This window comes from Pseudomonas sp. MYb60, assembly GCF_002979555.1.
Lineage (GTDB): Bacteria > Pseudomonadota > Gammaproteobacteria > Pseudomonadales > Pseudomonadaceae > Aquipseudomonas.
In genome coordinates this window covers 224,576-338,438 of sequence record NZ_PCOZ01000005.1, presented here as the reverse complement: position 1 = coordinate 338,438, position 113,863 = coordinate 224,576, and the positions used below count along the sequence as shown (strand labels likewise).

98 protein-coding genes, 4 tRNA genes and 1 pseudogene (2 of these 103 cut by a window edge) are annotated in these 113,863 nt (G+C 62.0%); 47 read left to right on the top strand and 56 right to left on the bottom strand.

Annotated elements, in window-relative coordinates:
- From CQ041_RS11365 to CQ041_RS11325, 9 genes are all read right to left on the bottom strand, one after another.
- Positions 1-250, bottom strand: the beginning of a protein-coding gene (locus tag CQ041_RS11365) for an ABC transporter ATP-binding protein (RefSeq protein ID WP_010209301.1). Its footprint begins 500 nt before the window's first position; the window shows 250 of its 750 coding nt (coding positions 1-250); its start codon is at positions 248-250; its stop codon lies beyond the left edge, outside the window.
- Positions 247-1,257: a branched-chain amino acid ABC transporter permease gene (locus CQ041_RS11360; protein ID WP_105522649.1), complete on the bottom strand. Its 1,011-nt coding sequence runs from the start codon at positions 1,255-1,257 to the stop codon at positions 247-249. Before CQ041_RS11360 ends, CQ041_RS11365 begins: the two co-directional genes overlap by 4 nt.
- A 1-nt stretch (position 1,258) precedes the next feature.
- A complete protein-coding gene (locus CQ041_RS11355) occupies positions 1,259-2,119 on the bottom strand; it encodes a branched-chain amino acid ABC transporter permease (RefSeq protein WP_105522650.1) in 861 nt (286 codons plus the stop codon).
- Between the two features lie 56 nt (positions 2,120-2,175).
- A complete protein-coding gene (locus CQ041_RS11350) occupies positions 2,176-3,378 on the bottom strand; it encodes an ABC transporter substrate-binding protein (RefSeq protein WP_105522651.1) in 1,203 nt (400 codons plus the stop codon).
- Between the two features lie 224 nt (positions 3,379-3,602).
- Positions 3,603-4,370, bottom strand: a complete 768-nt coding sequence (locus CQ041_RS11345; protein WP_105522652.1) for a FadR/GntR family transcriptional regulator — start codon at positions 4,368-4,370, stop codon at positions 3,603-3,605.
- Between the two features lie 112 nt (positions 4,371-4,482).
- Positions 4,483-5,226: an alpha/beta fold hydrolase gene (locus tag CQ041_RS11340; RefSeq protein WP_105522653.1), complete on the bottom strand. Its 744-nt coding sequence runs from the start codon at positions 5,224-5,226 to the stop codon at positions 4,483-4,485.
- Between the two features lie 104 nt (positions 5,227-5,330).
- Positions 5,331-6,713: an efflux transporter outer membrane subunit gene (locus CQ041_RS11335; RefSeq protein ID WP_177429383.1), complete on the bottom strand. Its 1,383-nt coding sequence runs from the start codon at positions 6,711-6,713 to the stop codon at positions 5,331-5,333.
- 16 nt (positions 6,714-6,729) lie between these two features.
- Positions 6,730-8,700, bottom strand: a complete 1,971-nt coding sequence (locus CQ041_RS11330) for a MacB family efflux pump subunit (protein ID WP_105522655.1) — start codon at positions 8,698-8,700, stop codon at positions 6,730-6,732.
- A gap of 1 nt (position 8,701) precedes the next feature.
- Positions 8,702-9,871, bottom strand: coding sequence for an efflux RND transporter periplasmic adaptor subunit (locus CQ041_RS11325; RefSeq protein ID WP_105522656.1), 1,170 nt, complete (start codon positions 9,869-9,871; stop codon positions 8,702-8,704).
- Between the two features lie 229 nt (positions 9,872-10,100).
- Between CQ041_RS11325 and CQ041_RS11320 the strand changes: the two genes are divergently transcribed.
- The 4 genes from CQ041_RS11320 to CQ041_RS11305 all read left to right on the top strand — a co-directional run bounded on the left by CQ041_RS11320 (position 10,101) and on the right by CQ041_RS11305 (position 14,615).
- Positions 10,101-11,438: a lysine N(6)-hydroxylase/L-ornithine N(5)-oxygenase family protein gene (locus CQ041_RS11320; protein WP_105522657.1), complete on the top strand. Its 1,338-nt coding sequence runs from the start codon at positions 10,101-10,103 to the stop codon at positions 11,436-11,438.
- Between the two features lie 110 nt (positions 11,439-11,548).
- Entirely contained in the window at positions 11,549-12,769 is a 1,221-nt protein-coding gene (locus CQ041_RS11315) for a putative DNA modification/repair radical SAM protein (RefSeq protein ID WP_105522923.1), read from the top strand.
- On the top strand, positions 12,766-13,650 hold the full coding sequence (locus CQ041_RS11310) for a TIGR03915 family putative DNA repair protein (RefSeq protein ID WP_105522658.1): 885 nt from the start codon (positions 12,766-12,768) through the stop codon (positions 13,648-13,650). The genes CQ041_RS11315 and CQ041_RS11310 overlap by 4 nt, the downstream gene beginning before the upstream one ends.
- Positions 13,651-13,730: 80 nt before the next feature.
- Positions 13,731-14,615 carry a GNAT family acetyltransferase gene (locus tag CQ041_RS11305; protein WP_105522659.1) on the top strand — a complete coding sequence of 295 codons (885 nt, stop codon included), beginning with the start codon at positions 13,731-13,733 and terminating at the stop codon, positions 14,613-14,615.
- Between the two features lie 138 nt (positions 14,616-14,753).
- Here CQ041_RS11305 and CQ041_RS11300 read toward each other — a convergent pair whose 3' ends face one another.
- The 5 genes from CQ041_RS11300 to CQ041_RS11280 form a co-directional block, all read right to left on the bottom strand.
- Positions 14,754-15,773 carry a branched-chain amino acid aminotransferase gene (locus CQ041_RS11300; RefSeq protein ID WP_105522660.1) on the bottom strand — a complete coding sequence of 340 codons (1,020 nt, stop codon included), beginning with the start codon at positions 15,771-15,773 and terminating at the stop codon, positions 14,754-14,756.
- Between the two features lie 203 nt (positions 15,774-15,976).
- Complete coding sequence (gene lpdA, locus CQ041_RS11295) at positions 15,977-17,353, bottom strand: dihydrolipoyl dehydrogenase (protein ID WP_105522661.1); 1,377 nt, start codon at positions 17,351-17,353, stop codon at positions 15,977-15,979.
- A 3-nt stretch (positions 17,354-17,356) separates the two neighbouring features.
- Positions 17,357-18,616: a dihydrolipoamide acetyltransferase family protein gene (locus CQ041_RS11290; RefSeq protein ID WP_105522662.1), complete on the bottom strand. Its 1,260-nt coding sequence runs from the start codon at positions 18,614-18,616 to the stop codon at positions 17,357-17,359.
- Positions 18,617-19,675, bottom strand: a complete 1,059-nt coding sequence (locus tag CQ041_RS11285) for an alpha-ketoacid dehydrogenase subunit beta (RefSeq protein ID WP_105522663.1) — start codon at positions 19,673-19,675, stop codon at positions 18,617-18,619.
- A gap of 1 nt (position 19,676) precedes the next feature.
- Entirely contained in the window at positions 19,677-20,912 is a 1,236-nt protein-coding gene (locus CQ041_RS11280) for a 3-methyl-2-oxobutanoate dehydrogenase (2-methylpropanoyl-transferring) subunit alpha (protein WP_105522664.1), read from the bottom strand.
- A 194-nt stretch (positions 20,913-21,106) separates the two neighbouring features.
- Here CQ041_RS11280 and bkdR point away from each other — a divergent pair, with 194 nt between their 5' ends.
- A complete protein-coding gene (gene bkdR / locus CQ041_RS11275; RefSeq protein WP_105522665.1) occupies positions 21,107-21,595 on the top strand; it encodes a Bkd operon transcriptional regulator BkdR in 489 nt (162 codons plus the stop codon).
- Positions 21,596-21,617: 22 nt separating this feature from the next.
- On the opposite strand, the gene CQ041_RS11270 is transcribed toward bkdR, so the two are convergent.
- Entirely contained in the window at positions 21,618-22,481 is an 864-nt protein-coding gene (locus CQ041_RS11270) for an MBL fold metallo-hydrolase (protein WP_105522666.1), read from the bottom strand.
- A gap of 154 nt (positions 22,482-22,635) precedes the next feature.
- On the opposite strand from CQ041_RS11270, the gene CQ041_RS11265 reads away from it, so the two are divergent.
- The 5 genes and pseudogenes from CQ041_RS11265 (at position 22,636) to CQ041_RS11245 (ending at position 28,754) form a co-directional block, all read left to right on the top strand.
- On the top strand, positions 22,636-23,880 hold the full coding sequence (locus tag CQ041_RS11265; protein WP_105522667.1) for an FAD/NAD(P)-binding oxidoreductase: 1,245 nt from the start codon (positions 22,636-22,638) through the stop codon (positions 23,878-23,880).
- Positions 23,881-24,693 carry a sulfite exporter TauE/SafE family protein gene (locus CQ041_RS11260; RefSeq protein ID WP_105522668.1) on the top strand — a complete coding sequence of 271 codons (813 nt, stop codon included), beginning with the start codon at positions 23,881-23,883 and terminating at the stop codon, positions 24,691-24,693.
- A 216-nt stretch (positions 24,694-24,909) separates the two neighbouring features.
- Positions 24,910-25,860, top strand: a pseudogene (locus CQ041_RS11255) (ATP-binding protein); the annotation flags it as partial.
- A 105-nt stretch (positions 25,861-25,965) separates the two neighbouring features.
- Positions 25,966-27,612, top strand: coding sequence for an MFS transporter (locus CQ041_RS11250; protein ID WP_105522669.1), 1,647 nt, complete (start codon positions 25,966-25,968; stop codon positions 27,610-27,612).
- Positions 27,609-28,754, top strand: a complete 1,146-nt coding sequence (locus CQ041_RS11245; protein ID WP_105522670.1) for an HlyD family secretion protein — start codon at positions 27,609-27,611, stop codon at positions 28,752-28,754. The genes CQ041_RS11250 and CQ041_RS11245 overlap by 4 nt, the downstream gene beginning before the upstream one ends.
- A 27-nt stretch (positions 28,755-28,781) precedes the next feature.
- On the opposite strand, the gene copD is transcribed toward CQ041_RS11245, so the two are convergent.
- The gene (gene copD, locus CQ041_RS11240) at positions 28,782-29,639 is read right to left on the bottom strand and encodes a copper homeostasis membrane protein CopD (protein WP_105522671.1); all 858 of its coding nucleotides are present in this window, start codon (positions 29,637-29,639) and stop codon (positions 28,782-28,784) included.
- 3 nt (positions 29,640-29,642) lie between these two features.
- Positions 29,643-30,008 carry a copper homeostasis periplasmic binding protein CopC gene (gene copC, locus CQ041_RS11235; RefSeq protein ID WP_105522672.1) on the bottom strand — a complete coding sequence of 122 codons (366 nt, stop codon included), beginning with the start codon at positions 30,006-30,008 and terminating at the stop codon, positions 29,643-29,645.
- A 116-nt stretch (positions 30,009-30,124) separates the two neighbouring features.
- Here copC and CQ041_RS11230 point away from each other — a divergent pair, with 116 nt between their 5' ends.
- Positions 30,125-30,745, top strand: a complete 621-nt coding sequence (locus CQ041_RS11230; protein WP_105522673.1) for a TetR/AcrR family transcriptional regulator — start codon at positions 30,125-30,127, stop codon at positions 30,743-30,745.
- 122 nt (positions 30,746-30,867) lie between these two features.
- Here the strand turns inward: CQ041_RS11230 and preA are convergent, their stop codons facing one another.
- The 3 genes from preA to hydA all read right to left on the bottom strand — a co-directional run bounded on the left by preA (position 30,868) and on the right by hydA (position 35,080).
- Positions 30,868-32,142, bottom strand: coding sequence for an NAD-dependent dihydropyrimidine dehydrogenase subunit PreA (preA, locus tag CQ041_RS11225; protein ID WP_105522674.1), 1,275 nt, complete (start codon positions 32,140-32,142; stop codon positions 30,868-30,870).
- A complete protein-coding gene (locus tag CQ041_RS11220) occupies positions 32,142-33,509 on the bottom strand; it encodes an NAD(P)-dependent oxidoreductase (RefSeq protein WP_105522675.1) in 1,368 nt (455 codons plus the stop codon). The genes preA and CQ041_RS11220 overlap by 1 nt, the downstream gene beginning before the upstream one ends.
- 131 nt (positions 33,510-33,640) lie before the next feature.
- Positions 33,641-35,080 carry a dihydropyrimidinase gene (hydA, locus tag CQ041_RS11215; RefSeq protein ID WP_105522676.1) on the bottom strand — a complete coding sequence of 480 codons (1,440 nt, stop codon included), beginning with the start codon at positions 35,078-35,080 and terminating at the stop codon, positions 33,641-33,643.
- A gap of 591 nt (positions 35,081-35,671) precedes the next feature.
- Between hydA and CQ041_RS11210 the strand changes: the two genes are divergently transcribed.
- Positions 35,672-37,159: an NCS1 family nucleobase:cation symporter-1 gene (locus CQ041_RS11210; RefSeq protein ID WP_105522677.1), complete on the top strand. Its 1,488-nt coding sequence runs from the start codon at positions 35,672-35,674 to the stop codon at positions 37,157-37,159.
- 57 nt (positions 37,160-37,216) lie between these two features.
- The gene (locus CQ041_RS11205) at positions 37,217-38,500 is read left to right on the top strand and encodes a Zn-dependent hydrolase (protein WP_105522678.1); all 1,284 of its coding nucleotides are present in this window, start codon (positions 37,217-37,219) and stop codon (positions 38,498-38,500) included.
- A 218-nt stretch (positions 38,501-38,718) separates the two neighbouring features.
- On the opposite strand, the gene CQ041_RS11200 is transcribed toward CQ041_RS11205, so the two are convergent.
- From CQ041_RS11200 to CQ041_RS11180, 5 genes are all read right to left on the bottom strand, one after another.
- Positions 38,719-39,177 carry a transposase gene (locus CQ041_RS11200; protein ID WP_105522924.1) on the bottom strand — a complete coding sequence of 153 codons (459 nt, stop codon included), beginning with the start codon at positions 39,175-39,177 and terminating at the stop codon, positions 38,719-38,721.
- Between the two features lie 270 nt (positions 39,178-39,447).
- Positions 39,448-39,906, bottom strand: coding sequence for a transposase (locus tag CQ041_RS11195; protein ID WP_105522925.1), 459 nt, complete (start codon positions 39,904-39,906; stop codon positions 39,448-39,450).
- Positions 39,907-40,121: 215 nt separating this feature from the next.
- A complete protein-coding gene (locus CQ041_RS11190) occupies positions 40,122-41,540 on the bottom strand; it encodes an efflux transporter outer membrane subunit (RefSeq protein WP_105522679.1) in 1,419 nt (472 codons plus the stop codon).
- Complete coding sequence (locus tag CQ041_RS11185) at positions 41,524-42,693, bottom strand: efflux RND transporter periplasmic adaptor subunit (protein WP_105522680.1); 1,170 nt, start codon at positions 42,691-42,693, stop codon at positions 41,524-41,526. The genes CQ041_RS11190 and CQ041_RS11185 overlap by 17 nt, the downstream gene beginning before the upstream one ends.
- Positions 42,683-45,904 (bottom strand): efflux RND transporter permease subunit, encoded by a 3,222-nt coding sequence (locus tag CQ041_RS11180; protein ID WP_105522681.1) that lies wholly within the window; start codon positions 45,902-45,904, stop codon positions 42,683-42,685. Before CQ041_RS11180 ends, CQ041_RS11185 begins: the two co-directional genes overlap by 11 nt.
- A 197-nt stretch (positions 45,905-46,101) precedes the next feature.
- On the opposite strand from CQ041_RS11180, the gene CQ041_RS11175 reads away from it, so the two are divergent.
- Positions 46,102-46,512: a hypothetical protein gene (locus CQ041_RS11175; protein WP_105522682.1), complete on the top strand. Its 411-nt coding sequence runs from the start codon at positions 46,102-46,104 to the stop codon at positions 46,510-46,512.
- Here the strand turns inward: CQ041_RS11175 and CQ041_RS26395 are convergent.
- Positions 46,509-46,661 (bottom strand): hypothetical protein, encoded by a 153-nt coding sequence (locus CQ041_RS26395; RefSeq protein WP_163006956.1) that lies wholly within the window; start codon positions 46,659-46,661, stop codon positions 46,509-46,511. The genes CQ041_RS11175 and CQ041_RS26395 overlap by 4 nt on opposite strands.
- Before the next feature lie 210 nt (positions 46,662-46,871).
- Between CQ041_RS26395 and CQ041_RS11170 the strand changes: the two genes are divergently transcribed.
- A complete protein-coding gene (locus CQ041_RS11170; RefSeq protein WP_105522683.1) occupies positions 46,872-47,534 on the top strand; it encodes a C39 family peptidase in 663 nt (220 codons plus the stop codon).
- Between the two features lie 54 nt (positions 47,535-47,588).
- Here the strand turns inward: CQ041_RS11170 and pbpG are convergent, their stop codons facing one another.
- Positions 47,589-48,512 (bottom strand): D-alanyl-D-alanine endopeptidase, encoded by a 924-nt coding sequence (gene pbpG, locus CQ041_RS11165; protein WP_105522926.1) that lies wholly within the window; start codon positions 48,510-48,512, stop codon positions 47,589-47,591.
- A gap of 207 nt (positions 48,513-48,719) precedes the next feature.
- Positions 48,720-49,574 carry a bifunctional methylenetetrahydrofolate dehydrogenase/methenyltetrahydrofolate cyclohydrolase FolD gene (gene folD, locus CQ041_RS11160; protein WP_105522684.1) on the bottom strand — a complete coding sequence of 285 codons (855 nt, stop codon included), beginning with the start codon at positions 49,572-49,574 and terminating at the stop codon, positions 48,720-48,722.
- A 279-nt stretch (positions 49,575-49,853) separates the two neighbouring features.
- Here folD and CQ041_RS11155 point away from each other — a divergent pair.
- The 10 genes from CQ041_RS11155 (at position 49,854) to CQ041_RS11110 (ending at position 59,268) form a co-directional block, all read left to right on the top strand.
- Positions 49,854-49,930 (top strand) — tRNA-Arg (locus tag CQ041_RS11155).
- Between the two features lie 34 nt (positions 49,931-49,964).
- A tRNA-His gene (locus CQ041_RS11150) sits at positions 49,965-50,040 on the top strand.
- A gap of 57 nt (positions 50,041-50,097) precedes the next feature.
- Positions 50,098-50,182 (top strand) — tRNA-Leu (locus CQ041_RS11145).
- Between the two features lie 79 nt (positions 50,183-50,261).
- Positions 50,262-50,337: transfer RNA gene (locus CQ041_RS11140), tRNA-His, on the top strand.
- Positions 50,338-50,737: 400 nt separating this feature from the next.
- On the top strand, positions 50,738-52,048 hold the full coding sequence (gene tig, locus CQ041_RS11135) for a trigger factor (RefSeq protein ID WP_105522685.1): 1,311 nt from the start codon (positions 50,738-50,740) through the stop codon (positions 52,046-52,048).
- Between the two features lie 91 nt (positions 52,049-52,139).
- Positions 52,140-52,775, top strand: a complete 636-nt coding sequence (gene clpP, locus CQ041_RS11130; protein ID WP_105522686.1) for an ATP-dependent Clp endopeptidase proteolytic subunit ClpP — start codon at positions 52,140-52,142, stop codon at positions 52,773-52,775.
- 111 nt (positions 52,776-52,886) lie between these two features.
- Positions 52,887-54,170, top strand: a complete 1,284-nt coding sequence (clpX, locus tag CQ041_RS11125) for an ATP-dependent Clp protease ATP-binding subunit ClpX (RefSeq protein ID WP_105522687.1) — start codon at positions 52,887-52,889, stop codon at positions 54,168-54,170.
- A 174-nt stretch (positions 54,171-54,344) separates the two neighbouring features.
- Positions 54,345-56,741: an endopeptidase La gene (gene lon / locus CQ041_RS11120; protein ID WP_105522688.1), complete on the top strand. Its 2,397-nt coding sequence runs from the start codon at positions 54,345-54,347 to the stop codon at positions 56,739-56,741.
- Positions 56,742-56,890: 149 nt separating this feature from the next.
- The gene (locus CQ041_RS11115; RefSeq protein ID WP_003174819.1) at positions 56,891-57,163 is read left to right on the top strand and encodes an HU family DNA-binding protein; all 273 of its coding nucleotides are present in this window, start codon (positions 56,891-56,893) and stop codon (positions 57,161-57,163) included.
- Positions 57,164-57,393: 230 nt separating this feature from the next.
- Positions 57,394-59,268 (top strand): SurA N-terminal domain-containing protein, encoded by a 1,875-nt coding sequence (locus CQ041_RS11110; protein ID WP_105522689.1) that lies wholly within the window; start codon positions 57,394-57,396, stop codon positions 59,266-59,268.
- 51 nt (positions 59,269-59,319) lie between these two features.
- Here CQ041_RS11110 and CQ041_RS11105 read toward each other — a convergent pair whose 3' ends face one another.
- On the bottom strand, positions 59,320-60,465 hold the full coding sequence (locus CQ041_RS11105) for an MFS transporter (RefSeq protein WP_105522690.1): 1,146 nt from the start codon (positions 60,463-60,465) through the stop codon (positions 59,320-59,322).
- A gap of 117 nt (positions 60,466-60,582) precedes the next feature.
- Between CQ041_RS11105 and CQ041_RS11100 the strand changes: the two genes are divergently transcribed.
- On the top strand, positions 60,583-61,482 hold the full coding sequence (locus CQ041_RS11100; protein ID WP_105522691.1) for a LysR substrate-binding domain-containing protein: 900 nt from the start codon (positions 60,583-60,585) through the stop codon (positions 61,480-61,482).
- An 89-nt stretch (positions 61,483-61,571) separates the two neighbouring features.
- On the top strand, positions 61,572-62,345 hold the full coding sequence (locus CQ041_RS11095) for a DUF2242 domain-containing protein (protein WP_105522692.1): 774 nt from the start codon (positions 61,572-61,574) through the stop codon (positions 62,343-62,345).
- A gap of 269 nt (positions 62,346-62,614) precedes the next feature.
- Here the strand turns inward: CQ041_RS11095 and CQ041_RS11090 are convergent, their stop codons facing one another.
- Complete coding sequence (locus CQ041_RS11090) at positions 62,615-63,649, bottom strand: AraC family transcriptional regulator (protein ID WP_105522693.1); 1,035 nt, start codon at positions 63,647-63,649, stop codon at positions 62,615-62,617.
- A complete protein-coding gene (locus CQ041_RS11085) occupies positions 63,646-64,776 on the bottom strand; it encodes a carbon-nitrogen hydrolase family protein (RefSeq protein ID WP_105522694.1) in 1,131 nt (376 codons plus the stop codon). Before CQ041_RS11085 ends, CQ041_RS11090 begins: the two co-directional genes overlap by 4 nt.
- 212 nt (positions 64,777-64,988) lie before the next feature.
- On the opposite strand from CQ041_RS11085, the gene CQ041_RS11080 reads away from it, so the two are divergent.
- Together CQ041_RS11080 and CQ041_RS11075 are read left to right on the top strand one after the other, a co-directional pair.
- Entirely contained in the window at positions 64,989-67,028 is a 2,040-nt protein-coding gene (locus CQ041_RS11080; protein WP_105522695.1) for an NADPH-dependent 2,4-dienoyl-CoA reductase, read from the top strand.
- A gap of 41 nt (positions 67,029-67,069) precedes the next feature.
- A complete protein-coding gene (locus CQ041_RS11075; protein WP_105522696.1) occupies positions 67,070-68,035 on the top strand; it encodes a 1-aminocyclopropane-1-carboxylate deaminase/D-cysteine desulfhydrase in 966 nt (321 codons plus the stop codon).
- A gap of 20 nt (positions 68,036-68,055) precedes the next feature.
- Here CQ041_RS11075 and phnX read toward each other — a convergent pair whose 3' ends face one another.
- Entirely contained in the window at positions 68,056-68,883 is an 828-nt protein-coding gene (phnX, locus tag CQ041_RS11070; RefSeq protein ID WP_105522697.1) for a phosphonoacetaldehyde hydrolase, read from the bottom strand.
- Complete coding sequence (locus CQ041_RS11065) at positions 68,880-70,001, bottom strand: 2-aminoethylphosphonate--pyruvate transaminase (RefSeq protein ID WP_105522698.1); 1,122 nt, start codon at positions 69,999-70,001, stop codon at positions 68,880-68,882. The genes phnX and CQ041_RS11065 overlap by 4 nt, the downstream gene beginning before the upstream one ends.
- Before the next feature lie 109 nt (positions 70,002-70,110).
- Between CQ041_RS11065 and CQ041_RS11060 the strand changes: the two genes are divergently transcribed.
- Together CQ041_RS11060 and CQ041_RS11055 are read left to right on the top strand one after the other, a co-directional pair.
- Complete coding sequence (locus CQ041_RS11060; RefSeq protein WP_105522699.1) at positions 70,111-70,968, top strand: LysR substrate-binding domain-containing protein; 858 nt, start codon at positions 70,111-70,113, stop codon at positions 70,966-70,968.
- Positions 70,969-71,067: 99 nt separating this feature from the next.
- Complete coding sequence (locus tag CQ041_RS11055; RefSeq protein WP_105522700.1) at positions 71,068-71,775, top strand: YebC/PmpR family DNA-binding transcriptional regulator; 708 nt, start codon at positions 71,068-71,070, stop codon at positions 71,773-71,775.
- A gap of 107 nt (positions 71,776-71,882) precedes the next feature.
- On the opposite strand, the gene CQ041_RS11050 is transcribed toward CQ041_RS11055, so the two are convergent.
- The 4 genes from CQ041_RS11050 to CQ041_RS11035 form a co-directional block, all read right to left on the bottom strand.
- Positions 71,883-73,175, bottom strand: coding sequence for a protein kinase (locus CQ041_RS11050; protein ID WP_105522701.1), 1,293 nt, complete (start codon positions 73,173-73,175; stop codon positions 71,883-71,885).
- A gap of 39 nt (positions 73,176-73,214) precedes the next feature.
- Positions 73,215-74,309, bottom strand: a complete 1,095-nt coding sequence (gene zapE, locus CQ041_RS11045; protein WP_105522702.1) for a cell division protein ZapE — start codon at positions 74,307-74,309, stop codon at positions 73,215-73,217.
- A 61-nt stretch (positions 74,310-74,370) separates the two neighbouring features.
- Complete coding sequence (locus tag CQ041_RS11040) at positions 74,371-75,108, bottom strand: anti-sigma factor (protein ID WP_105522703.1); 738 nt, start codon at positions 75,106-75,108, stop codon at positions 74,371-74,373.
- Positions 75,105-75,611 carry a sigma-70 family RNA polymerase sigma factor gene (locus CQ041_RS11035; RefSeq protein ID WP_105522704.1) on the bottom strand — a complete coding sequence of 169 codons (507 nt, stop codon included), beginning with the start codon at positions 75,609-75,611 and terminating at the stop codon, positions 75,105-75,107. Before CQ041_RS11035 ends, CQ041_RS11040 begins: the two co-directional genes overlap by 4 nt.
- A 167-nt stretch (positions 75,612-75,778) precedes the next feature.
- Here CQ041_RS11035 and CQ041_RS11030 point away from each other — a divergent pair, with 167 nt between their 5' ends.
- Both CQ041_RS11030 and CQ041_RS11025 read left to right on the top strand, forming a co-directional pair.
- Positions 75,779-76,861, top strand: a complete 1,083-nt coding sequence (locus CQ041_RS11030) for a catalase family peroxidase (protein ID WP_105522705.1) — start codon at positions 75,779-75,781, stop codon at positions 76,859-76,861.
- The gene (locus CQ041_RS11025) at positions 76,858-77,397 is read left to right on the top strand and encodes a cytochrome b (protein WP_105522706.1); all 540 of its coding nucleotides are present in this window, start codon (positions 76,858-76,860) and stop codon (positions 77,395-77,397) included. Before CQ041_RS11030 ends, CQ041_RS11025 begins: the two co-directional genes overlap by 4 nt.
- Here the strand turns inward: CQ041_RS11025 and CQ041_RS11020 are convergent.
- Positions 77,296-78,570, bottom strand: a complete 1,275-nt coding sequence (locus CQ041_RS11020; protein ID WP_105522707.1) for an MFS transporter — start codon at positions 78,568-78,570, stop codon at positions 77,296-77,298. The two genes, CQ041_RS11025 and CQ041_RS11020, sit on opposite strands and share 102 nt — an antisense overlap.
- Positions 78,571-78,668: 98 nt before the next feature.
- Between CQ041_RS11020 and CQ041_RS11015 the strand changes: the two genes are divergently transcribed.
- Entirely contained in the window at positions 78,669-79,121 is a 453-nt protein-coding gene (locus CQ041_RS11015) for a helix-turn-helix domain-containing protein (protein WP_105522708.1), read from the top strand.
- Here CQ041_RS11015 and CQ041_RS11010 read toward each other — a convergent pair.
- Positions 79,118-80,269, bottom strand: coding sequence for a M14-type cytosolic carboxypeptidase (locus tag CQ041_RS11010; RefSeq protein ID WP_105522709.1), 1,152 nt, complete (start codon positions 80,267-80,269; stop codon positions 79,118-79,120). The genes CQ041_RS11015 and CQ041_RS11010 overlap by 4 nt on opposite strands.
- Positions 80,270-80,370: 101 nt before the next feature.
- Between CQ041_RS11010 and CQ041_RS11005 the strand changes: the two genes are divergently transcribed.
- Positions 80,371-80,583 (top strand): hypothetical protein, encoded by a 213-nt coding sequence (locus CQ041_RS11005; protein WP_146116059.1) that lies wholly within the window; start codon positions 80,371-80,373, stop codon positions 80,581-80,583.
- A 152-nt stretch (positions 80,584-80,735) separates the two neighbouring features.
- Here CQ041_RS11005 and CQ041_RS11000 read toward each other — a convergent pair whose 3' ends face one another.
- On the bottom strand, positions 80,736-81,086 hold the full coding sequence (locus CQ041_RS11000) for a DUF6124 family protein (RefSeq protein ID WP_105522711.1): 351 nt from the start codon (positions 81,084-81,086) through the stop codon (positions 80,736-80,738).
- 131 nt (positions 81,087-81,217) lie between these two features.
- On the opposite strand from CQ041_RS11000, the gene CQ041_RS10995 reads away from it, so the two are divergent.
- Positions 81,218-81,838 carry a LexA family transcriptional regulator gene (locus tag CQ041_RS10995; protein ID WP_105522712.1) on the top strand — a complete coding sequence of 207 codons (621 nt, stop codon included), beginning with the start codon at positions 81,218-81,220 and terminating at the stop codon, positions 81,836-81,838.
- Here CQ041_RS10995 and CQ041_RS10990 read toward each other — a convergent pair.
- The 7 genes from CQ041_RS10990 to CQ041_RS10960 form a co-directional block, all read right to left on the bottom strand.
- Positions 81,835-83,760: an acetyl/propionyl/methylcrotonyl-CoA carboxylase subunit alpha gene (locus CQ041_RS10990; RefSeq protein WP_105522713.1), complete on the bottom strand. Its 1,926-nt coding sequence runs from the start codon at positions 83,758-83,760 to the stop codon at positions 81,835-81,837. The genes CQ041_RS10995 and CQ041_RS10990 overlap by 4 nt on opposite strands.
- The gene (locus CQ041_RS10985; protein WP_105522714.1) at positions 83,757-84,563 is read right to left on the bottom strand and encodes a gamma-carboxygeranoyl-CoA hydratase; all 807 of its coding nucleotides are present in this window, start codon (positions 84,561-84,563) and stop codon (positions 83,757-83,759) included. Before CQ041_RS10985 ends, CQ041_RS10990 begins: the two co-directional genes overlap by 4 nt.
- 15 nt (positions 84,564-84,578) lie before the next feature.
- Positions 84,579-86,186, bottom strand: a complete 1,608-nt coding sequence (locus tag CQ041_RS10980) for a carboxyl transferase domain-containing protein (protein ID WP_105522715.1) — start codon at positions 86,184-86,186, stop codon at positions 84,579-84,581.
- A gap of 11 nt (positions 86,187-86,197) precedes the next feature.
- On the bottom strand, positions 86,198-87,361 hold the full coding sequence (locus CQ041_RS10975) for an isovaleryl-CoA dehydrogenase (RefSeq protein WP_105522716.1): 1,164 nt from the start codon (positions 87,359-87,361) through the stop codon (positions 86,198-86,200).
- Positions 87,362-88,065: 704 nt separating this feature from the next.
- Entirely contained in the window at positions 88,066-88,965 is a 900-nt protein-coding gene (locus CQ041_RS10970) for a hydroxymethylglutaryl-CoA lyase (RefSeq protein ID WP_105522717.1), read from the bottom strand.
- Positions 88,966-88,981: 16 nt separating this feature from the next.
- Positions 88,982-89,374, bottom strand: coding sequence for a MerR family DNA-binding transcriptional regulator (locus CQ041_RS10965; RefSeq protein ID WP_105522718.1), 393 nt, complete (start codon positions 89,372-89,374; stop codon positions 88,982-88,984).
- A gap of 92 nt (positions 89,375-89,466) precedes the next feature.
- Complete coding sequence (locus CQ041_RS10960) at positions 89,467-90,402, bottom strand: LysR family transcriptional regulator (RefSeq protein ID WP_105522719.1); 936 nt, start codon at positions 90,400-90,402, stop codon at positions 89,467-89,469.
- 151 nt (positions 90,403-90,553) lie between these two features.
- On the opposite strand from CQ041_RS10960, the gene CQ041_RS10955 reads away from it, so the two are divergent.
- Entirely contained in the window at positions 90,554-91,783 is a 1,230-nt protein-coding gene (locus tag CQ041_RS10955; RefSeq protein WP_105522720.1) for an acyl-CoA dehydrogenase, read from the top strand.
- Between the two features lie 120 nt (positions 91,784-91,903).
- On the opposite strand, the gene CQ041_RS10950 is transcribed toward CQ041_RS10955, so the two are convergent.
- Together CQ041_RS10950 and xthA are read right to left on the bottom strand one after the other, a co-directional pair.
- Positions 91,904-93,235, bottom strand: coding sequence for a substrate-binding domain-containing protein (locus CQ041_RS10950; protein WP_105522721.1), 1,332 nt, complete (start codon positions 93,233-93,235; stop codon positions 91,904-91,906).
- A 129-nt stretch (positions 93,236-93,364) separates the two neighbouring features.
- Positions 93,365-94,177, bottom strand: a complete 813-nt coding sequence (gene xthA / locus CQ041_RS10945; RefSeq protein ID WP_105522722.1) for an exodeoxyribonuclease III — start codon at positions 94,175-94,177, stop codon at positions 93,365-93,367.
- 171 nt (positions 94,178-94,348) lie between these two features.
- Here xthA and CQ041_RS10940 point away from each other — a divergent pair, with 171 nt between their 5' ends.
- The 7 genes from CQ041_RS10940 (at position 94,349) to CQ041_RS10910 (ending at position 105,298) form a co-directional block, all read left to right on the top strand.
- The gene (locus CQ041_RS10940; protein ID WP_105522723.1) at positions 94,349-94,999 is read left to right on the top strand and encodes an N-acetyltransferase; all 651 of its coding nucleotides are present in this window, start codon (positions 94,349-94,351) and stop codon (positions 94,997-94,999) included.
- 64 nt (positions 95,000-95,063) lie between these two features.
- Positions 95,064-96,791, top strand: coding sequence for an autotransporter assembly complex family protein (locus CQ041_RS10935; protein ID WP_105522724.1), 1,728 nt, complete (start codon positions 95,064-95,066; stop codon positions 96,789-96,791).
- Positions 96,791-100,462, top strand: a complete 3,672-nt coding sequence (locus tag CQ041_RS10930; protein WP_105522725.1) for a translocation/assembly module TamB domain-containing protein — start codon at positions 96,791-96,793, stop codon at positions 100,460-100,462. The genes CQ041_RS10935 and CQ041_RS10930 overlap by 1 nt, the downstream gene beginning before the upstream one ends.
- Before the next feature lie 176 nt (positions 100,463-100,638).
- Positions 100,639-101,112: a MarR family winged helix-turn-helix transcriptional regulator gene (locus CQ041_RS10925; protein WP_105522726.1), complete on the top strand. Its 474-nt coding sequence runs from the start codon at positions 100,639-100,641 to the stop codon at positions 101,110-101,112.
- Complete coding sequence (locus CQ041_RS10920; protein ID WP_105522727.1) at positions 101,109-102,560, top strand: efflux transporter outer membrane subunit; 1,452 nt, start codon at positions 101,109-101,111, stop codon at positions 102,558-102,560. Before CQ041_RS10925 ends, CQ041_RS10920 begins: the two co-directional genes overlap by 4 nt.
- 15 nt (positions 102,561-102,575) lie before the next feature.
- Complete coding sequence (locus tag CQ041_RS10915) at positions 102,576-103,769, top strand: efflux RND transporter periplasmic adaptor subunit (RefSeq protein ID WP_105522728.1); 1,194 nt, start codon at positions 102,576-102,578, stop codon at positions 103,767-103,769.
- A complete protein-coding gene (locus CQ041_RS10910; protein ID WP_105522729.1) occupies positions 103,769-105,298 on the top strand; it encodes a DHA2 family efflux MFS transporter permease subunit in 1,530 nt (509 codons plus the stop codon). The genes CQ041_RS10915 and CQ041_RS10910 overlap by 1 nt, the downstream gene beginning before the upstream one ends.
- Before the next feature lie 92 nt (positions 105,299-105,390).
- On the opposite strand, the gene lpxH is transcribed toward CQ041_RS10910, so the two are convergent.
- Both lpxH and CQ041_RS10900 read right to left on the bottom strand, forming a co-directional pair.
- Positions 105,391-106,140: a UDP-2,3-diacylglucosamine diphosphatase gene (lpxH, locus tag CQ041_RS10905; RefSeq protein WP_105522730.1), complete on the bottom strand. Its 750-nt coding sequence runs from the start codon at positions 106,138-106,140 to the stop codon at positions 105,391-105,393.
- Between the two features lie 2 nt (positions 106,141-106,142).
- Entirely contained in the window at positions 106,143-106,643 is a 501-nt protein-coding gene (locus CQ041_RS10900; RefSeq protein WP_105522731.1) for a peptidylprolyl isomerase, read from the bottom strand.
- 261 nt (positions 106,644-106,904) lie between these two features.
- Here CQ041_RS10900 and CQ041_RS10895 point away from each other — a divergent pair, with 261 nt between their 5' ends.
- The 3 genes from CQ041_RS10895 (at position 106,905) to CQ041_RS10885 (ending at position 110,780) form a co-directional block, all read left to right on the top strand.
- Positions 106,905-108,605 (top strand): glutamine--tRNA ligase/YqeY domain fusion protein, encoded by a 1,701-nt coding sequence (locus CQ041_RS10895; RefSeq protein ID WP_105522732.1) that lies wholly within the window; start codon positions 106,905-106,907, stop codon positions 108,603-108,605.
- A 44-nt stretch (positions 108,606-108,649) separates the two neighbouring features.
- Positions 108,650-110,038: a cysteine--tRNA ligase gene (gene cysS / locus CQ041_RS10890; RefSeq protein WP_105522733.1), complete on the top strand. Its 1,389-nt coding sequence runs from the start codon at positions 108,650-108,652 to the stop codon at positions 110,036-110,038.
- Positions 110,039-110,321: 283 nt separating this feature from the next.
- Positions 110,322-110,780 (top strand): HIT family protein, encoded by a 459-nt coding sequence (locus tag CQ041_RS10885; RefSeq protein WP_105522927.1) that lies wholly within the window; start codon positions 110,322-110,324, stop codon positions 110,778-110,780.
- A 65-nt stretch (positions 110,781-110,845) separates the two neighbouring features.
- Here CQ041_RS10885 and CQ041_RS10880 read toward each other — a convergent pair whose 3' ends face one another.
- The 5 genes in view from CQ041_RS10880 to CQ041_RS10860 are tightly spaced (each overlapping or abutting the next) and all read right to left on the bottom strand, a layout consistent with a single transcriptional unit that may run on beyond the window.
- Positions 110,846-111,199: a Na+/H+ antiporter subunit G gene (locus tag CQ041_RS10880; RefSeq protein WP_105522734.1), complete on the bottom strand. Its 354-nt coding sequence runs from the start codon at positions 111,197-111,199 to the stop codon at positions 110,846-110,848.
- Positions 111,196-111,474 carry a K+/H+ antiporter subunit F gene (locus CQ041_RS10875; protein ID WP_105522735.1) on the bottom strand — a complete coding sequence of 93 codons (279 nt, stop codon included), beginning with the start codon at positions 111,472-111,474 and terminating at the stop codon, positions 111,196-111,198. The genes CQ041_RS10880 and CQ041_RS10875 overlap by 4 nt, the downstream gene beginning before the upstream one ends.
- Positions 111,471-111,959, bottom strand: a complete 489-nt coding sequence (locus CQ041_RS10870; protein ID WP_105522736.1) for a Na+/H+ antiporter subunit E — start codon at positions 111,957-111,959, stop codon at positions 111,471-111,473. Before CQ041_RS10870 ends, CQ041_RS10875 begins: the two co-directional genes overlap by 4 nt.
- On the bottom strand, positions 111,956-113,638 hold the full coding sequence (locus tag CQ041_RS10865; RefSeq protein WP_105522737.1) for a monovalent cation/H+ antiporter subunit D: 1,683 nt from the start codon (positions 113,636-113,638) through the stop codon (positions 111,956-111,958). The genes CQ041_RS10870 and CQ041_RS10865 overlap by 4 nt, the downstream gene beginning before the upstream one ends.
- Positions 113,635-113,863 carry the 3' portion of a Na+/H+ antiporter subunit C gene (locus CQ041_RS10860; protein ID WP_003192163.1) on the bottom strand. It continues 116 nt past the right edge of the window, so the window shows 229 of its 345 coding nt (coding positions 117-345); its start codon lies beyond the right edge, outside the window; its stop codon occupies positions 113,635-113,637. Before CQ041_RS10860 ends, CQ041_RS10865 begins: the two co-directional genes overlap by 4 nt.

Genomic DNA, 113,863 nt, shown 5'->3' with positions numbered 1-113,863 from the left:
AGCGCGCCATGCCCAGGCCGACACGGCCGTGGGCGGGCTTGCGCATCAGGTTCTTGCCGTCGAAATGGATTGCCCCGGCCGTGGCCTGGCGTTCGCCGGTCAGGCAGTGGAACAGGCTGGTCTTGCCGGCGCCGTTGGGCCCGATGATGGTGTGGATGGTGCCGGCTTCGACCTTGAGGTTCACGCCGTTCACCGCATGGAAGGCGCCGTAGGCGAGTTCCAGGTCCTTGGTTTCCAGCAGGATGCTCATAGCCCTTCCTCCTTGGCGACAACGGTGGCCTTGCGGCTGCCGCGCACTTTTTCGAACAGCGACGCCAGGCCGCCCCATAACCCGCCGCGCATGAAGATCACCACCAGGATCAGGATCACCCCCAGCAGCATCAGCCAGCGTGGCCACAGGTCGGAGAGGAAATCGCCCAACAGCACGATGGAGCCGGCGCCCAGCAGCGAGCCGAACAACGAGCCGGTGCCGCCGACAATGGTCATGATCAGGATGTTCTCGGACATCGCCAGGTCGATGTTCGACAGCGGCACAAAGTGCAGCAGCATGGCGTACAGTGCGCCGGCGATGCCGGTGACGGCGCCGGACAGTACGAACACCAGGATCTTGAAGTGGCGGGTGTCGTAGCCGATGGCCGAGGCGCGGGTCTCGTTTTCGCGGATCGCCATCAGCGTGCTGCCGAATGGCGAGGCAATCACGCGGCGGGCGCCGATGAAGATCAGCAGGAACAGCACCGCGACAAACCCGTAGAAGGCGCGGGCATCCGCCAGTGACAGCAGCACGGTGTCGCCGATGCGGATTTCCGGGCGCGGCACGCTGAGCAGGCCGTTGTCGCCGCCGGTCCAGTCGCTGAGGGTGTAGGCGACAAAGTAGGCCATCTGGCTGAACGCCAAGGTGAGCATCACGAAGTAGATGCCGGTGCGGCGGATCGCCAGGGCGCCCACCAGCAGCGCGAGGAAGCCACCGACCACGGCGGCGCCGAGCAGAGCGCTGAACAGGCCCAGTTGCAGGTGAATCATCAGCAGCGCCGCGCAATACGCACCGGCCCCAAAGAAAATGCCTTGGCCGAACGACAGCAGCCCGGTGTAGCCCAGCAGCAGGTTGCAGGCCAGGGCGGCCATGGCGAAGATCAGGATCTCGGTGGCCAACGTTGCCGACGGCAATATCAACGGCAGGCCGATCAGCACGGCCAGCACCCACAGCAACATGGCTTTGGATTGGGTTTTTGCGAACGGCAGGGGGTTTTTCTCGCTCATGTCAGGCTCTCCCGAACAGGCCGTAGGGACGGACCAGAATCACCACGGCCATGGCGCCGTAGATCATCAGGCTCGCACCCTGGGGCCAGAGTGTGGTCATCAGGCTTTGCACCACGCCCACCAATAAGCCGCCGACCAGCGCACCGCTGAACGAGCCCATGCCGCCGATCACCACCACCACGAAGGCCACGCCGAGGATCTCCGGGCCAACGAAGGGCTGGGCACCGCGCAATGGCGCGAACAGCACACCGGCCATGCCGGCCAGGGCCACGCCGAGGGCGAAGGTCATGGAGAACAAGCGGAAGATGTTGGTGCCCAGCAGTGACACGGTCTCGGTGCTCTCGCTGCCGGCGCGTACCAGGGCACCGAAGCGCGTGCGTTCCAGCAGCAGCCACAGGCCCAGGCCCACCAGCCCGGAAAACACGATGAGGAACAGGCGGTAATAGGGATAGACGAAGTCGCCCACCACCAGCACGCCGCGCAGCAGTTCTGGCACGGCGACGCTTTTGCCCACCGGGCCCCAAATCATCACGCTGGCTTCCTGGATGATCAGCGCGATCCCGAGGGTCACCAGGATCTGGAACATGTGCGGCAAGTGGTAGATGCGTTGGATCAACAATCGCTCGATCACCCACGCCAGTGCGGCCACCACCAGTGGTGCGATCAGCAACGCCAGCCAGAAGTTGCCGGTGAGGCTCACGGCGGTGTAGCAGATGTAGGCGCCCAGCAGGAAGAACGCGCCGTGGGCGAAGTTGACGAAGTTGAGCAGGCCGAAAATGATGGTCAACCCGACCGCGATCAGGAAGTAGATCATTCCCAATCCGAGGCCGTTGAGTATCTGGAACAGGTAAAGATTAAGCATGCAGGAACCCTCGGCAGGACGCCGCTTGCGCGGCCCTGCCTGCAATATTCGGGGGGTCAGGCGAGCGTGCAGCCCGTGGCGTCTACCGGCGGGAACGACTGGCCGGCGCTGAGCACCTTGGCCAGGTCATCCTTGTCAGCCATGTCGGCCGTGGCCTTGCCGATCAGCAGGTAGTAATCCTTGATCACCTGGTGGTCGCCGGCGCGGATCGATTCCTTGCCGGTCGGGCCTTCAAAGCTCAAGCCCTGCATGGCCTTGGCCACGGTTTTGCCGTCGAAGCTGGCGGTGGAAATAATGGTTTCGAGCATGACCTTGGTGCTGATGTAATCGGCGGCCAGCGGGTAGGTGGGGTTGATGCCGTATTTGGCCTGGGTGAGCTTGACCAGTTCACGGTTGAGCGGGGTGTCGACCTGATGCCAATACTGGGCACCGAGGTACACGCCCTCGAGCACATCGCTGCCCAGTTCCTGGAATTGATCGAGGCCGGCGGACCACACCAGCAGCACTTTCATGCGCTCCTTGATCCCGAAGTTGACCGCCTGGCGCAGGGTGTTGGACGACTGGCTGCCGAAGTTGAGCAGCACCAGCACGTCGGGCTTGGCCGCGATGGCGTTGGTCAGGTAACCGGAGAATTCCTGTTCCTGCAACGAGTGGTAGCTGTTGCCGATGTGTTCCAGGCCGTGCTCCTTGAGCACGTTCCTCGCGCCTTCGAGCAACGCTTCGCCGAACACGTATTGCGGGGTGATGGTGTACCAGCGCTTGGCGTCCGGCAGCAGCTTGATCAGCGGCACCATGGTTTCGCGGATCGCGCCGTAGGTGGGCACCGACCAGCGGAACGTCGCGTGGTTGCAGTCCTTGCCTGTGACTTCATCGGCGCCCACCGGGGTCATGAAGACGCCACCGACCTTGTCCACTTCCTTGGCCACCGCGAGTGCAGACGATGACAGCGTGCAGCCCTGGAAGAACCGTGCGCCGTCCTGCTGGATGGCTTCCTGCACCTTGCGCACGGCCTTGCCGGCATTGCCCTCGGTGTCGATGACCTTGTAGTTCAGCGGGCGGCCGAGCAATTCGGGGTGCTGCTCCACCGCGAGGCGCGATCCCATGTCGGCAAACTTGCCATAGCTGGCAAACGCGCCAGACATGGACTTGAGGCCGTAAAAGGTAAAGGGCTCGGCGGCGAATGCGTGACGCACACTCAGCGGGAGGCTGAGGGCGGCGGCTGCGGTGAGACTGGCTTTCAATAACGTACGACGCTGCATGGGGTGACTCCCTGGTTTAGTTATTGGCAGGAGCGGCAAGGGCGATACGGTGGAGCTTGGGCCTGTGGGCAGGCCTGTTATTGGATGAAACGATGTGTGGTTGAAACGCAGCCCAAATGTGGGCGGTGGCTTGCCTCCGATGGCGGTGTGTCAGTCAATATTGATGTTGAGTGTGCTGGCGTCATCGGGGGCAAGCCCCCTCCCACATGGGGTCTGTGGTGTTTTCAAGAGTGATCGAACTCCAGCAGAAAGTGCGGGCTGACTTCGCCTTCAAGGGCGGTCATGTGGTGTTCGGCATCGCACATGTGTTCGTGCATCAGGCTGCGCACGGCGTTTTCATCGCCGGCGCGAAAAGCGATCAGCAGTTGTTTGTGGTAGTCCAGGTTGGCGGCGTCGAACTGCTTGCGCTTGGGCTTGTAGGCTTTTTTCAGCACCACCAGATCACGCAGCAGGTCGTTGAGGAACTGCGCCATGAAGCTCAGCAACGGGTTGGGGCAGGCCCTGGCCAGCAGGTTGTGGAACTCAAGCTCCGCCAGGCGCTGCTCGCGTTGCCCGGCCTCGCTGTCTTCCGGGGCGCTGCAGAAATCCACGTTGTCTTGCAGGGCCTGGTAGTCGGCTTCGCTCAGGCGGCCGAGCACCGACACGGCCAATTCCACTTCGATGACCTTGCGCAACTGGTACACCTGCTCGCCATCCAGGTGCTGGAAGTGCAAGTAATTGCGCAGCGCCCGGCTGGCCGGTTCGGTGCCGGCCTGGTTCAGGTACGCACCGCCACTGGGGCCGGTGCGCGTACTCACCAGGCCTTCGACTTCCAGCGCCTTGAGTGCCTCGCGCGCCGAGCCCTTGGAGCATTGGAAACTCTCCATCAGCTCGCGCTCGGTGGGCAGGCGGTCGCCGGGTTTCAGCGCATCGGTGACGATGGAGCGCTTGACCGACTCGACAATCACATCGGACAGCTTCTGGCGTTTGCGTCGTAGCGGGCGGCTTAGCATGGCGTCGATTTATCGTATTAATGCGGATAAATAGAACTTAACGACCGATGTGACGAAGCGTCAACGCAAGGTGTCGTTTTTGAGGGCAAAGGGTCGTAATCGGCCGATGCCCTCAGTCACGCAGATCCAGGCAGCGACTGGAGCGGGGGGGTTGCGTGCCGTAGGCCAGGAAGGTGCCCGTCCATTGGTCGATACAGCCGCTGGCGCCCGGCGTGCCGGGGTCCTTGAGGCGCAGTTGGTCTACGCGGGGTGTGGCCGGGTCGCCCGGTTCAGCGTTGATCAGCACCATGCGCGTGATGCGTTCGGGAAACTGCGCGCCGTAACGATTGCCCAGGCGTGCGGCACCGGCGTTGCCCAGGTAGTGCAACTGCGCCTCGCCGAGTTGGGCACGCACGAACTCCATGTCCAGCACGGCTTGGTCAACCCCGTTGTCCTGGGCAAGGTCGCGGGTGCTCAGCTCAATGAGGTCGTAGTGGTTGACCAGGGTGCGATAGGCCGGCGACGAATTTGCCGCCCAACGGCCCGCCAGATGGAGCGCAAAGGTACTCACCTGATTGGGCATGGCCTTGTCGCCGGGCAGGACGAACACCACGCCTGCGCGGCTGAGAGGATCGCGCGCGCCGACGCGGGTGAGGTAAAGCCGCAGGCTGCCCTGGCGCAGCGCCGAATAGTTGCGCGGCACGCTCACCACGCCGCATTGGGTGCGGTCCAGCACGTCGGGGTCCAGGCGTTCGCGGGTGGCGAGGGGGCAATCGAGCAGCCAGTCGATGGCCGTCGGGGGGATCAGCGGCCCCGCGACGGCAAGGCCTGCTGCCAACCAGAGGCCGGCGCAGGCCAGGATTTTTGCAGCAGTCATGGGAAGGTTCCGGGCAGCCGTAAGATAGCGGCTTTTTTACCAAGGACCTTGGGGCGAAAAATGTAGGGTGAGAGAGGTAATCTTGTAGGAAATCGGCTTTATGTTTATCGGATCTCTGTAGTCCAGCCGCCTCCCAGCGCTTTGTACAGTGCAATGCTGGCTTGCAGGCGCGACAGTCGCAACTGCACGTTCTGGTCCTGGGCCGCGTACAGGGTGCGCTGGGTCTCGAGGACAGTGAGCAGGTCTTCGGCCCCCGCCTGGTAACGGCTTTCGGCGATCTCGAAGGCGGTTTGTGCCTGTTGCAGTTCTTCACCCTGCCACGCGCGTTGCTGGTCGAGGCGGGTGATGTTGCTGAGGGATTTTTCCACATCGGCAAAGCCGTTGATGATCGTGGCGCGGTAGGTGTACAGCAATTCATCCTGGCGAGCGCGGGCCTTGTCCCGTTCGGCGCGCAGTTGGCCATTGTTGAAAATCGGCGCCACCAGCCCGGCGGTCAGCGTGTAGTAGGGGCTACGCAGGATTTCCAGGGCCTTGTAGGCGTCAGAACCCAGGGTGGCACCGAGGGTAAGCGCGGGCAGCATGGCCGCGCGGGCCATGCTGACATCAGCTTGGGCCGCCGCCAACTGAGCCTCGGCTTTCGCGATGTCGGGCCGGCGGCTCAGCAGTTGGCTGGGCACGCCCGCGCCGATGCCCGGCCAGGTCAGCGCTTGAAACGCTTCGCTTCCCAGTTCCAGGGCCTGCACCGGCTGGCCGAGGAGGGCGGCCAGGGTGATGCGTGAATCTTCGGCCAGTTGCTGGATCAGCGGCAATTGGCGCTGCTGGCTGGCCACCAGGCTTTTTTGCTGGGCCAATTCCAGGGCGGTGGCGGAGCCGGCGTCGTAACGGGTCTGAACCAGGTCAAGGACGTTGCGCGCATTCGCCAGGTTGAGCTCGGCAATCTGCTTGCGCTGATCGGCCGCGAGGGTCTGTGCGTACCGGTCGGCGACGCTGGCCAGCAGGGTCAGTTCTACAGTGGCCTGGTCATACTCACTGGCGCGCAGGCTGTGCAGGGCGCTGTCGCGGGCGGCGGCGCGGCCACCCCAGAAGTCGATTTCGTAGCTGGCGGTGAGGTTGGCGCCGAAGTTGTCGACGGCCTTGTCGCTCTGGGACACATCCAGGTCAGGCCCTCCCGCGCCCCGAATGAGTTTCTGGTGGCTGGTGGCGAGGTTGAATTTCACCTCGGGCAACAGCGGCGCCCCTGCGATCACGGCGCTGGCCTGCGCCTGGCGCACGCGCGCGGTGGCGGCGGCCACGTCGAAACTGTCGCGCCGAGCCTGTTCGACCAAGCGGTTGAGCTGCGGGCTGCCAAAGTGAGTCCACCATTGCAGGTTGGTGGCCTGGGCCGCGTTGCGCTCGGCAAATTGCCAGGCCGCGGGCGGCGCGATGCGGCTGTCGAGGGCCGGCGGGCTGCCGGCGCAGGCGCTGAGTAACAGGCACACGCCGGGCATCAGGTAGAGGGATGGTTTATTCACTGGTCAACGCCTTAACCGGATCGAGCCGGGCAGCTTTACGGGCCGGCATGAAGCCGAATACGACGCCGGTGACCAGCGCACAGCCAAATGCGCCGAGCACCGCCACCAGGGAAAACTGCACAGCGATCTTGGCCAGCACCAGTACACCGCCCACCAGCAGGGCCAGGGCGATGCCGCAGAGGCCGCCGACCACCGAGAGCATCACGGCCTCGGTGAGAAACTGGCGCAGGATGTCGCGCTGGCGCGCACCGGTGGCCATGCGGATACCGATCTCGCGGGTGCGCTCGCGCACGGTCATCAGCATGATGTTCATCACGCCGATACCGCCCACCAACAGGGAAATCGCCGCAATCGAACCAAGCATCAGCGACAGCGTGTTCTGCGTGCGTGCCTCAGCCTGGATCATTGCCGCGTTGTTGGTCAGCTCGTAGTCGCGCTTGCCGTGGTGCAAACGCTGCATGAGCTGGTCGATGGCCCGCTCGGTCTCGTGGACCTTGCGCGCATCCGCCGCGGCGATCACCACGTACTCGGGGTTGTAGCTGCCGAACAGGCGCACGCTGGCGGCGGTGTAGGGGATGGCGATGCGGTCGTCGCTGTCTTTGTTGCCGGAGCTGGCGCCTTTTTCCTCGAGCACGCCGATGACCTGGAAGGGCACATTCTCGATAAGAATGTACTGGCCGATGGGGTTGACCTCGCCCTTGAACAGCTTCTCTTTGACCCGGTGGCCGATCACCGCCACGGTGGCCGCGTTGCGTTCGTCCGCAGCGGTGAAGTAGCTGCCCTCGACCACCGGCCAGTTGAAAATCAGCGGGAAATTCGTGTCGTTGCCGCCCACGTAGGCCATGTAGTCGACGTTGCCGTAGCGCACCCCGGCTTCGCTGCCGTTGACCGGCATGATGCGCTTGACCTGAGGCAACGCCCCCAGCGCGTGGACGTCGTCGAGGGTGATGATGCCCTGGGGCGTGCGCGGGTTGGGCGACGAGCCGCTGAGGTAGAGGATGTTGGAGCCGAACGCGCCCATCTGCGCCATGACCTGGCGCTTGCTGCCTTCACCCACCGCGAGCATCACCACCACCGAGGCCACGCCGATGATGATGCCGAGCAGCGTCAGTGCGGTGCGGAAGCGGTTGATCCACATCACCCGCCACGCCGCGCGCACGGCGTCGAGCAGCTCGGCTTTCCACGCGCCGTTGTGCTCGGCGCCGTCCACCAGGCGCTGGCGCAGGTCGACGGCTTGCAGGGCGCCGCTGGCGAGGGGCGGTGCGACGTCGTTGGCGTGGGCCGAGTCGCTGATGATCAGGCCGTCGCGAATCTCGATGATGCGGTTGGCGCGTGCCGCCACTTCGCGGTCGTGGGTGATCAGGATCACCACGTGGCCCTGGCTGGCGAGTTCGTCCAGCAGGGTCATGACCTCGGCGCCGCTGTGGCTGTCGAGGGCACCGGTGGGTTCGTCGGCGAGGATGATATGCCCGCCGTTCATCAAGGCGCGGGCGATCGACACCCGTTGTTGCTGCCCGCCGGAGAGCTGGTGCGGGCGGTTGCCGGTGCGCTCGGCCAGGCCCAGGCGGGTGAGCAGGGCGCGGGCGCGGGCTTGCCGTTCGGTGGCGCTGATGCCGGCGTAGATCGCCGGCATCTCGACATTTTCCTGGGCCGAGCCGGAGGGGATCAGGTGATAGCCCTGAAACACGAACCCAAAGGCTTCGCGGCGCAGCCAGGCGAGGGCATCGCTGTCCAGGTGGGCGACGTTTTCCCCGGCGAACAAATAGTCGCCGACGCTCGGGCGGTCGAGGCAGCCGAGGATATTCATCAAGGTGGATTTGCCGGAGCCGGACGCGCCGACAATCGCGACAAATTCCCCGGCATGGATCGCCAGGTCGATGCCGCGCAGCACGTCGACCTGCGGGCTGTCGCCGCCGCCGTAGGACTTGCGGATGTTCTTGAGTTCGATCAGGGGCGTGGTCAACTCAACCCCCGCTGCCGTCAGCCGGGCCGATCAACAGGTGATCGCCTTCGTCGAGGCCATCGAGTACCTGCACACGCAGGCGGTCGCTGATGCCCAGCCGCACTTCGCGCTCTTCGATCTTGCCGTTCCTGGCCACCACACGGGCGGTCTGCCGGTCGGCACTCGAGGTGCCCAGCAGCGCGGCGACCGGTGCGGTGAGGGCGTCCTTGACCTGGCTGGCGACGAAGAACACCTGGGTGGTCATTTCGGCCATCAGCGCGTTGTCACTGTTGTCCACGTCCAGCAGCACGGTGTACAGCACCACGCGGCCGCTGCCGCTTTTACCGGAACTGTTGGGGCTGCCGCTGCCCTGGGTTTCATTCAGCGGCTTGGGCGGGACCGGCAGGATCTGGCGCACGGTGCTGGTCCAGCGCCGGTTGCCGCCGCTCAAGGTGGTGAAATAGGCGGTCATGCCGGGCTTGACGTGGCCGATGTCAGCTTCCGAGACCTCGGCCCACACGGTCATCGGCGACAGCTTGGCGATGCGCAGGATCAGCGGCGTCTGTTGCTGGGCGTTGAGGGTCTGGCCGACCCGCGCGTCCACCGCCACCACGGTGCCGGTCATCGGCGCGTAGATACGTGTGTAACCCAGCTCGGCCTCGTCGCTGCGCAGGCTGGCCTGGGCTTGCAGGATCTGCGCCTGGAACATGTCGACGCGCGCCCGGGTGGCACTCAGTTCGGCCTTGGCGGTTTGCACGTCTTCCTCACGGGTGGCGTTGCCGGCCACCAGGCGTTGCTGGCGCTGGAACTTCTGGCGTGCCAGTTCGTGCTGGGCCTTTTGTTCCTGCAACTGGGCCTTGAGGTTCTCGATGGCGTAGCGGCTGGCGTCGAGCTTGGCTTTTTGCGTGGACGGGTCGATCTCCACCAGCAACTGGCCTTCCTGGACCTGGTCGCCGGCCTCGACGTGGATCTTGCGGATCTGCCCGGACGCCTGGGCGCCCACGTCCACATAGCGCCGTGGTTGCAACGTGCCGAGGGCGGTCACGCTGTTTTCGATATTGCCGCGGGTCACGGTGACGGTGCTGAGGGTGTCACGCCCCGCCGGCAGTACTTGCCAGGCGGCGATCGCGGCGATGGGGATCAGGCACGCGACAACTAGCAAGGCGCGTCGGGCGGGTCGAGGGCGTTTCATGCAGGGGTTCCAGCCGGGAAGTTCGGAGCGCAGTGATGCGCAGCTGACAGTTAAACGAGGCAATTGCGCGCAGATTTAGGCCATGACGCACCGGCGTGGACAGGCGTTGCCAGTCCATCAGTTAAATTTTATTTCACGGTCCTCGTTTCCTATCAACACATGACCTGTCGAGCAGGTTACGAAGGTATTCCCGCCCCACCGCCATGGGGCTTATCCAGAGGACACTGGAATGACACAGGCAATTGCTTCGCCCGCGGTTCACGACCTGATCGGTATCGGTTTCGGCCCTTCGAACCTGGCGCTGGCCATCGCCCTGCAAGAGCGCGAGCAAGCGCAGGGCAAACTGGACGTGCTGTTTCTGGACAAACAGGCCGATTACCGCTGGCACGGCAACACCCTGGTGACCCAGAGCGAACTGCAGATTTCGTTCCTCAAGGACCTGGTGACCCTGCGCAACCCCACCAGCCCGTATTCCTTCGTCAACTACCTTAAGGCCCATAACCGCCTGGTGGACTTCATCAACCTGGGCACCTTCTACCCGTGCCGCATGGAGTACAACGACTACCTGCGCTGGGTCGCGGGCCAGTTCCAGGCCCAGAGCCGCTACGGCGAGGAAGTGCTGGCCATCGAACCGATCCTGCACCAGCAACAGGTCGAGGCGCTGCGCGTTATCTCCCGCGATGCCCTGGGCGAGCAGCATGTGCGCACCACCCGTTCGGTGGTGGTCAGTGCCGGGGGCACGCCGCGTATTCCAGAAGCGTTCAAGGCGCTCAAGGGCGACAGCCGGGTGTTCCACCACTCCCAATACCTGGAGCGCATGGCCCAGCAGCCGTGTGTGGAGGGCAAGGCCATGCGCATTGCCATCATCGGCGGCGGGCAGAGCGCGGCCGAGGCGTTTATCGACTTGAACGACAGCTTCCCGTCGGTGCAGGTGGACCTGATTCTGCGCGGTTCGGCGTTGAAACCGGCGGATGACAGCCCGTTCGTCAACGAAGTGTTCTCGCCGGCCTTTACCGACCTGGTGTTCCAGCAGGTGGGCGCAGAGCGCGAGCGGCTGGTGGCCGAGTACCAGAACACCAATTACTCGGTGGTCGACCTGGACCTGATCGAGCGCATCTACGGCATCTTCTATCGCCAGAAAGTCTCCGGCATTGCCCGCCAGGCGTTCCGCACCATGACCGTGGTCGAGAAGGCCACCCCGGGCCCGCTGGGGATCGAACTGGTGCTGCGCAACAACGCCGACGGCGAAACCAGTGTCAATCACTACGACGCGGTCATCCTCGCCACCGGTTACGAGCGCCAGACGCATCGCGCGCTGCTGGCGCCGCTGGAAGCGTACCTGGGCGAGTTCGAAGTGGCGCGCGACTACCGCATCGTCACCGACGAGCGCTGCAATGCGGGCATCTACATCCAGGGCTTCAGCCAGGCCAGCCATGGCTTGAGTGACACCTTGCTGTCGGTGTTGCCGATTCGTGCGGATGAAATTGCCGCGTCGCTGTATGAGCACGATCGCAGCCGAGGCAAGGCGCGTTCGGTGCAGGACCTGCTGTTGGCCACCGCGAGCTGATAAACCCGCTGGGGACTGCGCTTGTTGTGGGTGCATGCGGTCTTACAGACGGCACTGGCGCCATGGAAGAGCTACTGGTACTGTACAAAAAACCAGTGCCGGTGGCCTCCATGCAATTGATCGAAAAACTCAGCATCCTCGCCGACGCCGCCAAGTACGACGCGTCATGCGCCAGCAGTGGAGCGCCCAAGCGCAGCTCCGAGGGCAAGGCCGGGCTGGGTTCCACCGATGGCATGGGCATCTGCCACAGCTACACCCCCGACGGGCGCTGCGTGTCGCTGCTCAAGGTGTTGCTCACCAACTTCTGCCTGTACGACTGCCAATACTGCGTCAACCGCCGCTCCAGCGACGTGCCCCGCGCACGCTTCAGCCCGGAGGAGGTGGTCACGTTGACCCTGGATTTCTACCGGCGCAACTGCGTCAGCGGGCTGTTCCTCAGCTCTGGCATCATCCGTTCGTCCGACTACACCATGGAGCAGTTGGTGCGGGTCGCCAAGCTGCTGCGTGAAGAGCATGACTTTCGCGGCTATATCCACCTCAAGACCATCCCCGACGCCGACCCGGCGCTGATTGCCGAGGCCGGGCGTTATGCCGACCGTCTGAGCGTGAATATCGAACTGCCCACGGAGGCCAGCCTGCAGACCCTGGCGCCGGAGAAAAAGATCGTATCGATCAAGCAGGCCATGCAGACCATCTACACCGGCGAGCAGACCGTACTCAACGAACCCCGCGCCCCACGCTTCGCACCGGCCGGGCAAAGTACCCAGTTGATCGTCGGGGCCGACGACACCGACGACAGCACCATCCTCCACGGTGCCGAGTCGCTGTACGGCAGTTTCAAGCTGCGCCGTGTGTATTACTCGGCCTTCAGCCCGATCCCGAACAGCCCGAAAAGCGTGCCCCTGGCCGCGCCACCGCTGATGCGCGAGCACCGGTTGTACCAGGCTGATTTCCTCCTGCGCAGCTACGGCTTCAGGGCCGGGGAACTGTTCCAGGGCCCCGGCCACCTGGCCCTGGACATTGACCCCAAGCTGGCCTGGGCGCTGGAGCATCGCGAGGTGTTCCCGCTGGACCTGAACCGCGCCGAACCGACCCTGATCGCGCGCATCCCCGGGATCGGCCTGCGCACTACCCAGCGCCTGGTGGACCTGCGCCGAGAGCGCAAGATCCGCTTCGAGGACCTGGCCCGCATGCGCTGCGTGCTGGCCAAGGCCAAGCCGTTTTTCATCACCAGCGACTACCACCCGCAGCAGGCCGACAGCACCAGCGTGTTGCTGCGCGAACAACTGCGCGACCGCCCGCAGCCGCAGCAGATGGGGTTGTGGGGATGATCAGCCTGGAATGCGACAACCTCTTCAGCACCTGGCGCGAACAGGCGCGCTGGCTGCTCAGCCATCAGGTCGACCCTAGCCAGGTGAGCTGGGGCGAGGCCGAGGTGGCGGATCTGTTTGCCACCGACGAGCCGATCCCCGAAGGGCTTGGGCCATTCCAGACGCGTGTGCCCAAGGCGCTGCTGGAATTGCTCGAGTCGGCCGCCTGTTACCACGGCGAGCAGCGTTGGAGCCTGTTGTATGAAGTGTTGTGGCGGGTCAGCCATGGCGACCGCACGGCGATGCTGGCAGGGGACAAGCTGGGCAGTGAATTGCAGCGGCGGATCAAGCAAGTCAGCCGCGAGGCCCACCATCTGCACGCATTCGTGCGGTTTATTGCGCTGCCGGAAGGCGCGGGGTCCGAATTGCCGGAATACGTGGCCTGGCATGAGCCGGCACATGACATCCTCAAGTCTGCCAGCCAGCATTTTGTCGGACGCATGGGCCGTCATCGCTGGATGATCGCCACGCCGTTGGATGGGGTGTATTACGACGGTGAGCAGTTGATTCACCAGCGTGAGTGCCCCGAGGCATGGCGGCAGTTGGCGCAGAACGTCGAGGACCCCCACAGTGAGATGTGGTTGACCTACTACAGCCATATCTTCAATCCGGCGCGGCTCAATCCCAAGGTGATGGAAGGGCATTTGCCCAGTCGCTTCTGGAAGAACCTGCCGGAGGGCAAGTTGATCCCGGGCTTGATCAGCGAGGCGCGGACGGGCAAGCAGAAGGATGGGCAGGCGAAGCTTATCGGTACCCGGCCCGGCAAAAAGATTGCGAACACGTTTAATGTGGGCGCTGGCTTGCCGACGAAAGCGGTGTCTGCGCAACAGGGCGCTGATTGACAGACCGCTATCGCAGGCAAGCCAGGTCCCGCATTAGTATGAGGGTGGTTTTGGTATCTGTTTTCTGCAAGGAGCCCTGCATGTCTACCGCTGTTCGTCTCGCCCAACCTGCCGATGCCGAAGGGATCAGCCAAGTGATCCTGGCCGCCTTGCACAGCAGCAATGCGCGGGATTATCCCGCCGACGTGATCGCCCGGGTCGCTGGCAACTTCACCCCCGACGCCGTGCTGGCCCTGCTGGGGAAGCGGGTGGTGCTGGTGGCGGTGCAGGACGAGATCATCGTGGCTACCGCCGCGCTGGATGCCAATGTAGTGCGCTCGGTGTTCGTCAACCCGGCGCTGCAGGGGCAGGGGATTGGCCGGCTGCTCATGATCGAAATCGAGTTGCGCGCCCGCGAGGCCGGCGTGACAGTGTTGAGCGTGCCGTCCTCGCTGACCGCCGAGCCGTTCTACACCAAGCTGGGTTTTCATACCGTGCGCGACGTCTACCACGGCAACGAACGCACCCTGGTGATGGAAAAAACCCTGTCGTCGCGCTATCCCATCGGACCTTACCGCGACCGTCAGCACCGTGCCCAGGTGGTTGATCTCTGGCAGGAAGCCTTTGGCTATGACACCGCCCATAACCTGCCGAGCCTGGCGATCGATAAAAAGCTCGCGGTCAACGATGGGTTGTTCTTCGTGGCGACGGATAAAAAAACCGTGATCGGCACCCTCATGGCCGGCTACGACGGTCATCGTGGCTGGCTGTACTCAGTGGCGGTGCACGCCGACTATCGGCGCCATGGCTTGGGATCTTCGCTGGTGCGTCATGCGGAACAGGCGTTGACGGCCTTGGGATGCATGAAGATCAACCTGCAGATTACTGGGGGAAATGAGGCAGTGGCGGGGTTTTACGAGGCGTTGGGGTATGGGGTGGAGCCGCGGATCAGCATGGGCAAGAAGATCACCGAAAACATCCCTTGAAACTGCGCAGAACAAATGTGGAAGCGGGCTTGCCTGCGAAAACGGTGTATCAGTCAATCCATTTGAGACTGACAAACCGCATTCGCGAGCAAGCCCGCACACATAAACCGTCGCCCATAGAGGGCTTGGCGGTATCTATCAGACCTTGACGATCCAACCCGCTGGCGCTTCAACGTCGCCGGTCTGCACGCCGGTCAGCTCTTGATAGAGCCGTTGGGTGATCGGGCCGACTTCGGTTTCGCTGTGGAACACGTGCAGCTTGCCGTTGTACTGGATGCCGCCGATCGGCGAGATCACCGCTGCGGTACCGCAGGCGCCGGCTTCCTTGAACTGGTCCAGCTTGTCGATGAACACTTCGCCCTCGGTCACGGTCAGGCCCAAGCGGGTCTGTGCCAGTTCGATCAGCGACAGGCGGGTGATGCCTGGCAGCACCGAAGGCGACTTCGGCGTGATGAACTGGTTGTCGTGGGTAATGCCGAAGAAGTTGGCCGAACCGACTTCTTCGATTTTCGAGTGGGTCAGCGGGTCAAGGTAGATCGCGTCGGCGAAACCGGCTTTTTTAGCTTCCGAGCCTGGCATCAGGCTGGCGGCGTAGTTGCCACCGACCTTGGCGGCACCGGTGCCTTGTGGCGCGGCGCGGTCGAAGGTGGAGATCTGGAAGTTGTGAGGCACCAGGCCGCCCTTGAAGTAGGCGCCGACCGGGATGGCGAACACGGAGAAGATGAACTCCGGCGCGGTACGCACGCCGATGTTGTCACCGGTGCCGATCACAAACGGGCGCAGGTACAGCGCGCCGCCACTGCCGTAAGGCGGGATGAAGCGCTCGTTGGCCTTGACCACTTGTTTGCAGGCGTCGATGAAATCTTCGGTCGACACATGCGGCATCAGCAGGCGCGCGCAGCTGCGTTGCATGCGGGCGGCGTTCTGGTCGGGGCGGAACAAGTTGATCGAACCGTCCTTGCAACGATAGGCCTTCAGGCCTTCAAAGCACTGCTGGCCATAATGCAAGGCGGTGGAGCCCTCGCTGATGTGCAGCACGTTGTCGTCGGTCAGGGTGCCGTCTTGCCACTCGCCGTTTTTCCAGACCTGGAGAAACCGTTTGTCGGTCTTGATGTAGTCAAAACCCAGCTTGTCCCAATTGATGCTTTCGTTACCCATGACACCCTCTATCGTTGGTCAAGTCGGTTTTTTTCTGAATGGGCGCAACAATACTGCATTCTTGGCTTGTGTGGGAGCCACTGGGTGGACGCCTTCGGTCTCTGTATTGACTGATCCACCGCTATCGGGGCCAAGCCCCCTCCCACATTTGGAATGCATTCTCCTGTGGGAGGGGGCCTGCCCCCGATGGCCTCACCGCGTTTTTACAGATGCAGTGCGTGGCCCAATGCCCGCAGTGCGGCTTCCTGCACCGCTTCGCCCAATGTCGGGTGGGCGTGGACAGTGCCCGCCACATCCTCCAGGCGCGCGCCCATTTCCAGGCTCAGGCCAAAGGCGGTGGACAGTTCCGAGACGCCCGCACCCACTGCCTGCCAACCGACGATCAAGTGGTTGTCACGCCGCGCCACCACCCGCACGAAACCGGTTTTTGACTCCAGGGTCATCGCCCGGCCGTTGGCCGCGAACGGGAAGCTCGACACGATACAGTCCAGCCCGGCCGCCTGGGCTTCATCCGGGGTCTTGCCGACCACCACCAGCTCCGGGTCGGTAAAACACACCGCCGGGATCGCCGCCGGGTTGAATTCGCGATGCTGGCCGCCGATCAACTCGGCCACCATTTCACCTTGGGCCATGGCCCGGTGCGCCAGCATCGGTTCGCCGCTGAGGTCACCAATGGCGTACACGTTGCGCATGCTGGTCTGGCAACGGGAGTCGATCTTGATCGCCGCACCGTTCATCGCCAGGTTCAGCGCTTCGAGGTTCCAGCCCTGGGTGTTGGGTTTGCGACCAACGGCAACCAATACCTGATCAGTGGCCAGCGACACGGTATCGCCGTTTGGATCCCGTACCTGCAGGCTGCCATCGGCAAACCCGGTGACGCTGTGCTTGAGGTAGAGCTTCACGCCCAGTTGCTTGAGGGATTCGTTTACCGGCTGGGTCAATTCGGCATCGTAGGCGGGCAGGATGCGATCCTGTGCTTCGACCACACTCACGTCGGCGCCGAGCTTGCGGTAGGCAATCCCCAGTTCCAGGCCGATGTAACCACCCCCCACCACGATCAAACGCTTGGGCACCCGCGTCGGCGTCAAGGCTTCGGTGGACGAGATGATCGGCCCGCCAATCGGCAGCATCGGCAGCTCGACGCTCTTCGAACCGGTGGCCAACAGCAGGTGTTCGCACTGGATGCGCTGGTCGCCGACATCGACGGTCTTGCCATCGACGACCTTGGCCCAGCCGTGGATCACCTGCACTTTATGCTTCTTGAGCAGCGCCGCAACGCCGGTGGTCAGGCGGTCGACGATGCCGTCTTTCCATTCCACGCTCTTGCGGATGTCCAGGGTCGGCACATCCACTTCGATGCCCAGTTGTGAACCCTGGCTGTGGTGGATGGTTTGCTGGAACTGCTCGGCCACGTGAATCAGGGCCTTGGACGGAATGCAGCCGATGTTCAGGCAAGTACCCCCCAGCGCCCGGCCTTCCACCAGGATGGTCGGGATGCCCAGTTGGCCGGCCCGGATCGCCGCCACATAACCGCCAGGGCCGCCGCCGATAATCAGCAGCGTCGTGTTCAACGTTGGCATGGCTTACTCCAAAAACAGGCTGGCGGGTTGCTCGAGCAGGCCGCGAATGGCCTGGATGAATTGCGCTGCGTCCATGCCATCGACCACGCGGTGATCGAACGAGCTGGAGAGGTTCATCATCTTGCGCACCACGATCTGACCCTTGATCACCATCGGCCGCTCGACAATGCGGTTGACGCCGACAATCGCCACTTCCGGCAAATTCAGTACCGGTGTGCTGACGATGCCGCCCAGGGCACCCAGGCTGGTCAGGGTAATGGTGGAGCCCGACAGCTCGTCGCGGCTGGCCTTGCCGTTGCGCGCGGCCGTGGCCAAACGGGCAATCTCCTCGGCATTGCCCCACAGACTGCGGGCCTCTGCGTGGCGCACCACCGGCACCATCAGGCCTACGTCGCTTTGGGTGGCCACACCCACGTGCACCGCGCCGAGGCGGGTGATCACCTGAGCCTCGTCGTCGTAACGCGCGTTGATCTGCGGGAAGTCCTTAAGCGCCACGACCATGGCGCGCACGATGAACGGCAGCAGGGTCAGCTTGCCGCGTGTGGCGCCATGTTTGTCGTTGAGGTGCACGCGCAGCTCGTCGAGGGCGGTCACGTCGATTTCTTCCACGTAGCTGAAGTGCGCGGCGCGACGGGTGGCGTCCTGCATGCGCTGGGCGATCTTGCGGCGCATGCCGATCACCGGGATCTGTTCTTCAGTGTTGCGTTCGGCGTAGGGGTTGGCGGCTGTCGAAGTCTTGGCCGACCCGTGTTGCAGATAGGCATCAAGGTCTTCGTGCAGGATGCGACCTGCCGGGCCGGAGCCCTGCACCAGGCGCAGCTGGATCCCCGCGTCCAGTGCATGCTTGCGCACGGCGGGGGAGGCCAGTGGACGTTCGTCGGCGGCGCGGGCCACCGGGGCCTGGGCTGCGACAACCGGCGCGGGCTTGCTTTCAACCACCACCGGCGCAGGCTTGGCTTCGACCACTGACGCCGGCTTGGGCGCTTCCTTCACCGCAGGCGTGTCCTTGGCGTTCCCCGCACCTTCCACTTCAATACTGATCAAAATACTGCCCACGGCCATGACCTCGCCCGGCTCGCCGCCAAGCGCAATCACTTTGCCGTGCACGGGCGAGGGAATGTCCACCATCGCCTTGTCGGTCATCACGTCCGCCAGCACCTGGTCTTCGACCACCATGTCGCCGACTTTCACGTGCCAGACCGACAGTTCAACTTCCGCGATGCCTTCGCCAATGTCCGGCATCTTGATAACGTGCGTGCCCATTCAGACCTCCATGACCCGTTTCAACGCCGCGCCCACTCGGGACGGCCCTGGGAAATACGCCCACTCATGCGCGTGCGGGTAGGGCGTGTCCCAACCGGTGACGCGTTCGATGGGCGCTTCCAGGTGGTGGAAGCAATGCTCTTGCACCAGCGACACCAGCTCGGCACCAAAGCCGCAGGTGCGGGTGGCTTCATGCACCACGACGCACCGGCCGGTCTTTTTCACCGACTTGACGATGGTCTCCAGGTCCAGCGGCCACAGGCTGCGCAGGTCGATGACTTCGGCGTCGATGCCGGTTTCTTCAGCGGCGACTTGCGACACATACACCGTGGTGCCGTAGGTCAGCACCGTGACGGCAGAGCCCGGGCGCACGATGGCGGCCACGTCCAGGGGCACGGTGTAGTAACCGTCCGGCACCTGGGCTTGCGGGTGTTTCGACCACGGGGTGACCGGGCGGTCGTGATGGCCATCAAACGGGCCGTTGTACAGGCGTTTTGGCTCGAGGAAGATCACCGGGTCATCGTTTTCGATGGAGGCGATCAGCAAACCCTTGGCGTCGTAGGGGTTGGACGGCATTACCGTGCGCAGGCCGCAGACCTGGGTGAACACCGCTTCGATGCTCTGGCTGTGGGTCTGGCCGCCGTAGATGCCGCCGCCGCACGGCATGCGCATGGTCAGCGGCGCGGTGAACTGGCCGGCCGAGCGATAACGCAGGCGCGCGGCTTCGGAGATGATCTGGTCGGTGGCAGGGTAGACGTAGTCGGCGAACTGGATCTCGGCCACCGGGCGCAGGCCGTAGGCACCCATGCCCACCGCGACGCCGATGATCCCGCTTTCGGAGATCGGCGCGTCGAACACCCGCGAACTGCCGTATTTGCCCTGCAGCCCTTCGGTGCAGCGGAACACACCGCCGAAATAGCCGACGTCCTGGCCGAACACCACCACGTTGTCGTCACGTTCGAGCATCACATCCATGGCCGAGCGCAGGGCCTGGATCATGGTCATGGTGGTGGTGGTCATGGCGGTTTCCACTTCTATGCTGTTGTTGTGATCGTTCATGTCAGACCCCCAGCTCTTGACGCTGGCGCTTCAAGTGCTCCGGCATCTCTTTGTAGACGTCCTCGAACATGGTCGCGGCGCTTGGAATCTGGCCGCCGGCGAGGGTGCCGTACTGTTCGGCTTCCTTTTGCGCGGCGATCACTTCGGCCTCCAGCTCGGCGCTGACCGCCGCGTGTTCCTCTTCGGACCATTGCCCGATCTTGACCAGGTGCTGCTTGAGACGGGCAATCGGGTCGCCGAGGGGGAAGTGGCTCCAGTCATCGGCGGGGCGATACTTGGACGGATCGTCGGACGTTGAGTGCGGACCGGCGCGGTAGGTGACCCATTCGATCAGGGTTGGCCCCAGGTTGCGGCGCGCACGCTCGGCGGCCCAGGCGGAGGCGGCATACACCGCGATGAAGTCGTTGCCGTCCACCCGCAGCGAGGCAATGCCGCAACCGACGCCGCGTCCGGCGAAGGTCGTGGCTTCACCGCCGGCGATGGCCTGGAAGGTAGAGATGGCCCATTGGTTGTTGACCACGTTGAGGATCACCGGCGCACGGTAGACATGGGCAAAGGTGAGGGCGGTGTGGAAGTCCGATTCGGCGGTGGCGCCGTCGCCGATCCAGGCGGAGGCGATCTTGGTGTCGCCCTTGATGGCCGACGCCATGCCCCAGCCCACGCCTTGTACGAATTGAGTGGCGAGGTTGCCGGAAATGGTGAAGAAGCCGGATTCCTTGACCGAGTACATGATCGGCAACTGGCGACCCTTGAGCGGGTCGCGCTCGTTGGACAGCAGTTGGCAGATCAGGTCCACCAGCGGCACATCGCGGGCCATCAGGATGCTTTGCTGGCGATAGGTGGGGAAGCACATGTCGTCGATGTTCAAGGCCAGGGCCTGGGCGCTGCCGATGGCTTCTTCGCCGAGGCTCTGCATGTAGAACGACATTTTTTTCTGGCGCTGGGCGACCACCATGCGGTTGTCGAAGATGCGCGTCTTGAGCATCGCGCGCATGCCTTTGCGCAGGACCTCGACGGGCACGTCTTCGGCCCACGGACCGAGGGCCTGGCCCTGGTCGTCGAGCACGCGGATCAGGCCCTTGGCGAGGTCGGCGGTGTCGGCGGGTTCTACGTCGATGGCGGGTTTGCGCACGGTGCCGGCGTCGGTCAGGCGCAGGTACGTAAAGTCGGTCTTGCAGCCTGGGCGTCCCGAGGGTTCAGGGACGTGCAGGCGCAGTGGTTCATACTGCTGGGTCATGGCTTCTACGCTCTATCTTGTGAATTTCTTGTAGTGGGCGCGCTAGCTGACAGTCCGTCTTCGGGTAGAAGAAATCTTGTCCTACAACAATCATAGGCGGGGCGTAGAAGAATATTTATCTGTGTTTCGTTGCGCTCAAGATCATTTGCGGATAAAAAAACTGCATAAACATAATAAACAGGTGATTTTGTCTCATGCGCAAACTGGACCGTACCGATATCGGCATTCTCAACAGCCTTCAGGAGAACGCCCGCATCACCAACGCCGACCTGGCCCGCTCGGTCAACCTGTCGCCGACGCCGTGTTTCAACCGGGTCAAGGCGATGGAAGAGTTGGGCTTGATCCGCGAGCAGGTCACCCTGCTGGACGCCGATTTGCTGGGGTTGCACGTGAATGTGTTCATCCACGTGAGCCTGGAGAAACAGAATGAGCTGGCATTGCAGCAGTTCGAAAGCGCCATCTCCGACCGGCCCGAAGTGATGGAGTGCTACTTGATGGCGGGCGATCCGGACTACCTGATCCGTGTGCTGGTACCGACGATCCAGGCGTTGGAGCGCTTCATGATGGACTTTTTGACCAAGGTGCCGGGCGTCGCCAACATCCGCTCCAGCTTTGCGCTCAAGCAAGTGCGCTACAAAACCGCACTGCCATTGCCGGCCAACGGCATCAACCTGGGTGCCTGAATCAACACATTTGGCGTGTATTTCAAAGTTGGTTGAGTGGGATCTTGAGATAGACCACGCCGTTATCTTCAGCGGGCGGCATATTCCCCGCCCGTACATTCACCTGGATCGCCGGCAGCAATAGCGTCGGCATGCCCAGGCCCGCATCGCGTGTGGTGCGCATTTCGACAAACGCTGCTTCGTCCACGCCGTCATGCACGTGAATATTCCCTGCCCGCTGCTCGGCCACGGTGGTCTGGCATTTGGCCTCGCGGCCCTCGGGTGGGTAGTCATGGCAGACGTACAGCTGCGTCTCCAGCGGGAAGCTCAACAATTTGCGCATCGACGCATACAGCTGCCGTGCATCACCGCCGGGGAAGTCGCAACGCGCGGTGCCAACATCGGGCATGAACAGGGTGTCGCCCACCAGTATCAAGCGATCATCGATCAAGTAGGCCATGTCCGCTGGGGTATGCCCTGGCACATGCAGGGCCTGCGCCTTGATGGTGCCGATGTGGAAGATTTCGTCCGGCGCAAACAAGTGATCGAACTGCGACCCGTCGACGCGAAATTCCGGCTCCAGGTTGAACAGGTTCTTGAATACGTCCTGCACCTTGCTGATGGACTGGCCAATCGCAATCTTGCCGCCCAGGGTACGGCGCAGGTACGGCGCCGCAGACAGGTGGTCGGCGTGGGCGTGAGTCTCCAGCAGCCACTGCACGTGCAGCCGATGTTCGCGCACGTAGGCGATGACCTTGTCGGCCTGGCGCGTGTCGGTGCGCCCGGATGCCGGGTCGTAGTTGAGCACCGAGTCGACGATGGCGCAGGGACCATCATCTGCCTCATGCAGGACATAGGTGTAAGTCGACGACCCCTCGTCCAGAAAGGCTTTAATCAACGCGGGCATGGCGGCGGTCCTTGGTGGCTGACAAAATAACAAGTAGTAACCTGTGCGGTATGGTTACCTGCTGCAAAGGCTAAACCATTTTTCATCTTCATGGGCGTGACGCCATACGGCAACGCCAGGTGTATGCAGTGAACCTCACTAAAGGCGACAGATCATGACCGACCAACACTGGGGCCCGACCATCAGTGGCGATATCGTAGTCATCGGCGGCGGTTCGGCGGGCATCGGCCTGCTGGCCAGCCTGCTCAAGCGCGACCCGCAGCTGAACATCACCCTGATCGAACCCAACGACTATCACTGCTACCAACCCGCCTGGACCCTGGTGGGCGGGGGCGCGTATGACCTCAGCAAGACCCGCCGCCCGTTGGCCGAGGTGCTGCCCAATGGCGTGACCTGGGTGCAGGCCGCCGTCACCGAACTGCTGCCGGATGAGCGAACCCTGGTGCTCGACAGCGGCCAGCGCGTCAGTTGGCAAAACCTGATCGTCTGCCCTGGCTTGCGTTTGGCCTGGGAGAAAATCGAAGGCCTGGAAGCCACCCTCGGGCACAACGGCGTCACGTCCAACTACCGCTATGACCTCGCGGCCTACACTTGGGAACAGGTGCAGCAGCTCAAGGGCGGCAAGGCGATCTTTACCCAGCCGGCCATGCCGATCAAATGCGCGGGTGCGCCGCAGAAGGCGATGTACCTGTCCTGCGATCACTGGCTCAGGCAGGGCGACCTGAAAAACATCGATGTCGAATTCAACCTTGCCGGTGCCGTGCTGTTCGGCGTGCCCACCTTTGTTCCGCCGTTGATGAAATACGTTGAGAAATACAACGCCCGCCTGGCATTCAACGCCAATCTGGTGAAGGTCGACGGCCCCGCACGCAAGGCCTGGTTCGACGTCAAGGATGCCGACGGCACTGTCACCCTGCAGGAAAAATCCTTCGACCTTTTGCACGTCGTTCCGCCCCAAGTGTCGCCGGATTTCATCCGCCACAGCCCGCTGGCCGACCCCGCAGGCTGGTGCGAAGTGAACCCTCACAGCCTGCAACACCTGCGCTACCCGCACATTTTCGGCGTGGGCGACGTGTGTTCCACCGCCAACGCCAAGACCGCGGCCGCGGTGCGCAAGCAGATCGTGGTAGTCGCCGAAAACCTGCTGGCCCTGCGCAAACAGCTGCCGATGCCCCTGAAGTACGACGGCTACGGCTCGTGCCCGCTGACGGTGGAGAAGGGCAAGGTGGTGCTTGCCGAGTTCGGTTACGGCGGCAAGTTGCTGCCGACCTTCGCCCTGGACCCGACCCGGGCACGGCGTTCGATGTGGTTCCTCAAGGCCACGCTGCTGCCATGGTTCTACTGGAACGGCATGCTCAAGGGCCGTGAGTGGCTGACCCGCCTGAGCAAGGTGGACTGAATGCTGCTGGCCAGTGTGTTGGGATTATTGATGGGCCTGGTGATGGGCCTCACCGGTGCGGGCGGCGGCATACTCGGGGTGCCGGCGCTGGTGCTGGGGTTGGGCCTGAGCATGACCCAGGCCGCGCCGGTGTCGTTGCTCGCGGTGGGTGCGGCTGCGGCGGTGGGGGCGCTCGACGGTTTGCGCCATGGCCTGGTGCGGTACCGCGCCGCGTTGCTGATCGCCTTGCTCGGCGCAGTGTGTTCGCCGCTGGGGGTGTTCTTCGCGCACCAGCTGCCGGAAGCGCTGCTGATGGGGTTGTTCAGCGCGCTGATGGTGTTGGTGGCGTGGCGCATGTTGCAGCGCGAAAAGCGTGAGGCCGGCCCGAGTGACCATGGTGCCGCGTCCTGGGGCCAGAGGAATTGCATGCTCGACCAGCAGACCGGGCGCTTTGCCTGGACCGCCAAATGCAGCGCGACTCTGGCCGCGTTGGGCGCCGTGACCGGCGCGGTGTCCGGCCTGCTCGGTGTCGGCGGCGGCTTCCTGATCGTGCCGGCGTTCAAGCAACTCACCGATGTGCAGATGCGCGGCATCGTCGCCACCTCGCTGATGGTCGTCAGTCTGCTTTCGCTGGTGGGCGTGGTCGGCGCGTTTCATGCCGGGGTCAGCATCGCCCCGGTGGGCTGGGTGTTCGTCGGTGCGAGCGTGGTCGGCATGCTTGCAGGCCGGCGCCTGGGCTCGGTGATCCCCGCACGCACCTTGCAAGTGGGGTTTGCCAGCCTGTGTGTACTGGTGGCTGTCGGCATGTTGATCAAGGCCGGTAGTACGCACTAAGTGCCGGGCCTGGATTACGCCGAACTTGTCGGCGACCCAGGGCCCGTCCAAAGCCTCTTGAAACCACGGCCAAGGCAGCGTAGGCCGTGGCCTGCGCGCTTTCGATAATCGCCTCCGACATCAAGTCCCCGTTGCGGAGCGCGCCATGCATAACAATAAGAATGTCCCCCTGCGTCTGTTACCTGCTTTCCTCGTCGGCTTTGGCCTGAGCCCGTCCAGGCGCTGGAAGGTGCCGAGGATTTGCTCACCGACCTGCTGGACATCTCGCGGCTGGACCAGGCGGCGGTCAAGCCGGATGTGGCGCTGTATCGCCTGGATGAGGTGTTGGCGCCGCTGGTTTCGGAGTTTCGAACGGTGGCCGAGGCGGCCGGTCTGAATCTGCGCGTGCACATGGGGCGGTATGCGGTGCGCACGGACTTGCGGCTGTTGACGCGGATTTTGCGTAATTTCCTCAGCAATGCCTGCCGCTATACCGACGATGGCTGCATCCTGCTCGGTGCGCGGCGGCGGGGCGACTGCCTGCGCCTGGAAGTATGGGACACCGTGCGCGGGATTGCGGCGGATCGGCTGCAGGCGATCTTCCTGGCGTTCAACCAGCTCGACGTCGGCCGCGCGGCAGATCGCAAAGGCGTGGGGCTGGGGTTGGCGATTGTGGAGCGTATTGCCGAGATCCTCGGTTACCCGATTGCCGTGCGCTCCTGGCCAGGGCGGGGGTCGATGTTCAGTATCGAGGTGCCGCTGAGCGCCGAGATCCCGTTGCCGATCGGCCAACTGCCGGTGCAACCGACCGCGGGCAATCCGCTGCCGGGCCGGCGCCTGTTGGTGATCGACAACGAAACCAGCATCCTCGAAAGCATGAGTGCACTGCTCGAGCAATGGGGCTGCGAGGTGCTGACTGCCACCGACCAGGCCGCCGCCCTTGAGGCGCTGCAGGGCAGGGCGCCGGCGTTGATCCTGGCGGACTATCACTTGGACCATGGGGTGCTGGGCTGTGAGGTGATCAAGCACTTGCGCGAGCATTTCGCGTGCAGGATTCCGGCGGTGATCATCACGGCTGATCGTACTGACCAGTGCCGGCGTGCGCTGCGTCGATTGGATGCGCCGCTGCTGAACAAACCGGTCAAGCCCGGCAAACTTCGGGCGATATTGAGTCAGTTGCTTGGCTGAGTCGGCGGATCGTGTCCGGTTGGGCGATGATTTGCAGCGCAAGATGGCAAGATGAACTCCGCTCAGGTTTACTGTCTCTGAGTAACGGTTTACCTGAGTTATCGAATGGACAAATACACCCCCCGCACCTGGGAACCCCACGAACGTCCGAACCTGCCCGGTTCGCCGTCGACGCCGTTGCACCCGACCTACAAGCGCTGGCTGTTTGCGATGGTGGGTGTACTGGTGGCAATCACCGGTGGCCTGGGCAATGCGCTGGTGATCGCCAACCTGCAATACCTGCAGGGCGCCCTCGGTGCGACCACCGCCGAAATGGCCTGGCTGCCGGCCGCCTACGTGATGACCAACGTGTGCATGAACCTGCTGCTGGTGAAGTTCCGCCAGCAGTTTGGGCTAAGGGCGTTCACCGAGGTGTTTCTGGTGCTGTATGCGCTGGTGACCTTTGGGCACCTGTTCGTCAACGACCTCAGCTCGGCGATTGCTGTACGGGCGGCCCACGGGATGGTGGGCGCGGCGCTGAGTTCGCTGGGTCTGTACTACATGATCCAGGCGTTCCCGGCCAAGTGGCGCTTGAAATCCCTGGTGCTGGGGTTGGGCACGGCGCAGCTGGCGTTGCCCTTGGCGCGGTTGTTTTCCGAGGATTTGCTGCAAATCGCCGAATGGCGAGGCCTCTACCTGTTCGAGCTGGGCCTGGCGCTGATCTGCCTGGGCTGCGTGTTCCTGCTCAAATTACCGCCGGGGGACCGCTTCAAGACCTTCGAAAAACTCGACTTCCTCACCTTCGCACTCCTCGCGACCGGGGTCGCGTTGCTCTGTGCGGTGCTGTCCCTGGGCCGTATCGACTGGTGGCTGGAAGCGCCGTGGATCGGGGTTGCGTCGGCGTGTTCACTGGTGTTGATCATGGCCGGCCTGGCCATCGAGCATAACCGCAGCAACCCGATGTTGATGACCCGCTGGCTCGGCAGCGGCGTAATGATCCGCCTGGCACTGGCGGTGATCCTGATTCGCATGGTGTTGTCGGAGCAGTCCACCGGTGCCGTGGGGTTCATGCAGGTGCTGAACATGAGCTACGAGCAGATGCACACCCTTTATCTGGTGATGCTGGCCGGCGCGATTGCCGGGCTGGTGGTCAGCGCGCTGACGATCAACCCGGCGCACCTGCTGATGCCACTGGTGATTTCCCTGGCGCTGATGGCCACCGGGTCGGTGATGGACAGTTTTTCCAGCAACCTGACCCGCCCGCAAAACCTGTATGTCAGCCAGTTCCTGCTAGGCTTCGGCGGTACGTTCTTCCTCGGCCCGACCATGGTGCTGGGCACCAAGAACGTATTGGCCAACCCACGCAACCTGGTGAGTTTTTCGGTGATGTTCGGCATTTGCCAGAACCTCGGCGGCCTGATTGGCGCGGCGTTGCTAGGCACATTCCAGATTGTCCGGGAGAAGTTTCACTCGAGCATGATCGTGGAGCACCTGACCCTGATCGATCCCCGGGTTGCCGCGCGGGTCAGCAGCGGCGGGTCGGCCTACGGCGGTGTGATAGCCGACCCGCAATTGCGTAACCTCATGGGCATCCGCAGCCTGGCCACAGCGGCGACGCGCGAGGCGAACGTGATGGCCTATAACGATGTCTTCATGTTGATCGCGATCATCGCCATGTTGACCATGATCTGGATCTTCATTCGCAGTCTGTGGCTGATGAGCACCACGAAAGCAGCCACCCCTCCCGTTCAACCCAGCGGCGCACCTTCATGACCGAACCTTCCACCACGACCACCACCGCCATTGCTTCCACGCCCGAAGGCAGCACGCCGCCGGGGGCCGTACCCACCGAGCTGCGGCCGTTGCGGGTGCGGATCCTCTCGTCATTGGGCTTTGCCGCCATTGCCATCGTCGGCGTGTTGATCGTGCTCTACGCCTGGCAATTGCCGCCGTTCAGCAGCGCGGTGGAAACCACCGAAAACGCCCTGGTGCGCGGACAGGTCACGATCATCGGGCCGCAGTTGAGCGGTTATGTGTTCGAAGTACCGGTGCAGGACTTCCAGTTCGTGAAGACCGGCGACCTGCTGGTGCGCCTGGATGACCGCATCTACAAGCAGCGCCTGGACCAGGCCCTGGCGCAACTGGCAGTGCAGAAGGCTTCGCTGGCGAATGTGGTGCAGCAGCGCAACAGCGCCGAAGCCACGATCAAACTGCGTCAGGCGGCATTGGCCGACAGCCAGGCGCAAGCGCGCAAGAGCACCGCGGATTTACGCCGCAACGAAGAGCTGATCAGCGATGGCTCGGTGTCCAGGCGCGAGCTGGACGTGACCCGTGCCGCCAATGCACAGACCGTGGCGGCGGTGGCCCAGGCCCAGGCCAGCCTGGAGATCGCGCGGCAGGATCTGCAGACGGTGGTCGTCAATCGCGGTTCCCTGGAAGCCGCCGTGGCCAGCGCCGATGCAGCGGTGGAACTGGCGCGGATCGACTTGTCCAACACCCGCATCACCGCCCCCCGCGACGGCCAACTGGGGCAGATTGGCGTGCGCCTGGGGGCCTACGTCAATTCCGGCGCGCAGTTGATGGCGCTGGTGCCGCCGCAGCTGTGGGTGATCGCCAACATGAAGGAAACCCAGATGGACAATGTGCAGGTCGGCCAGCCGGTGACCTTCACCGTGGATGCCCTCAACCACCGCAAATTCCATGGCACGGTGCAGCACATTTCCCCGGCCACCGGTTCCGAGTTCAGCCTGTTGCAGGCCGATAACGCCACCGGCAACTTTGTGAAGATTGCGCAGCGGGTTCCGGTGCGCATTACCGTCGACCCCGACCAGGAGCAGAGTGAACGCCTGCGCCCGGGGTTGTCCGTGGTGGTGAGCATCGACACCGCGGGGCGACTGAAAAACAGCCCGCCCTGACACACCCGATTATCGCTGTGGGAGCGCTTAGTGGGCCATGATCATCGGCGGCAGCGTGCCAAGCAGGGAAACCGCTGCAACCGCTGCCACGCCCAGCAACCACTCCAGCATCACACTGGCCCTCAACGCCCCCGCGCGCTGATGGCAGCGTTCAATGCGCAAACGGTTGAGCAACGCCAGTGCCAGCATCCCCAGCACCAACAACACCTTGATCAACAGGATCAATGCAAACCCGTTGAACAACGGCGTGGGCCACAGTTGCCCGGTGAGCACGCGCACGTTGATCAAGCCGCTCGCCAGTAGCCCGGCGACCAGGCCATAACCGACGCTGCTGAAGCGCTTGAGGACCGGCTCCCATGCAGGGCCGTGCGGTTGGCGCAGGATCAGCACCAATAACATCAACCCACCCAGCCAGGCACCGACGCACATCAGGTGCACCACTTGGTTGAAAATCAGCAGTTGCCCGCTGAGTCCGTCAAGCATGGCACCATGGCCGACCGGTGCGAGGGTGGCCAGCAACAGCGCCGCCAGTGGCAGGCGCAGGGCGGGCCAAGGCTTGATCAGGGCGACCACCAGCAACAGGTTCAGCAACAGGTGCCAGGCCCACACTTGGCCAAAAAACGTCTTGCCCAGCACCAGCTGCACCGTGCCCGGTTGCAGCGCGGCGTCCCAACTGCCGGCCATGCTGGCGGTGATCAACAGTAGCCAGGCAATGCCCGACGCCAGCCCGGTCCAGGCCAGCCCACGGTTGATGCGCAGCAGGGCGCGGTCCAGTGCCGGTTGCTCAGCAGCACCCAGCAACCAGAGCCTGAATGCACAGGCCCCGAATATCAACAGCACTACGCTGAAATGCAGGAAGCGGCACAGCACCAGCAGGGTCGCCATGGATTACTGGCCGACCTTGAAGCTGTATTCACCGTTGCTCTTGTGGGTGTCTACCGACACGGCATTCCACACCACCTTGTAGTTGCCGGCGGCCAGTGGGGCTGCCGGGGTCACCACCAGGGTTTTCTTGTCGGCGTCCGGGGTTTCCAGGCCCTTGATGGCAATTTCGGTGCCGTCCTTGCTCAATGAGACTTTGGTGAAGGTGGCTTCGACGCCTTCGCTGAAGGTCAGGCGCAGGTCTGCCGGGGCGACGACGGTGCTGTCGGCGGCTGGCGCGGTGTTTTTGAGGTGGGCATGGGCAAAGGCTGCCGAAGCGCCCAGCAGGGAGGCGAGCAGGGCAACGGTGGAGAGGGTTTTCTTGATCAACATCGTTCAATACCAATCAATGGGCAGGAGCGGGCAGTGTACGAAGTTTCGGCTTAGCCTGTCGCCCCGATCTAGAGCGGGTGGTAGTCTTTGGGTTCTCTCCTTGTCAGGGAGCCCTCATGGGCAATCACAAGATTGGCATTCGTCGGGCCAACGTCGAAAAAATCCTGCTGGCGGCGGAGAAAATCTTCGCCGAAAAAGGCTATGGCAGTACCGCCATGGCCGATATCGCTGAAGAAGCGCAGCTGCCGCGCTCCAACCTGCATTACTACTTCACGACCAAGAGCGAGCTGTACAGCGCGGTGCTGTTCGACCTGCTGGAGTTGTGGAAACAGGACGCCCTGAGCTTCGAGACCTTCGATGATCCGCGCGTGGTACTCAGCAGCTACATCCGCGCCAAGATGCAACGCTCGCGTACGCGGCCCTATGGTTCGAAAGTCTGGGCCAACGAAATCATCCACGGCGCGCCCACCCTCGGTGAGGCGTTGGATGAAAGCCTGTACGACTGGGCCAAGATGAAAGAAGCGAAAATTCGCCAGTGGGTGGAAGACAAACGCATCCTGCCGGTGGAACCGTCGAGCCTGCTGTACATGATCTGGGCGTCGACCCAGCACTATGCGGATTTTGATCACCAGGTGAAAATCTTGAATGATCACCAGCCGTTGTCGGATAGGCAATTCGAGAAAGCGATACAGACGGTGACCAGTGTGATTTTGCGCGGGATTGGGTTGGAGCCTTGAGCTGTGTGGTGGGGCTTGGGGCCTCATCGGGGGCCAGCCCCCTCCCACAGTTGACCGCGTTTCTTCTGACAAAATGCGGTCCAATGTGGGAGGGGGCTTGCCCCCGATAGGGCCCTAAAGCGCTACACAGCTTCCCGATAAGGATTACGCGGATCCTGCGTCCAGTTCAAAAACGGCTTACCGGTATCCATCGGCACCATCTCGATGCAATCTGCCACCGGGCAGGTGATCTGGCACAGGTTGCAGCCTACGCACTCTTCATCGATCACTTCGTACTTGTGGGTGCCGTCCGCCAGTTTCAGGCTCTCGATGGCTTGGTGCGAAGTGTCTTCACAGGCGATGTGGCAACGTCCGCAACCGATGCAGGCCTCTTGATCGATCCTGGCAATCACCTGGTAGTTGATGTCCAGGTATTTCCAGTCCGTGGTATTGCCCACCGCCCGCCCGGAAAAATCCTGCAAGCTTTGGTAGCCCTGGCTGTCCATCCACCGCGACAGGCCGTCCTTCATCTCTTCGACGATGCGAAACCCGTGCAGCATCGCTGCGGTGCACACCTGCACGGCACCACAACCGAGGGCGACGAACTCCGCTGCGTCGCGCCAGTTGCCGATGCCGCCAATGCCGCAGATCGGCAGGCCCTGGGTCTGTGGGTCGCGGGCGATTTCGGCGACCATGTTCAGCGCGATCGGCTTGACCGCCGAACCGCAGTAGCCGCCGTGGGTACTTTGGGTACCGACCACCGGCAGGGCGACCATGCGCTCCAGGTCGACGCTGGTGATGGAGTTGATGGTGTTGATCAGCGACACCGCATCCGCGCCGCCGCGATAGGCCGCTCTGGCCGCCACGCGGATGTCGGTGATGTTCGGCGTGAGCTTGACGATCACCGGCAGCGAGCAGTACGTCTTGCACCAGCGCGTCACCTGTTCCACATACTCTGGCACCTGGCCCACCGCCGCGCCCATGCCGCGCTCAGGCATGCCGTGGGGGCAGCCGAAATTCAGCTCGATGCCATCGCAACCGGTGGCTTCCACCAACGGCAGGATGTTTTTCCAGGATTCCTCGACGCACGGCACCATCAGCGACACGATCAGTGCGCGATCGGGCCAATCCTTTTTGACCTGGGTGATTTCCCGCAGGTTGATCTCCAGGGAACGGTCGGTGATCAGCTCGATATTGTTGATGCCCAGCACTTCACGGTTGGCGCCGTAGTGCGCCGAGTAGCGTGACGACACGTTGACCGCCGCCGGGTCTTCGCCCAGGGTTTTCCACACCACGCCGCCCCAGCCGGCTTCGAAGGCGCGGACCACGTTGTAGGCCTTGTCGGTGGGCGGCGCGGAGGCCAGCCAGAATGGGTTGGGGGCCTTGATACCGGCGAATACAATCGAGAGATCGGCCATTACGCAGCCTCCACATTCAGCATGAGTTGGGCGTGCATGGCCTCGGCGGCCAGCTTGCCGTGTTGCACCGCCTGCACGGTGAGGTCCTGGCCGAGGCTGACGCAGTCGCCGCCGGCATACACGCCGGGAATGCTGGTGCGCAGCTGCTCGTCGACAAAAATGCGTTCGCCGACGCGGTGCAGTTGCTGGGCCAGTGGGTCGTGCAGCGCCTGGTTGTCGAAGCCTTGGCCGATGGCCTTGAAGATCGCATCGGCGGCCAGTTCGAAGGTCTCGCCGGTGGGGTGCAGGCGGCCGTTTTCCATGCGTGTGCGGGCGAAGCGCATGCCGCGCACATGGCCTTGATCATCGAGCAATACTTCGTCGGGTTGGGCCCAGGTCAGCAGGCGCACCTGGTTGGCCTTGGCGATGTCCTGCTCGTGGTGGGTGGCGCCCATGTCCGCCAAGCCGCGGCGGTACACAAGATTTACGTCGCGGGCCCCAAGGCGGGCCATTTGCACGGCCATGTCGATGGCGGTGTTGCCAGCGCCAAGGACGATGCAGCGGTCGGCCAGGGGCAGTTGGCTGAGGTCGTCGGCCTGGCGCAGTTCGCGAATGTAGTCGGTGGCGGCGAGCAGGCCGGGGGCGTCTTCGTAAGGCAGGCCGAGTTGCTTGCTTGCGGCCAGGCCGAGGCCAAGGAATACCGAGTCGAATTGCTGGTGCAGGTCGCTCAGGCTGAGGTTGTCCCCCAGACGCTGGCCGTGGCGGATCTCGATGCCGCCGATTTGCAGAAGGAAATCCAGCTCCTTCTGGGCGAAGTCGTCCACCAGCTTGTACTTGGCGATTCCGTACTCATTCAGCCCGCCGGCTTTTTCCCGTGCTTCGAAGATCACCACGTCGTGGCCGTGCAACGCGCTGCGATGGGCGCAGGCCAGGCCTGCCGGCCCGGCGCCGACCACGGCGATACGCTTGCCAGTGGGCGCGGCACGCTGGAAGGGGTGTTCAGTGAAGTGCGCATTGTCCACCGCGTAGCGTTGCAGCAGGCCAATCAGCACCGGCGCGCACTCTTCGGCGTTGTTACGCACGCAGGCCTGCTGGCAGAGGATCTCGGTGGGGCACACCCGGGCGCAGCTGCCGCCGAGGATGTTGGCCGAGAGGATTTTCTGCGCGGCGCCCTGCACATTCTCGGTGTGGATATTGCGGATGAACGACGGGATATCGATCTCGCTGGGGCACGCATTCACGCATGGCGCGTCGTAGCAATACAGGCAGCGCGAGGCTTCCAGTTGCGCCTGGCGGGCGTTGAGGGGCGGGGCCAGGTCGGTGAAGTGGCCGGCGAGCGTCGGTCCATCCTCAACGGGATGGGGGAGATGGGTCAGGGTCTGGATCACGGGTATGGCCTCACGGTTTTTTGATTGCCTCTGCGGGCATTTTGGTTGCCTGTTCTGGCCTCATCGGGGGCAAGCCCCCCCACATTTGAAATACATTCCAATGTGGGAGGGGGCTGCCCCCGATAGCGGTTTCAGCGCTTTACGGCAGTGGGCCTGGAATACTCAGCCCGCTTGCTCAACTGCTCGAACACCGGCGGATAGGCAGGCCGTTCCACGTACCGTCCGGCACCGCGTTCGGCGCGCAGGTCGCCATCGGCCCAGACCAGCTTGCCCTGGCTGATGGTGTGGCTCGGCACGCCGCGTACGGTCTTGCCTTCGAAGATGTTGAAGTCGACTTGCTGGTGGTGGGTCTTGGCGGAAATGGTCCGTGTACCCTGGGGATCCCACAGCACCAGGTCGGCATCGGCGCCGACGCGGATCGCGCCTTTGCGTGGGTAGAGGTTGAAGATCTTCGCGGTGTTGGTGGACGTCAGCGCGACAAACTCCTGCATCGACAGGCGCCCGGTGTTGACCCCTTCATCCCACAGCAGCGCCATGCGGTCTTCGATACCGGCGGTGCCGTTGGGGATCTTGCTGAAGTCGTCACGGCCGGCGGCTTTTTGCTCGGCGCAGAAACAGCAGTGGTCGGTGGCGGTGGTGTGCAGGTTGCCCGATTGCAGGCCGCGCCACAGCGCGTCCTGGTGACCGCGCGGGCGGAATGGCGGGCTCATCACGTAGCCGGCGGCGGTTTGCCAGTCGGGGTGCTGGTAGACGCTGTCGTCCAGCAGCAGGTGGCCGGCGAGGACTTCGCCGTACACCGGCTGGCCCTTGGCACGGGCGTAGGTGATTTCGTCGAGCGCCTCCTGGGTGGAGACGTGCACCAGGTACAGCGGTGTGCCGATGGTCTCGGCGATGCGGATCGCCCGGCTGGCCGCTTCGCCTTCGACCTGGGACGGCCGCGACAAGGGGTGCGCTTCCGGCCCGGTGATGCCCTGGGCCATCAGCTTGCGTTGCAGGTGATACACCAGCTCGCCGTTTTCCGCATGCACGGTGGGCACTGCGCCCAGCTCGAGGCAGCGCTCGAAGCTGGCGACCAGGGTGTCGTCGGCCGCCATGATCGCGTTCTTGTAGGCCATGAAGTGCTTGAAGCTGTTGATGCCGTGGTGGCTGACCAATTCGGCCATTTCCTCGCGGACCTGTTCGCTCCACCAGGTGATTGCCACGTGAAAGCCGTAGTCGGCGGCGGACTTTTCCGCCCAGCCGCGCCACTGGTGAAAGGCTTCCAGCAGGGATTGCTGCGGGTTGGGAATCACGAAGTCGATGATCGACGTGGTGCCCCCTGCCAGGCCCGCTGCCGTGCCGCTGAAAAAGTCTTCACTGGCCACGGTGCCCATGAAGGGCAATTGCATATGGGTATGGGGATCGATGCCGCCGGGCATCAGGTACTGGCCACTGCCATCGAGTATTTCAGTACCGGCGGGAATATCCAGAGTCGTGCCAATGGCGCGAATCAGACCGCCCGCACATAAAACATCGGCGCGGTAACTTTCATCATGGGTAATAACGGTGGCGCCACGGATCAACAGCGACATGTCGAGTTCCTCACAGGCTTGACCGGCTTGTGCCAGTTCTAAGTGTTGTCATGCTGCTTACCAATGATCGGTTAATTCCTGTCATTGGTGACAGGAATAGAAACTAGCCCGAGTTTTTCAATTGAGCAAGCCTATTTTTCATAAGCTTATATCTCGTTTAACCTATTGTTTTTAAACGATAAAAATCAATAGTCACCAAAATGAAGCGGCCTCTCACCCTTTTGACGCACTTGACAGGTTCGTGATTTGAGCGACATTTCCTATTGCAAATCAGACGGTTGTAACGTGCCACTTGACGAGGCCGGTAAATAAAAATAATTGTGGTGCACCAGATTGAGTCCTGACAGTTCGGGCAACTTTCATGCGGTTTAGCCTGAGCCGTGTGGGAACTTGCACAGGTCCAATCGGAAAGCTGATTAACATCAGCCAGTTATATAAGCGGTGCGGGTTCAGGGGCAGTGGTCGGCACGATTATTGAGTGCACTGGCGGCTGGTCGGGCCCGTGATGTCATGTTGTTCACGAGGTACTCCGGCCATCCGGCGCAATGCACTGGATGAGCAACAATAATTCGAAAAAACCGTGGAGCGGCCATGCAACAGAACAGATCGCAAGTCATAGAGCGCAACGGCCTGTACGAACTCGACGCCGGTCCCGACGTCCTCGACAGCCCGCGCTACAACCACGACATGGCACCGACCAAGGTGCACGAACGAACCTGGAACAAGTGGCACATCACTGCGCTGTGGGTCGGCATGTCGATCTGCGTGCCCACCTACACGCTGGGCGGGGTGCTGACCGCGTACTTCGGGTTGTCGGTGGGGGAGGCGCTGATGGCGATCCTGCTGGCCAATATCGTGGTGCTGATCCCGCTGACCCTCAACGCCTTTCCGGGGACCAAGTACGGCATTCCGTTTCCCGTGCTGTTGCGTTCGTCGTTCGGCATCCTGGGCTCCAACGTGCCCTGTTTGATCCGGGCGCTGGTTGCGTGCGGCTGGTTTGGTATCCAGACGATGTTTGGCGGGCTGGCGATTCACCTGTTCCTGGGCTCGGTGTTCGAGGGCTGGAAGTCCCTTGGCGGTACCGGTGAAGTGATCGGCTTCATGATCTTCTGGGTGCTCAACCTGTGGGTGGTGCTGCGCGGGGCCGAGTCGATCAAGTTGCTGGAAACCCTGTCGGCGCCGTTGCTGGTGGCGGTCGGGATTGGCCTGCTGGTGTGGGCCATGCCCAATGTGTCCATCAGCGAGTTGATGGCGATCCCGCCCAAACGCCCCGAGGGTGCGAACCTGACGGGTTACTTCATGGCGGGCCTGACGGCGATGGTGGGGTTCTGGGCGACGTTGTCGCTGAACATTCCTGACTTCAGCCGCTACGCCAAAAGCCAGAAGGACCAGATATTGGGGCAGATTTTCGGCCTGCCGTTGACCATGTTCCTGTTCGCCGCCCTCGGCGTGATCATGACCGCTGCGTCGGTGAAACTGGTGGGCGTAAGCGTCTCCGACCCGGTGACGTTGATCGGTCATATCCAGAGCCCGGTGTGGGTGGCCATTGCGATGGCGCTGATCATCATCGCGACGCTGTCCACCAATACGGCGGCGAACATTGTCTCGCCCACCAACGACTTCCAGAACATCGCACCGAAGCTCATCAACCGCACCACGGCGGTGATCCTCACCGGGTTGGTGGGGCTCGCGCTGATGGGCCACGAGCTGTTGAAGAAGCTCGGGCTGATTGTTTCCGATGTGAGCCTGGAGACGGTGTATTCCAACTGGCTGTTGGGTTATTCGAGCCTGCTGGGGCCGATTGCCGGGATCATGGTGGTGGACTACTTCATCACCCGCAAACAGCGTCTGGACCTGGCCGGCCTGTACCGCGACGACGTGTACCCGGCGTGGAACTGGAGTGGTTTTATCGCGTTCGGCGTGCCGGTTGCGCTGACCCTGCTGTCCCTGGGCAGCGATGCGTTCAGCTGGTTCTACAGCTATGGCTGGTTTACCGGGTCGGCGCTGGGCGGGTTGTTGTACTACGGCCTTAACGCCAAGCGCGGGATCAGCCCTGTTACCGCCAAATCCTCGTTGTAAACCCAATCCAACCGTTGATTGAGTCAACGCATAAAAATGTAGCCTGAGGAGATCCCCATGAACGCTGCCCTCGACGTTCTGCAATCCACCCATCAGCACATCAACCGCGACCGTTTGTGGCAGTCCCTCATGGACCTTGCCCGGCTCGGCGCCACCCCCAAGGGCGGCGTATGTCGCCTGGCCCTCACCGACCTGGACCGCAAGGCCCGCGACCTGTTCGTGCAGTGGTGTGAAGAGGCCGGCTGTACGGTGACCGTCGATGGCATCGGCAACATCTTCGCCCGCCGTGCGGGGCGTAATCCCAACCTGCCGCCAGTGATGACCGGCAGCCACATCGACACCCAGCCCACCGGTGGCAAGTTCGACGGCTGCTTCGGTGTGCTGGCCGGCGTGGAAGTGCTGCGTACCCTCAACGACCTCAAGGTGGAAACCGAAGCACCGCTGGAAGTGGTGGTGTGGACCAACGAAGAAGGCTCGCGCTTTCCACCGTGCATGATGGGTTCGGGGGTGTTTGCCGAGAAGTTCACGCTGGCCGATACCCTGGCCAAGGTGGATGCGGAGGGCATCTCCGTCGAGGAAGCCCTGAACGCGATCGGTTATGCCGGCACGCGTGCGGAAAGCGGGCACAAGGTCGGTGCGTATTTCGAAGCGCATATCGAACAGGGGCCGATTCTGGAAGACGAGAAAAAGACCATCGGCGTGGTGCTCGGCGCCTTGGGGCAAAAGTGGTTTGACCTGAAACTTCGCGGCGTTGAGGCGCATGCGGGTCCGACGCCGATGCATCTGCGCAAGGATGCGTTAGTGGGTGCAGCGGCCGTTGTTGCCGCAGTGAATGCGGCGGCGCTGGGGCATCAGCCCCATGCCTGTGGCACGGTGGGTTGCCTGCAGGCGTATCCCGGTTCGCGCAATGTGATCCCGGGCGAAGTGCGCATGACCCTGGATTTTCGTCACCTGGAACCGGCGCGGTTGGACTCGATGATTGCCCAGGTGCGCAAGGTGATCGACGAGACCTGTGCCAAGCACGGCTTGAGTTTTGAGATGGAACCCACGGCAGACTTCCCGCCGTTGTACTTCGATAAAGGCTGCGTAGATGCCGTGCGCGATGCGGCAAACGGGTTGGGCTTGTCGAACATGGACATCGTCAGCGGGGCAGGGCACGACGCGATCTTCGTCGCTGAGCTTGGCCCGGCGGGGATGATCTTTGTGCCGTGTGAAGGTGGTATCAGCCACAACGAAATCGAGAACGCCGCGCCGGATGACCTGGCGGCGGGGTGTGCGGTGTTGCTCAGGGCAATGGTGGCCGCCTCAGCCGCCATCGCCAGCGGCAAACTCGCTGCCTGAAAGCAGTGTGTCAGCCAACCCTGAATGAACTGACACACCGCCATCGGGGGCAAGCCCCCTCCCACAGTGGATTTGCGGTGTTCATACAATGTATGTCTGGCGCAGATTCAGTGTGGGAGGGGGCTTGCCCCCGATAGCGGCGGGCCAGTTGATGTATGCGTAACTGACACACCACAATCGAGAGCAAGCACCCTGCCTCATTTGAACGGTGTAACACGTTATATCCAGATGGCATCCCATAGCGGGTAATCGCCCATCCGCTTCACCAGTCCCGCACGCAGTGGATTGGCCACCACATAGCGGGCCATCTTGACTAAGTCATCTTCCTTGCGCAGTGCACGGTCGTGAAAACCTTCTTGCCATAACCTTCCCTTGCGTCCACTTGCGCCGTTTACGTTGCGTGTACTCTTGGATTTCACGTGCCGCATGAGGTCCGCCAGGGAGCCCCTTTTCAGCTCAATAATCCAATGAAAATGATCCGGCATGACCACCCAGGCCAGCGAGTTCGCCAGCCCTTGATACTGAGCCAGTCGAAACTGCCAGACCACCAGCCGAGCGAGGTAGAAGTCTTTAAAGATGGGCGTGCGCTCGTGAGTAGTAGTGGTGATGAGATAGATGCGGTTGGGCTCGCTGAAGCGTCCGATGCGCAGGCGGTGTGACGCAGGTAGATCTGCCATTCCCTGGCCCTCTCGAGGTGTGTTTTGAGAGGCTAGATTGAAGAGTACGAGTTCGATGGGCAGGCGTTTGGCAGGATGTGTCTGGGCGGGCGCCATCGGGGGCAAGCCCCCTCCCACAGTGCATTTGCGGTGTTCATACAATGTATGTCTGGCGCAGATTCAGTGTGGGAGGGGGCCTGCCCCCGATAGCGGCGGGCCAGTTGATGTGTGCGTAACTGATACACCACAATCGAGAGCAAGCACCCTGCCTCATTTGAACGGTGTAACACGTTATATCCAGATGGCATCCCATAGCGGGTAATCGCCCATCCGCTTCACCAGTCCCGCACGCAATGGATTGGCCACCACATAGCGGGCCATCTTGACCAAGTCATCTTCCTTACGCAGTGCACGCTCGTGAAAACCTTCTTGCCATAACCTTCCCTTGCGTCCACTTGCGCCGTTTACGTTGCGTGTACTCTTGGATTTCACGTGCCGCATGAGGTCCGCCAGGGAGCCCCTTTTCAGCTCAATAATCCAATGAAAATGATCCGGCATGACCACCCAGGCCAGCGAGTTCGCCAGCCCCTGATACTGAGCCAGTCGAAACTGCCAGACCACCAGCCGAGCGAGGTAAAAGTCTTTAAAGATGGGCGTGCGCTCGTGAGTAGTAGTGGTGATGAGACATCTGCGGTTGGGCTCGCTGAAGCGTCCGATGCGCAGGCGGTGTGACGCAGGTAGATCTGCCATTCCCTGGCCCTCTCGAGGTGTGTTTTGAGAGGCTAGATTGAGGAGTACGAGTTCGATGGGCAGGCGTTTGGCAGGATGTGTCTGGGCGGGCGCCATCGGGGGCAAGCCCCCTCCCACCTTGGATTTGCGGTGTTCATACAATGTATGTCTGGCGCAGATTCAGTGTGGGAGGGGGCCTGCCCCCGATAGCGGTGTGTCAGTCCCACAGGTTACAGCTAAGTACCTGGTTGCCAGCCGCCTCCCAGCGCTGTGACCAGTCCCACGCTGGCCTGCAATTGCCGGGTCTGCACCGCTTGCAACGTTCTCTGTGCCTGCAGTGTTGCTGTTTGCGCAGTCACCACATCCAGGTAACTCACCGCCCCCGCCTGATAGCTGTTCATCGCCAGCGCCTGGGTGTGTTGCGCGGCATCCGCCGCCGCTTGCTCATCCTGGGCTTGCTGCTGCAAATCCCGCAGTTGCCCCAGGTTGTCTTCGACTTCGCGGATGGCGTTCAGCACCTGGCTGCGGTACTGCGCCGAGGCTTGGTCGAATTCGGCCTTGGCCTGACGCTCATTGGCACTCAGGCGTCCGCCGTCGAAGATCGGCAAGTTGACCAACGGCCCCAGCGCCCAATAGCGATTGCTCGCCGTCAGCAAGTTGCCGACCCCTTGGGTCTGCCCGCCCATCAAGCCGGTCAAGCTGAAATCGGGGTACCACGCGGCCTTGGCCACGCCGATACTGGCATTGGCGGCAAATACCCGTCGCTCTGCCGCCGCGATATCCGGGCGCCGTTGCAGCAAGTGGCTTGGCAGCTGCGCGGGAATCACCGGCAACGAGATCAGCTGCTGGCTCGGTGGCAATGAAAAATCACTGGCCGCAACGCCCACCAGCTCACCGATAGCATGTTCCGTGAGGTTGCGTTGACCGCGGACTTCATCCCATTGCGCCTTGGCTTCTGCGAGCTGGTTTTGCGCGCGGGTCAGGTCCAGCTCTGAAGCAATCTGGCCTTCGTAGCGGCTGCGGGTCAGTTGCAGCGCCTGGCCGAAATCCTCCAGCGATCGGCTTAGAATCCGCGCCTGCGCGTCCAGCCCGTTGAGCTGCACATACAAGGTCGCCAATTGATGTTGCAGGCTCAGCCGCGCCACCGCCAAATCATCGGCGGATGCTTGCACCTGGGCATCGCCGGCGGCGACCTGGTTGCGGATCTTGCCCCACAGGTCCAGGTCGTAGCTCAGCGAAAACCCTGCGCTGTTGCTGTTATAGATCGACGGCTGCGTGTTCCCGCGCAGCGGCCGTGAGTCTGATTGGCGCTGGCGCAGCGTCTGCGCGCTGGCGCTGATGTGCGGGAACAACCCGGCGTGCAGTTGGCTGGCATACGCCTGGGACGCGTCGAAGTGGGCCAGTGCCGCCGCCAGGTCAGGGTTGGCCTGGAGCAGTTGCTGTTGCAGCGCGCTCAGGCGCGCGTCCCGGTAGAGCGTCCACCAGTCGGACGCCAATGCGTCGGACGGTTGCGCGCTGTGCCAGGGGCCGTCGCGGGTCTGCTCGCGATAACCGGCGGGCAGGTCAACCGTGGGCACCTTGTAGGTGGGTGCCATCGAACAACCCTGCAACGCCAGCAACAGCAACGCGGCGATAGGTTTAAGCCTTGGGCGCATGGGCACCTCCGGAAACATCGGCCAGTTGCACCGAATCACCTTCACGCAGGGCATCGGGCGGGTTGTCGATCACGCGGTCAGCGGCCTTCAAGCCCTGGTCGATCACTAACCGTTCGCCCAGGTCCAAGCCAATGTGGATGCGCTGCAGGTGCACATGGTTGCCCCCATCGAGCACCGCGACCTGGGTGCCCTGCGCACGGAAGATCAACGCGCTGGCCGGAATACTCACACCGTGAGTATCAGCCGGAATCGCGAAGGTGGCTTCTGCGTAATCACCGGGCATCAACTCGCCTTTGGGGTTGTCGGCGACAAACTGCGCCAGCAGGGTGCCGGAGCGGCGGTCGATGGCCGTGGAGTCGCCGATCAGACGCGCCTTGAAGTGCTCGCCGGGATGCTCGGGCACCGTCAATTCGGCGTCGAGGCCGGGGTGGATGACGGCCGCGTAGTTCTGTGGCACCGGCACATACAGGCGCAGCTGGTGGGTGTCGGCGATGCTGAACAATTCAGGATCGCTGTCGGTGTCGGCCTTGATCAACTGGCCGATATCGGTGTTGCGTGCGGTGATGGTACCGGCGAACGGCGCGCGAAGGGTCTTGTAGCTTTCCAGCGCCGACAGCCGCGCATAGTCGGCAGCAGCGGCCTCGGCGTTGGCCTTGGCAGCGGCGGCGTTGGAGGTTTTTTCATCGGCCTCCTGGCGCGACACGGAATGGCTGGCCAGCAGGTTCTGCCAGCGCGTGGCCGTGGTCTCGGCCAGGCGCGCATTGGCCTGTTCCTGCACCTGTCGGGCGTGGGTTTGCGCCAGTTGCTGGTCCAGGTCCGGGCTGTCGATTTCGGCCAGGGCCTGCCCGGCTTTGACCTGCGCGCCGATATCGGCTTTCCAGTCTTTCAAGTAGCCGCTCACTCGCGCGTGGATCGCCGCGTTGCTCCAGGCTTCCAGGTGCGCGGGCAAGCGCAGGGTGTCGCCGACAGCATTTTGCTGGGGCTGAAACACCCTTACCTGGGGAATGGCGGCGGTCTCGGTCCAGGCCGTGACGGCTCGTTCATGCAAAGTACGGGCGTGCAGGCCGCTGGCGACCAGCAGGGCAGCCAACGTCAGGCCGCCCATCCCCATGAGCATCAGGCGTTTGCGCGAGGGTTTTTGATCAGACGACATGTGGGGTTTCTCCTGCAACTGCGCGAATAGGCTGGCGACCGTGGACCAGGCTGAAGACCACGGGGACAAATATGAGGGTGGCCAGGGTGGCGAAGATCAGGCCGCCAATCACCGCCCGACCCAACGGGGCGTTCTGTTCTGCGGACAGGGCCAGCGGCAACATGCCGATGATCATCGCCAGGGCGGTCATGCACACGGGGCGAAAGCGCGTGTAACCGGCTTCCAGCGCGGCCTTGAGCGCATCGCCATGTTCGGCCAGGCGTTCGCGGCAGAAGCTCACCACCAGGATCGAGTTGGCAGTGGCCACGCCCATGCACAGGATCGCACCGGTCAGCGCCGGCACCGACAGCGAGGTACCGCTGAGGAACAGCATCCAGACGATGCCCGCCAGCGCCGCCGGCAACGCGGTGATGATCACGAACGGGTCGACCCAGGACTGGAAGTTGACCACGATCAGCAGGTAGATCAGCACCACCGCACCGAGCAGGCCGTAGCTCAATCCGCTGAAGGCTTCGTGCAACGCATCGATCTGCCCGTGCAGGCTGATGGTCGCGCCTTTGGGGCGCATCGACGCGGTGTCATCCAGTACTTTTTGCACGTCGCGGGCCACGCCACCGAGGTCGCGGCCCTGCACGTTGGCGTAGAGGTCCAGGGTCGGCTGAATGTTGTAGTGAGTCACCACCGCCGGGCTCTGCACGCGGGAGATAGTCGCTACGCCGCCGAGGATCTGCGACTGGCCGTTGGCGCCGGTCACCGGCAAGGCTTCCAGTGACGGCAGGCTGTCGAGACGGTATTGCGGCGTCGCTGCAACGATGGAGTAGGACACGCCGTTGGCTGGGTTGAGCCAGAACGTTGGCGCCGTCTGCGAGCTGCCGGCCAGGGAGGCAACCATGCTGCTGGTGACGTCGCGCTCGGTGATGCCCAGGCCATTGGCGCGCAGGCGGTCGACATTCACTTGCAGCGACGGGTAGCCGGTGGACTGCTGGATACGCAGGTCGGCAATTCCCGGCACGTGTTGCAGGCGACGTTCGAGCTCCACCGCGTAGGCTCGGTTTTCCTCGTCGTTGCGCCCGGAGATTTTCACGTCCAGCGGGGCCGGAGCGCCGAAGTTGAGGATCTGGCTGCTGATGTCCGCCGGCAGAAATGCGAAATGGCTGCCGGGAAAATTTTGTGGCAACGCTTCACGCAGTTTTTTCACATAGTCGGCAGTCGGTGCATGGTCCTTTTTCAGGGTGACCTGGATGTCGCCATCCTGCGGGCCGATGGTGCCGCTGCTGCTGTAGGCCATGTCGATGCCGCTGAGCGGGATGCCGATATTGTCGACGATAGTGTCCAGTTCTTCGGCCGGAATCACTTCGCGAATCCGCGCTTCGATGCGGTCAAAGGCGGCAGCGCTTTCCTCAATGCGCGTGCCCAATGGCAAGCGTACATGCAGGGCCAGGGCACCGGCGTCGGTGGCGGGGAAGAAGTCCTCGCCGAGGCTTGGCAGCAGCAGGAACGAGGCCAGCACGCAGGCGAGGAAACCGATGATGAAGCGCTTGCGGTTGCCCAGCGCCAACGTCAGCAGGCCGTGATAGGCGTCGCGGACAGTCGAGAAATGCCGCTCGAAACCCTGCTGGAAATTCACTACCCCTTGCAGCACCGCATTGCGCTGTTTCTGATGGTGCTCGCCCTCGTGATGATTGATGAAGTCATCTTCCGGGTGATGCCCCACGCCGGGCTCTGGCGTGTGTGGCTTGAGCAGGAACATCGCCAGGGTCGGCACCAGGGTACGCGAAAGCACGAAAGAGCTGGCCATGGCGAAGATCACCGCCAGGGCCATCGGCCGGAACAGGTAGCCGGCGATGCCTTGCAGCAGGAACATGGGGACGAACACGATGCAGATACACAGCAGCGAAACGAACGCCGGGCCGACGATCTGCGCGGCGCCGTCGAGGATCGCGGCCTTGACCGACTTGCCCTGCTCAAGGTGCCAGTTGATGTTTTCGATGGTCACCGTGGCGTCGTCCACCAAAATTCCCACCGCCAGCGCGAGCCCGCCCAGGGTCATGACGTTGAGGGTTTGGCCGCTGACTGCAAGCAGCGCAATGGCCGACAGCACTGCCAAGGGAATCGAGGCGGCAATGATCAGCGTGGAGCGCCAACTGCCGAGGAACAGCAGGATCATCGCACTGGTCAGCAGCGCGGCAATGATGCCTTCCTGGGCGACGCTGCCCACCGATTGCTTGACGAACACCGAGGCGTCCCCCAGCAATGAGGTCTTCAGCGACGGCGGCAGCGTTTCATTGATGCGCGGCAGCATCTGGCGGATGCCGTCGATGATCGACAGGGTGGAGATGCTGCCGTTTTTCAGCGCCGGCATCAGCACGGCGCGGTGGCCGTCGACGCGCACGATATTGGTCTGCGGTGGCGAACCGTCCCGGACGTGGGCGACCTGGCCGATGGTGATCAGCGCGCCGTCGACGGTCTTGATCGGCAAGTCGTTGAGCTCATCGATGGCCTTGGGGCTGTTGTTGAGCAGGATCGTGTATTCGTTGGGCCCCAGCTTGGCGGTGCCTACCGGGATGATCTGGTTTTGCAGGGCCAGCGCGTTGCCGACGTCCTGCGCGGAGAGGCCCTTGGCGGCCAGCGCTTGCGGGTCTAGATCCAAGGTAATCTGGCGCTGCTTGCCACCCATGGGCGTGGGCATGGCCAGGCCGGGCAGGGCGCTCAGGGGCAGGCGAATGTTGTTCTGCACCAGATCGCGGATCCTCGCCTCCGAGAGGCTCGGGCTGGAAAACGCCATCTGCAGGATCGGCACGGTTGACGCGCTGTAGTTGAGGATCAGCGGTGGCGTGATGCCCGGTGGCATTTGCTTGAGTACGGTCTGTGAAACGGCCGTGACCTGGGCGTTGGCGGTTCGAATGTCGACGCCGGGCTGGAAGAAGATCTTGACGATACCCATGCCCGGCAACGATTGGGATTCGATGTGTTCGATGTCGTTGACGGTGGTGCTCAGGGAGCGCTCATAGGTGTAGATCACCCGGCCGGCCATGGCGTCCGGCGATAGGCCGTTGTACTGCCAGACCACGGCCACCACGGGGATGCCGATGTCGGGGAATACGTCGGTGGGGGTTCGCAGGGCCGCCATCGGCCCGATGATGCAGATGAATAGGGCCAACACGATAAACGTGTATGGCTTTTGCAGTGCGGTCTTTACCAGCCCGAGCATGCGTGAACCTCCGGGGGAGCAGGATTGCAAACCCCGGCAGTCTTGCCCGACCCACCTAACACGCACCTTTCAGCCAAGTGAAGGAAGATTTAGGTAAGGGCTGAAGATCGTTTCACTGGGATTCATTTGTTCTGCGCGGGGCGCCTGCTCAAGCTTGTCGCCATCGGACGCCTTCGTCCCGCCTCTGGAGCCCTGCCATGTCACTTAAACCCCTGTTGTTGATTCCCGCCCTTGGTGCTGTGCTGTTGTTGTCGGCGTGCGCCGGCCCCATGCCCAAGGCGGACCCGAGCGAGGCTTGGATTGGCTTGAAGGAAGACGCGCCGAATGACCTGATGGCCGAGCGCGTGGATGGCAAGCGTGTGGACGACGGCCGCTTTTTTGAGGTGACACCAGGGAATCATCGTTTGGACGTGACCCTGTTCGAGGAGGAGCCCGGCGACGAAAACCAGGAGGATTGCCAGGGCCGCGTCGAATACAAGCACTTCAAGGCGGGTGAGCACTACACGCTGGTGGAATCCAGCCTGGGCAGCACCGTGCGCGCATCCCTGAGGGATGGCCACGGCAAGGAAGTGGCGGCCACGCAGGACTTCGATTGCCTGCCAGGCTAGGCGTGATGCACCGCAGCCTTATGGGGCTTGGCGGGTTTGACCTGTGGGGGGTGGTGCCGGCGAGTAATGCGCAGCACCCCCCACAACATGGCGCCGGCCACCGCCAGCCAACCGCAGACCAACATTAAAATCGTCGTTGCAAGGCTCATTCGGGCCTCCTATCGCCCCGCACGGGGCACACACACTCTTCTCAATGGACAGTCTAGCTATCTAGCGGTTGCCTGCTATTGACCAATGGTCGTGTCTGTCCAACTTCTTTGCTCTATCCGCGACCTTTACTAAGCCTGCAGGCTATACCCGCGTGGCAGAGCGTCCTATGATCAGGGCCCTTACCGGCAGTTGATCAAGAGAGTAGAAAATTGCGGTTACGGTCGAACCTGAAAACATCCCTGTTTCTCGCGTGTGCCCTGGGCCTTGCGGCGTGCTCCTCCACCCCGTCGAGACTGGCGGGCCTGCCGGAACGCGTCGAACTCAACGGCGTGCCGACCTTTCGCAGCGAGGCCTATCAGAGCGGTCCTACAGCGTTAGCCAGCATGCTGTCGCAACAAGGCATTGTCATGACACCGGGCTTGTTGGATAAGCCACTGCATTTGCCGGGCGGTGAGGCGAACCTGGAGCGCAACATGCAGGTGCTGGCCCGGGAGTACGGGCTGATGGTGTATCCGCTGGATACCAAGCTGACTGCGGTGCTGGCACAAGTGGCGGCGGGCTATCCGGTGATGGCGCGGATCGGCGGCGGGATGCTGTCTGAGGCGCATTATGTGGTGGTCGTGGGGTTCAATCAGCAGAAAAGCACCGTGTTGCTGCGTTCGGGCATGAACCGCCGGTTGCTGATGAGCTTCAGCGATTTTGAGTCGAAGTGGGAGAAGGCGGGGCACTGGGCGATCCTGACCCAGCGGCCGAGCCAGTTGCCGGCGAATGTGAACGCACAGCGTTGGCGGGACTCGGCTAACGCGACGGCCCAGGCCGGGCAGGAGCGGGCGGCGGCGCAGGCGCTCAAGGTACTGGCAGAAACAAAGTAAATCAGCGCGCCGCCAATCCTATGTGGGAGCGGGCAAGCCCGCGCCCACATTTTTTCAGCGGCGTACTTCTGCCGCATTCGGGCGGTTCTTCAAGTTCTTGTCGGCCTTGTAGCGCAGCGCCACATCCGGCACCGAACCGCTCTTGCCGGTCTCGACCCAGCTGCGGATGCGACTGGCGTCGGCGAAGTGCGTGAATTTGCCGAATGCGTCCAGGATCACCAGCGACACTGGGCGGTTACCCATGCTCGTCACCAGCACCAGGCAGTGGCCAGCCTGGTTGGTGAAACCGGTCTTGGTCAGCTTGATGTCCCAATTGGCGCGGTTGATCAAGTGGTCGGTGTTGGAGAAGCCCAAGGTGTAGTTGGGCTTGCGGAACGACACAGTCTTTTCCTTGGTGGTGCTCAGTTGGCTGAGCATCGGGTAATGACGCGCAGCCGCCAGCAGCTTGCTCAGGTCGCGGGCAGTGGACACGTTATGGATCGACAGGCCGGTTGGCTCTACGTAGTGGGTACTGGTCATGCCCAGCGCCTTGGCCTTGGCGTTCATCGCCGCAATGAATGCCGGGTAGCCGCCTGGATAGTGATGAGCCAGGCTGGCGGCTGCGCGGTTTTCCGAGGACATCAGCGCGATCAGCAGCATCTCTTTGCGCGGCATCTCGCTGCCGATTTTCACCCGGGAGAACACGCCTTTCATTTCGGGCGTGTCCTTGATGTTGATGTCGATGTATTCGTCCATGTTCTGCTTGGCGTCCAGCACGATCAGGCCGGTCATCAGTTTGCTCACCGAAGCAATGGGCACCACCACATCGGGGTTGCTGGCATAAATGACTTTGTTGGTTTGCAGGTCTACCAGCATGGCGCTGCCAGAGGCGATTTGCAGCTTGGAGACGTCACGCGGGGCCAGGGTGGTTTCGGCAGCGTGCGCGAAGGTGCCTGTGAACGCAAAAAACAGGCTGACAATAGAGAGACGAATTTTCACGCGGATGAACTCGCTAAAAAGTAAGGAAATACCGTTGTGCAACGGGCTTTGATACAAATGCCGTTACATTTTAGGAGTATGGATTAGAAACTGTCGAATGTTCTTCTGGAACCAGACGAAAGTGCTTAAAAACTAAGAAAAACCTGATTTATTTCGGGCAATAAAAAGCCCTGCGCTAAGGCAGGGCTTTTTCAGTACGCCTGGTTATTACGCGTGCAATGTTTCGGCGGCGTACAGGGTATTTTCCAGCAGGCAGGCGCGTGTCATCGGGCCTACGCCGCCCGGTACCGGGGTGATCCAGCCGGCGCGGGGCAGGGCGGTCTCGTAGACAACGTCGCCCACCAGCTTGCCGTCCTCCTGGCGGTTGATGCCCACGTCAATGACGATGGCGCCTTCCTTGATCCACTCGCCCTTGACCAGGCCTGGCTTGCCGGCGGCCACTACCACCAGGTCCGCGCGGCCGACGTGGCCGGCGAGGTCCTTGGTGAAACGGTGGGTCACGGTCACGGTGCAGCCGGCCAGCAGCAGTTCCATGGCCATCGGGCGACCGACGATGTTGGACGCGCCGACAACCACGGCATCAAGGCCGTACAGGTCGATACCGGTGCTTTCCAGCAGGGTCATGATGCCTTTCGGCGTGCATGGGCGCAGCAGCGGGATACGCTGGGCCAGACGGCCGACGTTATAAGGGTGGAAACCGTCGACGTCTTTGTCCGGGCGGATGCGCTCCAGCAATTTGGAGGCGTCCAGATGCTCGGGCAACGGCAGTTGCAGGAGGATACCGTCGATGGCCGGGTCGTCGTTGAGGCCGTCGATCAGGTCGGTGAGGGCCTGTTGGGTGGTCTCGGAAGGCAAGTCGTAGGCCTTGGAAATAAAGCCGACCTCTTCACAGTCTTTACGCTTGTGCGAGACATAAACCTGAGAGGCAGGATCGCTGCCGACCAGAATCACCGCGAGGCCAGGCGTGCGCAGGCCTTGCTGGCTGCGCTCGGTGACTCGTTTGGCGATCTGCTGGCGCAGGCTGGCGGCGATTGATTTGCCGTCGATAAGTTGTGCAGTCATTACGCGTGATTAACCATCGAGAGGGGGAAGAAAAGTGCACGCATTCTCGCACGCCACGCCGTGAGGGCAAAGGCGCTTGGTCTGCAAATTGCCCTAACCCCTTAAATAAAATGAATTTTTTGCAAAAAAGATTTGACGGGTTTCGAGGGCGTCTATACTATTCGTCGCACTTGTCGGGCACAGCCTAGCACTGGTTAAGAAGGTCGAGCAGAATAGATGGTTGTTCTGCATGGCTGGAAGCACTTAGTTTGTAATCCTCCAAGAGTACAGATTAATCAGGCGCCCGTAGCTCAGCTGGATAGAGCATCCGCCTTCTAAGCGGATGGTCGCAGGTTCGAGTCCTGCCGGGTGCGCCATTTAAGGCAGCTTTGGCACAAGTAGCGCTATATGGTGGGCGTAGCTCAGTTGGTAGAGCACGGGATTGTGACTCCCGTTGTCGAGGGTTCGATCCCCTTCGTCCACCCCATATTCTGAAAAGGCGCCAGATTAATCGTCTGGCGCCTTTGCTTTAAGAGCTTCAAGCGCGGATGTGGTGGAATTGGTAGACACACTGGATTTAGGTTCCAGCGCCGCGAGGCGTAAGAGTTCGAGTCTCTTCATCCGCACCAATTTCAAGGCGTCGCCCTACCGTCAGGTAAGGTGAGGTTCAACAAAGAAGATGTTTGAGTTCTTTGTTAATGCAATATGGTGGGCGTAGCTCAGTTGGTAGAGCACGGGATTGTGACTCCCGTTGTCGAGGGTTCGATCCCCTTCGTCCACCCCATATTCGAAAGGCGCCAGATTTAACAGTCTGGCGCCTTTTTTGGTTTTAGCGGTTCAGATTTTCAGCGGCTGCAGCCAATGGGTCGCAAGGGCAGGGCGCTTCATCGAATTTTTGTGTCTCGATGATGCTGCGCCGCCTGCCGGTCCTGCTTGCAGGGGCGGGCGTCAGGGAGCTGAATGGCGACCCCTTCTATATATAGAAGGGGCGGCGCAGAGCCTTGGCGTGATGGGATGTATTTGTCAGCGGGGCGAGGTGCTTCAGTGCCTTCGTGCCGATAAATTGCCGGCTGTTTCCGGGCGTATTTGCAGCAGGGTGACTTCTTGAGTTTGACCCTCTAGAATGCATGCCCTTGATTGGGGTCGGAAATGGCCGGCTAACGTCTGTGCAACGAGGAATATCCATGCAAGTTTCTGTTGAAAATACTACTGCTATCGAGCGCCGCCTGAGCATTACCGTGCCGGCAGAGCGTATTGAGACTGCGGTCAACAAGCGTCTGCAGCAGACTGCCCAGAAGGCCAAGATCGCTGGTTTCCGTCCAGGCAAAGTGCCAATGAGCGAAATCAAGCGTCGTTTTGGTGCTGATGCGCGCCAGGAAGCTGTCGGTGACGTGATCCAGGCTTCTTTCTACGAAGCCGTTGTTGAGCATAAGCTGAACCCGGCTGGCTCGCCTTCCATCGAGCCCAAGTCCCTGGAAGTTGGCAAGGACCTGGAATACGTAGCTACGTTCGAAGTGTTCCCTGAATTTGAAGTGGCCGGTTTCGAAGGTATCGAAATCGAGCGTCTGAGCGCCGAAGTAGCTGATTCGGACCTGGACAACATGCTGGAAATCCTGCGCAAGCAGAACACTCGTTTTGAAGTGACCGAGCGTGCCGCTCAGAACGAAGACCAATTGAACATCGATTTCGTTGGCAAGGTTGACGGCGAAGTATTCGCTGGCGGCTCCGCCAAGGGCACCCAGCTGGTGCTGGGTTCCAACCGCATGATCCCTGGCTTCGAAGACGGCCTGGTTGGCGCAAAAGCCGGCGAAGAGCGCGTTCTGAACCTGACTTTCCCTGCTGACTACCAGAACCTGGACCTGGCTGGCAAAGCCGCCGAGTTCACCGTGACCGTCAACAGCGTTTCCGAGCCTAAGCTGCCAGAGCTGAACGAAGAGTTCTTCGCCCAGTTCGGTATCAAGGAAGCGACCCTGGAAGGTTTCCGCACCGAAGTTCGCAAGAACATGGAGCGGGAGCTGCGTCAGGCCATCAAGTCCAAGGTCAAGAACCAGGTCATGGACGGTCTGCTGGCTGCCAACCCGATCGAAGTGCCTAAGGCACTGCTGTCCAACGAAGTGGACCGCCTGCGCGTACAAGCCGTTCAGCAGTTTGGTGGCAACATCAAGCCTGACCAGCTGCCGGCCGAGCTGTTCGAAGAACAAGCCAAGCGCCGCGTTGTGCTGGGCCTGATCGTTGGTGAAGTGGTCAAGCAGTTCGACCTCAAGCCTGACGAAGACCGCGTTCGCGAAATGATCCAGGAAATGGCTTCGGCCTACCAAGAGCCTGAGCAGGTCGTGGCTTGGTACTACAAGAACGATCAGCAGCTGAACGAAGTGCGTTCGGTTGTGCTGGAAGAACAAGTTGTGGATACTGTTCTGCAGAAGGCTAAGGTGACCGATAAAGCGGTCTCTTACGAAGAAGCAGTCAAACCGGCGGAAACAGCACAAGCCGACTGATTGTCCAACTCGTTGGAAATACAACCATAAGCCAGCCTCGCGCTGGCTTATGCGTTTTCAAGACATGACTATTTGGGAGTAACTGCAGAGCATGTTCCGTAATTCCTATATTCAGCAGAACTCTGATATCCAGGCCGCAGGCGGCCTGGTCCCGATGGTTGTCGAGCAGTCCGCTCGTGGCGAACGCGCCTACGACATCTACTCGCGCCTGCTCAAGGAGCGAGTGATCTTTCTGGTTGGTCCGGTAGAGGACTACATGGCCAACCTGATCTGTGCGCAACTGCTGTTCCTTGAAGCGGAAAACCCGGACAAGGACATCCATCTGTACATCAACTCCCCGGGCGGTTCGGTCACTGCTGGCATGTCGATCTACGACACCATGCAGTTCATCAAGCCGAACGTCTCGACCACCTGCATCGGCCAGGCGTGCAGCATGGGCGCGTTCCTGCTGACCGCAGGTGCCGAGGGCAAGCGTTTCTGCCTGCCGAACTCCCGTGTGATGATTCACCAGCCATTGGGCGGTTTCCAGGGCCAGGCTTCGGATATCGAAATCCACGCCAAGGAAATCCTGTTTATTCGTGAGCGTCTCAACTCGCTGATGGCCAAGCACAGCGGGCGCACCCTGGAAGAAATCGAGCGCGACACCAATCGCGACAACTTCATGAGTGCCGAAGCCGCGCAAGCCTATGGCCTGATCGACAAAGTGATTGACCGTCGCCCAGCTTAATTAAGCCGCTCAAAATAGGGCTGGTCGGCATGTCCGACCACTGGCGGGCTTGAAAAAGCCCGCATAAGCCTTCATCTTGTGTTGCAAGCCTATCGGATTTGGATCGAACGAATGACTGACACCCGCAACGGCGAGGACAACGGCAAGCTGCTCTATTGCTCCTTCTGTGGCAAAAGCCAGCATGAAGTGCGCAAGTTGATTGCCGGCCCCTCGGTGTTTATCTGCGACGAGTGCGTCGACCTGTGCAATGACATCATCCGCGAGGAGGTGCAGGAAGCCCAGGCCGAGAGCAGCGCGCATAAATTGCCTTCGCCTAAAGAAATCAGCGGCATCCTTGACCAGTACGTCATCGGTCAAGAGCGTGCAAAGAAGGTTCTGGCCGTAGCGGTGTACAACCACTACAAGCGCTTGAACCAGCGTGACAAGAAAGGCGACGAAGTCGAGCTCGGCAAGAGCAACATCTTGCTGATCGGTCCTACAGGCTCGGGTAAAACCCTGCTTGCGGAAACCCTTGCTCGCCTGTTGAACGTGCCGTTCACTATCGCCGACGCAACCACCCTCACCGAGGCTGGCTACGTGGGTGAAGACGTCGAGAACATCATTCAGAAGCTGCTGCAGAAGTGCGACTACGACGTAGAGAAGGCCCAGATGGGTATTGTCTACATCGACGAAATCGACAAGATCTCGCGCAAGTCCGACAACCCGTCGATCACCCGGGACGTTTCCGGTGAAGGCGTGCAGCAAGCCCTGTTGAAACTGATCGAAGGCACGGTCGCTTCCGTTCCGCCGCAAGGTGGCCGCAAGCATCCGCAGCAGGAATTCCTTCAGGTTGATACGCGCAACATCCTGTTCATCTGTGGCGGTGCATTCTCGGGTCTGGAGAAGGTTATCCAGCAGCGTTCCACCCGCGGTGGCATCGGCTTTGGTGCAGAAGTGCGCAGCAAGGAAGAAGGCAAGAAGGTGGGCGAGTCCCTGCGTGAAGTCGAGCCTGACGATCTGGTCAAGTTCGGTCTGATCCCGGAGTTCGTCGGTCGTCTGCCGGTCCTCGCGACCCTGGACGAGTTGGATGAGGCTGCGTTGATCCAGATCCTCACCGAGCCGAAGAACGCCCTGACCAAGCAATACGGCAAGCTGTTCGAGATGGAAGGTGTGGACCTCGAGTTCCGTACCGATGCCCTCAAGGCCGTGGCCAAGCGGGCACTGGAGCGCAAGACCGGTGCACGGGGCCTGCGTTCGATTCTCGAAGGTGTATTGCTCGACACCATGTACGAAATCCCCTCGCAGTCCGAGGTGAGTAAAGTGGTGATCGACGAAAGCGTCATAGAAGGCAAGTCCAAGCCACTGTATATCTACGAAAACAGTGAGCCGACTGCCAAGGCTGCGCCAGACGCGTAAGCGCCGGGCAGTTTCGGTACAGACAAGGGGCCTTCAGGGGCCCCTTTGTTTTTTGGGCGTTTTTTGTTGCCGGGCGATTCCTGCGTATAACTGCTGGCATTAAGCTTGTTTTTTTCGCAAGCAGCCCCCATCTTGGCTTCAAGCTTATTTTTCATCTGTCATAGAGGCGAAATCATGAAGACCACCATCGAATTGCCTCTCCTGCCGTTGCGTGATGTCGTCGTCTATCCGCACATGGTTATCCCGCTGTTCGTGGGGCGCGAGAAGTCTATCGAAGCCCTCGAGGCCGCGATGACGGGCGACAAGCAAATCCTGCTGTTGGCCCAGAGAAACCCCGCCGACGATGATCCGGGCGAAGACGCCCTGTATCGCGTGGGTACCATTGCCACTGTCCTGCAATTGCTCAAGCTGCCTGATGGCACCGTCAAGGTGCTGGTGGAAGGCGAGCAGCGTGGTGCGGTAGAACGCTTCATGGAGGTGGATGGTCACCTGCGCGCCGAAGTGGCGCTGATCGACGAAGTCGAGGCCCCTGAGCGCGAGTCCGAAGTTTTTGTACGCAGCCTGCTCTCGCAGTTCGAGCAGTATGTGCAGTTGGGCAAGAAAGTCCCGGCTGAAGTCCTGTCGTCCCTCAATAGCATCGATGAGCCAGGCCGTCTGGTCGACACCATGGCCGCGCACATGGCGCTGAAGATCGAGCAGAAGCAGGACATCCTCGAAATCATCGACCTGTCCGCCCGTGTCGAACACGTGCTGGCGCTGCTGGATGCCGAAATTGACCTGTTGCAGGTCGAGAAGCGCATCCGTGGTCGCGTCAAGAAGCAAATGGAGCGCAGCCAGCGCGAGTACTACCTGAATGAGCAGATGAAGGCCATTCAGAAGGAGCTAGGCGACAGCGAAGAAGGCCACAACGAAATCGAAGAGCTGAAAAAGCGCATCGATGCCGCCGGCCTGCCGAAAGATGCCCTGACCAAAGCCACGGCCGAGCTGAACAAGCTCAAGCAAATGTCGCCGATGTCGGCAGAAGCCACCGTGGTGCGTTCCTACATCGATTGGCTGGTGCAGGTGCCGTGGAAGGCCCAGACCAAAGTGCGCCTGGACCTGGCGCGTGCGGAAGACATCCTCGATGCCGACCACTATGGCCTTGAAGAAGTCAAAGAGCGCATCCTCGAATACCTCGCCGTGCAAAAGCGCGTGAAGAAAATTCGTGGCCCGGTGTTGTGCCTGGTCGGTCCGCCTGGCGTGGGTAAAACCTCCCTGGCGGAGTCCATTGCCAACGCCACCAACCGCAAATTCGTGCGCATGGCCCTCGGCGGCGTTCGGGATGAGGCTGAAATTCGTGGTCACCGCCGGACGTACATCGGTTCGATGCCCGGAAGATTGATTCAAAAGATGACGAAAGTCGGCGTGCGCAACCCGCTGTTCCTGCTCGATGAGATCGACAAGATGGGCAGCGACATGCGTGGTGATCCGGCATCGGCTTTGCTGGAAGTGCTCGACCCCGAACAGAACCACAATTTCAATGACCATTACCTGGAAGTCGATTACGACCTGTCCGACGTAATGTTCCTGTGCACCTCCAACTCCATGAACATTCCGCCAGCGTTGCTGGACCGGATGGAGGTGATTCGTCTCCCGGGTTACACCGAAGACGAGAAGATCAACATCGCCGTCAAATACCTCGCGCCCAAGCAGATTTCTGCCAATGGCCTGAAGAAGGGCGAGATCGAATTCGAGGTCGAGTCGATCCGCGACATCATTCGTTACTACACCCGCGAGGCCGGTGTACGGGGCCTGGAGCGCCAGATTGCGAAGATCTGCCGCAAGGCGGTCAAGGAACACGCACTCGAAAAACGCTTCTCGGTGAAGGTCACTGCCGACTCCCTTGAGCACTTCCTGGGTGTGCGCAAATTCCGTTACGGCCTGGCCGAGCAGCAGGATCAAGTGGGTCAGGTGACCGGCCTGGCGTGGACGCAAGTGGGCGGCGAACTGTTGACCATCGAAGCGGCTGTGATTCCTGGCAAGGGCCAGTTGATCAAGACCGGTTCCCTGGGTGACGTGATGGTCGAATCCATCACCGCCGCGCAGACCGTGGTGCGCAGCCGCGCCAAGAGCCTGGGGATTCCCCTGGACTTCCACGAGAAGCACGACACCCACATCCACATGCCGGAAGGTGCGACGCCCAAAGACGGTCCTAGCGCTGGCGTAGGCATGTGCACAGCCTTGGTGTCGGCGCTTACCGGCATCCCGGTGCGTGCGGACGTGGCCATGACCGGCGAAATCACCCTGCGGGGTCAGGTACTCGCCATTGGTGGTTTGAAAGAGAAATTGCTGGCTGCCCACCGTGGCGGTATCAAGACCGTGATCATTCCGGAAGAGAATGTTCGCGACTTGAAGGAAATTCCTGACAACATCAAGCAGGATCTGCAGATTAAACCGGTTAAATGGATTGACGAGGTCCTGCAAATTGCGCTGCAATACGCGCCGGAGCCCTTGCCCGATGTGGCTCCGGAGATAGTTGCCAAGGACGAAAAACGCGAGTCTGATTCCAAGGAAAGAATTAGCACGCATTAATGCGATTAAGCCTGGAGGCTTCCTTGACAGCTTTTTAGAGCCCTTGTTATAAAGCGGCTCTTAAGTGTCTGTAGGCCATTCAGCACTGGTTTTTGCTGTTTACCAAAAAACTTAGAATCATACTCAATAGATATATAAGGGGACTTAGAGTGAACAAGTCGGAACTGATTGATGCTATCGCTGCATCCGCTGATATCCCGAAAGCTGCTGCTGGCCGTGCGCTGGATGCAGTAATCGAATCCGTCACTGGCGCTCTGAAGGCCGGCGACTCCGTTGTACTGGTAGGCTTCGGTACGTTCTCTGTGACTGACCGCCCAGCTCGCACTGGCCGTAACCCACAGACTGGCAAAGCACTGCAAATCGCTGCTGCCAAGAAACCAGGTTTCAAAGCCGGTAAAGCCCTGAAAGAAGCCGTTAACTAAGCTTCGATCCAGCCTTTACCTACCCGGGTCGAACGCAGGTTCGACCTGGCAGCGGAGCGGCAGTTGACCTACGTATTTATCGGGTCGCCACGCCGGGGGGAGAATCCAAGCCCTCGTCCGCTCCGCCAGTTGCGAGAAGGCGCATCCTTGGATGCGCCTTTCTTATATCCGTACTCTACCCACGCTCCACGGTTGCCCATTCTTGAAGTTCAACCGTTTCTGGGGGACGCATGCTGCAAAATATCAGGGACAATTCACAAGGCTGGATTGCCAAGACCATTATCGGGATCATCGTCGCGTTGATGGCGTTTACCGGTATCGAAGCCATTTTCCAGGCCTCGGGTAACAACAAGCAGGACGTAGCCAAGGTCAACGGTGAAGAAATCACCCAGACCGAGTTGAGCCAGGCCGTCGACATGCAACGTCGCCAGTTGATGCAACAGCTGGGCAAGGATTTCGATGCCTCCCTGCTGGACGAAAAACTGCTGCGCGATGCGGCCCTCAAGGGTCTGATCGATCGCAAGCTGCTGCTGCAAGGCGCTGCTGATTCCAAGTTCGGCTTCTCTGAAGCGGCACTGGACCAAGTGATCCTGCAGACGCCCGAATTCCAGGTGGATGGCCAGTTCAACGCTGAACGCTTCGACCAGGTGATCCGTCAGCTGGGCTACAGCCGTCTGCAATTCCGTCAGATGATGACCCAGGAAATGCTCATCGGTCAGGTCCGTGCGGGTATCGCTGGCAGCGGTTTCGTCACCGATGCCGAGGTGCTGGCATTCGCCCGTCTGGAAAAACAGACCCGCGATTTCGCCACCGTCAACATCAAGGCCAACCCAGCGGCGGTGAAAATCACCGACGACGAGGTCAAGGCCTACTATGACCAGCACGCCAAAGAGTTCATGACCCCGGACCAGGTCGTTATCGACTACCTGGAATTGAAGAAGTCGTCGTTCTTCGACCAGGTCAGTGTCAAGGATGAAGAGCTGCAGGCTGCCTATCAGAAAGAAACCGCCAACCTCGCTGAACAGCGTCGTGCCGCGCATATCCTGATTGAAGTCAACGACAAGGTCACCGACGCGCAAGCCAAGGCCAAGATCGAAGACATCCAGGCACGCCTGGCCAAAGGTGAGAAGTTCGAAGCCCTGGCCAAGGAGTTCTCCCAGGATCCAGGTTCGGCCAACACCGGCGGCGACCTCGGTTTCGCCGGTCCTGGCGTCTACGATCCGGACTTCGAAACTGCGTTGTACGCGCTGAACAAGGACCAGGTCTCGGCGCCGGTGCGCAGCACCTTCGGCTGGCACCTGATCAAGCTGTTGGGCGTTGAAGCACCGCAAGTGCCGACCTTTGCCAGCCTCAAAGACAAGCTTACCAAAGAGCTCAAGACCCAGCAGGTCGAGCAGCGTTTTGTCGAGGCGACCAAGCAATTGGAAGACGCGGCATTCGAAGCCTCCGACCTGGCTCAGCCAGCGTCCGACCTCAAGCTGACCGTTCACACCTCCGCGCCGTTTGGCCGTGAAGGTGGCGAAGGTGTTGCGGCCAACCGTGCCGTGGTCACTGCAGCGTTCAGCCCGGAAGTGCTGGATGAAGGTGCCAACAGTTCGGCCATCGAGCTGGACCCGGAAACCATCATCGTGCTGCGAGCCAAGGAGCATCTGAAGCCTTCGCAATTGCCGCTGGAAAGCGTTGCAGTGGCGATTCGTGCCCAGTTGACCAAGGAACGCGCCAGTGCAGCAGCCAAGACCCACGCTGACGAGCTGATCGCCAGCCTGCGTGATGGCAAGTCTGCGCTGAACCAGCCGGTCGACGGCCAGGCGTGGAAGGTGACTGAAGCGGCGACCCGTGGTCAGGAGTCGATTGATCCTGCGGTGCTGCAAGCCGTGTTCCGCATGCCCAAGCCTGCGGCCAAGGACAAGCCGACCTTCACCACCGTGACCCTGGCTGACGGTAGCCTGATGATCGTGCGCTTGAACGGTGTCAACGAAGCGGCAGCCCCGACGGACGATGAAAAGGCGCAATACCGCCGCTTCCTCGCTTCCCGTGTGGGCCAGCAGGACTTCGCGGCGTACCGCAAGCAGTTGGAAGCCAAGGCTGACATCAAGAAGTTCTGATGTAGCCCTGAATAAAAACGCCCTCGGCCTGAAAAGACCGGGGGCGTTTTTTTATGGGCGTTTGACCACGGCCAGCAACATCAGCAGGACGACCGTCCAGGGGAATGCTGTTACGCCCCAATTCTGTAACAACACGCCGCCCGCCAACCCACCCCCGGCAATCCCCAGGTTCCATACCGTTACCAGCATCGATTGCGCGGCATCCGCCGACGCACCTGCCGACTTGGCCAACGCGGTTTGCAGCAACGCCGGCAGGCCGCCGAACGCCAGGCCCCAGCACGCCACGGCGATGTAGATCACGGTCGGCGAGGTGATCCACAACGCCAGCGCCAGCGCAATCAGGCCAAACAATGCGCAACTGATCAGCAGCAAGGTACGCAGCCAGCGGTCGATCCACACACCGGCCAGCCAAATGCTCAACAGGGCAGCGAGACCGAACACCAGCAATATCCGGTCGATCTGGGCTGCGATTCCAGCTGGCGCCAACAGCGGGGCGATGTAGGTGTAGAGAATGTTGTGGGCCAGCACGTAGGTAAACGTGACCCATAGCACCGGACGGATGCCTGGCAAGGTCAGCACCTGCCGCAGTGCCAGTCGCTGCTGCGCGGGCAGGCCGGCAAAGTCCGGCAGTTGCCAGCGCGCCCACACCAGCAGCACCAGGGTCAGGCCGCTCATGATCGCAAAGCTCAGGCGCCAACCCACCACTGTGCCCAGCCAGGTGCCTGCCGGCACGCCCAGGGACAACGCCAGCGGCGCACCCAGCATGGCCACCGCAATCGCCCGACCCTGCAAGTGCGGTGCAACCATCCGGCTGGCATACCCGGCCAGCAGCGCCCACAGCAAACCGGCGAACACACCGGCAAAAAAACGCGCCACCAGGGTCAGGCCGTAGTGGCTGGACAGGGCCGTCACACTGTTGACCAGTGCAAAGCCGCCGATGGCCAGCAACAGCAGGGGTCGCCGTCGCCAGCCACGTGTCAACAAGGTCAACGGGATGGCGGCCAGCAGTGATCCCAGGGCATACACGGTGACCAGTTGGCCCACCAGTGCGGGCGACACACCCAGGCCCGTGCCCATTTGCGGCAACAGGCCGGCGGGCATGGCCTCGGTGAGGATGGTGATAAAACCGGCACACGCCAGTGCCAACAGCCCGCCCAGGGGCAACGTTTCCCGGGAGGTGGTTGCAAGTGAAGTCATGACGCTCTGTCCATGTAAAAGGGTACGGGCAGAGTAGGGGGCTGTGATCAGTGGAAAAACAGGCTAAGGTTCCGAACTTATCGGACATTGGAGTCCGCAATCATTGAGGAATGGATCATGGACAGCCTCGGTAGCCTATCGGTCTTCGTGCAGGTCGCGGAAACCCGCAGCTTTACGGCGGCCGCTCGTGTGTTGGGCGTGTCGTCATCGGCGGTGGGCAAAAGCGTCGCGCGCATGGAAGAGCGCCTGGGTGTGCGGCTGTTTCATCGCAGCACCCGCAGCATCACGCTGACCGGCGAAGGTGCGCTGTTTCTCGAGCGCTCCCGGCGCATCCTTGCCGAGGTCGAAGCGGCCGAGCGTGAGCTCACCGACGCCAGCGCCACACCTCGCGGCAAATTACGCATCAGCGTGCCGCAGGTGCGCGGCTTGTTGATGCCGGTACTCAGTGACTTTATGCGGGCTTATCCGCAGATCGAACTGGACGTGGATTTTTCCGACCGCATGGTGGACGTCATCGAAGAAGGCTTCGACGCGGTGATTCGCACCGGCAAGCCGGAAGATTCGCGCCTTATGGCCCGACACCTGGGGCATTACCACTTGGTGATCGTCGGCACGCCCGCGTATTTTTCCCTGCACGGCATCCCGCGGGAAACTGCGCAGTTGAGTGATCACGCCTGCCTTCGCCACAAGTTCTGCGCCACCGGCAAGCTTGAAGCCTGGCCGTTGCGCCTGGAATCCGGTGCGGCTGAGCCCACGTTGCGCAGCCCTTTGGTGAGCACCACCATCGAGTCGCTTTACCATGTGGTGAACGAAGGGCTGGGCATTGCCTGCCTGCCGGACTATATGGTCAACCAGGCGGTCGGCGAAGGGCGTCTGCAACGGGTGCTGGATGACCACCTCGAACACCAAGGCAGTTTCTGGATGTTATGGCCATCAAGTCGCCATGCCTCAGCCAAATTGCGCGTGTTCATTGACCACATGTGCGCTCGGCTATTTCCCACTTCCTCCGTGGCTTGATCCTGTGACGTTTTACCGACAGGAATGCGCGCGCCAAGGCTACGTTCTGTTGCACAATACCGCCCGGACTGTTTTCCTCAGGATTTTCAATGTCGACATCATTTCACTTGCGTTGCCTCGGGCTGGCGCTGGTGTTGGCGGGCGCCGCGGGCTGCTCGTCACCCAAGACCGCTATTTACGAACATGAAAATTTCGACGATTCCGGCACGTTCTCCCGGGGTTATCCCGTCAGTGACGTGGCCGCGTGCGAAGCCGCGCGCCGTGCCTTGCTGAGCCAGGGCTACATCATCACCAGTAACGACCCGAAACTGGTGGCCGGTAACAAGAGCTTCCAGCAGACCGGCGAGAGCCATTTGCAGATCAGCTTCAGCGTGGTGTGTGCCGATGATGGCAAAGGCACCAACCACTCGACGATGTTCGCCAACGCCTTGCAGGATCGCTATGCGTTGAAGAAGGTCAATAACTCTGCGAGCCTGGGTGTCGGCGTGCTGGGTTCGGTGTCGATGCCGATTGGCTCCACCGATGATTCGATGGTCAAGGTGGCGAGCGAGACCGTTTCGGCGCCGAAGTTCTACGACCGTTACTTCGCGTTGGTCGACGTGTTCCTGCCACAGGAAGTGAAGAAGGCCGAGCATATTCCCGAAGCGCCGAAGGCTGACCTGGGCGTTCCGGAGCCGAAGGCCGCGCCGCTTGTCGAGCCGGTCGCAGCACCGAAGGAAGAGCCTGCTGCTGCAGAGCCGGTGGCGCCGCCTGCCGAAGCCGCACCGATAGCCCCGCAAGCCGAACCCGCACCGGCGACCAGCAATCCTGAACTCCCGGCACCGACGGAAGCGATACCGCCATTGCCGACGCCGGCGCAGTAAGCCAGCCCCTGCAGGACTGCGTTGGCTCGCTCGGATAAATTCGCCCAACCCTGCTACGTTTAATCATGAAGTGCGGGAACGTCATGGCGCAGACATATTTTCGTCATGACGGCACTTTAGGCTGGCGATACAGGTCATTACCTGTAACCGCTATGGATTAAAAGGGAGATCACGATGGACGATTATCAGGAAGAACTGCTCGAGTACCACGCGATTGAGTTGGACCCGCTGGAACCTGCAGACGACGCGACAGAGCTGTAAGACCGGCTTCAGGCGGAATGCCGCTGACTGCGGCGAAATTCCCCTGGAGTCTGGTTGTTCCACCGCCGGAAGGCCCGTTGAAACGCCTGGGCCGAGGCAAAGCCGAGCAAGTAGGCGATCTCGCCGAATGCCAGTTCCGTGTCGCGAATGTAGGTCATTGCCAGGTCGCGGCGGGTGTCGTTGAGAATGGCGCGAAACTGGGTGCCTTCTTCGGTCAGTTTGCGGCGCAGTGTCCAGGTAGGCAGCTTCAAGCGTGCCGCCACTTCCTCCAGGTCGGGTTCCCGGCCGCCATTGAGCATCGGCCCGAGCAACCTGGTAATGCGCTCGCGCAGGCTGCGAGTGCGGGTCAATTGCTCCAACTCCCGCTCACAAAGCTGTAACAACAGGTTCCAGGTGCTGGGGCAGTGCTGCGGGTTACGCAGCGCCAACGTGTGCTGGCTCAGGCGCAGTTGGTTGGACTCGGCGCCGAACTGAATCGGTCCGTCACCCAGCAGGGCGTACTGTTCGCTGTAGTCCGGCGCCTCGAATTCGATTTCGATGCGTTGCGCGTGCACCGGCTGCTGCACCAATCCCGACAACTGAAACAGCCAGCCGGCGATGATCGAGTCCACCACAAAGCGGTTATAGGCGTTATACGGGCTGATGGAATAGAAGCGTAGCCAGGCGCCCTCGGCATCTTCGTGAAAGCTCGATTGCCCGCGGTAGTTGGTGCCATACAGCGCTTCAAAGCGGGTCAGCGTGCGGGCCGCTTCACGCACATTCGGCGCCTGGGCGGCGGTGACACCGGCCAGGCCGGCCTGGCTCAGGCGGCTGAGCTGGCCCATGCGCAGGCCCAGGCCCGCGTCACCGGTAAGCTGGATGGCGGCATGGCCCAGGCGCATATAGCGCGGGATCGACAAGCGCGCACCGGCTTCGGCGAGTCGCGCGGGGTCAAGGCCGTATTGCAGCAGCAGCGGTTGGGGATCCTGGCCGTGGCTTTGGACAGCATCCGCCAGGGTGTGCACGAAGCCCACCGACAGGTCCCCCAGCCGGACGGGCTTCACAGCCAGACATTCAACAAGCGCGCGCCACGGGATTCACCGTCGGCGTTGACGTGGCCGTTGTTGCTGAGAAAGCTGTGCCCGGCCGTGCCCAGGTCCCAGAATTGCCCGCGCAGGAACACACTCATGCCCGCGGTTGCCTGGCTGACGGGCTGCTGGCTGATCAGCGTGAGGCGGCGCCAGGCTTCACCTTCGCTGAGTTCCTCAGGCTTTAGGCTGATTTCCGGCGGAGTCGACACGCTCTTGAACCCCCGCCATGGCCGGTCCCACGTGTCGCGCCCGAGGACGAACGCCGGTACCGCGATCAATTGCGCGCCCTGCGCGTTGAGCTTGCGATAGTTATCCGGGTACCAGCTGTCACTGCCCACCAGCACACCGAGGCGACCGGCCGGCGTGTCGACCACGTTGACGATGTTTTCATCACCCGGCTCGATAAATCCGCGCTCATCGTAGATAGGGTAGAGCTGACGCTGCGGCTGGCCTACCGGCAAACCGTTGGGGTTGAACACCAGGCTCGCGTTGTACAGCGCACCCTGACCGATCACCAATTGCTCCTGCTCCACCCTTGGGTTGGGCAGGGTAATGGAACCGGCCACCAGGGTGACGCCAAACTCTTTCGCCAGCCCACCAAACAGCGCCTGGTAGTCGCGGGCCATGGCGGCGGCTTTCATGCGCAGGTAGGCATCTTCGGTGCGATTGTCGCCGGTTGCGCTGATCCAGGCGCGGGCGAACAGGAACGGGTTGCTGGCCGACAGCCAATTCATCGCTTCCTTGGCGTGCAGGGCCTGGTAGACCTCGTTTTTTTCACCCTTGAGCATCAGCCAGGTGCCAATGTGTTCCGGCAGCACCACGACGGTCTTGTCGTTGACCAGCCCTTGGTCCCGGGCGTTTTGCAGGTAGGCCGCAAGCTTCAGGTGCAGGCGTTCCAGGCTCTGGTAATCGGCGGGGAACAGTTCAGGCTGGATGCCCAGCAGGTTGCCGCGATCGGCGGGCTCGCCCTCGTTGACGGCGAGGGTGACGCGCAGGTCGGACAAGTAATGCGCCACGGGGCGCTGCTCGGTCCAGACCAGGTAAGAGGAAAGGGCGGCAACCAGGGCCATGACAAAGGTGAACGCTAGGATTTTACGCATGGGGCTACAGACAACAGACCGGGTGCTGGGTTCGCCGACTAGGGTAGGGGGCCTGCGTCGGCTTGCCAAGGGGCAGTGTGCATTTGGATCAATAACTTGTGAGTTTCGGTCATTGAGCGCATTCCCGGTGCCTTTTAGTCTGTGGGACATAAACCGATGGCATGCCGTTCGAGCGCGCCACGTCCCGTGATGATCCGTTGTGGAGCTGTACCATGACCGCTGCTTCTTACCCGCATTTGCTGGCCCCGTTGGACCTGGGTTTCACCACCTTGCGCAACCGCACCCTGATGGGTTCGATGCACACCGGCCTGGAAGAGAAACCCGGCGGTTTCGAGCGCATGGCTGCCTACTTTGCCGAGCGTGCCCGTGGCGGCGTGGGCCTGATGGTCACCGGCGGCATTGGCCCCAACGATGAGGGTGGCGTGTATGCCGGCGCGGCCAAGCTGACCACTGACGAAGAAGCGCAGAAGCACAGGATCGTGACCCAGGCCGTGCACGCCGCGGGTGGCAAGATCTGCATGCAGATCCTGCATGCCGGTCGTTACGCCTACAGCCCCAAGCAGGTGGCACCGAGCGCGATCCAGGCGCCAATCAACCCATTCAAACCCAAGGAGCTGGACGAAGAAGGCATCGAGAAGCAGATCCAGGACTTCATCACCTGCTCGCTGCTCGCCCAGGTCGCCGAGTATGACGGCGTTGAAATCATGGGTTCCGAAGGCTACTTCATTAATCAGTTCCTTGCCGCGCATACCAACCATCGCACCGACCGTTGGGGTGGCAGCTATGAAAATCGCATGCGTCTGCCCGTGGAAATCGTGCGCCGGGTGCGTGATGCCGTAGGCCCGAATTTCATCATCATCTTCCGCCTGTCGATGCTCGACCTGGTGGAAGGCGGCAGCACCTGGGAAGAAATCGTGCAGCTGGCCAAGGCCATCGAGCAGGCCGGTGCGACGATCATCAACACTGGCATCGGCTGGCACGAAGCGCGCATCCCGACCATCGCCACCAAAGTGCCACGCGGTGCCTTCAGCAAGGTCACCGCCAAGCTGCGCGGCGCGGTGCAGATTCCGCTGATCACCACCAACCGCATCAACACCCCGGAGATCGCCGAGCAGATCCTCGCCGAAGGCGATGCGGACATGGTGTCGATGGCGCGGCCGTTCCTGGCCGACCCGGAGTTCGTCAACAAGGCGGCTGCCGGGCGTGCCGATGAGATCAACACCTGCATCGGCTGCAACCAGGCCTGCCTGGACCACACCTTCGGCGGCAAGCTCACCACCTGCCTGGTCAACCCGCGGGCGTGCTACGAGACGGAGCTGAATTACCTGCCGGTGCAGCAGATCAAGAAGATCGCCGTAGTCGGCGCCGGCCCGGCGGGTCTGGCGGCGGCGACGGTCGCCGCCGAGCGTGGCCACCAGGTGACGCTGTTTGATTCCGCCAGCGAAATCGGCGGCCAGTTCAACATCGCCAAGCGTGTGCCGGGCAAGGAAGAATTCTTCGAAACCCTGCGCTATTTCAAGCGCAAGTTGCAGACCACCCACGTGGAGCTGTGCCTCGACACGCGGGTGGACGTGGAACAACTGAAGGCCGGCGGCTACGACGAGGTCATCCTGGCCACTGGCATCGCACCGCGTACACCGGCGATTCCAGGGGTGGAGCATGCCAAGGTGCTGAGTTACCTGGATGTGATTCTCGAACGCAAGCCGGTGGGCAAGCGCGTGGCGGTAATCGGCGCGGGCGGCATCGGTTTCGACGTGTCGGAATTTCTTGTGCACCAGGGCGTGTCTACCAGCCTGGACCGCGAAGCTTTCTGGAAGGAGTGGGGCATCGACACTCGATTGCAGGCACGAGGCGGCGTGGCCGGGGTGAAAGCCCAGGTGCATGCACCGGCGCGTGAAGTGTTCCTGCTGCAACGCAAGGCGTCGAAGGTTGGTGACGGCCTGGGCAAGACCACCGGTTGGATCCACCGCACCGGTTTGAAGAACAAGCAGGTGCAGATGCTCAACAGCGTCGAGTACCTGAAAATCGACGACGAGGGCCTGCACATCCGCATCGGTGCCGAGGGTGAGCCCCAGGTGCTGGCGGTGGACAACATCGTCATCTGCGCCGGCCAGGACCCACTGCGCGAACTGCACGATGGCCTGGTGGCAGCGGGGCAGAACGTGCACCTGATTGGCGGCGCCGATGTGGCGGCCGAGTTGGATGCCAAACGCGCCATCAATCAGGGCTCGCGACTGGCCGCCGAGCTGTAAGGCGACATACACTGCGCGCCTTTGCATGCCGAGAACGTCTGATGACACCTGTAGGCGCGAGTGGGCTCGCGAGAATCGCCAGCGACGACGCGGCCGCCCGGACCAACCGTGGCGGTCTCGGGTGTTTCGCGAGCACGCTCACCCCCACCGCGCCGCTGGAGGCACTGTCGCTGGACTGGCTGCAAGGCGTCGAGCTGGCGGTGCTGCGCCTGGACCTGATCGACCCGCTGATCAGTGGCAACAAGTGGTTCAAACTCAGTGGGCACCTGGCCCAGGCACAATCGGCCAGCGGCGTCATCAGCCTGGGCGGCGCCTACTCCAACCATCTGCACGCACTCGCGGCGGCGGGGAAACGTTTCGGGTTTCCCACCGTCGGCCTGATGCGCGGCCATCCGCAAGACACGCCAACCGTCCTCGACCTCAACGCCTTCGGCATGCACCTGCATTGGCTGGGTTATGGCGGTTATCGTGCGCGGCATCAGCCGGATTTCTGGCTACCCTGGCGCGAGCGATACCCCCAATTCCATCCCGTGCCCGAAGGCGGCGGTGGGCGGGTCGGTGCCGTGGGTTGTGGCGTATTGGTTGATCAGGCGCGCGCGCAGTTGGGCACATTGGGATGGGCTGACTACGACGGCTGGTGGCTGGCGGCCGGAACGGGCACGACCTTGGCGGGGCTGGCATTGGCCGAGGCGGGCGCGCACCCGGTGTACGGCGCCATGGCGGTGCCGGATGACCACGGCGTGGCGCAAAATGTGGCTGCGATTGTGCAGGGCGGCTATGAATTGCTGGACGCCAGCCGCGGTGGCTTTGCCAAGGTCGACCCACTGTTGCGGACCTTTATCGAACAGACGGAACAGGCCTGTGGCCTGCCGCTGGAGCCGCTTTACACCGGCAAGGCGCTGTTGGCGTTGAAGCTACAGATAGAGGCCGGGCGTTTCCGCCCCGGCACCCGCCTGATCTTTATCCACACCGGCGGCCTCCAAGGCCGCCGGGGATTCGGTGACTAAGCTCCCTATCGCCCCCCCCCTCAGTGGCCCTGGGGCATCTCTCCAAGAATCAGGCGCGCGTTGATGTCGGCAATCACGTTGGGCAGGTCATTGATCGTGTCGATCAGGTAGTGCGGACGCGAGCCCGCGAACATCGCCTCGATGCGCGTGCGTTCGTGGGCCCGGGTTGGGTTGTCCAGTGCACGGAACTGCGCGTAGGTCAGGCCCAGCGCATTGCCGGAGCAGGTCAGCGCGACGGTCCACATGCCGGCGCGACGGCCTTCGAGTATGCCCGGCACGGTGTCATCGACCTTGACGCACGCTGCTACATCGTCGATGCCCAGCGCGATCACGTTGGCCAGCGCTTGTGCGGGCCAGGGGCGGCCATTTGGCACTTCGTCGGTGGCCACCACATGGTCGGCGGTGTAACCGTTGGTGGCGGCCAGGGCGACAACGTTGTCCATCACCTGCTTGGGGTAGCCGGAGCAGGAGCCAATCTTGATACCTTGGCGGCGCAGGCGCGTGACTGTGTCTAGAGCGCCGGGAATCAGCGCCGAGTGTTCGGCGATTTTTTCGATCTGCAGCGGCATGAAGCGTTGGTAGATGGCGGTGACGTCGTCATCCGTCGGCGTGCGGCCGAACACAGCACGGTAGCGCTCGGCTACCTGCGGCTGGTTGCACAGGGTGCGGATATGGTCCCACTTGCCCATGCCCATCGGGCCCCGGGCTTCTTCAATGGAGACCTGCACGTCGAATTCAGCGAAAGCCTCGACAAAAATCTGCGTGGGGGCGAAAGAGCCGAAGTCGACAACGGTGCCGGCCCAGTCGAGGATGACGGCTTGCACGGTGTTGGGGGTTTGATAGTTCATGCAGGGGATCCACTGGGTGAAGGTTCGATGTTCATGGCGTGCAATGCCTGGGCAATGGCGCTGACGGCGGCGTGCATGTCGGCGGCGTCCACATGGCCAATGCAGCCGACGCGGAAGGTGTCTACCTGAGTCAATTTGCCCGGATAGAGGATGAAACCCTGGGCCTTGACCCGCTCATAGAAGTCTTTGAATTGATAGCGCGGGTCCTGCGGGGCATGGAAGGTGACAATGATAGGTGCCTGGATGGCGGCGGGCAGGAAGCTGCGCAGGCCCAGGCTGGCCATGCCGTCCAGCAGCACCTGGCAATTGCGCGCGTAACGCTGGTGGCGCACGGGCAACCCGCCTTCTTCAGCGTATTGCAGCAGGGCTTCATGCAGGGCTGCGACCACGTGGGTGGGCGGGGTAAAGCGCCATTGGCCGGTCCTGGCCATGTAGGCGTGCTGATCGAACAGGTCCATCGCCAGGGAGTGGCAGTTGCCTTCGGCGGCGGCCAGCGCTCGTTTGTCCGCGAAGACAAACCCCATGCCGGGCACGCCTTCCAGGCACTTGCCCGAGGCCGCGATGAGGGCGTCGAACGGCACGTCGCGAGCATCGATGGGCAATGCGCCGAACGAACTCATGGCGTCGATGATCAGGCGCTTGCCATGGTTTTTCACCACGTGGGCGATGGGCTGCAACGGATTGAGAATGCCGGTGCTGGTTTCACAGTGGATCAGCGCAACGTGGGTGATAGTCGCGTCGGCGTGCAGCAGGCGGTCCACGTCCGCGGCGTGGGTGGGCTGGTCTTCAGCGGTTTCGAAGGTGCTGAAGTCGCGGCCCAGTACCTCGCAGATCTTGGCCAGGCGCTTGCCGTAGGCGCCGTTGATCAGCACCAATACCTTGCCGTTGCGCGGCACCAGGGTGCCGATGGCGGCCTCGACGGCGAAGGTGCCGCTGCCTTGGAGCGGCACACAGTGGTGGCTGGCCGCACCGTCGATGATCGCGAGCAGTTGCTCGCAGACGCTCGCGGTGAGCTGGTTGAAGCGGTCGTCCCAGGAGCCCCAGTCCACCAGCATCGCTTGGCGGGTACGGACCGAGGTGGTCAGGGGCCCGGGGGTGAGCAAGAGGGGCGCGGTCATTTCGAATCCTCATGAAACGGGGCTGAAGCTACGGCGCCTAAGTTGCAGTTTGGCTTGTTATCAATCAAATTGTTTGTTGTTATGCGAGCTATCAGTGAGGCCGATAACCATGAACCTGTTCCAATTGCGCGCATTCGATGCCGTGGCCCGCGAGGGCAGTTTTACCCGTGCGGCGGCACGGTTGTTCATCAGCCAGCCAGCGGTGACCGGGCATATCAAGGCGCTGGAGGAGCACTATCAGATTGCACTGCTGCGCCGCACGGCGCGGCGGGTGGAATTGACTGAGGAGGGGGCACGGCTGGCGGCGATCACCCGATCGATCTTCGGCCTGGTGGACGAGGCCCAGGCCCTGCTCGAGGCCAATCGCCAATTGCTCACCGGGCGCCTGGAAGTGGCGGCGGACGGGCCGCACCTGGTGATGCCGATGATCGCGAGCCTGCGCGCGCGTTACCCGGGCATTACCGTGAATCTGCGGCTGGGCAATGCCCAGGAAACCCTGGCGGCGTTGCTGTCCGAGCATGCAGACGTGGCGGTGCTCACCGAAGTGGAACCGCGCGCTGGGCTGCATGTGCAGTCCTTGAATGAATCGAGGATTTGCGCGCTGGTGCCGGCAAGCCACCCCTGGGCCGCGCAGCCCGAGGGTATTCGCCTGGCGCAATTGCATGAGGTCATCATGGTGTTGCGCGAACCCGGTTCCATCACCCGGCGCACCTTTGACAACGCGTGCCAGGCCGCCCAGGTGGTGCCCAAGGTGTTGCTGGAACTGGACAGCCGGGAAGCGGTGACCGAAGCCGTCGCGGCAGAATTGGGGGTTGGGGTGGTGTCGTCCATGGAGGTCAGCCCGGACCCACGCGTGCGGGCCATTCCCCTGCAAGGCGACGGGCTGCTCAACCGGCACCTGCTCGGCTGCCTGGAGCGACGCCGTTCGCTGCGCTTGATCCAGGCGTTTTTCGAGTTGGCGGCCTGACGGTTTTTTGGTGGAACGTTGGGTTTTTGCCCTATAAACTCTGCCCCCAAAGCGCCGGCCAGTAGACGTTTGGGCGCGATGGACAGAAGAGAGTGAGTCATGGGCGCACAGTGGAAAGTCAAACATAAAGAAGCGGCAGCCAATGCCAAGGGCAAGATCTTCGGCAAGCTGGTGAAAGAAATCACCATTGCCGCCCGCAACGGTGCCGACACCTCGACCAACGCCCACCTGCGTCTGGTGGTGGAGCAGGCGAAAAAGGCCTCGATGCCCAAGGAAACCCTGGACCGCGCCATCAAGAAAGGCGCAGGTCTGCTGGGCGAGACCGTGCAGTACCACCGTGTGACCTACGAGGGGTTTGCACCGCATCAGGTACCGTTGATCGTCGAGTGCGTCACCGACAACATCAACCGCACCGTGGCGGAAATCCGCGTGGCGTTCCGCAAGGGCCAACTGGGCGCTTCCGGTTCCGTGGCCTGGGACTTCAACCATGTCGGCCTGATCGAAGCCGAGCCAAGCGCGCCGGATGCCGACCCGGAAATGGCCGCAATTGAAGCGGGTGCACAGGATTTTGAAGACGGCGAAGAAGAAGGTACGACCTTGTTCATCACCGAAACCACCGACCTCGACGCCGTGCAGAAAGCCCTGCCGGAGCAGGGTTTCACCGTGTTGTCGGCCAAGCTGGGCTACATCGCCAAGAACCCTGTCAGTGGCCTGACCGACGAGCAGATGGCTGAAGTCGAAGCCTTCCTCGAAGGCCTGGACAACCACGACGACGTGCAGGATATGTTCGTCGGCCTGGCTGGCTAAGACATACAAGCGGGTTTGCTTGCGATAGCGCTCCATCAGTTGCAGATGTGCAAACTGACCCGCCGCTATCGCAGGCAAGCCAGCTCCCACTTGTGGATTGGGTTTCGTCAGGTCGACGTGAGCAGCGCTTCGATTTCTTCAAAGTCAGGACGCGTCAGCACATCCGGCTGGCAGCAACGTCCTTGCAGCGTGACCAGTTCGTGATTCACCCCAGCCTCGACCCGCTCCAGCAATTCCCCCAGCAACACCCCGAATGCACGCACTTCAATGCGCTGCAGCGCCCGGGTCTCCAGGGTGTCCGAGGTGGCATGGAACGACGCCGCACCAAAGTCCCCCAGCAAACAATCCCCCGCTTCATTCCACAGGATATTGTGCGCGTATAGATCGCCGTGGGTGATGCCGTGCCGGTGCAAATGCGCGGCCACCGACGCGATGCCGCGGGCCATGCGCAGCGCCACGTCAAGGCTGAAGCGGGTATCCGGTGCGTAGATGTCGCGGGTGCACGAGGCCAGGCTCGGCAGGCCGGCAAGGTTGCGGTAGCTCGGGTCGATCAGGTCCATGACCAGCGCGGCTTGTGCATCGGGGTGGCCAACGACGCGGCCTTGGACCTTGATCAGATTGGGGTGCAGCCCAGCGGCGATGCAGGCCTGCATTTCGTGCAGCGGTGAACCGTCGCTGGTGATGGTGCCTTTATAGAGCTTCACCGCCACCGACTGCCCCGCTGGCGTGCGCGAGGCCCTGCGAATCACCCCGGAGGCGCCTTCGCCCAGCACGTCGCCCAGTTGCAGCTGATCCCAGGGAATATTCGGCGTACTGTCCTCCGCGCAGACCTCGACGGCCGTCTCCACCGGGTTGCCCGCATACGCCAGCCAAGTCAGGCTCGGCAAGGTGAGCAGCCACTCCGGCAGGCGGGTGAAGCGATTGGAGGCGATGCGCAGCAGTTCAAGGTTGTGGCAAGCGCTCAGGCTCTGCGGCAATGCAGTGAGCTGGTTACCGGCGAGCATCAGTTTTTGCAGCAAGGGGCGCTCGCCCAGTTCATCGGGCAATTGGCTGATCTGGTTGTCGGTGAGGATCAACCAGCGCAGCAAAGGAGGCAATGCGGCGGCGCTGACCTGGCGGATACGGTTGGCCTTGAAGCCGACCATGCTCAGTTGGGCGCACTGGCCGAGGCATTCCGGCAGTTCGGTGAAGGCGTTGTCCGAGCAGAACAGCACACGCAGGTGAGGCAGGCGGTGCAGATCGTCGGGCAGGCTGCTGAGAGCATTGCCACTGAGGTTGAGGATTTCGAGGGAGTCGGCCAGCGCGAAGATTTCCTGGGGAAACTCGGTCAGTCCGCAGGACAGGTCCAGGCGTGTAATGCCGGCCAATTGGCCGGCCTTGAGTTGAGCGAGGGTATTCATGAACGGCGCGGTCACTCGGCTAGAAGGCGTAGATGGCGCTTATGATACCGGGTCGGGCAGAGGTTGCGGGTTCGCATGCTGCAACTGGCCCAGGCGGCTGGCGGTGCGGGCGAGGTCGATGGCCTGGCCGGCGAGCAATTCGGCAAGGGGCCGGTCGCCAATCAGGATCAGGTATTTGTCGCGGTCGTAGAGCACGTCCACCAGGTTGATGAAGCGCTGCTGCACGGCAATCGGGCAGTCCGCCAGGTAGGGCAGGCCGTCGATGATCCAGTGGTCGAAATCCTGGCACAGCAGCAAGTAGTCCATCACCGCGGTGAGTTGTTGGCACAGGTCATTGAAGCTGAACGCGATGCTGCGCAGGTGTTGGCGGCGGCAGACCAATTGGCGGTTGCCGACGGTCAGCGACTGCGGAGGGCAATCCGCTGCGGGCAGGTCGAAGGCTTCACGCTGAGCGCTGTCGCCTGGCCACAGGTAGTGCCCGCGGGTGAAACGCTGGGTGCTGTGGGCCTGGGCCAGGCTGCGAAAATCCTGGGGCGAGCTGACTTCCAGTACGTCCATGCGCGCGGCGATCAAGTCGATCACAGGCTTGAAACGTTCGTGGTACAGGGGGTTGGGCAGCAAGCCTTGCGGCGCGTAGTTGGAGGTCACCAGCACCAGCACACCGCGGTGGAACAGGGCCTTGAACAGCCGCGTGATCAGCATGGCGTCGCCGATGTCATGCACATGGAATTCGTCGAAGCACAGCACTTGGCAGCCCGTCAGCAATTCATCGAGGGTCACCGCCAGGGCGTCGTCGTACTCACGATGCTGGAACATGCCCCGGTGCAGCGCAGCGAAAAAATCGTGGAAGTGCACGCGCTGTTTATTCACTACGGGCAAGGCCTGGAAAAAACCGTCCAGCAACCAGCTTTTGCCGCGCCCCACTGGGCCGTGCAGGTACAGGCTGCGCGTCGGCTGGCCGGCGAGCAGGTGCCGGGTTTCGCGGGCCATGGCGGCGATCGCCCGGGTTTGGCCGGCGCTGAGGGTATAGCCTTGCTGCTCAGCTTTTTTCTGAAAGAACGATGGGATGGATGAGTCGTCGAGGGTGTCGGTTTTTTTACCGAGCAGGCGACGAATCAGGGAAAACGCGGCCAAGGCAAATCACTCTGTTTCTCAGTGGTTGCTCACTTTAGGGCGCTGGCCGCGATTTGACCAATCAGAATGCCTGCAATGTCGGGCTGGCCTGATCGACGGGGCGGACCATCGCATAGTTGTAGCCGCTGCCGGACCAGTACTCGGCCTGCAGGCCATCGGCACTGCGGCTGCCTCTGGGCAGGAAACCGTTGTCCGGGCCCGGCGGGCGGATGTAGAAGCTGATGCGCCGGCCCTGGGGGTCTTCGTACAGCACCATCGCCGCCGCACCCTGGTCGGTGGTGAGCAGGCGTCCGCTCACGGGTTTGAACCCCGCAGCGCTAAGATCCGGCAGGCGATGGGCCTGGTTGAAATAGCGGTCGAGCCAGGCCTGCATATTGCCGCTGCCCTGGGCCTGGTAATCGGCGGGCATGATGCCGTCCTGGGCAAACAGGCGATAGGCCTGCATCGCATCGGCCATCGGCAGCAGCGGCGTTTGGGTAGCTTCACGGGCGTGCCAGCCGCCCAGGCCACCGAGGCTCACGGCCAGCACCAGTACGGCTGCGGTGGCGAAGTGGCGGCGAGACTGGTGTTTGATGCGCTGTCGAATCAGCGCCGGATCCAGGTCCGGGTTGGCCGGTTGTTGCAGCGCACCGCCGAGGGCCGCGCGCAAGGCTTGGGCATCCTGCTGCCAGGCGTGGACCTGGGCGGCGATGTCCGGGTGCGAGGCCAGGTAGGTTTCGAGCCTGCGGCGATCACTCTCCAGCAATTGGTGATCGACGTAGGCATGCAAATCGCGTTCGCTGGGGGGCAGGCTGATCATTTGAGTATCCGCAGGGAAGGGCTGGCGATTTCGCCATCACTGAGTTGACGCAGGGCCTGGCGCGCGCGGGACAGGCGCGACATCACGGTACCGATGGGCACGTCGAGGATGTCGGCAACTTCCTTGTAGCTCAGGCCTTCGACCGACACCCACAGCAGCAGCGCGCGTTGCTCGGTGTTGAGTTGATCGAAGGCTTGCAGGGTCGATTGGGCGATCACCGTGCGCTCCACCGAAGGCTGCGCATCGTCACGGCCGGTAAAGAACTCCAGCATGCGGGCATAGCGCCGGGTGCGCCGGTGCGCGTCGAGGAACTGGCGGTAGAGGATCGAGAACAGCCACGCGCGCAAATCACCTTCGACGCGTTTGTCGCCCCAATGGGTGAGGGCGCGCTCCAGCGTCGATTGCACCAGGTCGTCGGCACTGCTGGCGTTACGGGTCAGGGACACGGCAAAGCGCCGTAGCCTGGGGATGAGTTCGCGTAACGGTTCGTCGAGTGCGTGCATGGTGGTCGGGCAGGTCACGGTGTTGGGACTAGGGAGACGTCCGACGTTAAGGGTTATTCCAGACTACGAAAAATAAATCCATCACCTGGGAATAGAGCGACGTGGCGTTCGTCCTAATGCTCCGACCTTATGTTTCACCCTAAGGCCCCTGGCCCTGGAGTTTCTTCATGGTAGATCACTCATCACCGCCCCGTCCTCCGTTGAGCACTGCGAGCCTGATCGCGCGCCTCGCCGGTATCGGTGCTGTGGTTGCGGTTGCGGCGGGGGCTTTTGCCTACGTCAACGGCACCCTCGACCCACAGCGCCTGCGCCCGAAAACCCTGGTCAATGCGCTGGAAACCAATAACGGCGTGCACCCGGGTTTCCGCCGCAACCATGCCAAGGGTGTTTGCGTGGCGGGGTATTTCGAGAGCAGTGCCGAGGCCCGCGCCTATTCCGGTGCCCAGGTGTTCAGCGCCGCGAAAACCCCGATCATCGGACGTTTCGCGCTGCCCAGTGGCAACCCCTATGCCCCGGACAGCAGCGTGCCGATCCGCAGTTTTGCCGTGCAGTTCAACCAGGCCAACGGCCAGCAATGGCGCACCGGCATGAACAGCATGCCGGTGTTTCCAGTGGGCACACCCGAGGCGTTCTATCAATTGCTCAAGGCGGGAGCCCCGGACCCGGCCACCGGCAAGCCCAACCCGGCCAGCATGCCGGCATTTTTTGCCGCCCATCCCGAGACTGCGCCGTTTCTGGCGTGGGTCAAGACCGCCAAGCCTTCGGCCAGTTACGCGACCGAAACCTACAATGGCATCAACGCGTTTTACCTGGTGGGCACCGATGGCAAACGCCAGGCCGTGCGGTGGGGCGTCGTGCCTCTAAGCCAGGATGGCGCGGGCGCCAGTGCGCCGGCCGAAGCGGATTTTCTTGAGAAAGACTTGCTCCAACGACTGGCCGAAGGGCCGCTGCGCTGGCAGTTGAGCATGACTCTGGCCAATCCCGGCGATCCGCTGGACGACGCGAGCAAGCCCTGGGCGGGCGAGCACAAGGTCGTCAACGCCGGCACTTTGGTTGTGCAAAGCAGCCAACCCCAGGCCGATGGCGATTGCCGTGACATCAACTTCGATCCGCTGATCCTGCCCAGCGGCATCGAAGCCTCCAATGACCCGCTGCTGGCTGCACGTTCGGCGGCGTATGCCAGCTCGTACCTGCGCCGCGCCGGTGAAGTCAGCCCACTGCACAGTGCTCACCAGGAGTCGAAACCATGAATGGCCAACCTCGGTTTTTCGCACCTCTGGCGCGCCTGCTGCACTGGTTGATGGCGCTGATGGTCATCGCGATGCTGTTTATCGGCGCGGGCCTGGCGGCGTCGGTTTCAGAGCGCCATGAATGGCTGATCCACCTGCACAAACCCCTTGGGATTGCGATTCTGGCATTGGTGATCGTGCGGTTGGCGGTGCGTTTTTCCACACGCCAACCGCCACTGCCCGCCGATTTGCCGGCGTGGCAAGTGCTGGCGGCCAAGGCTTCGCATCTGCTGTTGTACGGCTTGATGCTGGTGTTGCCGTTGCTGGGCTGGGCGATGATTTCAGCCGCGGGTGACCCGGTGATGCTCAGCAGCTCGGTGCAGTTGCCGGCGCTGGTGGGGGCCAATGCGCCGTTGTTCGCGGTGCTGCGCAAGGCCCACGGGTATCTCGCGTATCTACTGTTCCTGACGGTGTTGCTGCACTTGGCGGCGGCCTTGTTCCACGGGCTGATTCGTCGCGACGGCGTGCTGCAAAGCATGACCGGCACCCGGGACTGAGGTCGGCCCGGTTGGCAGTGTGGCCCGCCAGTAGATCAGCGCCAGCAGGTTGATCGTGGCGCCCAGGCCACACACGCCGATCCAGCCTGCCCAGGCATACACCGCGGTGGCGCTCACCGAGCCCGCGGCACTGCCCACCGAGTAGAACAGCATGTAGCCGGCCACCAGCCGGCTTTGTGCGTCGGGGCGCACGGCGTAGATCAGGCTCTGGCTGGTGACATGCACGGCTTGCAGGCCGAGGTCGAAGACGATCACCCCCAGCAGCAACGCCCATAACGATGATTGGGTAAAACCGATGGCGATCCACGACAACAGCATCAGCAGCAGCGCGACGCCACTGGTCCATTGACCGAAACCCTGGTCGGCCAGACGCCCGGCACGCAGGGCGCCGAGGGCACCGGCAGCGCCGGCAAGTCCGAACAGGCCGATTTGCGTGTGGGAAAGAGACAGAGGCGGCGTGCTCAAAGGCAGCACCAACGGGGTCCACAGCACGGTGCCAGCGGCGAAGATCAGCATGGCCAGTACCGCACGGTCGCGCAGGACTTTCTCTTGGGTGAACAGGTTGAAGACCGAGCGGATCAGCGCAGCATAGGTGCCGGCGACCCGCTGCGTTTCGGTGGATGGCAGTACACGCCAGAGCAGGACGGCCATCAGCAGTGTGAGCCCTGCCGACAGCAGGTACACCGAGCGCCAGCCGGCGAGGTCGGCCATCACCCCCGCGACGGAGCGGGCCAGCAGCAGGCCGACGACGATGCCGCTGGTGACCAGCCCCACCACGTGCCCGCGTTGTGCTGGCGCTGCCAGGTGGGCGGCGAATGCCACCAGCACTTGGGCGACGACCGCCAGCAAACCGGTGAGCAACATGCCGGTCAGTAGCCAGAGGGCATTGGACGACAGCGCCACGATCAGAACTGCCACGCTGGACAGCAACAGTTGGGTGACGATCAGGCGCCGGCGGTTGAGCAAGTCGCCCAGCGGCACCAGCAGCAACAGGCCGATGCCGTAGCCGACCTGGGTCAGCGTGATGATGATGCCAACGGTGGCGTGATCGATGGCGAACGTATCGGCCATGGCGTCGAGCAAAGGCTGGGCATAGTAGACATTGGCCACCGACAGGCCGCAGGCAATGGCGAACAACAGCACCACGGCACCGCTCAGGGGGGAAGACGACATGGGCAATACCCTATTCTGGTTTTGAAATGAAACCAGTTGTACGCTAGATGTTCCGGTTTTATATTGCAACCACATTGGTTGGAAGGCGGGTCTGGATCATGGTCAAGCTCACGCGCTTTGAAGGCGCCGAATGCCCGGTGGCGCGGTCACTGGAGGCCATTGGTGATGGCTGGTCGTTGTTGATCATTCGCGATGCGTTTGACGGCATCCGGCGTTTTGGCGAGTTTCAGCGCAACCTGGGAATGGCCAAGAATATTCTGTCGGCGCGCTTGCGCAGCTTGGTCAGTCATGGGGTGTTGGCAGTCGTGCCAGCGTCGGATGGCAGCGCGTATCAGGAATATGCGCTGACGGAAAAGGGCCTGGGCCTGTTCAACGTGATTGTCGGCTTGCGGCAGTGGGGCGAGGGATTTTTCTACGGGGCAGGGGAGGCGCATTCGGTGCTGGTGGACCGCGAGCAGGGCCAGCCGCTGCGAGCGCTGCAAGTGCGCTCGGCGGATGGCCGCGTGCTGGGGCCGCAGGATTGTCTGCGAGTGGCGGCCGACTCGGCCTAGCGCAACTGCCCGACGATATCCGCCACTGTACTCAGCACATCCTTGCCTAACTGCATCGAGCGCTTGCCGGACCAGCCGGTGTGCGGGTTCGGCGCGTCGTCGTTGTCCTTGAAGGGCATTTCCAGGGTCAGTGACAGGCAATCATATCGTTCGCCCACGGCATTGCACGCCAGGGTCATGTTGGCTTCGCCAGGCAGGTCGCGGGTGTAGCCGTGGGTGGACTGGAAGTCGCGGGTCAGCCCACTCAAATGGCGCCGAAAGTGTTTCTCCAGGGCCTCGATGCGCGGCGTGTAGCCAGGATTGCCTTCACAGGCGGCCGCGAATACGTAGGGGATTTCCTCGTCGCCATGAATATCGAGGAACAGGTCCACGCCGTATTTTTCCATCTGCTGCTGAACGAACAGCACCTCGGGGCTCAGCTCCTGGCTGGCGCTCTGCCACGCCCGGTTGAGGTCCTGGCCCATGGCGTTGGTGCGCAGGTGGCCGTGGAAGGCACCGTCCGGATTCATGTTGGGCACCAGGTACAGGTCGGCGACTTTCAGCAGTGCTTTCATCTCGCTGTCGCCGTCCTGCTGCAGGCGCTCGATGATGCCTTCCATGAACCATTCGGCCATGTGCTCGCCGGGATGTTGCTGGGCGATGATCCACACCTTGCGTCGGCCTTCACCGCCTTTGCCGCGGCGAAGCAGCTGGATGCCACGGCCTTCGACACTTTTGCCGGTGGCCAGCAACTGCGTGCCCGCGCGGCTCAATGCTTGCTCGATCAGCCCGTCATGGCGCTCGCGGCTGTAAGGCTCGAAGTAGGCAAACCACACATGTTTCTCACGGGTTTCGAGGCTGATGTGCAGGATCTCGCCGTCGAAGCGCGTCGGTACACGGAACCAGTTGATGTGGTCATACGACGCTACCGCCTGGTAGCCGCTCCACGCATGGCTGTAGGAAGACTTGCCGGCGTTGCTCAGGCGAAAGGTGTGGGTGTGGCCCACGTGCATGCCTTCGGCCTTGAAGTGGAACCACTGGAAGTGTTGGCTGCGGGTATCGGGTTTGATCGCGAGCAGCAATTGATAAGCGTCGCTGGCGTCCAGTACCTGGATGTTGCCACTGTCGAAGTCGGTGCTGATGCGAATGGAGGTCAAGGCCACGGTCATAGTCTGGGTGCCTGAGTATGAATTGTGTGGCGGATATCTTACACAGGAGTGAGGCCAGACTTGGGGGCAAAATTGTTGCGGGAGAGAGGGGGGCGTCATCCATGACGCGTCCGCAGCTTAGGGTCTATGAGATTGATTCTCAAGCGCTATTTCGCAAAGATCCGGGCCAGGGCGTTCGTGCGGCTTTCATTGCGATATGGTCTTTTGCTACCATGCGCGCCATCAAGCAACACACAGTCTTCATTAGCCTGAAGCCATGCCAGGAAAACTGGCAAAAAAAAGACCCGGCCAAAGAGCCGGGTCAAAAACCGTGATTAGCCTGATGAGGAGATATTCCAAGAGTCCGACCTAAGGTCTCTTGGTCTATCGACTGATCTCGCGATCAGCTGGGTACAATAATAATCATTATCATTTGCAAGTCAAATGTTTTTATCCGCCAGATAGAAATATTTTTTCTCTGCGCTGCTTATCCGTTTGCCTGAGCCGCTGGCGCCTGCAACGACCGCTCTACCATGGCCTTCGCCATATCGATCAAATACACCACTGAAAACGCCAGGTCGCGCTGGTTGCCCTGATGGCTGTTCGCTGATTCATAGGCGGTGGCCGCTGCACTGCGCAACAAGTCCGAAGTGTGCACCAGGGCTTCCTCCTGGCTGAGGCCAGGGTCGATGGCGAACAGGGCCGCCGGTGCGACGGGCGCCGATACATTTTCTTTCAAGTAATAATCCAGCGCACGTTGGGCAGCACTGCTGCCGAGCATGTCGTTGAATTCGTCGTTGACCGGTATTTCAGGCAGCAGCTGCGGGCTCGTCGTCATTAGGGGCAGTACTCTGTGTGGGTGTTGAAAACCTTAAGTTCGATGATAGTACGTATCGTATTTATGTCGTTTTATGGATTACTACAAACTGTTTATTGCCCTGGAAAATACGCGACGTATTGTCAGGGCCCATGGATAAATGGATCGCGTTGGTCAAAGCCCGTATGGCCCTCGGCAACGTCACGCAGAGTGAGCTGGCCGAGCGCCTGGGTATGTCTCAAGGGGGCGTAGGTCACTGGCTGAACAAACGGCGTGAACCCAGCGTCACCGACATGAATCGCCTGTTGCAGGCGCTGGGACTGGGTGACCTGGAGGTTGCCCTGGAGATCCGCGAGCGCCAGGCGGTGGATGAGTCAGCGCCGTTGACGCGCCACGTTGCGTATTTTCGCTACCCGGTCCTGGATTGGAACGGCATGTGTGAGGTCCGCGAGGCACGGGCGAGCTACGTCACGGATTACCACGCCCGTGGCGACGCTTTCTGGCTGCCGGTCGCCGGCGACGCCATGACGGCACTCAGCGGCCGGAGCATCAGCGCCGGCATGATGATTCTGGTCGACCCGGCCATCAGCGCAGAACCCGGCAGGCTTGTAGTCGGCCAATGGGCTGACAGCTCGCAGCCCACGTTTCGTCAGCTGAGTGAGGAGAGCGGCCAGCTTTACCTGGTGCCGCTCAACCCCACTTACCCGAAGCGGCTGTTCACCGACGCGTGCCGCATTCTGGGTGTGGTCGTGCAGGCCATGGCGACGTTCTAGTCGACGGCTTCCAGTTCCACCAGCGCGCAACCTTCTGCAACCATTTCGCCTTCCTGGCAGAACAGTGCCTTGACCACCCCGGCATGCGGCGCGCGGATGTTGTGTTCCATCTTCATCGCCTCCAGCACCACCAATTGGGTGCCGGCTTCAACGTGCTGGCCCGGTTCCACCAGCACCCTGACGATGCTGCCATTCATCGGTGCCGTGAGGCCGCCTTGGTGGGCGTGGTTGGCTTCAACCGCCGCAATGGGGTCGAACAGACTCACGTCGTGCATCTCGCCATCCCAGCGCAGATGAACGTGGGTGCCATCGCGTACTGCCAGGTGGCTGCGCCGCACGCCCTGATGTTCGATCAACAGGTGTTCGCCGTGCAACCGCGGCGCATCGGTCGCCACGTTCACCAACCGATGCTGCCCGTTGCAGGTCAGGTGCAGCGAAACCTCGGCGGGCAAGCCGGCTCGGAACCCACGGGTATCCGCCCAGGGGCCGTCGTTCTTCGGCAAGCTTTGGATAAACGCTGCCCCGGCCGCTTGCCAGAATTCGTCACTCAACGGCTCGGGCGACGGTAGCAGTTGGTCCTGGTATCGGGGGATGAAGCCGGTATCCAATTCAGCCGCCGCAAACGCCGGATGGCCGATGATGCGGCGCAAAAAGCCCAGGTTGGTCTTGAGCCCGCCGACAGCGAACGCTTCAAGCATGCTCAGCAAACGCAGGCGTGCCTGTTCACGGTCCTCGCCCCAGGCGATCAGCTTGCCCAGCATCGGGTCGTAGAAGGGTGATACGCGATCGCCCTGTTCAACCCCGCTGTCCACGCGGCGTCCAGGCCCCGGTGCCGATTCGCGATACAGCGTTAGATGACCGGTGGCCGGCAGGAATTCGTTCGCCGGGTCCTCGGCATACAGTCGCACTTCAATTGCATGGCCGTTCAATGGCACCTGCGCCTGGGTGATCGGCAACGCTTCGCCCTGGGCAACCCGGATCTGCCAGGCCACCAGGTCGAGCCCGGTAATCGCCTCCGTCACCGGGTGCTCAACCTGCAGGCGCGTGTTCATCTCCATGAAGAAAAAATCACCCCGGGCGTCCAGCAGAAATTCCACCGTACCTGCACCGACATAGCCAATGGCCTGGGCTGCGCGCACGGCGGCTTCACCCATGGCCTGGCGTTGTTCGACACTCAAGCCGGGCGCGGGGGCTTCCTCGACGACTTTCTGGTGGCGGCGCTGGATCGAACAATCCCGCTCATTGAGGTACAGGCAATGCCCGTGCTGATCGGCAAAGACCTGAATTTCCACATGGCGCGGCTTGAGCAGGTATTTCTCCACCAGCATCTGCCCATTGCCGAATGACGACAGCGCCTCACGCTGCGCCGAAGCCAGTGCTTCGGCCAATTGGCTGACGTCCTCGACCACCTTCATGCCCTTGCCGCCGCCACCCGCGGTGGCCTTGAGCAATACCGGATAACCGATACGCGCGCAGGCGTCACGGAAGGTGTCCAGGTCCTGGGCTTCGCCGTGATACCCCGGCACCAGCGGTACGCCAGCCGTCTCCATCAGCGCCTTGGCCGCGGATTTGCTGCCCATGGCGTCAATGGCCGAGGCAGGCGGACCGAGGAAGATCAGCCCCGCGGCTTCGATCGCGCGGGCGAAACCGGCATTTTCCGACAAGAAGCCGTAACCCGGATGAATTGCCTGGGCGCCGCTGGCCTGCGCGGCAGCGATGAGTTTGTCGATTTGCAGGTAGCTGTCGGCCGCCTTGCTGCCGCCCAGGTCGACACGGATATCCGCCGCGCGACTGTGCCGCGCATCGCGGTCGACGGCGCTGTGTACGGCGACGGTGGTCAGGCCCATGGCCTTGGCGGTGCGCATTACCCGGCAGGCAATCTCGCCGCGATTGGCCACCAGCAGGGTGGTCAGTGTGCTCATGAGCGCGGCTCCTGGGATTGCCAACTGGGCGAGCGTTTTTGCAGGAACGCCCGCAAGCCTTCCTGGCCCTCTGGGCTCACGCGAATCCGCGCGATGGCATTTTCGCAGTAGCGACGCAACGCCGGGGTGAGGGCACCGTTGCCGACTTCACGCAGCAGATCCTTGCTGGCGCGCATTGCCGCCGGGCTGTTTTGCAACAGGTTGGCAACCCACAATTCGACGTGCAGGTCCAGGTCTGCAACTGGATAACTTTCCGCCAACAAACCCATCTCCCGCGCACGCTGGCCGCCAAAACGCTCGGCTGTGAGGGCGTAACGCCGCGCCGCGCGTTCACCGATGGCCTGCACGACGAAGGGGCTGATCACCGCCGGGGCCAGGCCGATGCGCACTTCCGAGAGACAGAATTGCGCATCGTCCGCACCAATTGCCATGTCGCAGCAACTGATCAAGCCCAGCGCGCCACCGTAAGCTGCACCTTGCACCACTGCCAGGGTGGGGATTTTCAGCTTGGCGAGGTTGTACATCAACTCCGCCAGTTCGCGGGCATCGTCGAGGTTGGTGTGGTAGTCCAGCTCTGCGGACTGCTGCATCCAGGCCAGGTCGGCCCCGGCGCTAAAGTGCTTGCCGCGCCCGCGCAACAGCAGAAAGCGCAGGGATGGATCACCTTGCACCTGGTCGAGGGCGATGATCAGTTCGCGGATCATTTCGGCGTTGAATGCGTTGTGCTTGGCTTCACGGCTGAGCCACAGGGTGGCAAAGCCACGGCTGTCGGTGATCAGTTCGAGGGTGTTGAAATCGGTCATGGGGTTCAGCTCCATTTACATCCGGAACACGCCGAAGCGGCTCGGCTCGATAGGGGCGTTCAGCGAGGCGGACAGGGCCAGTGCCAGCACGTCACGGGTCTGCAACGGGTCGATGACGCCGTCGTCCCACAGCCGCGCACTGGAGTAGTAAGGGTGGCCCTGGGTCTCGTACTGATCGAGGATCGGCTGCTTGATCGCCATTTCTTCCTCGGTGCTGAAGTCGGTGCCGGCCCGCTCAGCCTGCTCGCGCTTGACCTGCACCAGCACCCCGGCAGCCTGCTCGGCGCCCATCACACCGATGCGCGCATTCGGCCACATCCACAAAAAGCGCGGGTCGTAGGCGCGGCCGCACATGCCGTAGTTGCCGGCTCCAAAACTGCCGCCGATGATCACGGTGAATTTCGGCACCTTGGCGCAGGCCACCGCTGTCACCAGCTTGGCGCCATGCTTGGCGATACCGCCGGCTTCGTATTTCTGGCCGACCATGAAGCCGGTGATGTTCTGCAGGAACAGCAGGGGAATCCCGCGCTGACAGGCAAGCTCGATAAAGTGCGCACCTTTTTGCGCAGCCTCGGCGAACAGAATCCCGTTATTGGCGAGGATCGCAATCGGGTAGCCGTGCAAATGTGCAAAACCGCAGACCAGCGTGGTGCCAAACAACGCCTTGAACTCATCGAACAGCGAAGCGTCCACCAGGCGCGCAATCACTTCGCGCACATCGAACGGCTGCTTGGCATCGGCCGGGATGACGCCGTACAACTCGTCAGCGTCGTACATCGGAGCCACCGCTGTGCGCTGCACCAAGTGGCCCTGCTTGCGCCAGTTGAGGTTAGCCACGCTGCGTCGGGCCAGGGCCAGCGCGTGTTCGTCACTGTCGGCATAGTGGTCGGCCACGCCGGAAATCTTGCAGTGTACGTCTGCCCCGCCGAGGTCTTCGGCACTGACCACTTCACCCGTTGCCGCCTTCACCAACGGTGGCCCCGCGAGGAAGATCGTGGCTTGCTGGCGCACCATGATCGCTTCGTCCGCCATCGCCGGTACGTAGGCGCCGCCGGCCGTGCACGAGCCCATCACCACGGCAATCTGCGGGATGCCCTGGGCGCTCATGTTGGCCTGGTTGAAGAAGATCCGCCCGAAGTGCTCACGGTCGGGGAACACTTCATCCTGACGCGGCAGGTTGGCGCCGCCGGAGTCCACCAGGTAGATGCACGGCAGACGATTCTGCTCGGCGATGGCCTGGGCGCGCAGGTGTTTTTTCACCGTGAGTGGGTAATAGGAGCCGCCTTTTACCGTCGCATCGTTGGCGACGATCATGCATTCGATGCCTTCCACGCGGCCGATGCCGGCGATCACGCCAGCCGCCGGCACGTCTTCGCCGTACACCTGATAGGCGGCCAGCTGGCTCAGCTCCAGGAACGGCGAGCCCGGATCGAGCAGGTGGTTGATGCGTTCGCGCGGCAGCAATTTGCCCCGCGAGGTGTGCCGCTCCTGGGCTTTTGCGCCGCCGCCTTGCTGCACATGGGCGAGCAGGGTGTGCAGGGCGTCGACCTGTTGGCGCATGGCCGCACTGTTGGCGGTGAATTGCGCCGAACGCGGGTTGAGTTGGGTGTGCAGGGTCGCCATGATGTGCTCCCTCAGCGAGTTTCGTTGAACAGTTCGCGACCGATCAGCATGCGGCGGATCTCACTGGTACCGGCGCCGATTTCGTACAGCTTGGCGTCACGCAGCAGGCGCCCGGCCGGGAATTCGTTGATGTAGCCGTTGCCGCCCAGGATCTGGATCGCGTCGAGGGCCATTTGCGTAGCGCGTTCGGCGCTGTAGAGGATCACGCCGGCGGCGTCCTTGCGCGTGGTTTCGCCGCGCTCGCAGGCCTGGGCCACCGCGTAGAGATAAGCGCGGCTGGCGTTGAGCTGGGTGTACATGTCGGCGACCTTGCCCTGGATCAACTGGAATTCGCCAATGCTCTGGCCGAACTGCTTGCGGTCGTGGATGTAGGGCACGATCAAGTCCATGCACGCCTGCATGATCCCGGTAGGGCCGCCGGACAGCACGACGCGCTCGTAGTCCAGCCCGCTCATCAGTACTTTGACGCCGCCGTTGAGCACACCGAGGATGTTTTCTTCGGGTACCTCGACGTCATCGAAAAACAGTTCGCACGTGTTGGAGCCCCGCATGCCGAGCTTGTCGAACTTGCTGCTGCGGCTGAAGCCTTTCCAGTCACGCTCGACGATAAACGCTGTAATGCCGTGAGGGCCCTTTTCCAGGTCGGTCTTGGCGTAGATCACGTAGGTAGAGGCGTCGGGGCCGTTGGTGATCCAGGTCTTGCTGCCGTTGAGCACATAGTGATCGCCGCGTTTGTCGGCACGCAGTTTCATCGAGACCACGTCGGAGCCAGCGTTCGGCTCACTCATGGCGAGGGCGCCGACGTGTTCGCCGCTGATGAGCTTGGGCAGGTACTTGAGTTTCTGCTCGTGGCTGCCGTTGCGGTTGATCTGGTTCACGCACAGGTTGGAGTGGGCGCCGTAGGACAACGCTACCGAGGCCGACCCCCGGCTGATTTCTTCCATGGCGACCACATGCGCGAGGTAACCCAGGCCGGCGCCGCCGTATTCTTCGGCGACGGTGATGCCGAGCAGGCCCATGTCACCGAACTTGCGCCACAGGTCGGCGGGGAACAGATTGTCACTGTCGATTTGCGCCGCGCGGGGTGCGATTTCCTTGGCGACAAAAGACTGCACCTGGTCGCGCAGCATGTCGATGGTTTCGCCGAGCGCGAAGTTCAGGGACGGGTAACTCATGGACAGGCACCTTTAGTTGAACGTTGTTTTTGTGGGGTGCGGGCCGGGGCAGGGCGCTCACCTTTACGTTAACGTAAACCTGGCGATACGAGCCTGTCAATCGTAGTTTACGTTTACGTCAACCAGGCGGTGAATCGAGGGGCATAGGACTGAATTGGCCAAACGCCAGAAAGCACAAAGGGGACCCGAAGGTCCCCTTTAATTTGTCGTTGCGTGCTCTTTTTTTATTATTGAGGGGCGGTCTGTTGTTGTTTTTGGCAACCGTTACCCTTTACCGCTGTTTTGGCGACCCCCATTCGGGGTCAAGAGCAAACGTATTTTTTTGAGCGCTGATCTGCTTCTTCGCGAACGATCCAACCAGTGGGTAGCTACCTGAAGGTAGTTTTATTCTTCTCTACTGGTCGCGGGTTTCGGCATTGCCGTTCCCTGCGAAGCACATCTTCTCCAAAAAAATCTGTTAGCTGCGTCTCTGCCGTGTTGTTTTTGTTATATCAGAGTCGTTTCGTCTTATTTTTATTAGGTTTGGCGCTTTTTATTCTTGTTATGCAATAGAGATAGCAGGAGCCGTGCCAACTTTTAAAATTCATTTAAAATCAATGACTTGAATTTTTTGAAGGAAATGCCCTACGGCAATTAAGACAAAATATGTTCCCGTGTTACTCGATGTGCAGGGGGGCGGTAACACATTGTCACGGCCAGGTTACTCAACCGGCGTTACGCGCCCTGGCCACCCGCGAACCGGTCGGTCGTCCCAATACGGTGCTGATTTGCTGGCCCGCAGTAATCAACGCTTGCAGGTCGATACCCGTTTCAATGCCCAGGCCATCGAGCAGGTACACCACGTCCTCGGTGGCGACGTTACCGCTGGCGCCCTTGGCATACGGGCAACCGCCGAGGCCTGCGATAGAGCTGTCGAACACGTTGATACCTTCCAGCAGGCTGGCGTAGACGTTGGCGATGGCCTGCCCATAGGTGTCATGGAAATGCCCGGCCAGCTTGTCCCGTGGCACCTGTGCACCGACCACCTCGAACAGGCGGCGAGTGGCGCCGGCTGTCCCGGTGCCGATGGTGTCGCCCAGGGACACTTCGTAGCAGCCCATGGCAAACAACTCCCGCGCCACCGCTGCCACTTGTTCTGGCGCAATTGCGCCTTCGTATGGGCACCCCAGCACGCAGGACACATAGCCGCGCACGCTGACGCCATGCTGGCTGGCGGCAGCCATGATCGGCGCAAAACGCTCCAGGCTTTCGCTGATGGAGCAATTGATATTGCGTTGCGAAAACGCCTCGGACGCGGCCGCAAACACCGCCACCTCCTTGACGCCCGCCGCCAGCGCATCTTCAAAACCGCGCAGGTTGGGCGCCAGTGCGCCATAGGTCACGCCTGGCTTGCGCTGGATTTGCGCGAACACGTCGGCCGAGCCGGCCATCTGCGGCACCCACTTGGGCGAGACAAAACTGCCGACTTCGATGTAGCTCAAGCCCGCCGCACTCAGGGCGTCTACCAGTTGGACCTTGTCCGCCACGCTGATGGGCTGGGCTTCGTTCTGCAAACCGTCGCGCGGGCCGACTTCTACCAGGCGAACGTGTGAGGGGAGGGACATGGCAGCTACCTTCGGGTCAGTGGTCAACCTGGCGCAGGGTATGGGCCAGGGCCTGGGTGCAACGCTCTTCAGCGGTGTCCAGTTCCAGTTTCATGTGTTCGATATCCAGCAACTGTTGTTCCAGTTGCTCACGGCGCTCGGTGATCTTGGCCAGCATGCTGTTGAGTTGGATGTGATTGCCGCTGGTGGGGTCGTAAAGTTCGATCAGCTCGCGGCATTCGGCCAGGGAAAAGCCGATGCGCTTACCCCGCAGGATCAGCTTGAGAGTGACTTTGTCGCGTGCCGAGTAGATGCGCTCCTGGCCCCGGCGTTCCGGGGCCAGCAGGCCTTGTTCTTCGTAGAAGCGAATGGCGCGGGTGGTGATGTCGAGCTCGCGGGCGAGGTCGGAGATGCTGTAGGTGATGCTCATGGCGGCGCTCAAGAAAGTCTTGGCGCTAAGCTAATGTCAGGTTGACGTATACGTCAAGGCCCGCTCACCACAGCAAGCTCATTCGCCACAGGTCAAGCCTGCTTGCCGTCGAGCTTTTTCTCATGGGCCGTCACTTGTTGGCACAACTCGATCATCTGCTCACGCATCCAGCGGTTCGCCGGGTCCTGGTCGGTGCTTTCGTGCCAGTACAGGTGGGTTTCCACCGCCGGCACGTCGTTCACCGGGAGGTTGAACCAGTGCAGTTCATGGCGACGGGCAAAACGCTCGGGCACGGTCATGACCATGTCGGTCTGCTGCAATACCTGGGAAGCCATCAGGTAATGCTGAGAGCGCAGGGCGATCTTGCGTTGCAGGCCCATTTTGCCGAGCGCCAGGTCCACATGGCCCAGTCCATTGCGGCGGCTGGAGATATGAATGTGGGTCAGCCCCAGGTAATCATCCAGGCTCAGCTTGTCCTTGCCCGCCAGCGGATGGCCCTTGCGCATGGCACACACATAGCGGTCCTCCATCAGCTTGACGTGACGCACCTGCGGGTCGGTGTTGAGTGGAGCGTCCACGGCAAAGTCGAGGCGCCCGGCGGCCAGTTCCTTGGTGGTTTCGCGGCGCTTGGACAGGAAACTCTCGATCACCACCGTCGGCGCCAGGCGACGCAGGCGCTGGAACAGCGGCGGCAAAATCACCGCCTCGGTGAGGTCGGTCATGCTGATGCGGTAAGTCTTGGCCGCCTGCTGCGGGTTGAAGATGCGGCTTTCCTGCACCGACACCCGCAGCAGCGACAGCGCATTGCGCACCGGGCCGATGATGTTCTGCGCCATCGGCGTGGGCACCATGCCTTGGGCGGTACGCACGAACAGCGGGTCATTGAAGGTTTCCCGCAGACGTGCCAGGGCGTTGGACACCGCCGGTTGGGTGATGCCGACAATCTGCCCCGCGCGGGTCAGGTTGGCTTCGGTGTAAATCGCGTCAAAGACGATAAACAGGTTGAGGTCGACCTTGCTCAGATTCATTTCGCAGCGCTCTTATTGTTAGGTGGCCATAGGTCAATCATATATCGGTGATGAATGTTAATACACGCCGAGAATAGGCTAGGTAAATTATCAACGCTGTTCTAGCATCGATTCCATGACCTAAACAACCTCTCCAAGAAGGGAGCTGCCCATGGATTTCGCTTACTCGCCCAAGGTTCAGGAACTGCGTGAACGTGTCACCGCGTTTATGGACACACACGTTTACCCGGCCGAACCGGTGTTCGAACGCCAGGTCAACGAAGGTGACCGCTGGCAGCCTACTGCGATCATGGAATCGCTGAAGGCGAAGGCCAAAGCGGAAGGCTTGTGGAACCTGTTCCTGCCGGAATCCGAACTGGGCGCCGGCCTGACCAATCTCGAATACGCGCCACTGGCGGAGATCATGGGCCGCTCCCTGCTGGGCCCGGAGCCGTTCAACTGCTCCGCCCCCGACACCGGCAACATGGAAGTGTTGGTGCGCTACGCCAACGAAGAGCAAAAGGAGCGCTGGCTGCAGCCGCTGTTGCGCGGCGAGATCCGCTCGGCGTTCGCCATGACTGAACCGGACGTCGCCTCATCCGACGCCACCAACATGGCCGCCCGAGCTGAGCGCCAAGGCGACGAATGGGTGATCAACGGCAAGAAGTGGTGGACCTCTGGTGCCTGTGACCCGCGCTGCAAGATTCTGATCTTCATGGGCCTGAGCAACCCCGACGCACCGCGCCACCAGCAACACTCGATGATCCTGGTGCCGGTGGACACTCCCGGGGTGAAAATCGTACGGCCACTGCCGGTGTTCGGCTACGACGACGCGCCCCACGGCCACGCCGAAGTGCTGTTCGAGAACGTGCGCGTACCCTACGAAAACGTCCTGCTCGGCGAAGGCCGTGGCTTCGAAATTGCCCAGGGCCGCCTCGGCCCAGGCCGCATTCACCACTGCATGCGCTCCATCGGCATGGCCGAACGCGCGCTGGAATTGATGTGCAAACGCGCCGTCAGCCGCACTGCGTTTGGCCAGCCTTTGGCGCGGCTGGGCGGCAATATCGACAAGATCGCCGACTCACGCATGGAAATCGACATGGCGCGCCTGCTGACGTTGAAGGCGGCGTACATGATGGACACCGCCGGCAATAAAGTAGCGAAAAGCGAAATCGCCCAGATCAAGGTGGTGGCGCCGAACGTGGCGTTGAAAGTGATTGACCGCGCGATCCAGATCCACGGCGGTGCCGGGGTATCCAACGATTTCCCGTTGGCCTACATGTACGCCATGCAACGCACCCTGCGCCTGGCCGATGGCCCGGACGAAGTGCACCGTGCGGCCATCGGCAAGTTCGAGATCGGCAAGTATGTGCCGCGGGAACTCATGCGCGGCGGGCAGTAGGGCCTGGTCGCCTGCAATCGGGAGCAAGCGCCGTCCCACATGTGAAAGTGTTCACACATCAACGTGTGGGAGGGGGCTTGCCCCCGATGAAGCCAGTAGCAGCACCACATCACCCAGGGCTCAGTACACCCACACCTCCACCCGCCGATTCTTGATCCGCCCCTCATCCGCGGTATTCGCCGCCACCGGCATCTGCGCCCCAAACCCGCGAATATCGCGCAGCACCACGCCGCTCTTGACCAATTCCCTGCGCACCGCCATGCCGCGCAACTTCGACAGCAACGCGGCGCGCTGCGGGTCGTTCTTGGCGTCGCCGAAGCCCACCAGCGTCACTTGTTTATCGAGTTTGTCGTGGCTCTTGAGGTACGCCACCACGCGCTGCAAATCCTGCCGTGCCTTGTTGTCGAGGCTGGCGCTGCCTTCCTCGAAGCGAAAATTCACAGTCAGCCGCTGGGCATTGCGAGCAATCGCTTGATAGTCCTCGGGCATCGACGGGCGCGGCTCCACGGTCATCGCCTGCACGTGTTGCGCAATGAACCCGCTGGCTGCGACCATTGCCTGGCCTTTGCCGCTCTGGCTGAAATCCACCAACGCCTTGGCCCAAGGGTTGCGGCTGGAGGGCGGCAGGTAGAAAAACAGCCGGCGTGACAGCGGGTAGTCCTCGGTGGCAATCAGGCTGTTCATCGGCAACATCGGTTGCGAATCACCGTCGACAATCGCCACCGCTTTGGCCTGGCGTACGTAGGGCAGGCCGATGAAGCCGATACCTTGCGGGTCCTTGCTCACCGCGTCGGACAACTGCTCGCTGGACTCGAAACGCTTGGCGCCGGCAGCCAGTGGCTTGCCGTGTCGGTTCAGTACCAGTTCTTTGAACGTGTCGTAGGTGCCGGACTGGTCATCCCGCGCATATAAATGAATGGCGCCGCCTGCACCGCCAAGGGCTTCCCAGGTGGCGATGTCGCCGTTGAAGATCTGCGCCAATTGCGCGGTATCGAGGGTGTTCAACGGGTTTTGCGGGTTGAGGATGATGGCCAGGCCGTCGATGGCAATCACGTGTTCCGCCTCGGGGCTTTTCAGGTCGCCCAGGGGTTCAAGGTCGACCAGTTCGCTGTCCTTGATCGGGCGGGATGACGCCGCGAGGTCGGCGGTGGATGTCTTCAGCGCATGAAAGCCGGTGCTGGACCCGTGGGCGGCAACCTCGATTGTCACCGTCTTGCCCTGGCGGGTCTTGCCGACCACGCGTTGTTCATTGGTGCCGTGCGCCGGTTCGCTGTGCACCGCTTGCAAACCCTGCTGTTCCATCATCCCCTTGACCAGTGCCGGGCCCAGCGCCGCGCCAATGGTGTTGGAACCCTGGATGCGCAAAGCAGGGCCTTGATCAGGAACGGGAAGGGGTGCGGAAACAGCGAAGAGGGGAAAAAGCACCAACAGGAACAGAACGCGCAGCCTCATGCCGCCACCTTCTCAAGCCAAAGGGAGTGCCGCGAGAATAAGTCAGTAAGGTTTCAGTAATGTGATGGGCAGCGCCGCTGCTAACAAGTGTGGGAGCTGGCAAGCCAGCGCCCACAGATTACGGTGTTGTCAGCTGAGTTCCAGCCAGATCGGCGCATGGTCCGAGGGTTTTTCCAACCCGCGCAGGTCGTAATCCACGCCGGCATCCTTGACCCGTGGCAGCAGGCCGTTGGACGCCATGATCACGTCAATGCGCAGGCCGCGCTTGGGTTCGTCCTCGAAACCCCGGCTGCGGTAGTCGAACCAACTGAAGCGGTCCGCCACGGTCGGGTTGAGGTGGCGGAAGCTGTCCACCAGGCCCCAGTTCTTCAAACGGGCCATCCACTCGCGTTCTTCCGGCAGGAAGCTGCATTTGCCCGTCTTGAGCCAGCGCTTGGCATTGTCGGCGCCGATGCCGATGTCGATGTCTTCCGGGGAAATATTGATGTCGCCCATCACCACCAATGGCTGTTCGTTGCTGAACTGGCTCTCCAGCAACTGCTGCAGGTCTGCATAGAAGCGCTGCTTGGCCGGAAACTTGGTGGGGTGGTCGCGGCTTTCGCCCTGTGGGAAATAGCCGTTCATGATGGTAATCGGGTTGCCGTTTTCGTCGGCGAAGGTGCCCCAGATAAAGCGGCGCTGAGCGTCTTCTTCATCGGTGGCGAAACCCTTGTGCACACTCAGGGCTTCTTTGCGCGAAAGCAGGGCCACACCGTAGTGGCCTTTTTGCCCATGGAAGTACACGTGATAGCCCAGGGCCTGCACTTCAGCCAGGGGGAACTGGTCATCGTGGACTTTGGTTTCCTGCAGGCCGATCACATCCGGTTGATGCTTCTCGATCAGCGCCGCCAACTGATGAGGGCGGGCGCGCAGCCCGTTGATATTGAAGGAGACGATTTTCATGGTCGGCAGTCCAGTCCTGGCAAAAGGGCGATGCTAGCCGACAAGTCGGACGGGGGCCAGCGTGGCGGTAGGGCAGTTGCGCTGCTAATGTCTGGGAACGACTGGCCCCGCGCAGGTTCGTACCCATAAGAACGTCATCTTTTTCAATGGCGCCCAGGGAGATTGATTCTAATGCCGGACACTTCTACTGCCATTGCCGAAATTCGCCTGCTCAACAGCGGCTATTCCCGTGAGGCGCGCTCCCTGTTGTATCAGGCCTATCGGCATGAGCCGACCTTCGCCTATCTGTTCGAAGCCGAGCGTCCTGGCTACGAGCAGCGTGTACGTGCCACCGTGCGTGAGTTGGTCAAGCAGCACTTCTTCCAGAAATTGCCGGCCATCGGCCTATTCGTCAATGACCGTTTGATCGGCATCGCATTGATCGCGCCACCGCAACGCCGCCTGGGCATCACCGAGAGCTGGGCCTGGCAGATCCGCATGTGGCTGAGTACCGGCGTGAGGGGCACGCGTCGTTACCTCGACTACTACCACGCGGTCCTCGCGTGCCTGCCCGGTGAATCGGTGCACGTACTGCCGCTGTTGGGCATTCACCCGCAGTTCCAGGGCAAGCATTACGGCGAGCAGCTACTGGAAGCAGTTCACAACTGGTGCGCTGAAGATCCGCATTCTTCCGGCGTGGTGCTGGACACGGGGAATTCTCGCTATCTGGAGTTCTACAAGCGTCAGGGCTATGAGGAAATTGGTGAGGTTGCCGTAGGACCGGTCCTGGAACATGTGTTTTTCCATCCCAACCCTCAGCGGGTTCAGGCGGTAACGGCTTGATCCAGAAATATTCAGATAAATCCGAGTTCAACGAATCTCCCCTGCTCGTGTAGCATCCCCGCCTATGAAGTTTCCAGGAAGATTTACCAGCGGCTTGGTCCTGCTGTTCACAAGCTGCGGCGCATTGGCGCAAAGCGAGCTGGACGTGCGGGTCAAGCCTTCGAACGACGCGTTGAAAGCCAACATCGAAGGCTACATCGGCGGGGTTGGCGACCGTGATGAAGAGGCCTTGCTGCGGTTCAGCCGCGGCGCCGAGGAGCAGGCGCGCAAAGCGGCCCAGGCGCTGGGTTTCTATCAGCCGCAAATCGAAAGTGACGTCAGGGGCGGCAAGAACCCGCGCCTGATCCTTACTGTCGACCCCGGCGAGCCGGTGCATTTGCGCAACGTGACCATCAGGGTTGACGGCCAGGCGGCGGACCTCAAGGGGTTTCGCGTGCCCGCCAGCGACGAACTCAAGTCCGGCGCGGTGCTCAACCATGGCCGTTATGAAGACGCCAAGCGCCTGATCCAGAACCAGGCGTCGCGCTACGGGTTTTTCAGTGGGCGCTTTACTCGCCAGAAACTCGCGGTGGACCCCCAGGCAGGTGTCGCCGACATCGAATTGATCTACGACAGCGGCCCGCGCTACACCCTCGGCAAGGTCAACTTTGCCGGTGATACACCCTTTGACGAAGAATTGCTGCAACGCATGGTGCCGTTCAAGAGCGGCGCTCCTTACGACTCCGAACTCATCGCCGAACTCAACCAGAACCTGCAAGGCAGCGGGTTTTTCGAAGGTGTGCGGGTGGACGCCGCACCGGCCGCCGCGACCCAGGATGTGATCCCGGTGGCCGTACAGCTGGAAACCCGCAAGCCGCGCACCATGGGCCTGGGCCTGGGGTTTTCCACCGACGTCGGCCCGCGTGGCAAGGCCAACTGGACCCGCCATTGGGTCAATCCCCAAGGGCACAGTTACGGCTGGGAAGCGGAGCTCTCGGCACCCCGGCAGAACGTCGGGTTGTGGTACGACATCCCGCTGGACCCGCCGCTCACCGACAAATTGCGTTTCGCCGGCGGTTACCAGAACGAAGAACTGGCCAACACCGACAGCCTCAGCAAACTGCTCACCCTCGGCCCCGAGTGGCACAGCAAGCTGCCCAGCGGCTGGACCCGGGTGATCTCGCTCAAATACCAGCGCGAAGAATATCGCCTGGGCAATGACTCCGGCCTCAGTAACCTGGTGATGCCAGGGGTCAACTATTCCTACCTGCGCAGCGACAACCGTATCGACCCGCACAACGGTTATCGCCTGATGTTCGACGCCAAGGTCGCCAAGGAAGGCCTGGGTTCCGACACCAACCTGCTTTACGGCACCGCCACCATCAAAGGCTTGACTACCTTGTGGGATAACCACCGTTTCCTCGCGCGCGCACAAGTGGGCGGCAGTGCCACCAATGGCTACAAATCGGTGCCGCCTTCGCTGCGCTTCTTTGCCGGTGGTGACCAGAGTGTGCGTGGGTATGAGTATCAAACCTTGTCGCCGGAGAACGACCTGGGTGATCGCATCGGTGGCCGCTACATGGTGGCTGTGAGCGCCGAGTATCAGTATTCCATCACCGACAAATGGCGGGTCGCGACCTTTATCGACCAGGGCAACTCCTTCAACTCCCTGGACCTGCCCAGCCTCAAGACCGGCGTCGGCGTCGGTATTCGCTGGGTGTCGCCGGTCGGCCCGATCCGCCTTGACCTGGCCCATGCCCTCGAAGATCCGGGTGGCGTTCGCTTGCACTTTTCCATGGGGCCTGAGTTGTGATGCGTGGTGTGAAAATAGCCGGGCTGGCCGTGTTGGCCGTCCTTGCGGTGCTGTTGCTGGCAGTGTGGAGCGTACTCGGTACCCAGGCGGGCAGTCGTTGGGCGTTGGGCCGCGTTCCGGGCTTGACGGTAGAGAATTTCCAGGGCCATTTGGGCGGCCGCTGGCGTGCCGATCACCTGCTGTGGCAGCAGGACAGCAGCCGTGTGGAACTCACGGCGCCGACCTTCGAATGGTCGCCGGCGTGCCTGTTGCGCATGACCCTGTGCATCGACCACCTGGACGTGGAGCAGGTCAGCCTGCAATTGCCGCCCAGTACCGAGGAAAGCAGCGGCCCGATCCAGCTGCCTGACTTGAAGCTACCCGTTGCTATCCAGTTGGGCGACATTCGCGTCGGTAGCCTGCTGTTCAACGGCAGCGAGGAACTCAAGGGCCTGCAACTGGCGGCGCACTGGACCGCTGCGGGCCTGCGGATTGACTCGGTGCACCTGCAGCGCGACGACCTCGTATTGGACCTCGCCGGCCTGCTGCAACCCAGCGGCGACTGGCCGCTGGCCGCTTCCGGCAACCTGAGCCTGCCCTACGCGCCGGGCGGCGCGCCGTGGAAGGTCGCGCTGAACATCGATGGCGACCTGCTCAAGACCCTCAAGCTCGATGCTGACAGCACTGGTTACCTGCCCGCCAAACTCACCGGTGAGCTGCAACCCCTGGCGGACAATCTGCCGGCCCAGGTGCGTATCACCGCCGACGGCTTCAAGCCCAGTGCCGAGTTGCCCGACACCTTGCAACTCAATCAATTGGACCTGACGGCCAAAGGCGACCTGAAAAGCGGCTACCAACTGCAAGGCAAAGCCGTACTGCCCGCAGAAAAAGGCCCGGTGGACCTGCTGCTGCAAGGTCGGGTCGATGCCAAGGGGGCACAGATTGCCGGCCTTGACCTGAATGCCGGTGACCAGCAAAGCCTCAAGCTGACCGCCCAACTGGACTGGCAGCAAGGCTTCAGTGCCACTGCCAAGATCGACTGGCTGGATTTCCCCTGGCACCGCTTGTATCCGGTGATCGACGAGCCGCAGGTCGCATTGCGCACCTTCAATGGCGAAATCGCCTACAAGGACGGCCATTACCTGGGCAACCTCAAGGCCGATCTCGACGGCCCGGCAGGCAAGTTCAATGTAGTCACGCCGTTCAGCGGCGACCTCAAGCAGATATTCCTGCCCGAACTGAAACTCACGGCGGGCCAAGGCAAGGCTGAAGGTCACCTGAACGTCCAGTTTGCCGATGGCATCGCCTGGGATACCGCTTTGGACCTGTCGGCACTGAACCCGGCGTACTGGGTCGCGGAACTGCCCGGTACCCTGGCCGGACCGCTGCGCAGCAAGGGCGAGTTCAAGAATGAGCAACTCAAGCTCAATGCCGATTTGGACCTCAAGGGCCGCCTGCGTGGGCAACCCGCCGTGCTCGCGGCCAAGGCTGAGGGTGCAGGGGAGCAATGGACGCTGGCCAACCTCGACATACGCCTGGGCGACAACCGCATCAACGGTAGCGGCAGCCTGCAACAGCGCCTGGCTGGCCAGATCGATATCAAACTCGCGCGCCTGGCCCAGCTGTGGCCGCAGTTGCGCGGGCAAGTCAACGGTCGTCTCGACGTAGCCGGCACGCTCAAGGCGCCCCAGGGCAAGCTCGGCCTCAAGGGCCAGCAACTGGCGTTTGCCGACAACCGCCTGCAAAACCTGATCCTCGACGCCAGCCTCGACAGCGCCCAGCGCGCGAAGATCGACCTCAAGGGCAGTGGCATTCAGTCCGGGGACACCCAGGTCGGTACGCTCACCGCCAGTGCCCAAGGCGATATCAAGAACCAGAAAGTCCAACTCGATCTGGCGGGTCCACTGGTCAAGCTGGCCTTGGCGTTGGACGGCAACCTCGACCAGGGCAACTGGCGCGGGCGCCTCGCCAGCGGCGATGTGCAAGCTGGCGGCCAGGATTGGAAGCTGCAAGCGCCGGCCAGAATCGAACGCCTCGCCGATGGCAAGCTGACCTTTGCCGCGCATTGTTGGGTGTCCGGCCCAGCCAGCTTGTGCGGGGAAGACCAGCGGCTGATGCCCGAGCCCAAGCTGCGTTATCACCTCAAGCAATTCCCCATCGACAGCCTGGCGGCGTTCCTGCCCAAGGACTTCGCCTGGCAGGGCAAGCTCAACGCCGACCTGCAGTTGGACCTGCCGGAGAGCGGCCCCAAAGGCGTGGTCTCGGTGGATGCCAGCGGCGGCACCTTGCGCGTCAAAGACAAGGACCAGTGGCTGGATTTCCCCTACGACACCTTGAAGCTGGAAACCACCCTCAATCCCAAACGCATCGACACCCAGCTGAATTTCCGAGGCGGCAAGCTCGGTGAACTGATGGTGCAGGCCCAACTCAACCCGTTGCCGAACAACAAACCGATCACCGGCAACTTCAGCCTCGCCGGCCTTGATCTGGCCGTGGCGCGGCCGTTCCTGCCGATGGTGGAAACCCTCAGCGGCAAACTCAACGGCAGCGGCCGTATTTCCGGTGGCCTGCTGGCCCCCCTGGTCAACGGCAACGTGAACCTGGTGGGCGGCGAAGTCTCCGGGCCGGAGTTGCCCATCAGCCTGGAAGGCTTGAATGTGCAGGCATTGATTGCCGGTGAAAGCGTGCAGCTCAACGGCGCCTGGCGCAGCGGCAAGGCCGGGCAGGGCAGCCTCAAGGGCCAGGTCGATTGGGGGCGGGCGCTGGTGGTGGACCTGAGCCTGCAAGGCTCGCAGCTGCCGGTCACCGTGGAGCCGTACGCCGTGTTGGAAGTGGCGCCGGACCTGAAAGTCAGCATGAAGGACGACAAGCTCGCGATTGCCGGCAAGGTGCAGATCCCGCGGGGCGATATCACCGTGCGCGAATTGCCGCCGTCGACCGTCAAGGTGTCGGACGACACGGTGATCATCGGCAGCCAGACCGAGGAGGGCAAGCCACCGATGGCCATGGCGATGGATATCGATGTGGCGGTGGGCGAAGACCAGCTCAACTTCTCGGGTTTCGGCCTGACTGCCAAGGTGCAGGGGCATGTGCATATCGGCGACAACCTCGACACCCGGGGCGAACTGTGGCTTAACGACGGCCGCTACCGCGCCTACGGCCAGAAGCTCGACGTGCGCCGTGCCCGGCTGCTGTTCGCCGGTCCTCTGGACCAGCCGTACCTGGACATCGAAGCGATCCGCAAGACCGACGACGTCACTGCGGGTATCCGCCTCAGCGGCAGCGCCGAACAGCCGACCACGCAGATCTTCTCCGAGCCGGCCATGAGCCAGGAGCAAGCGCTGTCCTACCTGGTGCTCGGCCGTCCGTTGAGCACCACGGGCGAAGACAACAACATGCTCGCCCAAGCTGCGCTGGGGCTGGGCTTGATGGGCAGCGCCGGGGTCACCTCGGACCTGGCCAAGAACCTGGGTATCCAGGACTTCGAACTCGACACCCAGGGCAGCGGCAACGATACGGCGGTGGTCGCCAGCGGCAAGATCACCGAAAAGCTCAGCCTGCGTTATGGCGTGGGGGTGTTTGAGCCGGCCAGCACGATTGCGTTGCGGTATTTGTTGAGCAAGAAGGTGTATCTGGAAGTGGCGAGTGGCGTGGCGAGCTCCCTGGACATCTTCTACAAGCGCGATTTCTAGGCCTCACCGGGACAAAAGTGTGGGAGGGGGCTTGCCCCCAACCACATTTGTTTGTGTTCCACTTCCATATTTCAAGAAAATACAAAGCAACCTAACTATTCCATTTGACATTCGCTGCCTAAGCAGTAATATCTCGTCACACATTCACTGCCTAGGCAGTAATAAGGTGACTTTCGATGCCTCACTTCACCCCGGACAACTTCCACAACTGCCACCTCGGCCTGTTGCTGGGTCGTGCCGCGCTCCTTAAAGACAAGATCATCGACACCCACATGGAGCCCCACGGCATCACTGCCGCGCAGTTCAAGGTGCTGATCATCATGGCGCAGTTCGGTGTCGACACCCCGGCGGAGCTGTGCCGCAACCTGTCGCTGGACAGCGGCTCGATGACCCGCATGCTCGACCGCCTCGAGCAAAAGGGTCTGCTCGATCGCAAGCGCTCCGAACTCGACCGCCGCCAGGTGCAGTTGGTGCTCACTGCCGGCGGCCAACGCCTGGCCGACATGCTCCCGCACATCGGCGCGCAAGCGTTGAACCAGCTCGCTGGCGCCCTGGAGCCCGGTGAATTGGAAACGCTGGAAAAGATTCTCAAGAAAATTCTGATAGCTGCCGGTGACCCCATCACCCTGCAGCGGGTAGGTAAAGAATGAACCCACGTGCCCTTTGCCTGGTGCTGGCCGCCATGAGCATGGCCGGCTGCGCCAACTACAGCGGCCTCGATACCCAGGGCAAGCGCCTTGACGCGAACACCCTGCAAGCCGGCAAATCCTTGAGCGACGTAACCCTGTCCGCCGCTGCCTGGCCCAGCGCCGACTGGTGGAAAAGCCTCGGTGACCCGCAGCTCGACGGTCTGATCCAGGAAGCCCTGCAACACAGCCCGGACATGCAAGTTGCCGCCGCCCGTGCCCATCAGGCCGAAGCCGCGGCCTACGCCGCCGACGCGGCGCGCATGCCGACCCTGGATGCCAGCGCCGGTGTAAGCCGTTCGCGCTTGGCCAAGGACCAGGATCCGCTGGGGCAGGGCGATGCCTACGCCACTGTGCGAAATATCAGCGCCAGCTTCAATTACACCTTCGACCTCTGGGGCGGCCAGCGCGCCGCCTGGGAAGCCGCATTGGGCCAGGCGCGTGCCGCCGAGGTCGACCAGCAAGCCGCGCGCCTGACCCTGGCCGCCAACGTGGCCAAGGCTTACAGCGATTTGGGCCAGGCGCATATCGTGCGGGACCTGGCCAACGACGACCTCAAGCGTACCCGCCAGATGCTCGACCTCGGCCAGCGGCGGCTCAATTCCGGTATCGACAGCCACTACCAGTACCAGCAGACCGAAAGCCTCGAAGCCAGCGCCCAGTCCCAGTTGATCGACGCGGAAAAACAACTGTCGAGCGCCAGGATCGCGTTGGCGGTGTTGCTCGGCAAAGGCCCGGACCGTGGCGGTGAGTTGGCCCGTCCTGCTGTGCTCAAGCCCAGCGCCGTCGCCGTCCCCGCGGTATTGCCCGCCGAATTGCTGGGCCGTCGCCCAGACCTGATCGCCGCGCGCTGGCGGGTCGAGGCGGCCGGCAAGAATATCGACGCGAGCAAGACCCGCTTCTACCCCAACCTCAACCTGAGCGCGAGTGCCGGGGCCGAGTCGTTGCTGGGTGATGCGATGTTCGGTTCGCCCAGCCGGTTCTTCAGCATCGCGCCGACGATCTCGCTGCCGATCTTCGACGGTGGCCGCCTGCGTGCCGACCTCGATGCCCGCGACGCCGACTACGACCTGGCCGTGGCCCAGTACAACAAGACCCTGGTGCAGGCCCTTGGCGATATCGGCAGCACGATCACGCAACTGCGCGACACCGGCCGGCAGATCCAGGCCCAGCAGCACGCCGCCGACATCGCCCAGCAGTCCTACGACACCGGACTGCAACGCTACAGCTCGGGCATCGGTAACTACCTGGATGTGCTCAGCATCGAGCAGCAATTGCTGCAGGCCCAGCGTCAGCTGGCGACGCTGAATGCTGCGCAGATCGATCTGTCGATTCAATTGATGCAGGCCCTGGGTGGCGGTTTCAACGCCAATAACGTGGCCGCAACCACCCCCGCCACACGCACGGAATAATTTGAGGTATTTGTCATGGCCACTGCCGACAGCAACACCGCAACACCGCAAGACAACAACCCACGCAAACGCAAGATCATGCTCACGGGGCTGGCGCTGATCGTCATCCTCGGCGTCGTCGGCGTGTGGGCCTGGCACGAACTCTACGGGCGCTTCAGCGAAAGCACCGATGACGCCTATGTAAACGGCAACGTGGTGGAAATCACCCCGCTGGTCACCGGCACCGTGGTGAGCATCGGCGCCGACGATGGCGACTTGGTCCACGAAGGCCAGGTGCTGGTCAACTTCGACCCGAACGACGCGGCCGTCGGCCTGCAAAGTGCCCAGGCCAACCTGGCCCGCACCGTGCGCCAGGTACGCGGCTTGTACAGCAACGTGGATGGCATGAAGGCTCAGGTCAACGCGCAGAAAGCCGATGTGCAGACGGCCCAGGACAACTTCAATCGCCGCAAGACGCTGGCCCAGGGCGGTGCGATTTCCCAGGAAGAACTGTCCCACGCCCGTGACAGCCTGACGGCTGCCAAGAACGCGCTGACCAACCTCGAGCAACAGCTCAAGACCAGCAACGCGTTGGTGGATGACACGGTGATTTCGTCCCACCCGGATGTACAAGCGGCCGCCGCGCAATTGCGTCAGGCCTACCTGACCAACGCGCGCAGCACCTTGATCGCGCCGGTCACCGGCTACGTGGCCAAGCGCACCGTGCAGTTGGGCCAGCGCGTCCAGCCCGGCACCGCGCTGATGGCAGTGATCCCGCTGAACCAACTGTGGATCGACGCCAACTTCAAGGAAACTCAGCTGCGCGACATGCGCATCGGTCAGCCCGTGGACATCGAATCGGACATCTATGGCAGCGACGTGAAGTTCAGCGGCACCATCGACAGCCTCGGCGCGGGCACCGGCAGTGCGTTCGCGCTGCTGCCAGCGCAGAACGCCACCGGTAACTGGATCAAGATCGTGCAACGCGTGCCGGTGCGTATCCATATCAATGCCGACGAGTTGGCCAAGCACCCGCTGCGGGTCGGCCTGTCGACGCTGGTGAGTGTGGACCTGCACGACCAGAGCGGCCCGGTGCTGGCGCAACAGGCCCCGCAAAAGGCCTCGTTCACCACCAACGTGTATGAACGCCAACTGGCCGAAGCCGACGCCATGATCACCCAGTTGATCCATGACAACAGCGTCGCCGCGCCAAAAGCTGTGCAACGCTGATGAGCAATAACGCCTCCTTCACGCCACCCAGCCTGTTGATGGCCACTATAGGCCTGTCGCTGGCGACGTTCATGCAGGTGCTCGACACCACCATCGCCAACGTGGCGTTGCCGACTATTTCCGGCAACCTGGGCGTGAGTTCGGAGCAGGGCACCTGGGTCATTACCTCGTTTGCGGTGAGTAACGCCATCGCCTTGCCGCTGACCGGCTGGCTCAGCCGCCGGTTTGGCGAGGTGAAACTGTTTTTGTGGGCGACCATCCTGTTTGTGCTGGCGTCGTTCCTGTGCGGTATTTCCACCTCCATGCCCGAGCTGATTGGCTTTCGCGTGCTGCAAGGGTTGGTGGCGGGGCCGTTGTACCCGATGACCCAGACCCTGCTGATCGCGGTCTACCCGCCCGCCAGGCGCGGCATGGCCCTGGCGTTACTGGCAATGGTCACGGTGGTCGCGCCGATTGCCGGGCCGATCCTCGGCGGCTGGATCACCGACAGCTACAGCTGGCCGTGGATCTTCTTCATCAACGTGCCCATCGGCATCTTTGCGGTGATGGTGGTGCGTTCCCAACTGAAGAAACGCCCGGTGGTCACCAGCTACCAGCCGATGGATTACGTCGGGCTGCTGAGCCTGATCGTCGGCGTGGGCGCCTTGCAGATCATTCTCGACAAGGGCAACGACCTGGACTGGTTCGAGTCCAACTTCATCATCATTGGTGCGGCGATTTCGGCGATTGCCCTGGCGGTGTTCGTGATCTGGGAGCTCACCGACAAACACCCGGTGGTCAACCTGCGGCTGTTTGCGTACCGCAACTTCCGCATCGGCACCATCGTGTTGATCCTCGGCTACGCGGGGTTCTTTGGCATCAACCTGATCTTGCCGCAATGGCTGCAAACCCAGATGGGCTACACCGCAACCTGGGCCGGTCTGGCCGTTGCGCCGATTGGCATCCTGCCGGTGCTGATGTCGCCGTTTGTGGGCAAGTACGCACACAAGTTCGACCTGCGGTTGCTGGCGGGCCTGGCGTTCCTGGCGATTGGCCTGAGTTGCTTCATGCGCGCAGGCTTCACCAATGAAGTGGACTTCCAGCACATCGCCCTGGTGCAGTTGTTCATGGGCATCGGCGTGGCGCTGTTCTTCATGCCGACCTTGAGCATCCTGATGTCCGACCTGCCGCCGCACCAGATTGCCGACGGCGCGGGACTCGCGACCTTCCTGCGGACCCTCGGGGGTAGCTTTGCAGCCTCGTTGACCACGTGGATCTGGATTCGCCGGGCCGACCAGCACCATGCGTACATGAGCGAAAACATGACCACCTACGATTCGGCCACGCGCAATGCACTGGACGCGCTGGGTGGGGCAGGGCAGAAGGCCTACAGCCAGCTGGAGCAGATTCTCAACAGCCAGGCGTACATGATGTCCACCGTGGATTACTTCACGTTGCTGGGCTGGATGTTCATGGCGCTGATGCTGCTGGTCTGGCTGGCGAAGCCGCCATTTGGCGCGAAGGCGGGTCCGGAGGCCTCCGGCCACTGATCCGCAAGGGCTGGCATGCAGTCAACTGTGGGAGGGGGCTTGCCCCTCCCACAGTTTGATCTCTTTTCACAGGGATCAGGGGTGTTGGTGGCTCAAGCCCCAGGCAACGCCAACTGCGGATTGACGAAATCAAACGCCGCCAACTGAAACCCTTGCTCATCCACCTGCAACGCCCAGCCCTGCTTGTCCCAGTCCCCCAGCACAATGCGTCGGGCTGCCTGGTCGCCAATCTGCAGCTTGTGAATGGCGGGGCGGTGGGTGTGGCCGTGGACCAGGGTGTGGACGCCGAATTGCTGCATCACCCGCGGCACTTCTTCGGGCGTCACATCGACGATATCGTTGGCCTTCATGCGTGTCTGCGCGCGGCTTTCGCTGCGCAGCTTGCGCGCCAGTTTGTGGCGGGTGCGCAGGGGCAGGTGGCGCAGGATAAACAGCACAACCGGGTTGCGCAGGATGCGCCGCAGCTTCATGTAGCCGACGTCGCGGGTGCAGAGGCTGTCGCCGTGCATCAGCAGCACAGGCTCGCCCTGGAGTTGCACGACACTCGGGTCCTTGAGCAAGGTGGCACCGGCGGCCTTGCAGAACGCCTTGCCGATCAGGAAGTCGCGGTTGCCGTGCATGATGAAAATCGGGGTGCCGCTGTCGCTCAGCTCACGCAGAGCCTCGCCAATCGAACGTTGGAAGGGGGTCATGCCATCATCGCCAATCCAGGCTTCAAAGAAGTCCCCCAGAATGTACAACGCCTGGGCGCCACGGGCGCGGCCGTGGAGCAGATCCAGAAACGCCCGGGTGATGTCCGGGCGCTCCTCTTCCAGATGCAAGTCTGAAATCAGCAAGATCACGCTTAGATGATCTCGGCTTTCTCGACGATGACGTCTTCTGCCGGAACGTCCTGGTGACCGGCTTTACCGGTGGTCTGCACGCCTTTGATCTTGTCGACGACGTCCTGGCCTTCGGTCACTTTACCGAATACTGCGTAGCCCCAACCCTGTACGTTCTTGCCGCTGTGGTTCAGGAAAGCGTTGTCGGCAACGTTGATGAAGAACTGCGCGGAGGCCGAATGCGGCTCCATGGTACGGGCCATGGCGACGGTGTACTTGTCGTTGGAAAGGCCGTTGTCCGCTTCGTTCTGGATGCTTGGGCGCTTGTCTTTCTTTTCTTTCATGCCAGGCTCGAAACCGCCGCCCTGGATCATGAAGTTGCCGATGACACGGTGGAAAACGGTGTTTTCGTAGTGGCCGGCCTTCACGTACTCGATGAAGTTGGCGACGGTGATCGGCGCTTTCTCGGCGTTCAGCTCGATGACGATGTCACCGTGGTTGGTGGTCAGTTTGACTTGAGTCATGTTCACTACTCTTTTCAGGGAATTCGTGGGTTTGGGTGCCTGGGCACCACGACCGGTTTGGCGAAACGGCGGCCAAGGCGCGCAGTTTAGCGTGCCCGGCGGGAATTTCGAGGTGGTTTTTTACCGCGTTCGTCATTTAAGCCTCAATTAAAGCAGCAGTTTCAAGCCGCACTCTGTCAGTGTATTGACCGCTTCGGCTATGATGAGCGCTTTGTTTTATCTGGCCCCACCCGGCCACGAACCTGTCTGTTCAAGGATCCTATGAGCAAGCCCACTGTCGACCCTACCTCGAATTCCAAGGCCGGACCTGCCGTCCCGGTCAATTTCCTGCGCCCGATCATCCAGGCGGACCTGGATTCGGGCAAGCACACGCAGATCGTCACCCGTTTCCCGCCAGAGCCCAACGGTTACCTGCACATCGGCCACGCCAAGTCGATCTGTGTGAACTTCGGCCTGGCCCAGGAGTTCGGGGGCGTCACGCACCTGCGTTTCGACGACACCAACCCGGCCAAGGAAGACCAGGAATACATCGACGCCATTGAAAGCGACGTGAAGTGGCTGGGCTTCGAATGGTCTGGTGAAGTGCGCTATGCCTCCCAATATTTCGACCAGTTGCACGACTGGGCCGTCGAGCTGATCAAGGCCGGCAAGGCCTACGTCGACGACCTGAGCCCGGAACAGGCCAAGGAATACCGTGGCAGCCTGACCGAGCCGGGCAAGAACAGCCCGTTCCGCGACCGTTCGGTGGAAGAGAACCTGGACTGGTTCGCCCGCATGCGCGCCGGTGAGTTCCCGGACGGCGCCCGTGTGCTGCGTGCCAAGATCGACATGGCCTCGCCGAACATGAACCTGCGCGACCCGATCATGTACCGCATCCGCCATGCCCATCACCACCAGACCGGTGACAAGTGGTGCATCTACCCGAACTACGACTTCACCCACGGTCAGTCGGACGCCATCGAAGGCATCACGCACTCCATCTGCACCCTGGAGTTCGAAAGCCATCGCCCGCTGTACGAGTGGTTCCTGGAGCATCTGCCAGTGCCGGCGCACCCACGCCAGTACGAGTTCAGCCGCCTGAACCTGAACTACACCATCACCAGCAAGCGCAAGCTCAAGCAACTGGTGGACGAGAAGCACGTGAACGGCTGGGACGACCCGCGCATGTCCACGCTGTCGGGCTTCCGCCGCCGTGGCTACACGCCTGCGTCGATCCGCAACTTCTGCGAGATGGTCGGCACCAACCGTTCCGACGGCGTGGTGGATTTCGGCATGCTCGAGTTCAGCATCCGCAACGACCTCGACCACAGCGCCCCGCGTGCCATGTGTGTGTTGCGTCCGCTGAAAGTGATCATCACCAACTACCCGGAAGACAAGGTCGATCACCTCGAGCTGCCGCGTCATCCGCAGAAAGAAGAGCTCGGCGTGCGCAAGTTGCCGTTCGCCCGTGAAATCTACATCGACCGCGATGACTTCATGGAAGAACCGCCAAAAGGCTACAAGCGCCTGGAGCCGAATGGCGAAGTGCGTCTGCGTGGCAGCTACGTGATCCGCGCCGACGAAGCGATCAAGGACGCCGATGGCAACATCGTCGAACTGCATTGCTCCTACGATCCAGACACCCTGGGCAAGAACCCGGAAGGCCGCAAGGTCAAGGGCGTGATCCACTGGGTGCCGGCCGCTGCCAGCATCGAATGCGAAGTGCGCCTGTACGATCGTCTGTTCCGTTCGCCGAACCCTGAGAAGGCCGAAGACAGCGCCAGTTTCCTCGACAACATCAACCCTGACTCCCTGCAAGTGCTCACTGGTTGTCGTGCCGAACCCTCGTTGGGCGACGCACAGCCGGAAGACCGCTTCCAGTTCGAGCGCGAAGGTTACTTCTGCGCGGATATCAAGGACTCGAAACCCGGTAAGCCGGTATTCAACCGTACCGTGACCTTGCGTGATTCGTGGGGCCAGTGATTCAGGCAGGCCTGACCGGCTTTGCCTAGAGAGAAGGAATCGTCGTGTTAACGATCTACAACACACTCAGCAAGACCAAAGAAGTCTTCAAGCCGCTGGATGGCAACAAGGTGCGCATGTACGTGTGCGGCATGACCGTGTACGACTACTGCCACATCGGCCACGGCCGCAGCATGGTTGCCTTCGACCTGGTAACCCGCTGGTTGCGTTTCAGCGGCTATGACCTGACGTATGTGCGCAACATCACTGACATCGACGACAAGATCATCAACCGCGCCAACGAAAACGGCGAGTCGTTCGATGCGCTGACCGAACGCATGATCGCCGCAATGCACGAGGACGAGGCGCGCCTCAACATCCTCAAGCCGGACATGGAACCGCGTGCCACGGACCACATCCCTGGCATGCACGCCATGATCCAGACCCTGATCGACAAGGGTTACGCCTACGCCCCGGGCAACGGCGACGTGTACTACCGCGTCGCCAAGTTCATGGGCTACGGCAAGCTGTCGCGCAAGAAAATCGAAGACCTGCGCATCGGCGCGCGCATCGAAGTGGACGAAGCCAAGCAGGACCCGCTCGACTTCGTGCTGTGGAAGGCCACCAAGCCGGGCGAGCCGAGCTGGGAATCGCCCTGGGGCGCCGGGCGTCCGGGTTGGCACATCGAATGCTCGGTGATGTCCACCTGCTGCCTGGGCGATACCTTCGACATTCATGGCGGCGGCAGCGACCTCGAGTTTCCGCACCACGAAAACGAAATCGCCCAGAGCGAAGCCGCCACCGGCAAGACCTACGCCAACGCCTGGATGCATTGCGGCATGATCCGCATCAATGGCGAGAAGATGTCCAAGTCCTTGAACAACTTCTTCACCATTCGCGACGTGCTGGAAAAGTACCATCCGGAGGTTGTGCGGTATCTGTTGGTGTCCAGCCACTACCGCAGCGCCATCAATTACTCGGAAGACAACCTCAAGGACGCCAAGGGCGCTCTGGAGCGTTTCTACCACGCGTTGAAAGGTTTGCCCGTTGTTGCCCCGGCCGGCGGCGAAGCGTTCGTTGAGCGCTTCACCCAGGTCATGAACGACGACTTCGGCACCCCGGAAGCCTGCGCCGTGCTGTTCGAGATGGTGCGCGAGATCAACCGCCTGCGTGAGAGTGATCTCGACGCAGCGGCCGGTCTGGCTGCCCGTTTGAAAGAGCTGGCCAGCGTGCTTGGGGTTCTGCAAATGAAGCCTGAGGATTTCCTGCAAGCCGGCGCCGAAGGACGTGTGGATGCGGCTGAAGTGGATGCGCTGATCCAGGCGCGCCTGACTGCACGTGCCAACAAGGACTGGGCGGAATCCGACCGTATCCGTGACCAACTTACCGCCATGGGTGTGGTGTTGGAAGACGGGAAGGGTGGGACAACGTGGCGGCTGGCTGATCAGGCTTGATCGGTAACCGCTGAATGAAAAACGCCCCGACTGGTTCGGGGCGTTTTTTTGCACATCGTTTTAACGGCGCTAACTCGTTCCACTGTGGGAGCTGGCCACCCACTCATAGTCAAAACCATGGTGTTCCCTGGCACCCATGCTTGGCCTATTCCTTCATAAAAATGGCGACGGTACAAAAGTACAAGGACCTTTCGGAAAGTTTCCATTTGTTTTGACGCGTACCGATTCGTAGCTTTAGATGATTGCGACAACCCGGCTCACGACCAAAATGGCAGCGATTAAAATGGATTGTATTTTCTGCAACATTGTCCGCAAAACCTCCCCCGCCCACATCCTGTGGGAAGACGACCAGCACATGGCATTTTTGTCGATCTTCCCCAATACGCCGGGTTTCAGCGTGGTAATCCCCAAGCAGCACTACGGCAGCTATGCGTTCGCGCAGTCAGATGAGGTGCTGGCCGCACTCGCCGTGGCGGCGAAGAAGACCGCGCTGCAGATCGACCGCGCGTTTCCCGATGTGGCGCGCACGGGACTGATCATGGAGGGGTATGGGGTGGATCATTTGCATGCGAAGTTATTTCCCATGCATGGGACCGGTGGGGACAGTACGTTCAAGCCGTTGAGCTCGAAGGTGGATAAGTTTTTCGAGGCGTATGAGGGCTATATCTCGTCCCATGACCATGGGCGGGCCGATGATGGCGAGTTGGCGGAACTGGCGACCAGAATCCGATCCTTCGCCTAGCACAGTGCAAAATGTGGGAGCGGGCTTGCCCCCTCACACATTTGGACCGCTGTGTGTCTGATAGGTTAGCGACGGCTGCTGACTTCGGCGGGTACATCATCCCCGGCCATGCGCTTGCGGAACAGTGCGGTTCTAGCCAGCAACAGCGTGGTCACCGGCACCGTGATCGACAGCAGAATCGGGATCAACCAGCCGTGCAACACCGGCCCGGACTTGAGCACCGAAAAATACACAATCGATGCCAACGCCACACACCACGCGCCCAGCGTCGAGGCCAGCGCCGGTGGGTGCATGCGTTGGAAAAAGTCTTTCATGCGCAGCAATCCCAACGCGCCAATCAGCGCGAAGACGCTGCTCAGCACCAGCAGCACGGCCACGATCACTTCAACCCACAGCGGCAACACGTCCATATTGATCATTCAATCACCTCGCCACGCAGCAGGAACTTCGCCAGGGCAAACGAGCCGACGAAACCGAACAGCGCAATCAGCAGCGCCGCCTCGAAGTAGGTGTCACTGGCGTAACGAATGCCGAGTACCAGCATCATCAGCATCGCCAGCATGTACAAGTAATCCAGCGCCAGTACCCGGTCCTGGGCCGAGGGGCCTTTGAACAGACGCACCAGGGTCAACACCATGGCCAGGGAGAACAGGAACAGGCTGAACAGGATCGCATTGGAGAGCAGGGCGCTCATTCGAAGATCTCCATCAGGGGCCGCTCGTAGGTGGACTTGAAGTGCGCGATAAACGGCGCTTCATCCTCCAGGTCAAACACGTGCAGCAGCAGGATGCTGCGGTCCAGCGCCAGTTCCGACCAGATGGTGCCGGGCACCACGGTGGTGATCATCGACAGCGCCGCAAGGCCATTGGCGTCGCGCAGGTCCAAAGGGATCTTGATAAAGCGCGAGCGTGGCGGGCGCGAACCACAGGTCAGCACGCCCCAGGCCACTTGCAGGTTGGACACGATCACATCGCGGCCGACCACGAAGAACAGGCGGATGATCACGCCGGGCCTGCGGATGCGGATCGGCAACGGCCGCAGCGGCGCCATCATCAGCGGCGCCAGGAAGCCCAGCAGCGCGCCCAGCAGCAGGTTGCCAGGGCTCACGGACAGGTTCAGCACCAGCCACAACACCCACAAGGCCAGGGACAGCCACGGCGCAGGGAACAGGCGTTTCATGGCTGCACCTCCAGCGCGGCGGCCTGGGCTTCAGGGCTCGGGACAGGCCGCGTGGCCAAGACCGCCATCACGTATTGCTCAGGGTTGTTCAGGCTCACGGCAGTGGCCTGGGTGTAGCGCATCAGGGGTTCTGCCTTGAAGGTGAGGGCGATGCTCAGGCCGAGCAGGAAGAAGATCGGCACGCACTCGAACCGGCGCAACAGCGGCGATGGGCGCTCCTCGGGTGTCCAGAAGCGCTGGATGCCCAGGCGGGCGAAGGCGATCAACGAGGCCAGGCCAGAGAGGATCAGCAACGCGACAAGGCCCCACGCCGCCGGGCGAATCGGCTCATCCACGCTGGCGCCCAGGCCCATGGGGTTGAGCAGCGCACTCAACAGGCTGAGCTTGCCAATAAACCCGGACAGCGGCGGCATGCCGATGATCAGCAGCGCACAGGCAATGAAGCTCAAGCCCAGGAACGCCATCGTCCAAGGGATCACCTGGCCGACGACGGCCTGCTGTTCATCATCCAGGTTCACGCCCGGACGCGGGTGCAAGGATTCCATGGCCTTGGGCAGCGCATCGATTTCTTCATCCAGTGGCAGGTCGTTGGCCGAGCGTGAACGCTCGATCAGTTCCGCCAGCAGAAACAGCGCGCTCAGCGCCAGGGTCGAGCTGACCAGATAGAACAGCGCGCCGGCGATCAGGCTCGGCTGGGCAAACCCCACTGCCGACAGCAAGATGCCGGCCGACACCAGGATGCTCAGGCTCGCCATGCGCTCCAGGCGCTGCGCCGCGATCATCGCCAACCCGGCGCAGATAATGGTCGCCATGCCGCCGTACACCAGCCAGTCGCCGCCAAACAGCGCCGAGGCGCCGGCCTGGCCGGAGAACAGCAGGGTCCACAGGCGCAGCACGGTGTACACGCCGACCTTGGTCATGATCGCGAACATCGCCGCTACGGGCGCACTGGCCGACGAGTAGGCGGGGGCGAGCCAGAAGTTCAGCGGCCACATGCCGGCCTTGGCCAGGAACGCGGTGGCGAGGATCGCCGCACCCGCGTGCAACAGGCCGCGATCCGCCTCGGGCACCAGCGGGATCTTCAGCGCCAGGTCAGCAAAGTTCAGCGTCCCGGTGACGCCGTAGATCATCGCCGCGCCGATCAGGAACAGCGACGACGCCAACAGATTGATCGCGATGTAATGCAGGCCCGCCGACACCCGCGCCCGGCCGGAGCCGTGCAGCATCAGGCCGTACGACGCCGCCAGCAGCACTTCGAAGAACACGAACAGGTTGAACAGGTCGGCGGTGAGGAACGCGCCGTACAAGCCCATCATCTGCACCTGGAACAGCGCATGGAAACTGGTGCCCGCGCGGTCCCAGCGGGCCATGGCGAACAGCAGCGCACTGACGCCGATGATCCCGGTCAGCACCAGCATCAGCGCGGACAGTTGGTCCACCACCAGCACGATGCCGAACGGCACCTGCCAGTTGCCCGGCAGGTAGACGCCAATCGAGCCGGGGCCGCCTTTTTGCGTCCAGTACAGCAGCAACATGGCGATACCCAGGCCGATGATGCTGGAGAACAGGTTGATGCGTGCCTTGAGCGGTCGGTGCTTCTCGCCGAGCATCAGCATGAGCGCGGCGGTGAGCAACGGCAGCAGGATCGGCGCGACGATCAGTTGATTCATCCACGTCATTCCTTGGGCTCCCGGCCGTCTACATGGTCAGTACCGGTCAGGCCCCGGGATGCCAGCAGCACCACCAGGAACAAGGCGGTCATGGCGAAGCTGATCACGATGGCCGTGAGCACCAGGGCCTGGGGCAGGGGATCGGTGTAGTTGAGCAGGTCTTGCGGCACGCCGTCCTTGATGATCGGCTCCTTGCCGATGAACAGGCTGCCCATGCTGAAAATGAACAGGTTC

What these genes read in the sequence shown, in the direction of transcription:
- CQ041_RS11100 (WP_105522691.1), top strand. Translation starts at nt 60,583, where the DNA reads ATGGACAGCCTCGGTAGCCTATCGGTCTTCGTGCAGGTCGCGGAAACC.
- CQ041_RS10940 (WP_105522723.1), top strand. Translation starts at nt 94,349, where the DNA reads ATGCCGGACACTTCTACTGCCATTGCCGAAATTCGCCTGCTCAACAGC.
- CQ041_RS11035 (WP_105522704.1), bottom strand. Translation starts at nt 75,611, where the DNA reads ATGCACGCACTCGACGAACCGTTACGCGAACTCATCCCCAGGCTACGG.
- CQ041_RS11030 (WP_105522705.1), top strand. Translation starts at nt 75,779, where the DNA reads ATGGTAGATCACTCATCACCGCCCCGTCCTCCGTTGAGCACTGCGAGC.
- CQ041_RS11245 (WP_105522670.1), top strand. Translation starts at nt 27,609, where the DNA reads ATGACCGAACCTTCCACCACGACCACCACCGCCATTGCTTCCACGCCC.
- CQ041_RS11350 (WP_105522651.1), bottom strand. Translation starts at nt 3,378, where the DNA reads ATGCAGCGTCGTACGTTATTGAAAGCCAGTCTCACCGCAGCCGCCGCC.
- CQ041_RS11270 (WP_105522666.1), bottom strand. Translation starts at nt 22,481, where the DNA reads ATGCCCGCGTTGATTAAAGCCTTTCTGGACGAGGGGTCGTCGACTTAC.
- bkdR (WP_105522665.1), top strand. Translation starts at nt 21,107, where the DNA reads ATGCGCAAACTGGACCGTACCGATATCGGCATTCTCAACAGCCTTCAG.
- CQ041_RS11210 (WP_105522677.1), top strand. Translation starts at nt 35,672, where the DNA reads ATGCAACAGAACAGATCGCAAGTCATAGAGCGCAACGGCCTGTACGAA.
- CQ041_RS10900 (WP_105522731.1), bottom strand. Translation starts at nt 106,643, where the DNA reads ATGACTCAAGTCAAACTGACCACCAACCACGGTGACATCGTCATCGAG.
- CQ041_RS11025 (WP_105522706.1), top strand. Translation starts at nt 76,858, where the DNA reads ATGAATGGCCAACCTCGGTTTTTCGCACCTCTGGCGCGCCTGCTGCAC.
- CQ041_RS26395 (WP_163006956.1), bottom strand. Translation starts at nt 46,661, where the DNA reads ATGAGCCTTGCAACGACGATTTTAATGTTGGTCTGCGGTTGGCTGGCG.
- CQ041_RS11300 (WP_105522660.1), bottom strand. Translation starts at nt 15,773, where the DNA reads ATGGGTAACGAAAGCATCAATTGGGACAAGCTGGGTTTTGACTACATC.
- CQ041_RS11290 (WP_105522662.1), bottom strand. Translation starts at nt 18,616, where the DNA reads ATGGGCACGCACGTTATCAAGATGCCGGACATTGGCGAAGGCATCGCG.
- CQ041_RS11175 (WP_105522682.1), top strand. Translation starts at nt 46,102, where the DNA reads ATGTCACTTAAACCCCTGTTGTTGATTCCCGCCCTTGGTGCTGTGCTG.
- CQ041_RS11360 (WP_105522649.1), bottom strand. Translation starts at nt 1,257, where the DNA reads ATGAGCGAGAAAAACCCCCTGCCGTTCGCAAAAACCCAATCCAAAGCC.
- CQ041_RS11065 (WP_105522698.1), bottom strand. Translation starts at nt 70,001, where the DNA reads ATGACCGCGCCCCTCTTGCTCACCCCCGGGCCCCTGACCACCTCGGTC.
- CQ041_RS11060 (WP_105522699.1), top strand. Translation starts at nt 70,111, where the DNA reads ATGAACCTGTTCCAATTGCGCGCATTCGATGCCGTGGCCCGCGAGGGC.
- CQ041_RS10910 (WP_105522729.1), top strand. Translation starts at nt 103,769, where the DNA reads ATGAGCAATAACGCCTCCTTCACGCCACCCAGCCTGTTGATGGCCACT.
- CQ041_RS11285 (WP_105522663.1), bottom strand. Translation starts at nt 19,675, where the DNA reads ATGAACGATCACAACAACAGCATAGAAGTGGAAACCGCCATGACCACC.
- CQ041_RS10885 (WP_105522927.1), top strand. Translation starts at nt 110,322, where the DNA reads ATGGATTGTATTTTCTGCAACATTGTCCGCAAAACCTCCCCCGCCCAC.
- folD (WP_105522684.1), bottom strand. Translation starts at nt 49,574, where the DNA reads ATGACTGCACAACTTATCGACGGCAAATCAATCGCCGCCAGCCTGCGC.
- CQ041_RS11085 (WP_105522694.1), bottom strand. Translation starts at nt 64,776, where the DNA reads ATGCGTAAAATCCTAGCGTTCACCTTTGTCATGGCCCTGGTTGCCGCC.
- clpX (WP_105522687.1), top strand. Translation starts at nt 52,887, where the DNA reads ATGACTGACACCCGCAACGGCGAGGACAACGGCAAGCTGCTCTATTGC.
- CQ041_RS11190 (WP_105522679.1), bottom strand. Translation starts at nt 41,540, where the DNA reads ATGCGCCCAAGGCTTAAACCTATCGCCGCGTTGCTGTTGCTGGCGTTG.
- CQ041_RS11250 (WP_105522669.1), top strand. Translation starts at nt 25,966, where the DNA reads ATGGACAAATACACCCCCCGCACCTGGGAACCCCACGAACGTCCGAAC.
- clpP (WP_105522686.1), top strand. Translation starts at nt 52,140, where the DNA reads ATGTTCCGTAATTCCTATATTCAGCAGAACTCTGATATCCAGGCCGCA.
- CQ041_RS10920 (WP_105522727.1), top strand. Translation starts at nt 101,109, where the DNA reads ATGAACCCACGTGCCCTTTGCCTGGTGCTGGCCGCCATGAGCATGGCC.
- CQ041_RS11310 (WP_105522658.1), top strand. Translation starts at nt 12,766, where the DNA reads ATGATCAGCCTGGAATGCGACAACCTCTTCAGCACCTGGCGCGAACAG.
- CQ041_RS10935 (WP_105522724.1), top strand. Translation starts at nt 95,064, where the DNA reads ATGAAGTTTCCAGGAAGATTTACCAGCGGCTTGGTCCTGCTGTTCACA.
- CQ041_RS10875 (WP_105522735.1), bottom strand. Translation starts at nt 111,474, where the DNA reads ATGAGCGCCCTGCTCTCCAATGCGATCCTGTTCAGCCTGTTCCTGTTC.
- CQ041_RS11050 (WP_105522701.1), bottom strand. Translation starts at nt 73,175, where the DNA reads ATGAATACCCTCGCTCAACTCAAGGCCGGCCAATTGGCCGGCATTACA.
- CQ041_RS11340 (WP_105522653.1), bottom strand. Translation starts at nt 5,226, where the DNA reads ATGACTGCTGCAAAAATCCTGGCCTGCGCCGGCCTCTGGTTGGCAGCA.
- CQ041_RS10960 (WP_105522719.1), bottom strand. Translation starts at nt 90,402, where the DNA reads ATGAATCTGAGCAAGGTCGACCTCAACCTGTTTATCGTCTTTGACGCG.
- CQ041_RS11110 (WP_105522689.1), top strand. Translation starts at nt 57,394, where the DNA reads ATGCTGCAAAATATCAGGGACAATTCACAAGGCTGGATTGCCAAGACC.
- lpdA (WP_105522661.1), bottom strand. Translation starts at nt 17,353, where the DNA reads ATGCCAACGTTGAACACGACGCTGCTGATTATCGGCGGCGGCCCTGGC.
- CQ041_RS10950 (WP_105522721.1), bottom strand. Translation starts at nt 93,235, where the DNA reads ATGAGGCTGCGCGTTCTGTTCCTGTTGGTGCTTTTTCCCCTCTTCGCT.
- CQ041_RS10970 (WP_105522717.1), bottom strand. Translation starts at nt 88,965, where the DNA reads ATGTCCCTCCCCTCACACGTTCGCCTGGTAGAAGTCGGCCCGCGCGAC.
- preA (WP_105522674.1), bottom strand. Translation starts at nt 32,142, where the DNA reads ATGGCCGATCTCTCGATTGTATTCGCCGGTATCAAGGCCCCCAACCCA.
- CQ041_RS10870 (WP_105522736.1), bottom strand. Translation starts at nt 111,959, where the DNA reads ATGAAACGCCTGTTCCCTGCGCCGTGGCTGTCCCTGGCCTTGTGGGTG.
- copD (WP_105522671.1), bottom strand. Translation starts at nt 29,639, where the DNA reads ATGGCGACCCTGCTGGTGCTGTGCCGCTTCCTGCATTTCAGCGTAGTG.
- lon (WP_105522688.1), top strand. Translation starts at nt 54,345, where the DNA reads ATGAAGACCACCATCGAATTGCCTCTCCTGCCGTTGCGTGATGTCGTC.
- CQ041_RS10985 (WP_105522714.1), bottom strand. Translation starts at nt 84,563, where the DNA reads ATGACCGATTTCAACACCCTCGAACTGATCACCGACAGCCGTGGCTTT.
- CQ041_RS10915 (WP_105522728.1), top strand. Translation starts at nt 102,576, where the DNA reads ATGGCCACTGCCGACAGCAACACCGCAACACCGCAAGACAACAACCCA.
- CQ041_RS10930 (WP_105522725.1), top strand. Translation starts at nt 96,791, where the DNA reads ATGCGTGGTGTGAAAATAGCCGGGCTGGCCGTGTTGGCCGTCCTTGCG.
- CQ041_RS11040 (WP_105522703.1), bottom strand. Translation starts at nt 75,108, where the DNA reads ATGATCAGCCTGCCCCCCAGCGAACGCGATTTGCATGCCTACGTCGAT.
- phnX (WP_105522697.1), bottom strand. Translation starts at nt 68,883, where the DNA reads ATGAACTATCAAACCCCCAACACCGTGCAAGCCGTCATCCTCGACTGG.
- CQ041_RS11055 (WP_105522700.1), top strand. Translation starts at nt 71,068, where the DNA reads ATGGGCGCACAGTGGAAAGTCAAACATAAAGAAGCGGCAGCCAATGCC.
- CQ041_RS10995 (WP_105522712.1), top strand. Translation starts at nt 81,218, where the DNA reads ATGGATAAATGGATCGCGTTGGTCAAAGCCCGTATGGCCCTCGGCAAC.
- CQ041_RS11010 (WP_105522709.1), bottom strand. Translation starts at nt 80,269, where the DNA reads ATGACCGTGGCCTTGACCTCCATTCGCATCAGCACCGACTTCGACAGT.
- CQ041_RS11005 (WP_146116059.1), top strand. Translation starts at nt 80,371, where the DNA reads ATGACGCGTCCGCAGCTTAGGGTCTATGAGATTGATTCTCAAGCGCTA.
- tig (WP_105522685.1), top strand. Translation starts at nt 50,738, where the DNA reads ATGCAAGTTTCTGTTGAAAATACTACTGCTATCGAGCGCCGCCTGAGC.
- CQ041_RS10865 (WP_105522737.1), bottom strand. Translation starts at nt 113,638, where the DNA reads ATGACGTGGATGAATCAACTGATCGTCGCGCCGATCCTGCTGCCGTTG.
- copC (WP_105522672.1), bottom strand. Translation starts at nt 30,008, where the DNA reads ATGTTGATCAAGAAAACCCTCTCCACCGTTGCCCTGCTCGCCTCCCTG.
- CQ041_RS11200 (WP_105522924.1), bottom strand. Translation starts at nt 39,177, where the DNA reads ATGGCAGATCTACCTGCGTCACACCGCCTGCGCATCGGACGCTTCAGC.
- CQ041_RS11355 (WP_105522650.1), bottom strand. Translation starts at nt 2,119, where the DNA reads ATGCTTAATCTTTACCTGTTCCAGATACTCAACGGCCTCGGATTGGGA.
- CQ041_RS11260 (WP_105522668.1), top strand. Translation starts at nt 23,881, where the DNA reads ATGCTGCTGGCCAGTGTGTTGGGATTATTGATGGGCCTGGTGATGGGC.
- CQ041_RS10965 (WP_105522718.1), bottom strand. Translation starts at nt 89,374, where the DNA reads ATGAGCATCACCTACAGCATCTCCGACCTCGCCCGCGAGCTCGACATC.
- CQ041_RS11080 (WP_105522695.1), top strand. Translation starts at nt 64,989, where the DNA reads ATGACCGCTGCTTCTTACCCGCATTTGCTGGCCCCGTTGGACCTGGGT.
- CQ041_RS11020 (WP_105522707.1), bottom strand. Translation starts at nt 78,570, where the DNA reads ATGTCGTCTTCCCCCCTGAGCGGTGCCGTGGTGCTGTTGTTCGCCATT.
- CQ041_RS11105 (WP_105522690.1), bottom strand. Translation starts at nt 60,465, where the DNA reads ATGACTTCACTTGCAACCACCTCCCGGGAAACGTTGCCCCTGGGCGGG.
- CQ041_RS11195 (WP_105522925.1), bottom strand. Translation starts at nt 39,906, where the DNA reads ATGGCAGATCTACCTGCGTCACACCGCCTGCGCATCGGACGCTTCAGC.
- CQ041_RS11075 (WP_105522696.1), top strand. Translation starts at nt 67,070, where the DNA reads ATGACACCTGTAGGCGCGAGTGGGCTCGCGAGAATCGCCAGCGACGAC.
- CQ041_RS11320 (WP_105522657.1), top strand. Translation starts at nt 10,101, where the DNA reads ATGACACAGGCAATTGCTTCGCCCGCGGTTCACGACCTGATCGGTATC.
- CQ041_RS10925 (WP_105522726.1), top strand. Translation starts at nt 100,639, where the DNA reads ATGCCTCACTTCACCCCGGACAACTTCCACAACTGCCACCTCGGCCTG.
- CQ041_RS11345 (WP_105522652.1), bottom strand. Translation starts at nt 4,370, where the DNA reads ATGCTAAGCCGCCCGCTACGACGCAAACGCCAGAAGCTGTCCGATGTG.
- CQ041_RS10975 (WP_105522716.1), bottom strand. Translation starts at nt 87,361, where the DNA reads ATGAGTTACCCGTCCCTGAACTTCGCGCTCGGCGAAACCATCGACATG.
- CQ041_RS11325 (WP_105522656.1), bottom strand. Translation starts at nt 9,871, where the DNA reads ATGAAACGCCCTCGACCCGCCCGACGCGCCTTGCTAGTTGTCGCGTGC.
- CQ041_RS11185 (WP_105522680.1), bottom strand. Translation starts at nt 42,693, where the DNA reads ATGTCGTCTGATCAAAAACCCTCGCGCAAACGCCTGATGCTCATGGGG.
- CQ041_RS11180 (WP_105522681.1), bottom strand. Translation starts at nt 45,904, where the DNA reads ATGCTCGGGCTGGTAAAGACCGCACTGCAAAAGCCATACACGTTTATC.
- CQ041_RS10980 (WP_105522715.1), bottom strand. Translation starts at nt 86,186, where the DNA reads ATGGCGACCCTGCACACCCAACTCAACCCGCGTTCGGCGCAATTCACC.
- CQ041_RS10990 (WP_105522713.1), bottom strand. Translation starts at nt 83,760, where the DNA reads ATGAGCACACTGACCACCCTGCTGGTGGCCAATCGCGGCGAGATTGCC.
- CQ041_RS11205 (WP_105522678.1), top strand. Translation starts at nt 37,217, where the DNA reads ATGAACGCTGCCCTCGACGTTCTGCAATCCACCCATCAGCACATCAAC.
- xthA (WP_105522722.1), bottom strand. Translation starts at nt 94,177, where the DNA reads ATGAAAATCGTCTCCTTCAATATCAACGGGCTGCGCGCCCGCCCTCAT.
- CQ041_RS10880 (WP_105522734.1), bottom strand. Translation starts at nt 111,199, where the DNA reads ATGATCAATATGGACGTGTTGCCGCTGTGGGTTGAAGTGATCGTGGCC.
- CQ041_RS10895 (WP_105522732.1), top strand. Translation starts at nt 106,905, where the DNA reads ATGAGCAAGCCCACTGTCGACCCTACCTCGAATTCCAAGGCCGGACCT.
- CQ041_RS11015 (WP_105522708.1), top strand. Translation starts at nt 78,669, where the DNA reads ATGGTCAAGCTCACGCGCTTTGAAGGCGCCGAATGCCCGGTGGCGCGG.
- CQ041_RS11000 (WP_105522711.1), bottom strand. Translation starts at nt 81,086, where the DNA reads ATGACGACGAGCCCGCAGCTGCTGCCTGAAATACCGGTCAACGACGAA.
- CQ041_RS11280 (WP_105522664.1), bottom strand. Translation starts at nt 20,912, where the DNA reads ATGACCCAGCAGTATGAACCACTGCGCCTGCACGTCCCTGAACCCTCG.
- CQ041_RS11315 (WP_105522923.1), top strand. Translation starts at nt 11,549, where the DNA reads ATGCAATTGATCGAAAAACTCAGCATCCTCGCCGACGCCGCCAAGTAC.
- hydA (WP_105522676.1), bottom strand. Translation starts at nt 35,080, where the DNA reads ATGTCGCTGTTGATCCGTGGCGCCACCGTTATTACCCATGATGAAAGT.
- CQ041_RS11230 (WP_105522673.1), top strand. Translation starts at nt 30,125, where the DNA reads ATGGGCAATCACAAGATTGGCATTCGTCGGGCCAACGTCGAAAAAATC.
- CQ041_RS11305 (WP_105522659.1), top strand. Translation starts at nt 13,731, where the DNA reads ATGTCTACCGCTGTTCGTCTCGCCCAACCTGCCGATGCCGAAGGGATC.
- CQ041_RS11335 (WP_177429383.1), bottom strand. Translation starts at nt 6,713, where the DNA reads ATGCCCGGCGTGTGCCTGTTACTCAGCGCCTGCGCCGGCAGCCCGCCG.
- CQ041_RS11265 (WP_105522667.1), top strand. Translation starts at nt 22,636, where the DNA reads ATGACCGACCAACACTGGGGCCCGACCATCAGTGGCGATATCGTAGTC.
- CQ041_RS11095 (WP_105522692.1), top strand. Translation starts at nt 61,572, where the DNA reads ATGTCGACATCATTTCACTTGCGTTGCCTCGGGCTGGCGCTGGTGTTG.
- CQ041_RS10955 (WP_105522720.1), top strand. Translation starts at nt 90,554, where the DNA reads ATGGATTTCGCTTACTCGCCCAAGGTTCAGGAACTGCGTGAACGTGTC.